Below are 115,343 nucleotides of genomic sequence, written 5' to 3'. Positions count from 1 at the left end.
ATACCGTTGGCACCCACCAATGCAATCTTCTGACCGCGCTCCATACGCAGATCCAGTGGACGGGACAGCGGCTCGTTATAACCGATAACCAGATCCTTCGTTTCAAAAATCAGCTTGCCGGCTGTACGGCCGACTTTGAAGTTGAACTGTGGCTTCGGTCTTTCCTGTGCCAGTTCGATAACATCCATTTTGTCGAGTTTCTTCTGACGGGACATCGCCATGTTACGGGTAGCGACACTCGCTTTGTTACGTGCAACAAAGTCCTTGAGCTGGGAAATTTCCTGCTGTTGGCGCTTGAACGCGGACTCCAGCTGTTGTTTCTTCATCTCGTAGACTTCCTGGAAGTAATCATAGTCACCAACATAGCGGTTCAGTTCCTGATTCTCCATATGATAGATGATATTAATAACGCTGTTCAGGAATGGAATATCGTGAGAAATCAGAATAAAAGCATTCTCGTATTCCTGCAGGTAACGGGTCAGCCAAGTAATATGCACTTCATCCAGATAGTTGGTCGGCTCATCGAGCAGCAAAATATCGGGTTTCTCGAGCAGCAGCTTGGTCAGTAATACTTTGGTACGCTGTCCGCCGGACAGATCGTTCACATCTTTGTCCAGACCAATATCGGTAAGACCCAGACCACGCGCGGTCTCATCAATCTTGGCATCGATCAGGTAAAAGTCCTGGGCTGTGAGTGTGTCTTGGATCGTACCGACCTGCTCCAGCAAGTCTTCCAGCTCCTCGGGAGTCACATCACCCATTTTGCCGTACATTTCATTCATTTCCTGCTCCATATCCAGCAGGTATTGGAATGCACTTTTCAGTACATCACGAATTGTCATGCCTTTTTCCAGTACAGCATGCTGATCCAGATAACCGACACGCATACGTTTGGACCATTCTACTTTACCTTCATCCGGCTGTAATTTGCCGGTAATAATATTCATGAACGTGGATTTACCTTCACCGTTGGCGCCGATCAATCCAATATGTTCGCCTTTAAGCAGGCGGAAAGATACATCTTTAAAAATAGCCCGGTCACCAAAGCCGTGGCTGAGTTTTTCTACATTTAATATGCTCATTCATTACACCTTTTCTGTTAGACTTTTTCCTTCGTACTTACACCCCCATTGGGGCAGTAAGCTCATCCTGTCTTATTATAGAGATTATTGACGGACAACTCAACGGAATTATTCAAAAATGAAAAGCTTATTTTACAGGAAATATCGGCAGTCATATACAGGGATTGAATAACAGGCCAGCAAACAGATGAATAAAATGCCGAATACAATTCTGTCATTCCTTTGAATATCAAATGCGTTATGCTGGTTTGGAAATAAAATGGAAAGCAGGCGACTTGATGTATAACATTCCACGATCATTGCTACTCGGGTTAGGTGTATTCAGTATGCTAGCCACTGGCTGCGCTTCACAATCCGTATCAGATGCCACCTCTACTGTTGCTTCCTCCTCCAACAATTCCAGCGGGCAAAGTACGGTTCTGGTTCATAATGAAGACTCTACCCTCACAGCGGATAACAATTCAAAAAATGACAGGTACACTGCACCACTCTCATCACAGGTCCTTAATCAGACCAAGATTCTGGATGAAATCGAATATTTGAATCCATTACGATCTGTTCGGGCATTTGTACAGACTACGGATGGATCGCTGCAAGTCATCTCTGCCGGTCCTGAATGGGTAGGACGTTTGGGAGCTCCCAGTAACTACGGTGAAGCGGCTGATCGGACTTTTCATGGTAATTATATGGTCATTTATACTCATCATGGCGTACAACAGGTATTGACGAGCTATCAGGATATGATGTTTATACAACCAAGCTTCAAACCAGCTGCTTTTACGAAAGTCACCCTGGATGAAGCCGACCTGTATTTGCTTGCTCCCCAGTACCGGGATGGGCATGCTCTGGAGTATACTGCATTTGCAATACGGAAGTCGGACGGTGCGGCTGTGGCTCTTCGATTCGTCACTCCGCAAGGCAGCCATTATAGTGCGGGAAATACTCCCCTTATCCAACCTGGCAATGAGCATAATCGGCTGGTGATGCGTCTTGCGCAGGGACCCGGTGGTGAGCATAATGATCAACTGTATGACATTTTCACCTATCGACTCAATCTGCAGCAGGGAACACTGGTTTTGGAAAAAAATTATAATTAATTGTACATTTCATGCAACCATGATGCTCCAGCACGCATCCTAATCTATAAAGGGGGAGTTTCATCTGGATATTGTCGATAGACTGAAGAACCGGGATGAGGCCGCTCTTCGTCTGTTAATGAATGATTATGGAGATATATTGATGCGGACAGCATTTCTGCTGGTGAAGGATCGGCAGGCTGCTGAAGAAGCCGTACAAGATACATTTATTCAGGCTTACCGTAGTATCGGTCAGCTGAACGACCACCATAAACTGAAAAGCTGGCTCGTTCGTATCGTAATTAATCGCTGCCGAATGAAGCAGCGTACCTGGAGCTGGCGCAACATTTTTCCCGGCGGCGGAGCCGAAGAACTGCCGGATACGGATATGACGATTGCTGCCGGAGCCGATGAGCTTGTTATCAAATACATAGATCAACATAAGCTGGTTCAGGCTGTACAGCAGCTTGACTATATGTATCGTGAATGTATCGTACTTTATTATTTTCAAGAAATGAGTATACAGGAGATTGCCGACCAGCTGGACAGCAAGGAAAATACGATCAAATCAAGACTAGCCCGGGGACGCAGTCAGCTGCGTCGTCTATGGGAGGAGGAACAACAATGACATCCGATCACTCACCGAATGAACAGCAGCACATCCGGCAGCAGCTGGAGCAGGAACTGCAATCGATTCAATTCAAGGGACATGATCATGTCCTTCATCAGACCCATCCGGAGAGCTTGCGCTCCCGAATACATGCCCTGTGGAATTATGAATTTGATATATCGCTGCGACCTGCAGGTATTGCAGGAGCTCTTACAGCTGCCACTTTTGCAGCTTTTCTGATCCTATTCAATGATCCGTCTCCTTCTGTCCAAGATCCTGCAAGTTCTTCTTCACCAAGTTCGCAGCGGCAGCTTATACAAATAGATGGTAACACGTACTGGCAGGATCAATATGAACAGGCGGTGAAGCAGGATGAGAGTTAAATTCAAAGTAAAGCATATCGTACTATACGCTCTACTGCCTCTCCTGCTGATCTCGTCCACTGTTTATATATTAATGATGCCGCAGGTATCCGCCTGGTTACATGGTCGAACCAATCAATCGCTGGCTGAACAGCGAACCGAATTACTGGAAGACCTCGCCAAAGCCTCAGCTCCGGAACGAATAAGTATAATTCGTCAAAAGGTTATAGGCAGCGGAGGCAGTTACACTCCGTTTTCTTTTGATGTCTATATCGGTTCCAATTCCAGTCAATCAGGAGGCAATTCGGAATCTGTTTCTCCTCTGCAACCAGCAGAACAAATCGATCTACTGAATGAATATATTGCTCAATCCACACCTGGATATGAGCTGGAAGACGCGTCACAGCAGCTTGTTTTCCTGTATGATTCACTTGGACAACAACAGCAAGCCGATCAGGCACTTCAACAGGCAATGGCCAAGTTCCCTACACCATCCGAGCAGCGCAGTCAGCTTGCTATTCTGCAGGCCAGTCGTCTGCTTAATAAAGGTGATGCAGATGAAGCCAAAGAAGTTTATCAGAAGATTCATCCAGAGACCCTTTCCCAAAATACGGATCTGAACGCTGCATATGCATTGCTTCATGCCCGTCTATTGTATACGGATCACCAAGCAGACCAGGCACTGGCTGTCCTCACCGATGCCATTAAGGAACTAAAAGAAAACAGCTATTCTTCCGGAAGTGATCCGGCGAGCAGCATGGGCTACACGCCCTTAACTCGAATGCAGCAAACCATCCAGACAGCCATCCGGATGGATGAATACACGGCAGGTACTATACAGGGAACTCTGAAACGAAGCGATGGCACTCCTGTGGCTGGTGCAGGTGTATTCCTGATTGCCGAGGGCGATCTGAACTCCTATTCTTCCAATGTATTCGATTCGGGTCCTTATCATACAATGACAGATGCTAAGGGTCGTTATGCTTTCCATGCGGTAATGCCCGGATTCTATCAGCTGCGGTTAGGTCTTTCCTTTCAACAGGTAGATGGCTGGACCTGGCAGGTTCCCGCTGACCCTTGGATTCATGTGACAAAAGGGAAACAGCTGCAGCAGAATACCGTACTTCAGCCGCTGATTCAGCTCAAGCAGCCCGTGAATGATCAGATAATTACAGATAATCAGATTGTTTTCAGCTGGCAGCCTGTAAAGGGCGCTGCCTATTATAATCTTGAAGGTGGTATACAGTATCCAAATGGCAGTACGCGTAGTGTAGTCAAAGAAAACATTCGTACTCCTTCTCTAACGATAACGGCAGAAGAGCTGTACCGAATGTCGATGGGATTCTCTTATGGATCTTCCGGAGATTTTGATTCGGTTGTGCCGGAGTCTATGCTGTCATTTATGAATCCCAATGGACGGTTGTCATGGAATGTAATTGCCTATGACTCAAACGGTCAGCAGATCAGTCAGAGCAGCGGATACCGATTAACACGCGAGAGTATGGGAAATCTCCCCTTTTTCTATCTGAAGAATCGTACCTTAACGCCAGCAGATCGCATATTGCTGGACAAAAATCCGGAAGAAGCATTAGCTACTTATCGCCAGGATGTGGCGGCCAATCCGCAGGATACTCATGCACTGCGTATGCTGACACGCTTGTTAAGTACCAAACAGTCCATTATGGAAAATACAGAGGGAGAAGCTGAATACATCAAACTGATGCAGCGTCTACTAACCCTCTCTCCGAGCAGTCAGGATGCTTCTACTCTGGCCGATTATTATTACAGACAACAGGATTGGATCGCGTACAACAAGTATCATGCGTTATATCTTGCCCTGAATGATGGCAGTGCCAGTGAGAATGAAATACCACTGAGCTCTTATGACCGATCTACATATGCGGTCGCCCTAATGAGGCAAAACAAACTGCAGGAAGCCGATCGACAGTTCAGATTGGCAATGCAGCGGGACCCTGACCACCGGTTTGTCGGAAGTTATATTGCGAACCGGCTGTATATGGATCGTACGCTGGACAGTGCGCTCGCGCTGGCAGAACAATATCCTCAGCATGAGTCCGAACAAGCTGCCTATTTCTGGACTAACCTGCTGCGGGATATGCAGGCAGAACGCAAGCAGTATTCCAATACAGCACAATATGATCAGGAACTTCAGCAGAAGCTGGGATGGTACGTACAGGGACATGAAGATCGATTAAAGCCATGGGCTTCTCAATCGTCGAAGGATACACCAATTATGCAAAAGTTTATGAAGGCTTTACTGGAAGTAAGATGATCATTCTATTGATCTCGATCAACGCATACGATTCATTCATCAAAAAAACAGGAGCATGGCGTCATCAACGCTGTGCTCCTGTTTTGGCATACCAAGCCGGCGGTCCCTGACCTGCAAAATCATGCGTCTTTATGGTATGCCGGATTTTGTCCAGTACATAGGATGGCGCATGATGCTGAAGACCACCAATCAATGTCGCATGTTGATTCAATGCGACATACAGATTATAATGCGGCCAAAAAGCATCGGGAATTGTATCTTGAAAATAGCCATCTACCTGTCCGCAGGCAAAAGTTGTACTGACTTCACAGGTATACTTGGGAAGCTTGAAAAATTCCTCCCACGCATCTCCCCAGTCGAACCGGCTGAAATCGATAATACCGGATAGCTGCCCATTCTCAAAAATCAAATTGGCCGGATGAAAATCATCATGTTGAAATACAACACGGTCATTGCACAGTAGATCTACATTTTGCTCAATATACTGCTCCAGCTCGGTTTGACGATAAAAGGGAAGATCAAGCTGTCTCGCCTGCTGCTTTTTCTGTATGTATTTGTTGTAGCGTCGCTTCGCCCAATCAATCGGCTCGTCAGGTATCACTTGATGTATGATATGCAGCTGTTGACCAGCAGCTCTTCCCTGCTGATATTGCTCATCTACTGGTAGGTGTGGCAACACGTTCTCTCCATCTTCTCCACTGAGATAGTCCAGTAACAGGTAGCAGCAATTCAGCTCGGGCAGTATCTGCATAGTCAGCGGCTGCTGGCATTGTACTCCATTTCGATAATGCTCATGCAAATAGCGATGTTCCAGTGTACAGCGAATAGACTCGTTCAGTGGGTATATTCGCAGCAAGTATACAGGACGATTGTTATGGTAAAGTGTATATTTCATGGTATCCGAGTATCCCTTATCTAGCACCCGCGCATGATCAAACGTATAGTTTTCCTCAAGCATATTCAGTAATTTCCGAACGGTATGTTTGGATAGGATTGGAACAACCACCGTATTCACCCCATTATTCAGATCTATATATTACATCCTTTATCATAAACCAAATAGCCGATGTCTGTCCTGATTAGCATGCAAAAAAGCTGGTATTGGCATACGGCCAAACCAGCTTTTTCAGCATGTATTACAGATTAAATGAGCATTGCACCTATTAACCCTACATAGAATAGAGAAACAATCAGATCTACCAGCGATGCTGCGAATGATTAACCTCTCTTCTTACGGGTCATAACGTCGAAGATAACAGCCAGTGCCAGTACAGCACCACGGATCATATACTGATACGAGATTCCTACACCAAGCAGATTCATCCCGCTGGAGAGTGAAGCCATAACCAGTGCACCGATGATGGAGCCGGTTACTTTACCCACGCCGCCTGCTGCGGATACACCGCCAACATAAGCAGCAGCAATCGCATCAAGCTCGAACAGCGTACCTGCTGTTGTAGTTGCAGACTGTAGACGGGAAGTATATAGAATACCGGATAATGCAGACAGCATACCCATGGAACCAAATACGATATACGTAATCTTCTTCACGTTAATTCCGCTTAAGTGTGCCGCTTCCGGATTACTACCTACTGCATAGATATGACGACCCAGCACAGTTCGGGTAGTCAGGAAGTGATAGATGATAACAACGGCCAGTGTAATAACAACAGTCCAGGAGAAACCGTTATATCCTGCCAGAATCCATGTCACATAGGCGATGATAGCGGATACAAATAACATTTTGACAACAAAGATCTGATTGGATACAACTTCGAACTTGTACTTGATCTTTTGTCTGCGCTTGCTTGCTTCTGAATAAATGAAGAACAGAATAGTAATTGCTCCGATAATCAGAGCCAACAGATTCAGACCGCCGATTTGTGCAATAGCCGGCAAATAACCATTACCGATCGCATTGAAGTTATCGTCTTTAACAATGATTGTACCTGTCTTCTCCGTTACCTGCAGCAGAGCGCCGCGGAAAATCAGCATTCCTGCCAGGGAGGATACGAATGATGGGATACCAATCGAAGCAACCAATACACCATTGAACATACCGATAACGATACCCAGTACAAGAATAATCGGAATCGTCAGATAAAAGGGTACACCCATCTGCGATAGCAAAATGGCTGCAATCGCTCCCATAAAACCGGCCGCAAAGCCGACCGAGAGATCGATATGCCGGATAACGATAACCAGCGTCATGCCGACTGCGAGTACGGCAATATAACCTGTAGCATCCAGCAGATTACTGATATTACGGGAAGACATAAACAGACCATCCGTCATAATCGAGAAAGTCAGCATAATAACGAATAATGCGATGTACATACCATAATCACGGATATTTACTTTGAGCAGTGATCTTGCCTCAGTAAAGAAATTCACGGCTTAGCCCCCTATTGTGTAGCAAAGTGCATTATTTTTTCCTGATCGGCTTCTTCAGCCGTCAATTCACCCTTGATCTTGCCTTCAGCCATGATATAGATCCGGTCGCTCATGCCCAGTACTTCTCCAAGCTCGGAGGAGATCATAATAATACTCATGCCTTCGCTGATCAGCTTATTCATAATCGTATAGATTTCGAACTTCGCTCCTACATCGATACCGCGCGTCGGTTCATCGAGAATAAGCAGCTTCGGTCCGACAAACAGCCATTTACCAAGCGATACTTTTTGCTGGTTACCACCGCTCAGATTGCCTACGGTCTGTTCTATCGATGAGGCTTTGATATACATGGAGTTTTTGTAGCCGCTGGCTACCTGAACTTCTTCATTTTCGTTAACTACACCGCCTGGGGAGATCTGTTTGAGATTAGCGACGGTTACATTGTTTTTGATATCCTGAATCAGGAACAGTCCATCACCTTTGCGATCTTCTGTTACATAAGCGATGCCTGCATGAATCGCGTCACTGGTATGCTTGAATGATCTTGTCTTGCCATCAACCAGCAGTTCGCCCTCGAGCTTGTAATTCTTGGGATTACCAAACACGCTGAGTGCAAATTCGGTACGTCCCGAGCCCATCAAGCCGGCAATACCGATAATCTCGCCTTTATTAACATGCATGTCTACATTTTTGACAACATGACGACCAAGTTCCTGATCATAAGCACTCCAGTTTTTCACTTCGAGAATCGAACTGCCGAACTTCTTGTCTGGACGTTTTGGATAAATATCCTCGATATCCCGTCCAACCATATTTTTGATAATGGACGATTCTGTGATCTCACCTTTGGCACCATCCAGTGTACAGATCGTTTTACCATCACGTAGTACAGTGGCTTTGTCTGCGATCGAGATGACTTCTTTTAGTTTATGGGAAATCATGATACAGGTAATGCCCTGATCCCGCAGATCGCGCAGCAGCTCCAGTAGATTCTCGCTGTCATTTTCATTCAGCGCCGCTGTCGGCTCATCCAGGATGAGCAGCTTCACATCTTTGCTCAGTGCTTTGGCGATCTCAACCAGCTGCTGCTTACCGACGCCCAACTCGCGAATCGGAGTTTCCGGGTTTACATTCAGCTTGACCTTTTGCAGCATTTCCCTGGATTTGATAATCGTCTCATTCCAATCAATAATGCCTCCACGCTTCACTTCGTTACCGGCAAAAATATTCTCATAAACACTCAGATCCGGGAAAAGAGCCAGCTCCTGATAAATAATGACAATACCTGTTTTGACACTGTCACTGATCCGGCTGAAGTTCATCACATTGCCTTCATAAATGATATCGCCTTCATACGTGCCGTATGGATAAACGCCGCTCAGTACCTTCATCAGCGTTGATTTGCCTGCACCATTCTCGCCGATCAGACAGTGAATTTCGCCTTTGGCAACCTGAAAGTTCACGTCGGATAAGGCTTTGACTCCTGTGAAGCTTTTGGAAATATTGCGCATTTCCAGAATATTCTCACTCACTGCTGCTCCTCCTTGCCTGCTCTTGCGGATTATTCATCTTTACCGGCACGCGAATGGCAAGACAGGAACATGATTCTGTCCCTGTCTTACCACCGGATGCCTGGATGGATTTGAGCTTACAGACCTGTGAAGTCTTCCGCTTTGTAGTAGCCGGAGTCGATCAGTTCTTTTTGTACATTATCTTTGTCGACTACGATAACGTCGGTTTGCTTGGCTTTGACATCTACAGTTCCATTGTTGTAAGAGCCTGTAGTTTCCGGTTTTTTGCCTTCCAGTACTTCAACAGCCATACCCATTGCATCTTTGACCAGGGTACGAACATCTTTAAATACGGTCATGGACTGTTTTTTATTGATAATATACTGGATGGAAGCCTGCTCTGCATCCTGACCAGTGATCACATAGCTCTTCACAGTAGAGTCTGCAGAGAATACATCAGCGATAGAACGTGCTGTACCATCATTCGGTGCCAGGATAGCGATATCGCCTTTCATATCATCTGATACGGCTGTCAGGTGAGTCTGGGCTTTGTTTTTCGCTTCGTTTGGATCCCAGTTGGTCGTTACCTGACCGATAATTGCACCCAGCTGGTCACGGGACAGCTCTTTGGTGTCTTTCAGTGCTACTGCTTCAGAGGAATTGGCAATTTTGAATGTGCCATCAGCAATTTTCGGTTGCAGTACTTCCCATGCTCCCTGGAAGAACAGGAACGCGTTGTTATCCGAGGATGCACCAGCATACAGGTAAAGCGGTACGCCGGATCCTTTGGCATGGTCAACCAGGTATTGTCCTTGAGCTGCACCTACTGCGAGACTGTCGAAAGTCACATAATAGTCAACAGCATCTGTATCTGTGATCAGACGATCGTAAGAGATAACGGTAATGCCTTCTTTTTTGGCGGATTCTACAGCGGCTGCAGCAGCTGCACCATCCTGAGGGCAGATGATCAACACTTTAATTCCTTTGCTGATCAATGTTTCTACATTTTCTTTTTCTTTGGCAGATGAACCCTGACTGAACAGGATTTCTGTGGAATAGTTGGTGCCTGAGAGTGCATCCTTGAAGCGCTGTTCATCCTGTACCCATCTTGGTTCATCTTTGGTCGGGAGAACGATACCAACGCTGACTGCGCTGCTGCTTCCACTGCCGCCGGTTCCATTAGCTCCACCGCTGCATGCAGAGACCAGAACAGTTACCATCATAATAACAAGCAAAAGTGCCATGCCTTTGAAGTTTTTTCTCAATTGAATAACCCCTCTCAATCGTATCTGTCTTCTTACAGGACTAATCATATCACTGGTTTTACGTTATGTAAGCGCTTAAATATAGTACTCTTTTGCAATCATCTGTACTTTTTTATCCTGGAGTTATTCAGACTAAAATAGACAAACATCCCTGTACTACGCTGGTATGCGCAGTACAGGGATGAAGTAAGGGTAATTTATACGATGTTATAAAAAATCGGCATCATTATACGGTTATTGTACCTGTCCGTAAATCTCTTCACGAGAATGGAAATGATCCCGGATCATGGTCTGATCCAGATTAGTGACATCTACTGCAATCGGCTGGAGCAGTACTGCAGGCACTTCGGTTTTGCCATTGTTTACTTTTTGCCGGGTATCAATTTTCTCACCGCGAGCCAGACGAATAGCCATATCCGCTGTTGTACCGGCAAGCTGCTGAAGGGGTTTATAGACAGTCATCGTCTGGGTTCCCTTGACAATACGGCGGGCTGCAGCAAGATCGCCGTCCTGACCAGCGACCGGAATCTGTCCGGCCATTCCTTTTTCCGCAAGGGCTTCGATCGCTCCGCCAGCAGTAGCATCATTAGCTACAATAACTGCATCCACCTTATTGCGGTTGGCCTGAAGTGCCTGTTGCATATTGACTTTGGCATAGGCAGGTTGCCAGTCTTTGGACCATTGATCATACACCACCTGAATATCGCCACGTTCAATCAGGGGCTGGAGAATATCGAATACTCCTTTTTTGAACAGATGGGCGTTATTATCGGTGTTGGCTCCGCCAATGTATACATATTTCCCTTTGGGAACCTGCTTGATAATTGCGCGAGCCTGCAGGCGTCCCACTTCTTCATTATCAAAAGAGACATACAGATCCACCTCTGCATTTTTTACCAGCCGATCATAGGATAGCACTTTGATACCTGCTTGATGTGCCTTCTGTATAATCGCAGCTGCAGCTTCCGCATTATGAGGTACGATGACCAGCACATCGATTCCCTGCCGGATCATCGTCTCTGCCTGCACAATCTGACGAGCATCATCTCCGTTGGCGGATTGGATAATTACTTCTGCCCCTCTCTGCTCGGCAGCTTGGCGAAACAGCTCACGATCCTTTTTCCAGCGCTCTTCGACTAGAGTATCCATAGAGAAGCCGATTCGAATCCGATGGTCCTTGTCTTCAAAACCGGTTGATGAAGAAGGCATGTTCTGCTTTATGGATGGGGTATTCGTATCTTTTAGCTGAACAGATTGCGAATCCGGTCTGATCGGCGCTGATGAATCGGTAGAAGCAGAATGACTACAAGCGGACAATAGCAGACATAGTATTAACATCAGTAAGATATGGGTATGAAAGTATCCTGGTTTCGATTGAATCTCCCAGCCTGTTTTTGTACGTATATAGGATATTACATTCTGACCGTAGGAACGTGTCTTGGTAGTTCCGCTGTTTCTGCTTATTTTCTTATTTGACCGGCTGCAAGTATGATCTTCTGTATACTTCATGAGGAGCCGCCCAGTAATGACCTTCGATATTCTGTAGGCGATACATCACACATTTTCTTGAACACTTTACTAAAATAATTGGGATCGTGATAACCGACTTCAAAGGTGATCTCTTTCATGCTGCGCATTGGATCACTCATCAGCTTTTTCGCCTTGATAATCCGGCATTCCGTCAGAAAATCAATATAGTTGATTCCCAGCTGTTCCTTGAATAATTTACTAATATAAAAAGGGCTGAGTTCAAACTTCTGTCCAATCCCTTCCAGAGAAATGTCTTCGTGGGAATGTTCCATGATATATTGTTTGATTTTGCGAATCGTATCCGGCTTGATTCTCTCCAGATGTTCTTGATAGCTCTGTTCCAGATGGTTCAGAATATGACCGGTCTCGATACGCAGCTGACGGTAATCCTGCGCTTCGAAAGAGTACATCGGTGTCGTGATTTCTACCCCGATCTCGGTCAGTACCCGGGAAGCAATCCAGATTCTCTCCAGAATCCGCTGCTGTGCCTGCAGGCGGCTGGTTCCCCTGTTCTCGTATTGTCGCAGCAAATCCAGTGTCTCTTCGCGGATATGCTCCCATTCCCCCAGACGAACTTGTTCAAAAAAACGCTGTTCCCAGCTTCGTCCGGAATGAGCATGCTCCTGATGAGCTGTATCCGCAGCCGTAACATCGGTATAAAATCGATACTTGACCGGAAGGGATATATCCATTGTCGCAATAAGTGCCTGCTGATAAGACTGCCGCACCTCCGTCAGCGATTCGTAAGTATTGCCAATGCCGACAAACCATCCTTCCCGCTCATCCATACCTGCCGCAGATAATAAGTCACGCGCCAGCGAAGAAGCCTGGGCGCGAAAAGAAGTACCTGGTTTGCGAAAAGCAATTACCGGAATCTGCCGACCATATAATGCACCTACCCAGCCGCTGCCGGTATAACTGATTTTGGCTTTGATGGTACTGTAGGCCTGCTCTTGTCCGGGAGGCAGCAGGATGGCAAGAGCGAACTTCTCACTGGCTGTATCTACTCCAAGCCATCGTACCAGTTCATCCGAATGAACCTGATGCACATGATCGAATAGCAGCTGGGTTACAATATCCGCTTCAATGACCGGCATAATTTTTTGTAGTGCATCATTGCGAAGGTCGCTTTGCTCACGCTCTTTGCGCTCCTGGATAATCTGTTCCAGCACCTTCTGCACGGTAGACACAATCTCGCCTGCCTTACTGGGTTTGAGTAAATAATCTTTGACGCCCAGCTTGATTGCACGCCTTGCATATTCGAATGTATCATAGGCCGTGACCATAATAACCTTGATATCCGGAAAAGTGACTCCGATCTGCTCGGTCGTCTCCAGACCATCCATACCCGGCATCCGGATGTCCATCAGGATCAGATCTGGCCGGAATTCTTCTGCCATTCGGATGGCAATTTTTCCGTTTTGGGCCTGTTCAATAACGAGATCGGGGAAGCTTTTTTGCAGAATCGCTTGCAGTCCTTCCCGTCCGACCTGCTCGTCATCCACGATTAGCAGCTTCATCATGCGCCGTATTTCTCCCCTTTTTTGGTAAATTTAAAATAACGGTAGTTCCTTTGCCCGGACTGCTCTTGATTTCTATCACATCATCGGTGCCATAGAACAGCCGCAGCCGCTGAATGACATTGCTAAATCCGATTCCGGTAGAATGTCCTTCATTTTCTACTGGATACTCATCCAGAATCTGCTGCACTTTTTCCTGGCTCATGCCTGGGCCATCGTCTGCAATCTCGACTCTGACCTGCTCGCCGAGATCCTGTATACTAACGCGGATGGTTCCTCCATGTTCATCCGGCTCCACAGCATGAATGATAGCGTTCTCAATAATAGGTTGAAGCGTAAGCCCCGGAATAGGCACGTGCAGACAACTGTCATCAATGTCAGTCTCCAGCTGCAGCCGATCGGTAAATCGTGCTTTTTGGATCTCCATATACTGCTGAATCACACTGACCTCGTTGTAGAGTGTAACTGACCGATCAAGCCGTTTGAGATTATAACGTAGCAGTCCAGCCACACTAACGAGCAGATCACTGGTTTCTTCAGCACCTTCAAGAAAAGCTTTTTTGGACAACGTATCCAGTATATTAAACAGAAAATGGGGATTGATTTGACTCTGCAGACTGCGCAGCTGACTTTCCTTGAGCAGCAGCTTGCTGCGTTGAAGCTCACTTTCCAGCTGCGCATTCTGCTGAATCTCGAGAATCAGATTATTGATATTGATACGCATATGTTCGAACATTCGGGCCAGAAACGAAATTTCATCTGTCGAGTTAACCTTGACCTGCAGATCAAATCGCCCCTTGGCCAGTTCCTGTGCTGCCTGGGTCAGCTGCTGAATGGGATGTGTAATACTCAGTGAGAACCAGTAAGTGAACAGCAGCAATATAAAAGTAATTGTCAGCAGAATCAGTACACCCAGCTGCTTGAATTCGTTGGACTGCTTGATCATCTGACGGTAGGATTGTTCATACGTATGAATATCCTTGTCCAGCAGCGTCAGCGTCATTTCCGAGATATATCTGGAAATGCGTGTTGCTTCGGCAAAGGCATTAACAGAATCTTCGGTTTCTTTTTCCGAATGGAACATCACCGAGCGATCTGTTGCTTCTATCAGACTATCTACCAGGTTCATATAACTGGTTAAAGCAAAATCATTTTGCTCGTTGCGCAGCATGCCTACCGACCACTGCACATTTTTCAGTTGATGTTCTCTGCTGCGCAGACTGCTCAAGTTCCCCTCGGTAGGCGTAAGCCTATAATTGTTGAGTGAAGTGATCAGCTGCTGACTCGCTGTTGTCACTTCATTCATCCGCAAATAACGCTGCAAAATATCATTATACTGTTCCTGCGTTTTCTGATTGTAATAGGTGAGCGTGATCCAGATCACCGCCATAATAAACATAACGACTGCAGTCAGTGTCCATATTTTCCGCTGAATACCGATCATTGCACATCCGCCGGTTGGATAATTCGTATGCTGGTAAAGAAACCCTTGGTATTAAGCGGAATTTCTTCTCCTTTCAGCCACTGGGTCATCATTTCTACACTCATCTTGCCCATCGTTTCCGGTGACTGTTCAATGACTCCATCGAGTTTTCCTTTACGCAGCAGGGATATGGTATCAGGATGATCGTCAAACGAATAAATATAATAAGGAGCAATTTGCGAACGTCGTTCAATCTCTTGTACCATTGCGCTTGTTAGATTGGCATCAACAGATATGAATGCGTTTACATCAGGGAAACGATTTAATACATCCTGTGTGGCTGCCATTACTTTTTCTTTTTGATTAGAGGTCTGGATATATTCAATCTGGATATCAGGATAATTTTGCAATACTTCCATCACTCCTTTTACCCGTTGACGCTGATCATATTCGTGACGGTCATTACCAATCAAGATCGCTGTTCCTCTTTCGCCCATATCTTTGACCATTTGCCGGGCAATAGTGCGCCCTGCCATCACAGGGTCAGAACCAATATATGTTTTGCGCATACTATCGTTCATCGGAACATCACTCGCCACCGTAATAATCGGAATGCCATAAAAAGCAGCCTTGATTTTGGTCATTTCTTTGAAAGCCTCCGTATCCAGACCTTGCACAATAATGCCGTCCATCCGGGAATCAATCGCAATCTCGATTTGTTTAAGAAAATCGTTCTGATCTTCACCATAGCTTCCCCATACTTCGAGTGTCGCTCCTTGCTGCAAAGCTTCTTTCTTGGCACTCTCTCCGATTTTATCCCAAAACGGCGTACTCAAATCATGGGTAATGAGTACAAGGCGATACTGGGATGTTTTTTTTGCTGCAGACTGTGGCAGCTGCTTCTGATCGGATTGAACCATTCGTACTACAGTCGCAATCGTAAAACAGAGCAGAATGATACACACCGAGCCAAGTGCCAAGCTGATTCTTTTATGCAAGCCAATCATTCCTTTTTCGTATAGGTTCATTTTTGTACAGTTTATGCATTTCAAGGTTTTACCAGAGCAGGTGTTTATACTCTAACAAATCCTTTATCGGTTGGGTAGAAATTTTTTACCAGCCTAATTTATAACAGGCGCTAAGTTATTGAGTAACCAGCATTCTTGTGGATTTTATCTATTCCAATACATAGAAATCCAGTGCATTCTATTGCTCTCCTGTATATACACCAATAGAGTATGACCGATGGATTGAAATGACTAATAGGACACGAAAAATAAGCAAACCCGATCTTATTATGGTACCAAGATCAGGTTCGCTTATTATTGAAAATAGCTTTTTCGTTTCTCAGCCTCTATTAACAGCTGTTTGGGTATGGAATTGACGTCCATCATAGACAGCATCCACATAACCGGCACGGATTACAAAGTCTCCAAAATGTTCGCCTTCGTTACGTTCTGCTGCATACCGGCCAAAGATCGGCTGCAGGGTGGACAGAATCTCATCCTCATTAATATTTTCCTTGTACATCTTGTTCAGACGGCTGCCGTCAAAGCTGCCTCCGAGATACATATTGTAGCGTCCCGGTGCTTTGCCGATAAAGGAAAGCTCGGCAAGCGCTGGACGTGCACATCCATTCGGACAGCCCGTCATACGGATCACAATGTCTTCGTTGCGCAGACCGACTGCATCCAGCTGGTTCTCCAGCTTGGTCATCAGTTCTGGCAGATAACGCTCGGCCTCAGCCATAGCCATTCCGCAGGTTGGCAGTGCTACACAAGCCATGGAATTGCGGCGCAGCGCCGAGTAATGCAATCCATCAGTCAGATGATAACGGGCAATCAGCGCTTCAATGGTTTTCTTCTTCGCACTGGTTACTCCACCGATGACCAGATTCTGGTTCGGTGTCAGGCGGAAATCACCGGTATGCACTTTGGCGATCTCACGAAGACCGGTCATTAGCTGGTAATCTCCATCATCCATAATACGTCCATTCTCGATAAATAGGGTGAGTAGCCATTTGCCATCGACTCCTTTTACCCAGCCATAGCGATCCCCATTATGATCAAATTGGAACGGACGGGCTTCCTGCAGCTGCCAGCCAAGACGCTCATGAAGTTCGGCAACGAGCCAGTCCAGTCCGCGATCATCAATGGTATATTTGAAGCGGGCATGTTTGCGCACCGCACGGTCGCCGTAATCACGCTGGATCGTCACAACTTTCTCGGCGACATCAATCATTTGTTCCGGTGTAATAAAGCCGATGACTTTGGATACCTGTGGATACGTCTTGTCATCCCCATGAGTCATACCCATACCGCCGCCTACGGCTACGTTGAATCCCTGGAGCAGGCCGTTCTCTACGATAGCGATGAAGCCCAGATCCTGGGAAAATACATCAACATCATTGGAAGGAGGAACAGCGATTCCGATCTTGAATTTGCGGGGCAGGTAAACTGCTCCATAGATCGGTTCCTGTTCTACACCATCACGGCTGTCGACGACTTTTTCTTCGTCCAGCCAGATTTCGTGATAAGCGCGGGTACGTGGATCGAGATGTGTACTTACTTTGCAGGCCCAGTCATAGACCTGTGCATGTACTGCAGACTGATCCGGATTGGTGTTGCACATTACGTTACGGTTTACGTCACCACAGGCTGCAAGGGTGCTCAGCAGCGCATCATTGACTTCACGGATAGTGTTTTTCAGATTCCATTTGAGTACGCCATGCAGCTGGAAAGACTGACGTGTTGTCAGACGAATCGTATTATTACCGTATTTATGAGAGATATCGTCCATCATCAGCCACTGGGCCGGAGTCACGATACCGCCGGAAGCACGTACACGCAGCATGAACTGATAAGCTGGCTCCAGCTTTTGCTTTTTCCGTTCGTTGCGCAGATCACGATCATCCTGCATATAGCTGCCGTGATGCTTCATTAAGCGGTTATCATCTTCAGGGATGGAACCGGTAATCGGATCTTTCAGCGTCTCTTCGAGGCTGCCTCGCAGATATTGACTATTACGCTTGATGTCCTCTACATCACTGTGCGGAGCATCATGCGGCGGATACTTTTCATACTGGACCATTTTGTGTTCTCCTCTCGTAATCGCCGGGATTCCCCATTAATATACATCCCGCTGATAACGTTTTTGCTGCAACATATTACTCATATATTCAGCCGCTGCTTCCTGGCTCAGGTTACCTTCCTGAACGAGAATCTTCTCCAGGGTCAGATGCACATCGTTCGCCATGTTCTTCTCGTCGCCACAGACATAGACGATCGCACCCTCCTGAATCCATTCATACAGCTCACGGCTTCTCTCCATCATACGATGCTGAACATAGACCTTCTGATCGGTATCCCGGGAAAAGGCTACATCCATACGTGTTAATATTCCATCTTTCAGCCAGCGCTGCCATTCGGTCTGATACAGGAAATCGGTCGCAAAACGCTGATCCCCAAAGAACAACCAGCTCTTGCCTTCTGCTCCGGTCTCTTCGCGTTCCATCATAAAAGCACGGAACGGCGCTACTCCGGTACCCGGACCGATCATAATAATCGGTGTGGAAGCATCATGAGGCAGCTTGAAATTCTCGTTATGCTGAATGTACACCGGCAACGTATCTCCTGCCTCCAGACGTTCAGCCAGATGGACAGAGCATACGCCATAACGCTGACGACCATGCTGTTCATATTCCACTTTGCGTACGGTCAGATGCACTTCATCCGGTGCAGCCTGCATACTGCTGGAAATGGAATATAGACGCGAAGGCATTTTGCGTAGCAGGGACAGAAACTCATCCGCCGGAATACCTTTCAGACTATAATCCTGAACCAGATCCAGCAGATCGCGTCCATACAGATAGTTGCGCAGATCCTGCTCGCGACCTTCTTCGAGCAGATCGTACAGCTGTTCATGATCAGCGAGTCCGGCTACTTTTTCGAGCAGCGGTTTGGTTAATACGCTGATCTCATAGTGACGCAGTAGCGCATCCCGTACACTCAGATGATCACCATTTTTATTGATAACGATCGATTCATTGCCGTCCCACTCCATCGCCTGAATCAATTCGTCAACGAGCAGCGGATGATTCTCCGGATAGACACCCAGACTGTCGCCGGGCTCATACTGAAGACCCGATCCTTCAAGAGATAATTCAACATGGCGAGTCTCCCGACTGGAGCCGCGTCCGTTCAGGTTGAGATTCTCCAGTACTTCTGCCGGGAATGGACGGGTACGGGAATAAGATGACTCGGCGGCGGCTTCAGTCGTGTCTGTTGTTCCAGATACAGCTGCTGCTCCCGCCGCTGTCGCTGAAGATTGGGCTTGTCCCAGAGCGGACAGTACCTGATCAATCCATTCAGCAGCCTGTTCTTCAAAATCGACATCGCAGTCGGCACGCGATACGATTCGTTCTGCGCCCAATTCTTCCAGACGCTTATCAAAATCCTTGGCAGTCTGACAGAAAAACTCATACGAGGTGTCGCCCAGACCAAGAACAGCATATTTGGCATCTGCCAGCTGTGGTGCGCGTTTGCTGTGCAGGAATTCGTAGAAAGGAATTGCATTATCTGGCGGATCGCCTTCTCCCTGCGTGCTTACGAGAACCAGCAGGTTTTGGACCTTTTTGAGATTGTTTGGTTTGTAATCGCCCATGGACGAGAGCGTTACGTCAAATCCCTGGGAAGTCAGCTGCTGTGCCAGCTTTTTGGATAATCCCTGGGCATTGCCTGTCTGTGAACCAAACAGTACAGTGACTTCTTTGGATACAGCAGGTGCTGCTTCTACATTTACGGATGTATCTGCTACCGGTACTGGAGCATTCGTCCCGGCATTTCCACCTGTCTGAATGCTCGCTGTCAGATATCCGCTCAGCCAGATTCGCTGCGTATCTATCAGTGTAGGCAGCAATCGGTTCAGTAGTTCAGCTTGCTCTGGTGTAAAAGGACTATTAGTTACTTGAAGTTCCAACGATATCCACCCCATCATTTAGCATGACAATATGCTAATCCCTAGTATAGTGCTCAGATTAATTTTACTCCTTTGAACTTATCATAGTGTACGAAACGGGTCAATTAGAATGCCTTATAGGTGTTATCAGTTCTACTGATGATTGAGATTGGAGGATGTTTTATTGTAAATAGGTATGGATTAAGATAGATGGATATGATTTTTTTCGATTTTTGTTGATTTCGAAGTTGAGATATGGTTTTTGATCTTCTTTTTTCTTTCTTTGTTGATAGATTCTGATGTAAGTTGCGTTATGTGGTAGTATCTAAGTAATTTTTTATATCATTATTATGAATTTTTCATATATTGAAATTATCATTTTGGTAGGGTGAATGGTTGGAATTTTAAAATTTATTGAACTTTAAGTCCTCTTCCAAATGATCACTTATTAGAGCCATTTTTACATTATTTTAAAAACTTCTCGATTTATTTTATTCGTGTTTTATTTACTATTCTTGATATCATGCGTTTTAGCGTATTATTTAAAATCCACTTTTAAAAGTATTATTTGCATAAGTTAAAGATCTTTTTCCCTTTCATAATCATCAGTCCATAATAAAAAGCACTTCTACCAGTTTGTCGTATACCTACGTTAGGCTTTACCACAAACCGATATGAAGTGCTTTTGTTCCATCTATTTTATTATTAGCTATTAGTAATGAGAGATCTGTAGTATTAAATTATTTTACATAAACGCTAAATTCATAGTTAACGCTGTGGTCTTTGTCCCATTGCGCGCTTATGTTATAGATGTAGTATCCAGGCTGGGCGGGCAGTTTATATTGGCCGTTGGTTATTTTGCGTTCTGCATAGTTCCGACCTTTTTTCAAAGACAGTGTGACTTTGGTCGGCTTGCCGGCTGTCGTAATCGACAACACAGACGACTTGGGCAGCTTCGGGGCAGCTTTTTTCATTGCTGCATTTACGGTCTGTGGATCGGGTCCGCTACCTGCTAGGGTTACTTCGTTACCATCAGACTCAATCCCTGTCCATGTGCTTCCCTCGTACTGAAGCTCCAATGGAGTGGAACCATGCTTGACTACAAGCTGGTCACCCGTAAAAGTCAGTTCTGATTTGGGAGCAAAAAAATTCCGCAGAATATCCGCATACTCTACTGTTGTCTCATAACCGTGAGATTGGCCGTTTTTGTTCGACACAATCAAGGCAGATGTACCTTTCTCGTTACCGAGTGCAAGCATATATTTCTCTTTGCTTCCGTCCTTTTTGTGGACCGTAATTTCATATTCTGCTGTATAATTCAGCTGTCCTTCCAGATCTGTACTTCTAACAATAGCCTGCTGGAAGATTTCTATAATCATCCCGTCTGTATAAGTACGGGATATGCATGGGGAAGCATGCTTAACTGGTAGACAGCTGACCTGCACGGATGCGGTAGCTTCGACGATTTTCTGCAATTGTTCCGGTGTAGCCGGGCTTGCATGAGTAGTAAATGGCAGGAGTGACAACCCCAAGCAGGCCGTTAGCAGAAGCCCAGCCACCTTTTGGAAAATAGCTCTCATTAATTTCTTTCCTCATTTCTCTTTTATGTATTTATTGTTAAATTATAGAATAAATAAGCTGCAGAGTCACTATCATTTCGTACAGGCAGCCTGACTTGATGCCGAACCACCTGTACATTTTACCGGGCTACTGTACATTTGGTATTTTTATTCATGCCGATAGTGCTGTTTACTGTTTGTCTTTTTGAATAAACACTTTTCTGAACCTGATATAGGGGTATCCTGGTATTTACTGCAGATTATTCGACGGAAACATGCCTTTTAAACCTTGTCTTTTAAGCACGCTGACCTGTTACTACTCTGCGTTTCTCAACTGAAATATATGCTGGATATAAGCTTCCTTATGAGCCGTGTACTCCTGAATGCCTTCCGCGTTCTGTCCAGTAAATGCTTTCTTAACAGCCTCATATTCTTGACGAGCAGCTGCATGGGTATTCATATAATCCCTGAAAAACAGCATATCTCTCCAATGTTCGCTATCATACGGAAGCATATGAATAAAATGCGTTTTGATCTCAAAAGAAGAATCCCGAAAATGGGCAAACACAATCTCGTCAGGACGCTCTACCTTCAATCGATAAAATCCGATACTACGAAGTGCAGCTTCATACTCACTTGCTTCCGTCTCCAGCTGCATCACCCCTATTGCAATATCCAGAATCGGCTTAGACTGAATATCCTGAATAGCTGTGCTGCCAATATGCTGGATCGACTGCTCCTCCAGCTGTGGAATAGCAGTATGGATCCTCTGCCTCATTCGCTGGAATTCTTCAGCCCAGCCGGGATGATGTGGAACGAGACGTACTTCGTTACGAGCAAGGCCAAGTGATGGATGCTTCATCTTTCTCTCCCCTTTCCATTATGCTAACGACACCGCCTATCATGCAGTCTAATAACAGTAAGATAGCATGATCATAATCCGGCTCATTATTGGGAAAGTTGAACAGACGCATACTCATAAAATCCCAGCAGGTCTTCTTCATTCGTAAATCCTCCCTGTGCAGACTGGTCATTACCGCCGCCTTTACCACCAAAAGAAGCCAGATGTTCTTTGAAAAAAGCGCCGCAACGCAGTTCGCTCTCTTCATGGCGTGCAAGCAGAATTTTGCGTTCCTGTTTGGTAGCCAGCAATACATGGCGCTGCTGCCGCATCAGCAGCTCACTCGCAATACGCTGTAGATCCTGCGAGGATTGATGGTCAAATATATGCGTCAGTACTGATGAATGGGCTGCTTCAGCCTCGCTAATCAGCTGCTCTGCCAAATACCGGTCATTTTCGCGACGCAATTGTTCGATCTCTGCTTTGAGTCCCTGCTGCTCCTCTTCCCATTTATGGAAACGCTCTACTACATCTTTGCGCCCTGTATTGAACCGATTGGTAAATACATCAAGGGTAGCAAGTGCTTCCTGGTAATCCGCGAGCGCACGATAACCATATTTAAAGTACAAACGGGTATGTGCTTTTTGCTTCTCTGCACGGTACAGTTTGAGTATACCCAGTTCGCCAGTACGAGCAACATGGGTACCACCGCAGGCATTATGTTCAACACCTTCAATTTCAACGATACGAATATTCTCTGTCACCTTGGGCATCTTTACCAATGTCAGCCGCGCAAGCTCTTCTTGATTAATAAAGTAACCATGTACGGGCAGATTGCGATAAATATATTCATTGACCCGCTGCTCGAGTTCCATCATTTCTGCGCCAGAAAGGGCAGAACAATTAATATCAATGGTGGCATAGTCTTCCCCCATATGAAAGCTCAGTGTCTCTGCATTCAGTTCCTTCAGACAGATCGCAGACAGCAGATGCTGTCCGGTATGTTGCTGCATATGATCGAATCGGCGCTTCCAGTCAATATCACAGTGCACACCAGCATTAATCTCCAAACCGTCAAGCTGCTCTACCTGGTGAACAACCTGCTCTTCCCGTCGCTGTACATCAAGTACCTGCACACTGCCGATTGTCCCCGTATCGCAGGGCTGTCCCCCACCTTCCGGATAAAAGGCTGTCTCTGCGAGGCAGACATAATAATGACCTTTGTATTCATAAATATCGGTAATTGTCGTGTCCCAGCTGGTTGTATAGGATGAATCATAATAGAGTATTTTCATGGTATGGGTTTCCTCTCCGGATACGATTATATAAGTACTCACTGGGACTATTATGCCTTATAGCAAACAGCCGAGACAAGATATCAAACTTGCTGCTCGTTATACAGATCTTTCACCATAATACGATGCGGAATACCAATCTCGGTAAAAGGCTCTCCTGTAATCTGATAGGCCAGCTTCTCATAAAAGGAAATGGCGACCTGCCGGGCATGCAGCATAATATCCTGGTAACCCTGTTCACGTGCAGTCTGCTCGGCATAGTGAACCAGCTTTCGCCCGATATTTTGTCCACGCAGCGCCTCATCTACCGCCACCTGCTTCATTTGCAAGGTACGCGAATCGATTGGTTTTAACAGCAATACACCGACTACCCTTCCTTCATAAAGGGCAATAAGATGAGTCGCATACTCTTCCCCCTCCAGTTTCTCATCCCACAGACTCATACGAAGCGGCTCGCGCAGTACTCTGTTTCTCAGTTCCAGGGATTGTTGATACAAAGGATCATGGGTCGAGACAGTCTGAATATTGATTGCACTCATGGACATTTCCTCCAGTCTATTGTTCACCATTTTTCAGGTGTTGAAATATAATAGGTATGTATGAAGCAGTTAATCATATCTTGGCAGGAAGATCAAGCCAAAAGGCAGACCTTTGGCTCTGTCTTTGCTGCTTCTCAATTCAATGAAGAGAGAGCAGCTAAATGATAAAATATATTTTATGTATAAATTTGAAATTTTTACAGATCCTACACGCTATGTGACTTGTATTTAATTGCGTATATATGTAAATTAGTTCTAAAGGATGATATATATCCAAAAAAAGGAGTCCGATATAATGTTTATGATGCCCATATTATCTAATCTTATAAACAGAGGTGGACTGTGAAAATGAACATTATGAACAAAATTCTTTTGGGCTATATTATTATTGTACTTTGCTTTGCAGCGACGATCGTGATCGTGCACTCACGGATCAATGAGCTGGAAGACAGTATGACTTTTGTGGCCAGTCATGATATGCAGGTACATGATTTAGCTAATCAGATGAAGCTGAATGTCGTAGATATGGAGACAGGACAGCGCGGCTTCGTAATTACAGGCGAAGATGGCTATTTGGCTCCCTATAATGATGGTAAAACCAAATGGGTGAAAAATTATAATTCTCTTTATCCGCTGCTCGCAGATAATCCAACCCAACAGAAAAATCTGGAGGCTCTCAAAGCACGGGTTGAAAACTGGATTAATGTAGCAGGTGAGCCGGTTATCGAGCTTAAGCGTGCCAATAATACAGCTGCTTTGAATCAATTCTTTGCAACTGATCCCGGTAAAACCGATATGGATGCTTTCCGCCAACAGTTGAATACTTTCCTGGATACAGAAACCCAGTTAACGATCAAGCGTGTAGAAGGCATTCATACCAGCAATGTGAATCTGAAGATTCTGCTCTATTCTCTGCTGGCTGGTGTTACACTGCTGTCTATGGTTATCGGTACAATCATTTCCCGCAGAATCAGCAAAAACGTCAAAGCTGTTACAGCAACAATTGATGATATTGCTTCCTCGGGCGGAGATCTGACACGCCGAATCGAAGTCACAAGCAAGGATGAAATGAAAGATCTGGGTGCTGCCACGAATGCGCTCCTTAGCAGTCTGCAACAGATTATCGGTGAAATTAAAGGCAACACTATGCAGTTGGCTGAAGCATCTATTCAGCTGGAAAAAGGGGCTCTGGAGAATTCACGTTCTGCGGCTGAAGTAGCTCAATCTATTCAAAGAGTATCCGAGGGAGCCGAAAATCAGGTATCCCGTACAGAAGATATCTCTGCTGTTATGGAACAGTCTATTGCCGGTCTCGATGTAGTCGCAGGTACAACCAACGAAGTAGCTGGCCTGGCCCGCACGACCAAGGATCTGGCTTCTGTCGGCGAAGATAAAATTCATCGCAGTGTAAGCAGTGTAGAGGGAATGGCACATGCTTTCAAAGAAATTCAAAGCAGTGTACGCGAATTGGCAGACCGATCACGCGAAATTCTGTCTATTACCGGTTATATCTCCGAGACATCCAATCAGACCAACCTGCTCGCACTCAATGCTGCTATTGAAGCAGCAAGAGCCGGTGAACATGGTCTCGGATTCAGCGTTGTTGCAGACGAGATTCGTAAACTGGCTGATCAGTCTTCCCGTTCCACCAAAGAAATCAGTGTGATTATCAATTCGATGACAACCGGTATTCAGAGTATTGTACATCTGGTTACCGACAGTGCCAGCAATGTGGAGGAAGGCGTAGCTTCGCTTAACGAAGCAGGTGATACTTTTGGTACGATTGTGGCACAGATCGATTCACTGAACGCACAGATTACCGATGTAGCTGCTTCCGTAGAGCAAATGTCAAAAGGTACCCAGTCTGTTGGTTCGGCTCTGCAGGAGATTACGCGTATTACGGAAGAAACTGCTGCTTTTACCGAGGAAGTCTCTTCAATGACCGAAGCACAGACCTCTTCCCTTATGCAGATGACAGCAACGACCGAACAACTCAAAGAAATGTCCACCTCTCTGGAGACAGTGGTCAATCAGTTCAAAATTTAATCCTGTTATCACAAAAAAGACCGTACACTCAACGTGTAACGGTCTTTTTTTGCGATTATATATTTAATGAAATGTACCATCTTACCAGTACACATCCACCCTGTTAGAAATTAAAATTATCCGGATCGGCTCCAAAACGCTGGTTCTGGTTCAAATCATCGATTTGCTGCATATCTTCTGCAGATAGTTCAAAATCAAAGATATCAGCATTTTGTACAATCCGTTCCTGCTTGATCGATTTGGGAATTGTTACGATGCCACTTTGCAGATCCCAGCGCAGCAGCACCTGAGCGATCGACTTTCCATATTTCTCGCCAATTTCCTGCAGAACCGGATTATCCAGCAATCTTCCCTGAGCCAGTGGTGCCCATGCTTCGATCTGAATTCCCTGCTCTTTGCAGTAATTACGCAGTTCCACCTGACTGAGCAGCGGATGCAGTTCTACCTGATTGACTACCGGTCGAACTTTGGCATCTGCCAGCAGATCTTCCAGATGATGAACCTGGAAATTGGATACGCCAATCGCACGAACTTTGCCGTCTTCATGCAGCTTCTCCAGCGCTCTCCAGGTGTCTTTGTATTTGCCTTTGACCGGCCAGTGTACCAGATACAGATCTACATATTCGAGTCCCAGCTTGTTCAGACTCTGTTCAAAAGCTTGCAGCGTGCTCTCATATCCCTGATCCGAATTCCATACCTTGGTAGTTACAAACAGTTCTTCACGAGATACACCCGATTCACGGATTGCCTGACCTACTCCATCTTCATTCTGATAGAGTGCCGCTGTATCAATACTGCGGTAACCGGCTTCAATCGCCCATTTGACCGAGCTTACGACCTCATCACCATTTTCTACTTTGTAGACGCCCAGTCCAAACCATGGCATTTGAACACCATTGGATAACTGAACAGTTGATTGCAGATTTTGCATGACTATTGTTCCTCCTGTGTGTATGATGACTGCCTCTATGATTATAACCCATTCGTTCATTCCGATAAAATGAACCAAATACTGATTTTCTTGTTCAATTCTCAGATTGGCGACTGTATCATTTGTTCTCGAATAACTGGAACAAGCTGCCCCTCTTGTCTGCAATGAAATGCTGACACGTAAACATGAATGTGAATTGGTTTATCCGTGTTCGGTCTGTCCTTCCCGACCGGAACGACCAGGATGACGCTTGAATATTCGACGTGCGCGCGGTTCGATTAGCCAGCGCAGCCAGGTGCGAATACTACTCAGCGACAGAATAACAGTAATAGTGATACCCATAGGAATCAGCAGCCACTTGCTGGCAGCAGAATCCAGAATATCATACAGGCCACCTGCTGTCAGGGCCATTACAATAAATCCATGCAGCAGATACGTGTACAGAGTATTCATCCCCATTCCCGATACAACCGGAAGATTGCGACGGGGAACCAGGCTCAGTACTGCTCCACCGACTACTATCGCCAGTGCATAGACACCGATACGGTATATACCTGCACTCCATTCGTTATGTCCGAGCGACTCATAGGAGAAGCTGCCATAGAACCATTCCTTGCGATACAGCTGTGAATAGAACACGATCATGGCAAAGGATACTCCCAGTACAACCGCCGAGACAATCCGCATTACTCGGGTATGGAGTCTGCTAATCATCGACTTATCCAGATAATAACCAATCAGGAAAAACGGGAAAAATACTATCGTACGCGAGACACTGGCATAGTACTGTGCATCATTGGCATAGCCGGCCAGCAGAGCTACCGCTATCGCAATAGGCAGTGCATATCGGATACGAATAATGTAAGGCATAGCTACTTTCCACAAGATCATGCTGAAGAAAAACCACATCAGCCAATAGGGAGTAAAGTAGGAAAATACGAGCTCATTCCGATCATAAATCCAGTAATCAAATAACGAATACAGTGTCTCAAATGCCAGATACGGAATAACCAGCCTGCTGATCACCTTGTTCAGGTAATCGCCGGTACCGATGTTTTTGGCAAAATAGCCAGATACCAGGACGAACATCGGAATATGAAAAGAGTAAATGAATAAATACAGCGGCCGCAGCAGCGGATCATCATATAAAGGCTCGACCAGATGACCGATGACGACCAGCAGAATAAGCAGAAATTTGACGTTATCAAAATAAGCATCCCTCTTGGTCACACTCTACACTCCCTTCACAAAGAGGACCCTGATCAAAGCGGTCTTTTTTTGTACGATGCTGGAGAGGGAAATCCTATATAATCCCAGGATACAACAAAGCATCCGGCAGTTTGACAATGGTTGGACAGGTATGGGGTCTTATACCCGCAGCTATACAACATGAACCCCCATTATAGCAACCGGTATAACAGATATCCAATCGACCCAGGAAAACAACATACCAAAAACCCGGTATTGCCTGTAATTCGCAATACCGGGTTCTATAAGGATTTATGAATAGAAATGTGATGATAAAGTAGTTAATGAAAGTGTGATATTTATCCATTCAACCGATCTGGCGGTAATGCCTCATGAATGGGATTGCATGGGTTTGCGAATTCCTGCAGCTTCACTAATGATCTCGTAGGAACGCAGACGAGCCGAATGATCATAAATCATACTGGTAATAATCAGCTCATTGACCCCGGTATCTGCTACATACTGCTTCAGACCCTTTTTGATCGTCTCCGGTCCACCCTTGATGGTAGAACGAAGCTGTTTCTCGACAGCAGCCTGTTCATACTCCGACCATTTGCCGGTCATATCTGCAGGTGGTTGAATCTGGCCGGTACGACCACGAATAATATTCAGGAACTGCTGCTGCATCGTAGTGCTGAGCCATTCGGCTTCTTCATCTGTATCCGCTGCAATTGCATTTACACCAAGCATCGCATACGGTTCTTTCAATACATCCGATGGCGTAAAATATTCACGATAGATACGCAGTGCACGCTGTGTATAATCCGGCGAGAAGTGTCCAGCAAATGCAAATGGCAGACCTTTCTGGGCAGCCAGTCTGGCACTAAAATCACTGGAGCCCAGCAGCCAGATCGGAATAGATAATCCTTCGCCCGGCACAGCACGCACCGGCGCATGGTATGAAGTTGAGGAAGCATCAAAGAAACGACTCAGTTCATCCAGCAGCTCAGGGAAGTCTTCTCCACTGTTAATATCCCGGCGCAGAGCCTGTGTCGTACGGCGATCACTGCCTGGAGCTCGTCCAAGTCCAAGATCGATTCGTCCGGGATACAGCGACTCCAGTGTTCCAAACTGCTCGGCAATGACGAGCGGGGCGTGGTTCGGCAGCATAATTCCACCGGATCCTACACGAATCGTGGAAGTTCCACCAGCCAGATAGCCAATAACAACGGATGTCGCTGAACTCGCAATTCCCGGCATATTGTGATGTTCCGCTACCCAATAGCGGTTATATCCCCATTTTTCGGCATGTTGGGCGAGATCCAGACTGTTACGCAGCGCATCAGATGCAGTCGCACCTGCATTGATCGGTGCCAGATCGAGCACCGACAGTGTTATATGATCAGGAGTTACCTCCTGAGATGATGAATATTGATCAGACATAGATATGCCTCCTTCTTGGAAATAGTAGAGGTTCAATATACTATTATCCGCTTTTTCCAGCTAAAATGCCAGTCAATCTCTTACTTTACAGGGAATCTCCGACGACACGGTTGCGACCTGAATGCTTGGCTTCATACAGACGATGATCCGCAATCGCCAGCAGTTCCGTTCTGTTAATGGCAACACCAGCCATTGTACTTACACCGAGACTTGCTGTAACCGGTAAAGTCCCCGTGATAGTGCTCCAATCTGCAGAATGGATTGCCTGTCGTAAACGGTCTGCCTGCTGAAGTCCCTGTACTGCATTGGTATCCGGCAGAATTGCCAGAAATTCTTCGCCACCGATCCTGGCCAGCGCTGAGGAAGGCGGCACCGTAAGCGACAGAATCTTGGCCAGATGCACCAGCACCGTATCCCCTACCTGATGAGACAATGTATCATTAATCGTCTTGAAATGATCCAGATCTATCAAAATTGCCGTTACCGACTGCCCTTGTGCAAAGGAATCTTCCAGCAGCTCATCGATATAAGGTTCGATATACCTGCGATTATGAAGTCCGGTTAACGGATCACGCAGAGCAAGCTCACGGAACAACTCACTGTCCCGGCGTGCCTCTTCTGCATCAAATGTAATCTGCATAATACGTGCACGTGCTTCTCTCTCGGTAGAACGCAGTTTCTCCCCTGCCTCGTGATAACGCTTATGCTCCTCATAGGCACTGCGGTAATCCCCTGCTGCTGCAAACAGTTCGGACTGCTGCAGCCGGGCACGTACCATCAATCCTGGCAGACCGTGCTCATGGCATAGATGTCTGGCTTCATCCAATGTTGATTGTGCCTGTGTCAATTTACCCTGAAGCCGCTGCGCTTCGGCAGCAGTAAGCAGACATTCCGGAAGTACCATCAGATCACCCAGTTTGCGGCTAAGCGGATCATTAATAACCGGAGCCAGTGTTTGTTCCGCCTGGGCCGGATGACCGAGCAGAATCTCGACCTGTGCAATTGTATCGAGTTGGGAAGCACCCAACTCTACATGTTTACGTTTGGCGAGATCACGAAGCTTATTCACTAGCCGATAAGCTTCTTCGGCTTGTCCCATTTCATAGCGGGTATAAGCCATGTTATTGAGCGCGAACATTAGCAGCTGGGTATCATCCATCAGAGTAGCCAGCATCAGTACTTCCTGGAAGCGGCGCTCCGAATCTTCATAAGCACCTACTTCATCAAGTGTCAGTGCCAGCATCATCAGATGATCCGCCCGCGTAGACGGCGGAGCTGTATCCGGCAGTTCGCGTAGACCGGCTATCGCATGCTGAAGAGCGCTCTCATTATCTCCAATCCGCCGATAAAATCCAGCAATCAAACGCTGGCTGCGTGCGAGAATGTGAGGATGCCGATGCTCCTCTGCCCACTGATGAATATGGAACATAATCCGTCCGGCTTCTGCTACTTTGCCCTGCCGCGCCATTACATCTGCCTGGATCAAACGGGTCCGCTGGCTTAGTTCTTCATTGTCCATCTCTTCAACCAGAACAAGTGCCTTCTGCACAGCTGCAACTGCTGCGTTGGTATTACGATACGGCATAAGTTCCAGTGTATCCAATACGTCAGCAAATTGCTCTGCCGTATAACTGTCCATATCGTCTATATTGAGGTTATTTATATTTTTATCATTGCTAAAATGAGAATAGCTGCGAACCGGAACAAAATGTCGATTAACGGATTTGGTCAAGATTATCCCTCCCCTATCACAAGCAAAGACACCAGCCTGTTATGTATCTGCCTATTTATATCTATTTCTATAGTCCTAATTTCTATGTAATCTATATTAACACTGCTTATACCTAAAATCTTTAGCGAACTTGTAACTAACGATAATTAATTTAGCAATTTTCTATAATCTTTACCCAAATTGGATGGCCTTATCTCATTCCTATGAAGAAATGAGGTTTTTATGCGCCAAATTTGTTACACTAGAAATAAAAAAAGTCAGAAAGTGAGAGCACATGAAACGTTATTCGCCATACATCGAGTTCGATCGCAAGGAATGGGCTTCCTTGAGAGATCATCATACCCCACTACCATTAACCGAACGAGAACTTGAACAGCTGAGAGGATTGAATGAGCATGTTTCTCTGCAAGAAGTGGAAGAGGTCTATTTACCATTAACCCATCTCATCCATCTGTACGTGGGCGCTTCTCAGCAGCTTCACCAACTCACCACTACTTTTCTTAAGAAAAAAGCCCGTAAAACGCCTTTTATTATTGGTATAGCAGGCAGTGTAGCCGTTGGTAAAAGTACAACAGCCCGTCTGCTGCAGACTCTGTTGTCCCGCTGGGATACCCACCGCAGAGTCGATCTGGTTACGACTGATGGATTCCTTTATCCCAAAGTGGTTCTGGAGGAAAAAGGTATCATGAACCGAAAAGGATTTCCGGAAAGTTATGATATTAAGCGGCTAATGGAGTTTATGGGAGATATCAAATCCGGCAAGCCTGATGTGAGAGCACCCAAATACTCGCATTTGACCTATGATAGAATTCCTGATGAAGAGAGTATTATCAACAACCCCGATATTCTGATCGTCGAGGGTATCAATGTGCTGCAGGTCAAAAAGCAGTCCCCTTTGTTTGTCAGTGACTTTTTTGATTTCTCCATCTTTATTGATGCAGATGAATCCAATATTGCCCGTTGGTATGTAGAGCGCTTTCAATTGCTGCGCCAGACGGTGTTCCAAAATCCGGATTCGTATTTCCATAATCGGTTTGGTCACCTGACAGCAGATGAAGCCGAAGAAGCGGCAAAACATACCTGGAAGACGATTAATGCCAAAAATCTGCATGAAAATATTCTCCCGACCAAGGGGCGTGCCCAACTGATCCTCCGCAAGGAAGCAGATCATAGCATTCAAAATATTTTTCTGCGTAAACTTTGATTGGAGCCCGGTGCACCTTTCACTCACCATTCTCGCTATTTTAAATCTTATTGACGGAGGAACATACATTGCAATCCATTCTTGTAGTCGGCAGTATCATGATGTTTCTTGCGGTAGCGCTTGGAGCCTTCGGCGCTCATGCGCTCAAAGCCAAACTCTCACCGGATATGATGAAGATCTACGAAACCGGTATTCAATATCATATTGCTCATAGTCTCGGTATGCTGATCATTGGATCGTTGGCCCAGAACTTCCTGCAGGGACAAAGTCTTGCAGTAGCTGCAGGCTGGTGTCTGTTTGCAGGTATTATTCTGTTCTCCGGCAGTCTGTATGCACTCAGTCTGAGCGGCGTACGCAAGCTGGGAGCGATCACACCGCTTGGCGGACTGCTGTTCCTCGCCGGTTGGGTACTGCTGTTAATCGCTGTACTGTCCTGATCCAGCCTACTGGCAGTAAAATCGAATAGCAATCCTTTATCTCAAAAATTTGTATACTGTAATTCAGCCGTATTTATTTTATTCGTTAGCAAGTCTTCACCAATAATCATATGAATGTGTCCATAAAAAAGCCCTGAATCTTCTGCAGCAATCTGTGCTGGCAGGATTCAGGGCTTTTGTTTTATACTTTTTGGAAATTAAAATTCGACTACAAAATTAACGCACAACACGCACTGTTATTTCATCACTGCGTGTCGTTCCTGCAGCATTTACCAGTTCGGCCGTATATACATACTCGCCTGGTGCCCGATCTGTTATGGCACTGACAGCATTTTGTGCTTGTGGCGTAGATGCTTTCAGCGATTGAGTATCGATTAATTTACCATTTTCATACAGACGATATTCGGAAGCATTGGTTCCCCACCATAGATTCATCGTAATGGAGTAACTGCCGTCACCATCCCAATTATTGCTTGCCAGTACCGGTTTGCCCGGCACGGCGTCTTTCACTTCGACTTTTAGCGGCTGGCTCTTCGTGGTGCCATAGCTATTCGTCAGTTCCAGTACATAAGTGTACGTACCGTTTGCTTTGCCTTGAATATCCTGAGTCAATACCTGGGCAGCTGGAGATTGATCTGTCAGCTTCCCTTCCCCGATCAATTGATCATTTTCATACAATTTGTAGGACGAACCGTTATTGCCCCACCACATATTCATCGTAATACGATAATCACCATCACGCAGTCCTGTATCCTGACCGTTATTATCGGAGAGCATAGGAGTACCCGGAACTCCTGTTGCCAGCGGATCTTTGACTGGCGGAGTTGGTTCTGTCGGTTCGGCAGCCGTAATATCAGCACTGCTTCTTGGTTTCAGCTGGAAGCTGTCTTTGAAGATAGCAGCAATACCGCTGATATTCACTTGATCGCCTGACTGGTAAGTGAAGTCTGCCAGCGTCAAGCCAGTACGTCCATCGACCCGTACATGTGTCTTCACTGCATTGGTTGTGTATACATCACTCGTTACATCAAATTCGAACGAACCAGCTGGTGTTGCACTGACAATATTGCTGACCGTTACATTTTTCAGCTGAACCAGCTGTCCTTGATTGTAAGCATCTACCGTTACTGCAGTAGTAGGTTGAGGCAATGAAGCAGTACCTGTCTTTTCAATGGCGATCGGGTCTGTCAGTTCCAGTTCAGCGTTATAGACGGTCGTTGGAGCAGTGATCTGAATAACATCACCCTGTGCAAATCCACTCTGATTCTGGTAGACGTAGATGCCACCTGTCTCATCCTGCATATAGAATGCCTGTCCGCCAAATGATCCCGGCGTTGACGTCACGATACCTTTTACCGTTACGACGGTTCCCGGTGCCTGATTACGCGCACTTTTGATATCAGTCAATGCAGGAATCTGAACTCCGCCATCATCTGTTGGCAGCGGCTCTGCCGGTACATTCGCAATATTGACCGAGCTGGTCAGCAGGTTGCTGCCATTCTGGCGCAGACGCAGGCTGGCTGTACCTTCAGTACCCGGCTTGATGCGTACGGTCAGATCCTTGATCGCATGTCCTTTGCTGTCTGCGGTCAGACTATACGTGGAGCTGTATCCATAGGAAGCAGGCCAAGTACCATCTGCATTCTGGATCTGGGCTACCTGGCTGCCACCTGTCACGAAAATACCTGTGCTGAAGCCTGTCGTCGTACTATTTGGCGTCAGATCATCCGCTACGATACGCAGCTGGAATTCTTCGGCGTTCGGTAGCTTGGCTTGATGCACAAAGCTGTACGTCGGATTGGTTACGCTAACTGTACTTCCATAGGAGCCGGGTTTGAATGTAGAAGGGTCCCACCAGTTGTAACCGGCTGCAGGTGCAGACCACGGTTCTGCCTGTGGTTCTGTAGATGTCTGCGGCGTCTCGATAGCCAGCTGCGGCGTAGGCTGATCCAGCACCAGACCTTCCACCTGATCCAGACGAGTATAGCTCTCGTCGGTGGACAACCAGTTTACTGTATTTACGAGTAGCGTAGCATCGTCTACTTCTTTGAATCCATCATAAGTTGTTTTCTTGGTGCCTGTTTCTTCACGAAGATATTTTGGCGAAGCATCTTCCACCGGAGAAGAATCACCGATAAATGCTGCTTTGCCCTGTCCCAGCTTGGACACGGCTACGTATGGTCCTTCTGCTACTCCACCGCCATTATAGACACCCTGGTCTACTGCATTACCCCAGGCTTCTTTGGTCTCGGGCAGATAGACAATACCTTTGGCTTTGGTAGGATCGGTAATTGCCAGTGTAGAGCCTGCATGCATTGCTACACTGTTAACCCCTTCCGTAATACCAAATGCCTGATCGGGAGCGACTACATTATTCGCATTGATATCCCCGAGCGCGTTATAACGGAACCGGATACCGAAGTTATCCGACAGCCAGTCCGAACTGACTACATCCTTCATCGCTGCTGAATTACGCTCACCCTCGGACATTCCTTTGGCAGGATCTTCCCATGCTCCGCGGCGATAACCATTGATCGATTCGGAACCATCCCAGCGGTTTTTGTTACGATCGGCATTGTAATGATCGCCGATGAAGAAAATACTGCCGCCGCTCTCCACGTACTGCTCCATGGCAGCCTGTTCACTTGTTTTAAAAGGAATATTGGGTTCAGCAATAACGAACACATCATAAGGGCTCAGATCGCTGTATGTAAATGATACGGTCTTGCGCAGCTCTTTGACATCGTAGCCGTCATTTGCCAGTCCATTAGCAAAATCCGAGAATCCACCATCAATGACCCAATCTGCTGCACCGGATGTCTGACCGTGTGTATTATCGAAAAGCACCTTTTTGCCAGCGTTTTCATTTACAATCTTGGCATTGATAAAAGGTGCCGGATCACTCGCTGTCTCCGCATGAACCGTCATATTCTCTCCGCCAAATGCCATTTGCAGCGGCCATGCCAGCGATACTGCCAGCAATGTTTTTAATCCCTTGGACCTCAGTCCGTTCCATGTAACCATAAATGCCCCCTGTAACCGAAATAGTATGTAACGGCAATATCTTACCATGGAAATATATGCAAAAGTCATGAATTTTGTAAAATAAAAACTTATTTATTCATATACCAATTTTTTGCTATTCCTACAGTACATTTACCATATAAAATACAGCACAAAAAAGAAGCTTTCCCGAATTATCATGGGCAAAGCTTCTTTGGTCGGATAACAACAAAAGGAACAACAGCCGCCTTCTGTTATAAGACAACATTCTATTTGTTCAAGCAATTATTCTGGCAACCGGGATACCGATTTTTCTTCTCTCGGTGGACCAGCGTTACCACGATTTACACCGATCAGATCAAGGAAGAACACAAATAGAGGAATACCGATAATAAGTCCCCAAGGACCTATAAAATGCTCGGAGAAAATCAAAATAACAAAAGTATAAAATACCGGTAGGTTTGTTTTGCTGGACATTAGCTTGGGATTGAGCAGATACGCTTCGATCGCATGAATAATCAGGATCAAAATCACCAGATACAGCACATATTCGATTCCACCTACGCTAAGCGCTGTCAGGCTAAGCGGGATAAGGGAAATAAATACGCCTGCTACCGGCACCAGCCCCAATACAAATACAATGACTGCCAGCCCGATCAGGTTCGGGAATCCCATTAGCCATAGCGCCGTAATCGTCAAAATCGTATTGATGAACGATATCAACAGCTGGGCTTCGATAACTTTACCGAATGTATTCAAAAACATCTTGCCAAAATATCCTACTTCCTTGAAAAACCAGCTTAGTTTGCTGTCCTGAAAAGAAGCTGTAAATCGTGTGATATGCGAACGATCCAGCAAAAAGAACAAACTTAGCAGCATGGCAATAAATAGCTGCGAACCGATTTGACTAATCTTGAGCAGCACCGTAAATCCGGGACCGATAAAATGTCCTACATTCTCCAGCACTTGTTCAATATTCAGTGTGCGCAAAAATTCCACAATATAATGATTCCACTTGCTCTCCTGTGGATGCATATATACATCCTGTATCATTCCATATACCTGCACCACTTGTGTACTAACCGTTGGTACCATGCGATAGACCCCCCAGCCGATCACACCGATCAATACAATATAGACTAGCGGCAGTACAAAGAACGGGGATACATTGGGAATCACCCGACGAAACAGCTTCATAACACCGTTATACAGGCTGCCAATCAATATAGTTAGCAGCAGGGTCATCAGAATAATATTCATCATGCTAGACATTGAATAAATGATTAGCACAAGGATCAATAATACTATAATTCGTCTGATTCCATCATGGTTGAGCCACTCTCTTACCTTCATCCACAGACCTCATCTCTATTTATGTCCACTCCTTCCATAATAACGTGTTTGAGCTTCCATGTCACCAAACGCATGTAAAAGCACTGTTAACTATAGCGATATACCAGAAATGGGAGCGGTATCAACCGCATGTTTTTTTATTTAACGGACAAATGTATTGGTGAGTCGTCCCAGTCTGTCGATCTCAATCGTCACCTGGTCACCAGCTTCAAGCCATTGACGTTCTGACTCGGGCAGACCCATAATTACACCTTCCGGTGTACCGGTCAGAATAATATCACCAGGCTGAAGAGTCATATGCCGGGATAAATAATGAATCAACTCGTCACAATGGAAAATCATGTCCGACGTATTCGAGCTCTGAACTTGTCTGTCATTCACGTAAGCACGTATGCCCAACTGATTTGGATTGCCTACTTCGTCAGCAGTAACCAGATACGGTCCCAATGGAGCAAACCCTGCACCAGTCTTGCCGAGCAGCCATTGACTTGTTCGCATCTGCAGATCACGAGCAGACAGGTCATTTGCTGTACAGTAGCCAAATACATAATCCAATGCATTTTCCTTGCTTACATTCTCGGCGATTTGTCCAATAACCATGCACAGTTCTGCTTCATAATCCAGCTGCTTTGCAGACTCGGGGATACGTATATCGGCCAGATGTGCAGTGACTGAATCCGAGAACTTGCTGAATACTACCGGTGTCTCCGGCTCAGGCATATTCGTCTCGGCTGCATGTTTGCGATAGTTCAGACCGATACAGATAATTTTGCCCGGATGTGGTATACATGGCAGCCACTGCACCTGATCTTCTGTCAGCAGACTGTTCTCATACTCGGATAGATGATGATGCAGTAGATGTTCTATACTGGTATGCAGCATTTTGGTCTCCAGCAGTTCCATAGCGGTATGGGGAAGTCTTATTCCGTCCGGCAAAGCACTTTCCAGTACATGCAGCGGCAGAATCCCCTTTTCCAATTGAATCCCGAGCTGATCCTGTCCTTCTACCTGATAATGAACATATTTCATCACAAATACACCTCCAACATCCATGATGACATGCCGGAGGTGCTTATACAACTTTTTAAAGTACGAAGCTGCTCCTATATTGTGTACATTTTACGAATGATAATGGAACACTTCCGGAATTACTTGTGATGTGCTTCCTTCTGCATTTACAATCAGCAAATCGGACATATACGTCTGCCAGCGCTGATTGGCTTCATGATTTGCCAGCTGCACCTGCGCTTGCTCATAATCTTCTACTTCCATATAAGCAAACAATGTCCCTCCATGTAGGAAAATGCTGTATGTCCGGATCCCTACTTCTCCAAAAGCCTGTAGCAGTTCGGGATACACGGCTTCATGACGACGGATATACTCTTCATGATCTTCCGGCCGGATATTCAGTACAAACGATACTCTTTGCATGATCATACACTCCTCTGATTATGAATTATGTATAGTTGGCAGACTCGATCATAGGACTTGATGATCCACCCTATGTGGCTGTCCTTCTTAAATTGTAAGCGTTATCTACTGCAAAATCAAAACCGTTATAATAACATCGTATTGCCACAAAATAAAAGGCCACCAAATGGCAGCCTTTTTTTGATTATTGGATTATGAAGTATCCCTTTATCCTATTGCTCACGTTGCTCTTTACTCTTTGCTCTTAATTGTTTTATATACGATGTGATAATACTGCAAAGCTATTATACATCCGACATATCACGATCATCACCTAATCCAGGTGCTTCATTGGTAGGATGATCTACATATTTACCGTGCGATGGCTTCGCCCACTCATCAAAATGAGCTGCCAGACGCGGCAAGCCTTCCGTCAGATCCGGTCCCATCATCGGCTGGCCATGACCAGTCAGCACATGCTGTGGACGCAGGGAGGCCAGTCGTTCGACCGACTCACGGGCAGCCGTCCAATCTGTCGTCGCATATCTTGGTGGTCCGCACAGTTCACGCTTCTGGATCATGCTATCCCATAGCTTATCCTGGTCTACAGTAATAAACGCATCACCTGCGATCAATGTACCATCCTCTTCTCGGAACAGTGACACGTGACCCGGTGCATGTCCAGGCGTATGAATCCAGCGCCACTGTGACAAGCCTGGTACACTGTGATCAGCTGGCAGATTATGAATATAAGGCTGCAAGTCAACCGGCTGATTCGGGAACACGGCAGACAAGCGGGAATTCAGTCCACCCTCTACGCCCGGATCATAACTTGGATATTTGGACTGTCCGGTCAGGAAAGGCATTTCCATAGGGTGCGCATAGACAGGTACATCCCATTTCTGGGCGAGTTCCACTGCCGAACCCGCGTGATCAAAATGACCATGTGTCAAAATAATCGCTGTCGGTCTTGCACCCGTACCGAATCGCTCATTAGCTACTTTGACAATTTTGTCTGCCGATTGCGGAAGTCCTGTATCTACCAATACCCATTCCCGCAGACTGCCCGGAATCCCGATAAACGCAACATTTACAAATTGCAAAGTCAGACCGTAGACATCGGGACGCAGCTCCACCTCATCTCCGCTTCCTACTGTAGTCATCGGAATCTTCAGATGTTTCATTGGATTCTCTGCCATCTTAATCTCCTCCTCGTATGGTAATCGTTCATACCTTACTCTTACCCAATATAGAAGAGAATTAAGTAACTCAGTCGACAAAAAGCCGGATACCACTGTATTGCAGGGCATCCGGCTATATAGTTGTACATTATTGCATAGAATAAAAGGCTATTAACAGACCCATAACCAGATTATACAGGCTGCTGAGGCTGTTACTTAGACTTGTCCATATGATCAGGCATTCGGGAATTCGCGGATGGTCCAGAACCGCTCACGACTGAAGCGCTCGCGCAGTTCACGATCCAACTTTTTGCTTTTGCCGAGTTCACCCGGTGAAGGGAACTGGGAATGGTGAGCATGGATCGAATCCAGCTTGTTCTGCAGGAAATCACCTACATCATTCTCGGTATCCGGAAAGCCGATCTCGTCCGTACAGTTACGAGAGAACGCCATCGTATAAAGCGGCGGACGTTCAGATTCCGGCAGACGTCCCATAGCACGTACTACAGCTGCACCCGTCGCATCATGGTCCGGATGGACACTGTAACCCGGATAGAAGGTGAAAACTGCTGAAGGCTTAAGCTCGGTCAGCAGATCAAGGATGGCACCATCCAGTACTTTTCTGTCTTCAAATTCAATCGTTTTGTCATGGAAGCCCATCATGCGCAGATCTTGTATACCGATAGCATCGACAGACTTTTTCAGTTCACCTTCACGAATACGAGGCAGATCTACACGATTGGTAAAAGGAGGCGTCCCCATATTGCGTCCCATTTCGCCCAGTGTCAGGCAGGCATAAGTGACCTGACCGCCGCCAGCGATATGTTTGGCGAGCGTACCCGACAGGCTATAGCACTCATCATCCGGATGAGGCAGGACGACGAGAACGCGTGAATTGGCAGGAATAGTCATCATCATTGGTTTCATCTCCTCGTTCATTAAAAAGGTTCCTTGCTCAGTTGCAGAGCGACGACCAGCTTGCCCTGGGTATCATGTCCCGCCAGGATCAGCCGCTCCGAATCACTCTCTTCATAGTGGGTCAGTCCCTCGGAATAAACCCAGCCGTGCTCGGTTTTGAGACCCACACGGAAATGAGGGGCTTTCTCCGAAATGGAACCGGTCGTATAGCGGATCAGCGCATTGCTGATAAAAGTTGCGGCAGGATGCTTGGTGCTGTCCAGATGGGAAGCATAAGCGCCTGTTGTCATCTCCAAATGAATGTACAAATCCTGATCTTGGAGATCATGGATTCGCTGCTGGATAATAGCTGGATCAATAAGCTGCATGGCCATTGTACGATTCCTCCATCTTCTTACTCTGTTCGGTGAATCTATCGTAACAGACCTTTCCATGAAAAGGAATGCCTGCTGCACTCTACATAATAAACGCTTCGCTGTTAGCAAAGACGAATGTTATGTCGATCACCTAGTACTTATTATAGTATACTATATTATTTTTAGTATGTATAAGATTCTTCGATTGCAGCCTTTTATTGATCCAGATATCCTACGCCAAAAAGCCCGAGAATCCGCATATCGCGCAGATCCTCAGGCTGTGATTTGGACAATCCTTTACTTTTATCTGCTTCTCTATTTCCCTTATTTAATGATACAATCCCTGCTTCTTCATCTCTTCTGTGAGCAGCCGAGCCAGCTCAAGCGCTCCAGCATGATTGGGATGCAGCGTATCTCCATCCATATAGAGTGCCAGTGTGGCTGCCGGTCCGATTGAGGTAAAATAAGCCGAACTGATCACATTCAGATCAATCAACCGCACGCCTTCTTCAGCAGCCAGTGCTATAGTCGCTTGGCGATACCAGCGTCCCTCCGCATTATGAACACCTGCACTGTTGAAATCGGTAGCGCGCCCCTGTGGTGTAGACAGAATGACCGTAGCACCTTTGGATTTGACGAGCTGGACCATATTGCGCATAATTTCTTTGAATTCCGCTTCGGTTTCGTTATTTTTCGGGTTGGTATCGTTGATGCCCAGCTGGAGGATAAAGTAATCCCCTGGCTTAATGTAACGAAGAATGGCTTCCAGCTGCCCATCGTTACGGAATCCTCTGGCAATCTGTCCACCGGAGGCCATATTACGTACTATATAATCCGATGGATTGATATACTGCTGCAGCATTTGCCCCCATCCCGCCTGAATGCTTGTAGCGAGCGGATAATAATTGGATACTGTCGAATCTCCACCAACATAGATTGTTGGACGAGTGACCGGATTAGTAGATATCTGGGTAATCTCCAGTGCACTGAGGGTAAATGTACCGCCTACTTTGCCTTCGGTAACGAGCAGATTCAGTTGTCCATCCGTAATCGGAATCTCGAATTCGTCGGTGACATTGTTACCAGTCATATTAATCACCTGATATACACCTTCGGCTGCTATGCTGGAACGTCCGGTATTACCGAGCATGGCTTTGACTTTGTACAATCCATTCGGCAAATCCACATTAAAAGTATTGCTGCTTTTGGTACCAAACTCTACAAATTGAACAGCATCACTTCCCGCTCCCTTACCGGCTGCAGATACATTTCGCATATTCGCAGGTGTATTAAATCCATAACCTTTGCTGGCGTTGTATCCATCTTCAGCCCGTACGCCTGTATAACCTGCCTCTACTGCACCTCCGCCAAAATCAAATTTGTAATTGGTGACGGCAGCATCTGCTGCAGACAGTGTAGGCAGCAGACTCGCGAACATACAACCTGCAAGAGCCAGTGTACTTATCTTGCGCAGTAGTCCGGATGCGTTCACGGATTTCTTTTTTGGAGGAAATACATTCACAGGGTTAACAGAAACTGACTGTATTCCTTGTGAAGATGATGCAGAGAGAACGGATACAGCTGGGGCGATGCTTGGATGAGTGGCTTTTTTCATAATTTCCTCCTTTTATTGTAAGCGTATTCGAAGGTACCGTTATAAGATTCGTTCCTTTCTGGTAAACTTCCTCTAATATGTAAGTAAATAGGTTATAAAAATCGCGAACTGCTATATATAATATTCTGGATATGGATACTGGATATAATAGCTCCGGTAAGAAGCCTGAATCGGCGGCGTAGGTAAGAAGACAAGATAAAGATGGAAGATGGAGGTCGAGACAGAGGGTAAATAAAGATCCGACCCGGGAGCAGGGCGATACGGAAGCAATTACATAATCAGCCGCATACAAAAAAACCGGAAATGCCTTCAAGGGCACATCCGGTTTGGATTAGAGATACTATTCCTTTTAGATAAAGCGTACATTCTGTATATGATCTTATACAGCTTGCTTTGCTTATACTTTTTCCTACTCTGTTGTTATAGATATTAAGCTGCTTACTTTACAATCAGTACCGGACACTGGGCATGCTGACTGACATAGTGACTGACGCTTCCCAGCATTAACTCCGAGAAAGTTCCCAAGCCGCGATGACCAATAATGATGAGTTCGACCTGATGTGCGGCCGCATATTTGACAATTTCCTGACCGGCATGACCCTGTAGAATCTGAATACTGGCATCCGGCATCGAAGCAGTCAGGGTACGCAGTTGCTGCCTTACCTGCTCTTCTTCTTCCTCAAAATAAGCTTCCAGCTCATGTGTCGGAATCATTAAAGGCTGTTCCAGCAGCTCGGACGCAGTAGGATCGACATAAATGATTTCAATATGGGACTCCTGCGCTGCAGCAAAAGCAGTCGCATGTTCCAATGCACGCTGAGCATGCATGGAGCCATCATAAGGGACAAGAATATTAGTGTACATGTTCTGGTTCTCCTCTCCGGATTAATGACTGGTTGCTGGCTGGTTCAGCGGGCTGGATGCCGGACGAATCAATGCTGTACGCAGTACGGTAATCCCCCATGTAATAATCGCAATCAGCAGCAGGTGGATAACAAAAGTGGTGACTGGCGCACCACTGTAAATCAGACGCAGATATCCCTGAATACCATTGGGTGCAGGCAGGAAGCTGCCAATATGACGGTAAAAGGGGGTCAACATCGCAGATGGAATAATATTGCCTGCAGTCATCAGCTGGAATGGAATTAGCGCCACATTAAATAACGGAGCCGCATTGCCAAAAAGAGCAAATCCCATTTGCGTAACGGCAATACAAGCGATATAGACAAGAATATGGAATCCCCACATCTGCCAGAATGAAGCCGCAGTATCTGCAAACACCATGGCTACGCCGGTAACAATAAGCGATCCGATAATGGATACCCCAAGCAGCAGTAGCTGTCTTCCCCAGAATATATCCCATTTGCTGTGACTGCGCTTGAGCATCATGGAAGACAGGTTTAACTGGATATTCATTGTCATTACCCCAATATAGGTGATAAATCCAAGGATCATCGGCAGCATAGAGATAGCAAAATTGCTAATATCATGCGTTTTGACTACTTCGGTAGTAACTGCCTGCTGCTCTACATTGGCAAAAACCTGTTTGCCGACAGAAGCAGAAATCTGTGCTGTCGAGCTCTCCATAATCGATTTGGCAATGTCTGAATTTCCTTGATTAATGTAATACACGAGCTTGGCGTCGCCTTTTACAGCAGCTTGTTCCGTGAAGTTCTTGGGAATGGCAATGACCATCATCAGCGCGCCGCTATCCATCTGCTGCTGCGCTTCAGACAACGATGTGTAAGGGACAATTGTGTAAGGCGCCTGCTTGCCGATAGCATCTGCAATAGGCTGACCAGCTGCCTGATCTTCATTAACAATCCCTACTTTGAGCTGATCAATTCGTTCAGTCGCACCGTTATATCCGGTCATCCAGATCAGTGTAAATATCAATGGGACGAAGATAGCGAATACCAGTCCAATCTTGGTTTGTACAATTTTCAGAAATTCCTTGCATGTGTTTAAAGCGTTCATTCTGTACTTCCTCTCCTGCTTCTTAATTTAAATATTAATAAATGCATAGCCGATAAATGGTTGTGCATGTATTTATCCAAAAAATCACCGGCTTATATATTCAGCCGGATAGATTTTTGTATATTTTATTAATGGATTCAATAAATTGGTCACTGCCTTCATCTGTCAGCATCTCATTAATCTCCATCTCGATTCCACGCATAGCCGGAGTAACCTGTTCCAGTAGTTCCATGCCTTTGGTCGTTAGATGTACATTAACTGCACGACGATCATTGGGATCGACCTGCCGCTGTACAAGCTGCTTGTTCTCTAGACGTTCCAGGGTCTTGCCGATACTCGTCTGATCCCGCTCATGAACCCGAGCCAGTTCTTTCTGAGATACGCCGCCATGTCTGCTCAATTGGTGCAATATACCAAATTGTTCAGGAGTAATATCGTAAGGTTGCAGGCGCTGGGCTGCTTTTTTTCGGTATAAGAGATAAGTTCGGGATAATAACAGTCCCAGAGGACTCTGTTCCTGATCAAAAGGCATATTTATCCTCCTAAAATAAATACTAGCATAGCCGATAATCGACTATGCTAGTATATTACTTCTTATTTTTCAAAGTCAAAGCTTATTTTGAAAAACGCATAAAAAATATTATATACGTCTTATTAATCCCTCGGATAATTCACCTGCATAATATCCATAAAAGGAATCTTGTATAAATCTTCGACCTGCTGTACATGCACCTTGCCTGTACGTGAGTCCATATTTACAATCTGACCGCGCACTGTGTCTTCCCAACCCCATACGGTTAGAACGATCTCTGACTTTTCACGGTACGCTTCAGTGAGTTGGTTACCCATTTCTTCCAGAACAAATTCATCGCGTGTTGGACGCTTGGCCACTTTCGCTTTAGCCAACGAAATACCTCCCTAATCAATATGCTATATCCATTTTAACCTTATATGTTCGTATACACAATACTTTTGACAAAAAAATAAGAACAAACGTTCCTTTTGTGAATATATCTACATTGCTGTATTGTTCTATATCCTGTATGGAAGCCTTCCTTTATCTTATGCTTCCCTATAAATACAGCAAAAGACCGTCCACGAGACAGACGGTCGGTACATATATAGGTATTCCATTAAATTACCAGTTATCTTATTTGGTACTGGTAGATTATTGGCTTAGCAGAGCTTTACCAATACATTATTAGTGTACAGACCGGCCATCCATTTTAGCAGCAGAGATCTGTTTATTTGACGATCATTACCGGAGCCTGGGCTCGCTGTGTAACATAACGGCTCACACTGCCTAATACCATCTCACTCATGGTACTGAGACCTCGGCTGCCCATGACGATCAGATCAGGTTGTGACTGCTGTGCATATTCCACAATTCCCTTGGCTGCACTGCCATACAGAATTACAGTCCGGGCATCAGGAATTTTGGAGATCATCTCACGCAGATTACGCCGGATCTCGTCTTCTTTATGGTCAAAATAAATCTCCAGTTCACTGGAGGTCATAATGAGAGGTTGACGCAGCTCATCTACAGTCGCTGAATCCACATACAGAATTTCCAGTTCGGCTTGCAGGCTCTGGGCAAGCGCTGCTCCACGTTCCAATGCTTTCTGGGAATGCATGGAACCATCATAAGGGACAAGAACATGCGAGATCGCCATGGTGAACTCCTCCTTTGATATGGGCTTCCTTATCCGGCAGTTAGCTATTGAATCAGCAGTATGGAGACCATACCTGATTCCAATATAAACCCATTTTATTCCAATTGCAAGCGTTTTCATTTATAAAAGATCTCACCATTTTCGTCTTTCCAAACAAAACCCCCCTGCTTGGGAGGCAGGGGGTGAGATAGATCCTTAGGAAATAACGTTTATATTGCTTGGTAATCAAGCTTTATAATATGGAAATATTATGCTTTACGCACCCAGACAGTCATATCACCTTCGCCACGATTGCCCCACATGAAGTAAGGAATAGCGGTGAAAGATTGGCGGGTTTGCTCGGGAGCGTGATCCTGATAGAGGGATTCGCCCCAATTTTGTTCCTGTTCGCGAATAGCACTACCTTCGATGATGGTACAGCCGCCGAGCAGTCTTTCGTCAAATCGCGAAGTCATCGGTTGATCGGTCTCGATCTGCAGAGCTGCGATCAATTCACCGTTATCTGCCTGCTCCAGACAGTAGACGAGCGGACCGCGCTGCAGCGCTACTTTACCTGAGGTAGCGCGCAGTTTCGGGTTGGCGCGGATGATTTGTACATCCATTTCCATATTCCACTCTACTACATCGTCGGCAGACCATTCACGCTGGATATAGACATAACCATCACGCAGCAGGGAAGCATACTGTACTGTCTCTCCATTGATCGTCAGTGCTGACTGCTTGCACCAGCCCGGTAGACGCAGAGCGAGTGTGAACGACTGCGGTTGTTCCATAGTAAAGGTAAAACGGGATGCCCCGTTCCATGGATAGCCTGTCTCCTGCTGAATCCGAACAGGTCGACCGCCAACCGGCAGTTCCGCCGATGCACCAACGTACAGATGGGTATAGATTGTATCCTCATCGCTGCTGTAAATGTACTGACCAAGTGAAGTGATCAGGCGTGCCACATTCGGAGGACAGCATGAGCAGCCAAACCATTTCTGGCGTACCGGCTTCACATGATGCTTATCCGGGTTATGATGGCAGGCAGCTGGCCATACTTCCAGCGGATTAACGTAGAAGTAATGCTTGCCATCCTGGGACATACCGCCGGTGACAGTATTATACAATGCGCGTTCCAGCACATCCGCATACTCCCCTTTTGGCTGAATCTGCAGCATCCGGTGGGCGAAGAAGACCATTCCTACCGCAGCACAAGTCTCCGAATAGACGGTATCATTCGGCAGATCATAATCAATGGTAAAAGCTTCGCCATGATGAGTTGATCCAATACCGCCGGTAATATACATTTGCTTGTGCACGATATTATTCCAAAGCGTTTTGCAGGCTTCATAGAGACTCTCGTCTCCTGTCTGTCCAGCCAGATCGGCCATCGCCGTATACATATAGACTGCACGCACGGCATGACCGACAGCGACTTTTTGTTCACGAACCGGTACATGAGCCTGACTGTAGGCCAGATCAATCCGGTCTGTTTTGCCGACAAAGAAATTGATCCGGTCCCGATTCTCCCACTCCTGCTCCAGGAAGTTCGGCTGCTTGCCACGTTCATCAATGAAAAACTGGCTTAGACGCAGGTACTTCTCTTCTCCGGTTAACCGATACAGCTTCACCAGCGCCAGCTCAATCTCCTGATGACCGTCATAACCGTGCAGCTTGCCTTCTTCAGGGCCGAATACCGTATCTATGTAATCAGCCAGACGGCATACCACATCGAGCAGCTGGCGCTTACCTGTTGCCTGATAATAGGCTACACCGGCTTCAATCATATGACCTGCGGTATACAGCTCATGACAGTCTGCCAGATTGGTCCAGCGTTTGTCCGGCTCTTTGATAGTAAAGTACGTATTTAGATAACCATCTTCGCCCTGTGCTTCGGATACCAGCTGGATAACTTCATCGGTAATGCGTTCAAGTTCCGGATCCGGATGGGTCATCAGGGAATAGCCGACAGCCTCAATCCATTTGGCTACATCGGTATCCTGGAATACGAATCCATGGAACTCCCCTTCTGCCCGGCCGGCAGCAATCTCAAAGTTCTTGATCGCGTGACTGGGCTCGGCATCGGCAATACGATCATGCAGTGCATCATACTGATAGGGAATAACAACTTCGCGTACGAGCTTGTTATAGCTCGACCAGAATTCATCCTGAATATGAACTTCCTTGGGACTAACAATTTGCAGCAGTTCTTTTGGTTTCTCCATGTGTAAACTCCTTTATCTATTGGTTAAATTGGGTGGAATCAGGGATAAGACAGCTTGCAGCCGGACTTGCTATCCCCGTATTTTGATCCTGACATCCCTAATGCCTGTATCCTATCCCTTAATTCCTGTGAGAGCGATCCCTTCAATCAGATAGCGCTGGAAGATCACGAACAGCAGAATGGCAGGCAGAACGATAATCAGGGAAGCAGCCATCAGTACGCCCCACTGAGCAGTGTACATGCCCTGGAACTGCTGGAGGCCAATAGCCAGTGTGAACTTGCTCTCATCATTCAGATACACGAGCGGTCCCATAAAGTCATTCCATGTATTGAGGAAAGTAAACAAACCGATCACCAGTACCGCCGAACGGGATAATGGCAGAATAATCCGGGTAAAAATGGTAAAGTGATTACCTCCATCAACAAATACCGCTTCATCCAGTTCTCGTGGCAATGTCATATAGAACTGACGCAGCAGGAAAATATTAAATACACCCCCGCCGAAAAAAGCCGGTACAATCAGCGGTGCATACGAATTGATCAGACCAAGCGACTGCCAGCCGATAAACGTCGGAATCAGGGTGACGGCAAATGGCAGCATCATGCTGGTCAACAGGATGGCAAATACTTTGTCCCGGCCGACCCATTTCATCCGGGAAAAGCTATAGGCGGCAATCGTGCTTGATAGCAGCGTACCGATCAGCGTACCTACTACGATAATCAGCGTATTCAAAAAGTAACGTCCAAAAGGAAGCTGCTCGAACGGTTCGATAAAGTTGCGCCAGACGAAGGGCTCAGGAATCCATTTGGGCGGCATTTCAAAAATCTGTGCCAAGTCCATCATGGAGCTGCGTACGAGCCAGTAAAAAGGAAACAAACACAACAGTGAGCCCATAATCAGCACAGCATACAGCAGCACACGCTGCCAGCGAAAAGCGGATGTGGTCATATCAGCGTCCCTCCCCTTCGTAATAGACCCATTTCTGGGACGTACGGAACAGCAGGAAGGTAAAGAGCATAATGACAATAAACAGCACCCAGGCAATCGCACAGGCATATCCCATATTGGAGAACGTGAACGCTTCCCGGAACAGGTAAAAGATATAGAACAGACTGCCATTGTTCGGTCCGCCCTGCGTCATTACATAAGGCTGGACGAATACCTGGAACCCACCGATAAAGCCCATAATTGTATTAAAGAAAATAGTCGGCGATGTCAGCGGAATCGTGATATATAACAGCTTATGCAAGGCATTCCCGCCGTCGATCTCTATCGCTTCATAGTAATGATCCGGGATGTCCTTGAGTCCAGCCAGGAAAATGACCATCGTTCCGCCCACCGTCCACAGGCTCATCAGCACCAGCGTAGGTACAACAGTCGTCTCGCTATAGATCCATTGACTCTCCGGCAGATGGAGCGCTCGCATAATGACATTCAGCAGTCCCATATCCGGATCGAACAGCCACAGCCAGACCATCGAGGACGCAATCAACGGCACAATGGTCGGCAGATAAAAGGCTGTCCGGAAAAAGGTCAGTCCTTTCACCTTCTGATTCAGCAGAATCGCCAGGAAAAAAGCTACAATAATCTGAAGCGGCACACTCAGAATCACATAATACAAAGTGACTCCCAGTGATTTGTAGAAAAAGGCATCTGTACCGTTGAATAGATTACGATAATTCTCCAGCCCAATAAAATGCGGCGTAGAAGCGACCTTATAATCAGTCATACTCAGCCACAGGCTGGCAATCATCGGACCGAGCACGAAAATGACAAAGCCCAGGATCGCCGGAGCTGCGAACAGCCAGCCCAGCCAGTTTTCCCGCCGCCGGATGGAAGACAAGGAGCTTTTGGATATCGTTTGACGGCGCTGGGCCGTTTCTGTCATGGATTGCATATGTCCCACCTCTGCTTTCACGGAATTTAATAATGAACATGTCTGGAATACAGGGAGAATATAGAGACTTCCTTATTCCTCCGGATAGGTTCCTTTAAATTCCGCGTTGGCTTTGGCAGAGATTTCACTGAATGCCTGCTGTACCGTTTTCTTGCCGAGCCATACCTGATCGAGAGCAGGATTGATAATGGCACTGATTTTCTCTGAATTTTTTAGATAATATTCGTAAGAGTTCACACCATTATTCAGTGTCTGCTTCATGATGGCATCGGTATAGCCTTCCGGATGTCCCGGTTTGACGGTCGCCCACTGCTGAATCAGCGCCGGGTCGGTGTACCATTCTTTGCTAACCGGCATCCATAGACCGCTGGCATGCATATCCAGACCACTTTTGGCATCCAGCAGGAATTTATAGAACATCCATGCTTCTTTGGGATGCTTGGTTGTCGCAGAGATTACTTCCGGTTCGCCGAACAAAGTTGTTTTGCTTTCCTTGAGTTTGGGCAGTACGCCAACTCCGTAATTCATACCCGATTGTCCAAGATCCAGCTGTACCCATTGTCCATCCAGATCCATTGCAACTTTGCGACTTTGCAGGGCAACAGCCGGTGCAGGGATGTTTTTGGACTGGGTTGGTGATGGTGCTACATGATGCACTGTGATCAGATCAGCCATTTTCTGTACTGCCTCAATCATCTGCGGATCTTCCAGATTCAGCTTGTCCTTTTTCTCGGAAATAACACTTGTGCCATTGGATGGCACCATCAGATGCCACATCCATGTATCAAAACGTACACCGTACTGCTTGACATTGGATGGATCAAAAGCGGGACTGGTAGCATTATTGCCATTATTGTCGATCGTCAGCTTTTTGGCGGTATCCAGGAATTGATCCCATGTCCATGCCTGCTCTGCCTGGGTCGGCGGCAGTGGCAGACCGGCTTCCTTGAACATGTCCGCATTGTAATAAAGACCAAACGCTTCCTCGGTCACTTTGATACCGGCTACTTTATCTTTGTCCCAGTAGAGAATAGCATTGGGAATCAGCGTATCCGGTGTAAGTTCCTTGTCTTCTTTCAAAAATTCATTCAGGTTATACAGTTTGCCCTGTTCGGCCCACTGTAGCCCCTGCGCCTTGTAGATTGGAAATACATCCGGTGCCTGGTTGGCTGCAAACATCGTCGTCAACTTGGTAACGTAGTCACCCGGAATATGCATGTATTTGACTTCGATCCATGGATATTTTTCGGTAAATTGACGAGCAATCTGTTCTTGTACCTTTTTCTCATTAGTACTGCCCCATGAAGCATAAGTAAGTGTTACCTTTTGCTTGCCATCAACGGTCTGTGCCGAACCGCTATTGTCAGAACTGCAGCCAGCCAGCAGACCGATCAGCAGTGCCGAACATAATGTCCATAATAGTAATTTGACTCTCATGCAAATACCTCCCAGACCGAAAAATCCTCATTTCCCGGTATAATATATCGATGCTGCAGCATTGGATAAACTCATATTAGCAAGCGCTTACATCAGCTACAACTCGATTATTATTGGATTGGGGTATTTTCATTGGGAGAGTGTTGGCAAGGTAATCGAATCAGTACAAGTGTACCTCCCGATTCTCTTCGCTGCATATGAATTCCGTATTCACTGCCATACAGCAGCTTCATGCGGCGATCCACATTAACGATACCAGTGGAACGAATATTACCGGTATGAATATGATCCATCAGCGTATCCGGAATCCCTTTGCCATTGTCTTCCACGGCAAAAAGACGTTCTTCTCCCTCCAGCCAGCCGCGAATATGAATAGTGCCTCCCGATTCGATTTCGCCAAAACCATGAATAATGGCATTCTCGATAAAAGGCTGCAAAAACAGCTTGGGTACTTCCGTATCCAGCAGTTCCTGTTCTATATCCATATCCACTGTAAACTTTCCTTCAAACCGGTTCTGCATAATGTACATATACTTATCCAGCCAGCTCAGATCGGTCTCCAGCTTCCATAACTCCTGCTTATTGCGGGTAGTAATCTGCAGCATCTCCGTCAGACTGATCATCATCCGTGCCAGCTCATGCTGTCCATGTTCGATCGCAATCCAGTACATCGTACTGAGTGTATTGTACAGAAAATGCGGATTCAGCTGCAGGTTCAGTGCCATAATCTCTGACTCTCTGGCCCTTAGACGGGAACCATAATTTTCTTCAATCAACTGCTCAATCCGACGGTTCATTTCATTGAACATCTCGGTGAGTTGACCGAATTCATCCTGGCTATCCGAATGAATACGAATATCAAATTGTCCTTTTTCTACCTGCCGGATTCCCTGCTTGATCCGTGTCAGTGGACGTGTGATATAGCTGGACAGCAGATAAGCGAGTACAACAGAGACCAGAGCCATAAATAGCAGGAACAGTCCGGTAGTCAAGCGTAGTGTCTGCAGGCTGTTCACCGCAGCCGGAATCGGAATCTCGATATACGAGATCCAGCCTGTTGTTTTCATTTTTTCATAAAAGACCATCGTGTCCTGTTCATTCGTATGCTGAATGAGCATTCCCTGTTCCTGCTCGCCTATGGCTGCGGGCAGCTCGGATACCCGGGTCTCGGCAAATTTGCCTTTTTCCAGACGAAGCACAGGCACGCCGGCTTTATTTACCATTCCATACGCCAGCTGATTGTAGTCATTGTGCTGTACATATTCATTCAATACCCGGGCGAGCGATTCGGGACGGATATTAATAAGCAGCACAGGCGGTTCACGATCTTCCAGCAGGCGATGGATATTGCCGTACTCATCCGCCGCTGTCATATTCAGCTGTTTGACCACAGAGATTAACGATTCATATTCCAGCGGAACCTCACGCAGTTCTTCCTGCTTGTACATGCTGGTGTAGGAATAGGTCGGAATCCATACTTCACCGCCTTGTCCCTTTTCTGCTGACTGTGCCAGTATGGACTGATAGAAGTTTACCGGCGTAACGTACATCAGTGCATTGCTGCCATAACTGTATTCAGGCGTCATTACATAAGAGGAATAGACCTCCTCATGATTGCTGAAGTACTTGAATAAAATTGGCGTAATCATCCGGTCTGTCTTCACCAGTGAAGAAGCGCTTGCAGGATCTACAGCATTCACAGCTCGCAGCAAATCATAATCCAGCGGAAGCATACTCATACTGGATTCGATTGCCGATAAACGGTCGTCCAGCAGCTGGTTATTGGTGTGCAGTATATTGCTGGTGCTATAGCGTATATTATCCATCCGATCCTTGTAGGCGATATGATTGTAAATGAAGCCAAGGCTCAAAATGATCAGGCTGGCCAGCAGCAGATGAGACAGCAGCAGTTTCTTTTTGAAGCTCATATCCTTGAACCAGCGGGCTGGATTAATCGACACCGGAGCGGCTCACTCCTCCCCCTGCTACAGACTCTACCGTTGTAACAGAGCGTCTGAACTGGCGTCTGTATTCTTCCGGAGTATACAGAAATGTTTTTTTGAATACTTTGGCAAAGTACTTGATATCCCGGTACCCAGCTCGCTGACCAATCTCGGCAATACGTTCATTGGTCTCCAGCAGCAGCGCACGGGCACGCTGCATCCGTAGGCGCTGGATATAATCAGTAAACGAAGTACCAAAATGCGATTTGAACAACAAACTGAAATAGGATGGATTATAATAAAACCGCCCTGCTACCTCATCCAGGCTAAGATCTTCATGGTAATGCTGCTCCAGATAATCCCGGCATTCGAGCATCGCCTGATCACTTTTACTCATCCGGCAGGTATCGAGCTGCTCTATCCATTCGCTCAGCAGCCCAAGCAGATGGATACGCAGATCGACAAGCCAGGCTGCCTCCCGGATTACTGTCTCCAGCCGCTGCAAATAAAGATCCCGTATACCCTGTTCCAGACCAGCTGAAGCCTGCTGGATACACGGCATGATGATTTGCAGCAAATGATACTTAAGCAGAGGTACCGAAGGACGATCTGCGGACAGCTGGTCCAGCAGATTATCCAATTCCTGCTGCACAATGACCTGATCCCTTTTGTGGATAGCGCTTTCAATAAGGGCAGTAGATGGATACCCGAACGATGTCAGCTGCGCAGGGTGAATACCCTGTTCACCGGATGCAGCAATGAGCCAACTGCCAGATGAATCGTAAAAATGTCTCTCCAGTACAACTTCTGCCGATCGATAAGCGGAATGAACAGCCGCAGCGTTATCAGCTGCATGAAACAACACACTTTCTCCAGTATGAACATCCATACTACTCACTGATTTCAAATATTGAAGCATATCCATGACCCGGTTGCGACATTCCTGTCTGTTATGCTCCTGCCAGTCCCGGGGCCATTCTACAATGATGATGAGCGGATCATCAGAATCATCCATACCTGTACAATACAGGTTCACATATTCAGCAACAGCTGCATGAATATGCTGCCGCAGCTGCAATTTCCAGATCGATTCTTCCAACTGGGAAACGTCTATTCGGCGCATTAGCCAGATACTGATCTGTGTATCCTGTTGGAAATAATGCTGACATTCCTGCTGTTCTTCATGATTCAATGTACCAGTCAACCAGCGGTGCAACAAATGCTCCTGATATACAGGTTCCAGTTTGGCGAGCTGACGGGATAGGGACTGCTGCTGCTCCAACTGTATCTGCCGTTGCTGTTGGTCCCGCTCGGTACTCTCCAACAAGGGCAGCAGCTGCTCTGAAGTTACCGGTTTGATCATATAGTCCATGACACTGAGCCGGATAGCCTGCTGTACATATTGAAACTCGTCATATACGGTAATCAGTACAATACGCAGATCAGGCCGGCTGCTGCGAACCTGACGGATATAGTCCAACCCGTTCATTACCGGCATCTGAATATCGGTCAGCGCCAGATCAATAGGATAAGCAAGACTGATCTCCAGGGCTTCCTGTCCATTGCTGGCTTCATGCACTTTATAATCCGGACGAAGCTGGCGTATGAGGGCAGCTACTCCGCGCCGCTGACGAGGCTCATCGTCCACTACCAACACCTGCAATTGAGATTCTGTCATTATGATTCCCTCCTTCCCAACAGCAGTAAATATAATTCATATTATTATTAATTAATATCATATATATTAACGATAAACAAGCGAGGATTGCTTTTCTTCTTCTCGTCTTAAAATGATTATATTTACTGCTATCAAAGAATATCTATCTCTGCTTTGACTCATCAGAATATTAAATCAGACCTTCAATGTGTCCGTCCGAGTTCAGCTTCATACGTTCAGCGGCCGGGACTCTGGGCAAGCCAGGCATCGTCATGGTATTGCCGGTCTCCACTACAATAAATCCGGCTCCGGCAGACAAAGCAACCCTGTTAATATGAACTGTAAATCCTTCGGGGGCACCCAGCTGTTCAGGCTGATCACTAAACGAATAAGGCGTTTTGGCCATGCAGACGGGCAAATGACCAAATCCACTTTCTTCTAGTTCATTTAATGTACGTTCGGCTGAAGGTGAGTAGGCTGCACCTTCTCCACCATAGATACTCGTGATAATACGCTCGATTTTGGCAGTTAGGGGCATTGTGTCCGGATACAAGGGTTGATAATGGGAAGGCTCCGTTGCCAGTAGATCGACCAGTCTACTAGCCAGTGCTTTTCCACCTGCACTTCCTTCGGCCCAGACGCTTGATAACTCTGCCGCCACACCCAGTCTTCTGCATTCTTCCATAACCAGGGCGATCTCTTCTTTATGATCTCCCGCAAAATGATTAATGGCTACCAGTACGGGGACGCCATATTTCCGCAGATTATCCAGATGACGGCGCATATTGGCCATCCCCTGCTGGAGAGCTTCGCTATTCTCATGATCCAGATCCTGAACACGTACTCCACCGTTATATTTCAATGCTTTTATAGTGACGACGAGTACAGCCGCATCCGGTTGCAATCCGGTCTGACGACATTTGATATCCATGAACTTCTCCGCACCCAGCTCTGCTCCGAATCCTGCTTCTGTTACTGCAATATCGCCCAGCCGAAGCGCCATACGAGTGCCGATTACACTGCTGCATCCATGTGCGATATTGGCAAATGGACCACCGTGGATAATGACTGGCGTGCCTTCGAGCGTTTGTACCAGATTTGGCTTAATCGCATCGCGCAGTAATACCGCCATTGCTTCCACAGCATTCAAATCTGCAGCTGTAACCGATTGTCCGGTACGGGTATAACCGATAACTATCCGGCTCAGTCGGTCCTTTAGATCCTCCAGATTCTCACTGAGACAAAGCACCGCCATAACCTCCGAAGCCGAAGTGATCAGATAGCCGCTTTCTCTTACTTCTCCATTGCCGGGACCCATCCCGGTTACAATGCTGCGCAGACTCCGGTCATTCATATCGGCTGCACGTTTCCAGACAATCTTTTTGGGATGAATATTTAGCTCATTTCCGTAATACAGATGATTATCGATCATCGCTGCCAGCAGATTATGTGCTGATGTAATAGCATGGATATCACCGGTAAAATGCAGATTAATCTCGTCCGCAGGTACAATCTGTGCCTGTCCGCTACCGGTTGCCCCTCCCTTCATACCAAAACACGGACCAAGCGACGGCTCTCTCAATGCTGCTATGGCGTGTACTCCTATGGCATTCAGCGACTGGGACAATCCAATGGTCGTCAGTGTCTTCCCTTCACCTGCCGGTGTTGGGTTCATTGCTGTAACAAGAACCAGCTTGCCATCCGGCCTGTTTACTAGCTGATTGATTGTTTCGGGATCCAGCTTGGCTTTGTATTTTCCATACATTTCTACAGCGGATTCAGGAATTCCCGCTTTGATAGCTACGTCTATAATGGGTTTCATTTTTATGTACCTCCTACAATGGAATATGTTTATTATCATACCATGTTCAGAGAAGGTGTTTGCAGCTGCAAGCTTATCAGCAAAGAACGCAATTTTCTGTTAAGATTATGTATACATAAAACCGGACTATATTATATAGTAGGGATAATTTTAAAAATAGGAATGAGAGTATGATTGAAGGAGTGGAAATGCGTGCGTAATGATAATCAAGAAATACCTCCGCTCCTTGCTATTGCCATGGATGCGACTGAAGATCTCATTTACGTCATGCGTGTGGAACCGGGTCGTTTCGTATATAGTTTTCTGAACGAGGCTGCTTCGCGATTCAGTGGAGTTACTTCACAGGATATTGGCAAAAGTTTCTTTGAAGTCTATGCAGAGCAGATGGAAATGGCTCAGTATCTGCATAATAAATACAACCGTGTATTGGCTCATGGAGAAAGCATGCGGTTTGAAGATGGCTACCTTTTGCCAAATGGCATGTTAAGTGGCGAAAGTATTATTTCTCCTGTTCGCAACGAGGACCAGATCATTACCCATCTGATCTGTATCACCCGTGATTATACAGAGCGCAATCAATACCAGGAGCAGTTGCGTTATTATGCTTACCATGACGAGCTGACCCAGCTGTTTAACCGGCGTTTTCTGAATGAATATATACTGGATGAAGGCATACTGTATCTTATGGATATTGATAATTTCAAAAATATCAATGATATGCTTGGACACGACAATGGAGATACCCTGCTCATCGAGGTTACCGAACGGATCAAAAATGTATTCGGTCCGGAAGAAATCATTTTCCGTATGGGTGGAGACGAGTTCCTCATTATCAGTAAGAATCCGACTGCAGATCCCGAGCAGATTGCTGAACGTGTACTTCGGATCATGGACGAACTGTTCCTGCTCAAAGGCCGGCAGGTTAGAATCACAGCCAGTCTCGGGGTATCCCGTGTATCTTCCGAGATTGGATTATCGACAGCACTCCGTCATGTTGATATTGCACTTCATCATGCCAAAAGCCTTGGTCGCAGCCGTTATCATATTTTTGATATCTCTCTTCGATATGAACAGATTATCCGGTTTGATCTGGAACTTGAATTGAACAACTGTCTGGAAAAGGATGAGCTTCAGCTGGTATATCAACCTATTTACAGTGTCAAACAGCAGAAAGTTATTACCGTAGAAGCTCTGCTGCGCTGGAACAAAAATCATTCACAGATTGTGTCGCCGGCAGAATTTATACCGGTAGCCGAAGAAACCCGGCTCATCATTCCGATTGGGGAATGGGTAATCCGTCAGGCTTGCCGCGATCTGCCGCAGCTACAGCAAAAATATGGACATTCGATTCGTGTAGCTGTTAATATTTCCAGAATCCAACTGGATGAGCCGGACTTTATCGAGCGGCTGAACCAGATTGTACAGGAAGAAGGTATCTCTGCACGTTATATTGATCTGGAAATTACCGAAAGTGTAGCAACCAGCAATACGGTGGAAGAACAATCCTCCCTCGTTAAGCTGCGTGAACAGGGTTATACTATTTCACTCGATGATTTTGGAACGGGCTATTCTTCACTCAGTATGCTGACACGACTGCCTATTGATACCATAAAGATTGACCGTTCGTTTGTCACCCAGATGAATCCACCTGTACTCAAAGCGCTAATAACCATGGCGGAAGCGCTCGATCTGAATGTAGTAGCTGAAGGTATTGAAGATCAGAAACAATGCCAACATCTGCTGAAACTGGGATATACGGAATTCCAAGGCTATTGGTTCAGTTATCCGGTAGCTGCCGGACAGCTGCCATCCTTATCCAGCTTCCCTTATGCGCCGACAGATCTGAGCTAGAAGATCCTGCTATTGTCTTAGTTGTATTGATCGTTATATTACTGTTATCTGCGGCTTCTATTTTGTAATTCGGAATAGCTGCTGTTATATCTATTTTTCTACTACAAAAAAGCTTCCCCGCCAGTAATGGAGAAGCCTTTTTGTGCTGTAACAAGGTATATATTTGAGATGAAATGGTTCTTTATTGAGCGCTGATATTCCAGTTGGATATAGTCAACTTGCCGCTGCCACTCATGACATCCGTACCAAACTTCACACCACTAACATAATAACCGGATGTTGGAAGCTCGTTGCGTCCGAGCAGATCTCTTACAAAGTCAGACAAATTGAGTGAAGCCATGTCCGTATTTTCTGTTCTCACAAAAGTATATACACTTCCCTCACGATTGGTACCAAATATATTGCTGGAGGCGACCATATCGTTAGTGACCATATTGTTCATATTGCTGCGATAAATATTCCATGTTGCTCCGTCCAGTTGTACCGTATCCATCCATTCTCCCCAGCTGCCAGTCCCGGTCTCATCTTCCATCACACTATTGCTGGATGCAGCCGTACTCGAATTCATAGCGCTATCCCCTACATTCGGCTGATCCCGATTGGTTGTATCAGATGCATCCGTAGAAGATCCATCGGAACTTGCCATCCCATTAGCTGAAGTATCGGTCACTACTTTGATCAGATATGATGGTGTGGTATCCGAGCCGGCCCATTGTGTATTATGAACAAACATCGTATATCCTGTCGCATAATCTCCAGTTGCTCCTTCTGTAGAATAGCTCACTGCAGTATCAATATTTTTCATTTGCGTGCGATGATTGGAAGTTTGATTACGGCGATCGTTATCTCGGAATATCTCTACCGGGAAGTTACCCGCACCCTGGTATCCGTTTGTCCAGTTCCAGCCGAAACTAATTCCTGGTGAAGATTGTACACCCTTCATATCATCCGAATAAGCCCAGTTATACCCGTAAGAGGTCTCATTATCATAGAAAATGGATTGATTCGATGCCACTGCATCCTTTGCTGAAGTTGCAACCGAATCGTTACCGCTGCCGGTCCAACCGGTATTTGCCAAATAACTACTGTTACTCAGGGGAAAGCTGCTATTCGGTGTATTATTTTCTTCTGCCATTGCAGTGGGAGGAATAAGAATCGAAGCAGTCAGCGTCAAAGTAGCAAGTACACAGATCGGTTTTTTAAGAGTTGATTTCTTTTTCATAAAGTAGTCCCTCCAATAGATGTGTTTTATTTGTGAGAATGAAGCGATATAACCGACGCAGAGAGGCGCTAATATTCATAACTGTGTTATTAATTGGCACAGTATATGAACACGTTGTTGGTATTAGCGTTATACAATGGTATGCTCGAATATATTTTCAGCTGCCGAACTCTCGGCGGACTTATGTAAGATCTGAAAATATACCTTTTACCCGAATATGCAAGCTGATGGTTCCATCATTCTGATAATCCGCGTAATACCGCTCACTCCTCTACATATCTTACCCAACCCTTTCATTACTTTAACTCGTTTTATACCATTTAATTATTAAATGTCCAATTATTGTAAATTTCTGTTTTTTTTCAATTTTGCTTTGTTTCATTCCTTTATAACAGGTTAATGATACAGATTATACTTTTATTTGTATTGTGTATAGGTATGGTGACAAGGGTGCATATGCTGTGTATCAAGTTATATGACCATAAAAAAAGCTTTTCTACCCTGCCATCGGGAAGAAAAGCTTTATGATGTAGACAATAGTTCATCCGCATATATGGTCGACCGATTACGCCCTTCCCGTTTGGAAACATAGAGCGCCTGATCAGCCTTGGATATCAGTTCTACTGGGGTAGTTCCCTGATCCGGACAGGCTACAATTCCAATCGAAACCGTAACGCTCTCTCCTGAGGGGCTAATTGTACTGGAAGCGAGCTGACGCAGGCGTTCAGCCACTACATAAGCACGAGTAATATTACATCCACGCAGTAGAATACCAAACTCTTCGCCGCCATAACGGAAACAAAGATCTCCTTCACGTGATACATTTCGCATCATCGATGCCAGAAACTGCATAACCCGGTCACCGGTCAGATGACCGTACGTATCATTCACCTGTTTGAAATGGTCAATATCCAGCATAATCATAGCAAAAGGTTCTTCACCCATACACCATGTATCCAGCGTCGAATCAAAGTTTCTACGGTTAGCCAGTCCGGTAAGAGCATCCAGCGCTGTCTCATTTTGCAATTTGGCAATATACTTTTGCAGCTGCCTGCTCGTAAAACGAAGACTGTTACGCAGTGTCTTGATCTCGTATGTCGCTGAACGAATAGGCGGAAATTCACCGATATTCCAGTCTTTGACCATTTTATCCGAATAGGAAGCCAATTGTTGCAGCGGCTTGACTACCAGATAGGTAAGGAGCCAGCCGGTTGCCAGTGTAATGAGCAACAGCGGCAGTGACTGCAGAATACTTTGCAGCAGCAGCGTACCAAGTGGAACATCTATTATGGATGCCGGAGTCTGGGAAATAATCCCCCAACCGGATTTCATATTATACGCATAACCTGCATAATAGGCGACGTGATCCAAATCGTTATACAGCATAGAGCCATTTAGCCCCGCAATGACTTTCCATACGGCATCATTGGAAGCTATATTTTTGCCAATCAGTGACCGGTCTGGATGGAAAATAATATTCCCTTTGGAATCTACAGCATATACATATGAGCCGTCCAGTTCATATTCACGTTCCAGAATCAACTGCAAAATATTCGATTGATGAAGATAAATAGTGCCTGCCACATAACCATAATACTGATTATTTTCATCGAATAACGGGCTGGTAACAAGTACCATCAGATTTCCGGTTGTACCTACAAATGGATCGGTAATTACCGAATCACGCATACTGATCACCGCACGACTGGTAGGGTTATTTACACTTTCCCCTTTGTGCAGATCTCCAGTCGCCGGAGCAGTCTGTTCCACAATACAATCTTTACGAATAATACTCAGCGAATTAAAGTATTCCCGATGCGTATCATACAGATCTCTCATCCGGTTCTCGTCCAGACCGTGATTACGCTGCCAGATTTCTGCAATCGCATTAACGCTGCCCTGAACCCGATCCAGCAGGTCACCTGTCGAAGATGCCAGATCCGAAGCGCGATCGTAGTTATTATTCAGGTAGTTCTCTACCAGGGATTGTTTACTGGTTGTATATGCGGAATGAATCGTAATAATCATTGTGAGTACAATGGATAGAACGACAATAAAACTGACAATGGTAACCAGCTTAAACCCTTTTCTAGGATAAAAACTCAATAGTTCATCCCACCTGAACGATAAATTAGTGTATCGCTTCCATAGTAACATAATCATTTCCATAAAAGAAAGCAAAAGAGCCCGATCAGCCCTTTTGCTTCAAGTGTTTAGGTTACAATTTATCATATTGGATCCAAAATGCCTCCACTATAGGAAATTCATGTCTTATTTGCAATCATTAATGGGAATGAACAGGATTCTCTTCAACTGCACGTTTCATTTTTATCAACGTTTTATTGATCCAGATCGCTGCCTGTGCTCCCTCACCCATTGCGATATTCGCCTGCTCGGAATGCGCGCCCAAGTCTCCGGCTACCCATACATTTTCTATATTGCTCATTTTGGATCGTGGATGAGTCTCGATGTGGTGATTATGCAGGGTCTCCACGCCCAGCTGTTCAGCCAGCTCGGAGTTCACATGGTTACCACCGAAGGCAATAAATCCCCGTTCCGTTTCGATGACTTTACCATCTTCCAGCTCAACACCACGTATAATCCCTGTATCTTCATAATGCACCTGACTAACCACTGATTCCATATATTCAATCTGGTGCTCGCGCAGAAGCTCCATAGTCTCCGGCTTAAAGGGTTTGCTCTCATGATTAATATACAGCAGCTGATCTGTACGATCCGACAGAATAAGTGCCATCTGGGCACCTGCTTCGCCTGCTCCAAGAACGACTGTTTTGCGATCCTGAATTTCATAACCATCACAATCCGGACATACGTAGACGCTATACCCTAATGTCTCGACCAGACCGGGCAATCTTGGAAACCGATCAATCAGACCCGTTGCCAGCAGTAGCGTACGTGAGCGATAACTTTCTCCCTCTGCTCCTTTTAACAGGAAATTATCGCCTTCCTTTTTGGCTTCAAGAATGCGGTCCTCGTGAAACTCCACTCCGAGCGGCTCCGCCTGCTCACGACCAATCCGGCGTAATTCTTCACCGGATACACCATTCGGAAAACCAAGTATATTCCCGTAATTTTGGCAAAAGGTCGATCTTCCTTTGCCCGCATCAATTACCAGTACGCGGTGTGCCGAATAACGTCCCAGCTGCAGCGCAGCCTGCAAGCCTGCAATGCCACCGCCCACAATAATACAATCATATAACGTCGTGCTATCAATCATGTCGAATCCTCCTCGGATATACATCTATTATTTACGGATACTTATCTATATGATCTTGATACCTGTATTTCGGTAGTCATTTCTGTACAGCTACTTTATTTATGAAATTAAAGCATCCTGTAATTAAATATGTAAACCTGTCAGTTCAGATGAAACGTAATAATCAGTATGAAATGCAAAAACCCTCTCGTTATGCCCCAAAGTTCAGGACAATCCAGAGAGGGTTACACTTATAAAATTATCGACTGCTGCTGGAACTTGTATAATTCAGCGATACTATCAGTTATCCACGTCTTCCGGAGTTACTTCATACAGTGTTCCTCCGCCCATCATACCACCAAATCCTCCCATACCACTGGTACGATTCATACCGTTGGCTGTACGATCTGAAGTGGCTTTGGTATCTGTAGAGTCGGTTGGATTTATACTTGCGGATACAGAGGTAGTGCTCGTATTCTGCCAATCCTCGGAGGGTACTTCGGTTCCGTGCTGTTGAATCCATTCTGTGACTTCACTGGAACCGCCACGTCCCCCAAATCCATTAACCAGGAAATATTTCACCTGACCCTTGCTGATCATTTCTTTCAAACGATCAACCGTCATGATGGGGTCGCTGCCGCTATAACCACCCATTGCCATTACTGCTTTGCCGGTCTTAATAATATAGGCCGATGCAGAATTCGCATTGGAAGTAGCAAACAGATACTCTTCTCCTGTGTTATGTTCCGTTACGTACTGGAGCAGTTTTTCATTGACGCTTTCTCCCATTCCACCTCCACCACCAGGACCGCCGCCACGCTGGCTGCTATCTGTTGTGGAAGTAGTCGTTTTGTCTGTATTGGAGGAATCGGTTGTCTGCTGTGTCTGACCAGGCATATTACCATCTTCTGCACTATCAGGCATGCGATTGTTTCCACCGCCTCCACCGAAGCCCATAGAAGTGATCGGACCGCCATAAGGAAGCGAGATATTGCTGGACGGATTCATAAATGGGAAGGAAGCCCAGTACAGCGGTGTCAGCAGTAGCAGTGCCATAGCTGCCGAAGCCATATACGTTTTGCCGCCGCGCAGCAGTGAGCCTTTGGCGCCTGCCAATAATCCCAACGTTAATAGTCCTCCAACAATCGCTACAACATAGAACCAAGCCGAACCGATCTGTTCATTATAAGGATAAATAACAAACAATTGAAACGCAGTAGTTACCCCTGCATTAATCGGTAATAACCATGCCTGCCAGCCTGTACCTTCACGATATGATCTCCACTGGGCTACAAATCCTGCTGCAGCGAGTATAGCTACGGGAGGTGCCAGCATAATCAGATAATACTGATGGAAGAATCCGGCGATGCTGAAAAATCCGGCTACGGGTAGCAGCCACATTAACCAGAATACAGTCTCCAGGTACTGCTGTTTGCGCCATGTATTTCTGCGCAGCCCTGCGAACAGCGCAATCAGGGAAATGATTGCAAAGGGCAGCAGCAGACTCGCTTGGCCGGACAAAGAAGACTGGAACAGACGCAGCGGTCCCGGATCGCCTGTATTGAACATACCACCTGTCCGTTTGCCGTTATCCCCGCCTCCAGGCATACCTCCCGGATTCATCTGATTGCCTGTACCGGCACTGGATTCCGTACTTGCTGTATTCGAATCAGCTGTACTACCTTGCTTGGTAGCTGTTCCACCAGGACCTCCCTGACTCTGCATGTCACCAGTCAGACGGCTGACGCCGTTATAACCAAATGCCAGTTCCACTACGGAGTTGGTCTGGCTGCTACCCACATAAGGACGATCCTCTGCGGGCACACTGTCTACCACTACCGCCCACGACACTGATACAGCTGCCAGGATTACTGTACCCATTGCGAGTACAGATAATTTTTTCTTCCAGTTTACTTTATAAGCCAGTACATAAAAGATATAAACGGCTGGCAGAATCATATAGGCCTGCAGCATTTTCTCGTTAAACGCAACACCGATCATGGCGAATCCACCAAGAATCCAGCCGACCTTCTGGTTACGGATCCCTTTGAGCAGCATCCAGGCTGCCAGCAGAAGGGTAAATACCAACAGACCATCGACGTTGTTGGAACGCTGAACAGCAACAGCTACAGGGGTTACTGCCATCATAAGAGCCGCCAGACGGGCAGCAACCAGACCGAATGTCGGTTTGACAATCAGATAGATCAGTCCAACGGATCCCACACCTGCGAGTGCTGCCGGCAATGTTACACTCCAGCCATGCACACCCAGTACAGAAGCGAACAGCGTCTGAATCCAGAACGCTACCGGAGGCTTATCGACCGTTACATAGCCAGCGGGATCAAATGAAGCATAAAAGAAATTGTGAAAACTTTGCAGCATACTCGTTACAGCTGCTGTGTAGTAGGCATTTGCCGATCCGTTGTCCCATATATTCCAGATATTCAGAAACGCGGAAAGGATGAGAATAAGAATAAGCGGGATATCAATCCTTGAGCGAGATAATATATTTGTTTTTGATTCCATGTGGGTTCCTCCCGAAAGTTAGTCAGACAGCATCAGCGGCAAGGTTTGGCCTTCTCTCTCACCGATGCCTGTACTCCTTTGTATCGTATTTAACAATATGTATATGTATTTTGTATGAACAACATTAAGAATAGTTCATGGGAAACTTAAAGAATCATAAAAAAAATAAAAAAAAGACACTGCCAAAGTGCAGTGCCCTGGATAGACATCCAAATTATATATACGCTATATAGCATGTTGGGGGAAAGCTATATAGTAAGGAAAAGGCATTAGTAGGAAGTGTTGCCGCTCTCGGTAATATGCTTCACACCGATAAACTTCTCGCTCACGCTATGGTAGCGAGTATTTGTCATTTTCACCGTGCTGGTTGTACTGTCGGTACGGAAAATGGCTTCCTTCATGTTGGAAATGTCACATCTGTCGATAATGACATCTACCTTGAATTTGCTTCCACCCAGCTGACGAATAAATTTACCGGCTTTGGAGCCTTTGAAGTTTTTGACTGTAAATGTGGATACAGCATTAATCTGGAACATCTTGTCATCACCATTGGTTGCCGAGCCGCCATCAAGCGTTACTTTACCGCTTTCCTTGATCGTCATGGCATCTTCACCAATATCTTCCCAAACAATATTTTGCAGATTCGCATCCCCGTATGTATGCACGCCGTCAGCTGCAGGATAGCCGAGTACTACATTTTTGAGTGTTCCGCCATCCTCTATACGGAAAATTGGTTTTTGTCCTTCTTTTTGACTGCCATCGCCCAATGCGCTTCCCGCTGTATAGCGTTGACCCTTACCGTCAAAGACTTCGCCTTTTTTAACGATGATTGTCGTATTCTGTACACCAGGAGTTGCAGAGGTTGCAGCAGAGGCTGCCGGTACTACCGTAATTATTGACGTCAGTACAGCACCAGCCAGCAGAGAAGTAAACCATTTTTTCATAAGAGTATCAGCTCCTTCATATTGTAACCTGTTACTTAAAATTAATCAATACAGGTTTAAGTAAACAATATCATTGCATGGTTATATTATCCATATAATATTTAAGCATTATAAAGGTGAATATATTTACATTTATGTTGATTATGTATCAGAATACATATTTTGAATTTTCTAATAAATATGATTCGTCTTCTAACTACGTATTTTCAACCCCCTTGTAATGAATGATTATTAAATGAAAATGTGACATTCACAGACAAAGCCAAATAGCCATACCCGAATAGTATGGCTATTTTCTGATTTTGTACCTTATATTGTTCTATATTTTGCTATTTCACTTTGTCATGCTCTAATCCCGGGTCTTTTCTTTATCAAAATAGTAATGTTCAAAAGTAATGTCATCCGGTTGAATAAATATCTTGCCGTAAGAGTACTGCGACTGTCTACGCTTGTCTGTAGGCGAACCCGGGTTGAACAGCAGGATTCCTTTTTTCCATTCTGCAAAAGGCACATGCGAATGACCGAATACTATAATGTCCACCTTGTCTTCTTCGGTAAACGACTTGAAAGCCTTCTCCGGCGTGCTACCGCCCAGACCTCCATCTCCATGGACAAGACCTATTCGCTTGCCGCCAGCTTCAATAATCTTTGTCCGGCCCAGCTTGTGGACAATACTCTGTGGATCGTTATTACCTGCTACCGCCTCAACAGGCGCCATCTGGCTCAGCAGATCGTGAACTCCCCAGTCGCAAAAATCTCCAGCGTGCAAAATAAGATCAACATCTTCAAATCCATCCCATACCTGCTGCGGCAGCACCAACTGACGACTAAACAGGTGGGTATCCGAGATTACACCTATAATCATACTTTTCCCTCCCTGCTCTGATAGGCCAAGCGTCGTTCTTCCCTAACCGCCTCACTGATCTGAGGACAATTAAAACAATATTCCCCATCTTCCATTCGGTGAAACAGGCAGCAGGCACTGCGCAATATGGTTTCACCCGTACCATCGATATTCATTGTGTGTCTTGGCGGTACATGCAGCGGATTGCGGGACAGTCCAAATATTTCTGCCGGCATTTCGCTCATGACATAATGCAGATCCCGGTCGATCATCTGGACGACTTGTTCATCCTCTATCCCATTTTTCCATTGATTCGTATAATAATGAAATCTTGCCGGCATCTGTCTCCAGTACATCCGGGCATGATCCCCACAGATTTCGGTCATCTGCTCCATCATTGGACGCAAAATATCACTGTATACGGCATCTAGATGCCGATCCCGAGAATCCTGACGCTGATCTACAACAACCGGTTCAGGCAGCTGCTCTATGTCCAGATGGTTCACATGAAAAGCAAATTGACAGTATGGACCGCTCATGTATAGTTCGAGTGTCATCTGCTTTGGGTCAAGCATCAGTGCTTGCTTTTCTACGGACAAATGATATTGCACAGCCAGCGGGATGCCGGTAAGCCATGAACATAGAAAAGTTGCTGCCGGCTGCAGATCTTCCGCTTTTAACAGAGGAGCATAGTACTGCAGCAGTTTCTCCATTCCTTCGCGAGTAAATAACTCTGTAAAGGGTTGACGGTAGATTGCTTCGGGGTGAGGCTCATCCGTAATATAAAATTGTCTGCTCAGCCTCTCCCAGTTGGGTATGGTATTCATCAGGTCCCATCCTTTCCACACACATCGGGTATCCTTGTTATCCTATACCAATTTGATAATCACTTCAAACGATCCGTGAACCGTTTTTCGATAAAAGCGCAAAAAAGAAGCAGCCCATGTATAATGGACTGCCCAATAACGGAGGCATTGCTAATGGAGCATGACTTGCTCCTTAACTGGATTGCGTTTGTTCCTGCTTGCCTGCTGCGATCGGCTGCTTTTTCACAGCTGCCGCACGGCGGTCTTCGGGATGTCCGGAGGACTGTACCTGTTTGACCTTGTGCAGTACTTCCTTGTTCGGTAGATAATGCAGTGACTTGATATAGCGGATCGTTTTCGTTTTGGCGCGCATTACAATCGAATGCGTCTCTGCACGATCATCCGCCAGATATCTCACTCCACCCAGGATCTCACCGGGCGTTACACCCGTAGCGGCAAAAATTACATCGTCGGTGCCGATCATATCCTGCATGGTAAGTACCTGATACGGATTCTCGATGCCCATCGCTTTGCAGCGTTCAAACTCATCCGCATTAGCCGGCATCAAACGGCCCTGCAGTTCGCCGCCCAGGCAGGATAGTGCAGCTGCAGCCAATACACCTTCTGGTGCACCACCCGAACCCAGATACAGATCAATCCCTGCTTCTGGAAAAGCAGGCGCCATTGCTCCGGCTACATCGCCATCACTGAGGAACTTGATCCGTACACCTGTTTTGCGCAGTGTCTTGATGATACTCTCATGGCGATCACGATCCAGAATCATGACAGTCAGATCTGCCATTCGTTTGCCCAGTGCTTTGGCTGCCTTGCGGAGCGTGACATCGACCGGATCCTCAATACTGAGCTTGCCTACCAGTGCGGGACCTACCGCGAGCTTCTCCATGTACATATCGGGAGCATGCAGCAGGTTACCCTTGTCGGCTACGGCAATAACGGATAATGCATTATTCAACCCCTTTGCTACGATAACTGTGCCTTCCAATGGATCGACGGCTACGTCTACTTCCGGTGCTTCTGTGCTTCCCACTTTCTCGCCAATGTACAGCATGGGCGCTTCATCCATTTCCCCTTCGCCGATAACGACCGTACCGTTCACCGATACCGAATCGAACATGGCTCTCATGGCCAGTGTTGCTGCCTCATCTGCGCTGTTCTTGTCACCGCGACCCATCCAGGGAGCCGAAGCCAATGCCGCTACTTCTGTTACTCTTACAATTTCCAAAGCCAATTCGCGTTCCATGTCTTCCACTCCTTATTTGTGGGTTTTCAAAGAGAAATGTTTTAACATGTTGACTATAATAACATCTTTCTTTGCATTTTTGTTGCTTTTTTTGTAAATTTTCTTTTAAAACAAATTTATTCTGTCTATAAAGAAAAATTATATGTATATATAAACAACATTTAGCGACATAAAACAACAAATTAAATTTGGTTTTCAACGTTTATTCCCTAGATCTCAACAAATAAAGCCTGCACCCTTGTAACAGGAGCAGACTTTATTATTAGAACAAGCTTTTGAATAGAACTGTGTTTCTTCTATATTAAGGTATAAAGCAAATACAATTTTATAAGATCCCCACAGCATCAAAAGATCTTTTGACGGCAGTAGTCTGTGCAGAGCTTGCACCATACAGATCGGTTGAAGCTTGAATCATCGCAGCACGATAATCCGAGAAGTCCGATGTGGATGTCAGATACAGCGTCAGCGCACGATAAACAATACCAATGGCCTGCGATCTGCCCAGTCCCTGTACACTTACTCCTTCAAAACTTCCACCCTGTGCCAGCAGGTAGAACTGCTTGTTCGGAATACCACTGTTGGTATGCACGCCGCCCCAGTCGCCAGCTTCTGTATTCGGCAGATTTTTGAATTCATCCATATGAGCAGGGTCGCCGTATTGATTCGGATTGGACATGGAACGCAGTGCATCCCCGGATACAGACGGTGTATAGACATCTTCGCCAATCAGCCAGTCGGTACCGCCCTCAATCACATTACCGAACATATCGGCAATCGCTTCATTTAATGCACCAGATTGGTTCATGTACTCCAGATTGGCTGTCTTCTCGATCACACCGTGTGTCATCTCATGACCAACAACATCCAGAGCACCCGAGATTGGGATAAATGTTCTGCCGTCTCCATCGCCATAGACCATGTAACTTCCATTCCAGAATGCATTATTATAACGGGAGCCATAATGGGTTACCGAACGGATCGGCATGCCTCGTCCATCCAGGCTGTTGCGTCCAAAATTGTTTTTGTAAAAGTCATACACTTTACCTGCATACGTATGAGCATCTACCGAAGCCGGATCATTAAAGGTAGTCGATGTGCTGGATACGGTGGTACCCGGCAGAGAAGAGCGGTTAGCAGCTGTATACGTCTGGATACCGTTTCCGCGTGTAGAGTCAATCATGACATAACGGGAACCTGAAGTGCCTACCGTAAAGGATTTGGTATCGCCCAGCACCCCTTTGCCTGTACCTGTCGCATGTTCAAGCAGATCATATTTCAGCAGGATCGATCCATCTTTGGCATCTACAAAATAACGGGTACGCAGCGGTTCAGGATCAAGTACATTGACTTCGGTCACATAGACCAGATGGGCTTCTTTCCCTTCCGGAGCATAAATGTACAGCTTGGCAGAAGGCTCATTCACCGATTCGCCAATTCGTCCTAGACGTAGTGCTGCATCTGCTTCTGCAATACGGATTGCACGTGTCTCGTTAATTTGGGGTTTGACCGTCTCCAGGGGCTCTGCATAGACATCTTCAGTCACTTTCGGACGCGGAGAGTCCAGCTTGCCATAGACATCTTCTACGACTTTACCCATATACAGAGAGACATTGCCTGATGAGTCAAAATGAAGAGTCTGCTCTGCCCCGTATACCGGAATGCCTTTGTAAGTCTGAGTTAAACGATAATGATCTGTACCGGTCTGAGCATCAGGCATACGATTTGTAATCTCGAACAGTTCTTTGACATTCTCAGATTGCGCACTGTCTGCAACCAGCGAGCGTTTTTGCTTTTCGAGAAACTTCCATACTTTATCGTCGCCTGAACCACCGCTGATTCCGGTCGTTTGTGCAATCATTTTTGGCGTGTAATCACCCAGTGGTGCCAGCTCATTCGTTCCTGCTGCAAAGGCTGAAGCATTCGCACCTACCAGCAAACTTCCTGCAAGTAAAAGACCAACTGTTTTTTTCAAAGTATTCTCCCCTGTTCACTTGGTTTTATGATTATACAAATACCGAGCTTATCTTTCAAAACAGATATCGCTCATAAAAAACTGATCCTATCCCCTTACCTGTATCGTCGACACGTTGCTGTATATCCCTTATACAGACATTAAATATAGACATTAAGCTTCAGTAGATCCTTATGTACGGAAAAGTCCTGCTGCTTCTCCTTTCTCTCCTCCTTGCATTCAATGTATATAATATGGTGTAAATCCTGTTGTTGGAAAAAATAATAACATGATTCTTAAAGGAAATAAATACATTTTTAGCTAAATGTTAATTTTTTATTTCGATTTCCCCTTTATAGTTAACGCTCCATGTTATATTAATCAACTTATGTTCAATTAAATACATATGGATAGAACAAATAGAATACTAATTACACTTTGATTCATTCTGTTTTTAAATAACATAATCTCCTCCCTGCCATCTGGCAAAGAGGAGATCACGGAGTCATCTCATGAAGAAATGATGATTTCAGTTAACAAGTCGGTAATTACAGGATTCCGACAGCGCTCAGAGAGTTTTTCACAGCTGTAGTCTGTGCAGAGTTTGCACCATACAGATCTGTAGAAGCCTGAATCATCGCAGAACGATAGTCAGAGAAATCGGAAGTGGAAGTCAGATAGTAGTTCAGTGCACGATAGACGATCTGAATCGCTTGGGAGCGACCAATACCTGTAACTTTTACGCCGTCAAATGTTCCACCCTGAGCCAGCAGGTAGAACGATTTGTTTGGAATACCACTGTTGGTGTGCACTCCGCCATTATCCGCAGATGTGTTCACAAAGTCATCCATATGGGAAGGTTGGTCACCTTTCTCCGGGTTATCCATATAACGCAGTGCATCGCCGGATACGCGCGGTGTATAGATAGCATCACCGATCATCCAGTTTTTGCCTTCGATCGTGTTACCGAACATATCCGAGATAGATTCATTCAGTGCACCCGATTGACCATAGTACTCCAGGTTCGCTGTATTCTCGGTTACACCGTGAGTCAGCTCATGTCCGATTACGTCCAGGTCGCCGGACAATGGAATGAATGTAGTACCATCGCCATCCCCATATACCATTTGGGAACCGTTCCAGAATGCATTGTTATAGTTGGAGGAATAGTGCGTAGTCGAGCGGATTGCCATTCCTCTGCCATCAATACTGTTACGGCCAAAGTTGGATTTGAAGAAATCATATACGCGCGCTGCATAAGCATGAGCATCTACGGATGCAGGATCGCTGAATGTTGTAGATGTACTGGATACTGTAGTTCCCGGCAGAGATGTACGGTTGGCTGCAGTATACGTCTGAATACCATTACCACGAGTAGTATCTGTCAGTACATAGCGGGAACCGGAAGTTCCTACTGTAAATGTTTTGGTGTCACCTAGTACACCTTTACCTGTACCTGTAGCATGCTCGATCAGATCATACTGGAACAGTACCGATCCATCTTTGGCATCTACAAAGTAGCGTGTACGTACCGGAGCCGGCTCCAGAACGTTCACTTCAGTGACATAAGCCAGACGCGCTTCTTTGCCTTCCGGAGCGTAGATGTACAGTTTAGCAGAAGGTGCGATTTGTGCTTCACCCAGTGACCCTACTTTGGAAGCAGCATCTTTTTGCGCAATACTGATCGCTTCAGAAGCGCTTATTTCCGGTGTTACCAGATTATAAGTATCGCTGACTACTGTTTCTTTTGCATCAGCATAGACATCTTCGGTTACTTTCTTCTCGGGAGCAGCTGCTTCGGAAGTCCCCAGTTTGTCGGACAGATCGTTAACTACTTTACCCATATACAGGGATACATTACCTGATTTGTCAAAGTGGAGTGTCTGTTCAGCACCATATACCGGAATACCTTGATATACCTGGTTCAGACGATAGTGGTCTGTACCTGTTTTGGAATCAGCCTGTCTTTTTGTAATCTCAAACAGATCTTTGACATCCTGGGACTCGGCACCATCGCTAACAAGTGTGCGTTTTTGTTTGTCCAGGAATTTCCAAACTTTCTCATCGCCGGATGCTCCAGTAATTGTAGTTGGCTGGTTAATCAGCTTGGGCGTGTAATCACCCAATGGCGCCAGGTCATTGGTATCTGCTGCAAATACGGAAGAGCTGGCACCTACAAGTAAGCTTCCTGCGAGTAAAAGAGTAGCGGTTTTTTTCAAAGTATTCTCTCCTGTTCATTTGGTTTTTTGGAATTGATGCTGTCTGCACAGCGTTGAAGCCTGCATGAAAATGATCATTCTGCCGATTGGTAAAACAGCTTGCCGGTGAACCGTTTTGCCAGCTATGTACAGCGGGCCACAAACAACAGAGCGACAATATGAGATCCGAGGCATCCCACCTTTCATGTTAACTATTTGTCCTTTTCTTGCAAATAATGGATAGGTCTTGGTGTTGGGAGAAAGCGTATCATGATTCCTAAAAAAAATAAATACTTTTTTAGATGAAAATTAGAAAAAAGTGTAAAAATACTTAGATAGTTAACATTAACAGTCTGGTTTATTAACAAATGGTCAAAAAAACAGTCAAAATTTCACGTTAAGAAGTTTTAATTCACTTTTTAAAGTAATATTTTAATATTAAAAATTTATTCACCTATAATAAACACATATTTATATAAGAATCAGGAAAATATATACATATGCTTTTCTGTTTTATAAGTAGTTTCCATAATTACATACAAAAAAAAGGAAGCAGTCGCCTCTTAGCGAGCTGCTTCCTTCTGATTATGATTAACTCTCATGTTTGAATACAACCAGTTTGGTCTCCATCATTTCTTCCATGGCATACTTGATTCCTTCACGTCCGGTTCCACTTTGTTTAACCCCGCCATACGGCATATGATCGACCCGGAATGTTGGAATATCATTAATAATGACGCCGCCTACCTCCAACTCACGCACAGCCTGGAAGGCCGTATTCAGCTGCTTCGTATAAATCCCTGCCTGCAAGCCATAGTCTGACTGATTCACTGCTGCGATTGCTTCATTTACTCCCGATACCTTATTGATCATAACAATCGGTGCAAATACTTCACGACAAGCCACCTTCGATTCGGGCTGTACATTCAGCAGTACGGTAGGTAGCAGCAATTCATTCTCCACTTTGCCGCCATAAGCGATCTGTGCTCCCTGTTCTACAGCTTCATTGATCCATTCCACTGCGCGCTGCTGTTCCTTGGGCGCAATCATCGCTGCCACATCGGTATCCTCAGCCAGCGGATCTCCTATCTTCAACTGTGCTGTCTTCTCTAACAACAGCTGTACAAAATCATCATAAATCTGTTCATGTACATAGATTCGCTGCACCGAAATACAGACCTGTCCCTGATTGGAGAATGCCCCGGATACTACCCGATCCATCATCGCAGCTATATCAGTATCTGCATCAATAATAAGTCCGGAGTTCGAACCCAGCTCCAGTGTTACTTTTTTCAGCCCTGCTCGTGCACGGATCGAGATGCCTACTGCAGGACTACCTGTAAAGGAAAGTGCTTTGACTCGCTCATCCGTTACGATCACATCGCCTACGATCTTGCCGTCACCGGTTACTACATTGAGCGCTCCAGCAGGTAGTCCTGCTTCTTCCAGCAATTCTGCTAGCAGTAATGAAGACAATGGGGTCTGTTCTGCAGGTTTCAATACTACTGTATTACCGGCTGCAATGGCTGGACCCACCTTGTGGGCTACCAGGTTCATTGGGAAATTGAACGGTGTAATGGCTCCGACCACACCAACCGGTTCTTTGATAGTATACGCAGTACGTCCTTCTCCGGTGGCTGCTGCATCAAGAGGAATAGTCTCTCCATGAATACGCTTGGCTTCTTCCGCGGCAAATTTGTAAGTCTCAATAGTACGGGCAATCTCTCCACGGGCTGCACTCAGCGGTTTGGATCCCTCCAGCGCAATCAAGCGGGCAGCTTCTTCCCCTCGCTCCTGTAATAACTGTGCCAGTTTTTCCAAAATAGATGCGCGGCGATGAGCCGGCATATTGCGCATCGTCTCTTTTGCATCATAAGCAGCAGTAATCGCCAGCTTTGCTTCCTCGGCATTCGCTTCTGCGACTTCGGCAATTTGTTCTCTGCTATATGGAGAGTATAACGCTTTGTAGGATTCTGCAGGCGTCCATACTCCATTAATGTATAAATCTTTTTTCATTGGTAATCCTTCTTTCTTTTTATTCATTGAATTGTGACTTGGAACAATCGATAAGTTGCCCCCATTAATGTATACACAACTCTGCAATTCAGTAATCTAATTAGTTCTTTAGAATCACTAAATTACCAATTTTTCGACAAAATTCAACTAAATTATATATTTTGTCCAATTTAGTATAATCAAATAGAACTAGTTGTTCGACATATAACTTACCAACTAAAATGGCTAGTGCCCCTGATTTATATGACTATTTAGATTAGCTGACTCAATGACAAGCTGATCTTCTCATTATAACGCTGCTGTCAATTTTCGACAAACAGCTATAGGGAATATTACCATTTCGACAATTTCGACAACAAGGAGATACGATCTATGCGCCATTTGAAAGTAAAAACAAAAATACTCGCTTTACTTGCTGCTACTCTCGTTTTCCTGGCTGCTGTAGGCTTTACGGGATATCACACAACAGATGATATAGCAGCCAAAGCCCAACTAATGTACAACCAGAATATGCTGGCCAGTATGGACATCAATCAAGTCATTATCGATAACCGTACGATTGAATCCGCCATTATGGAACTGATGATAACCAAAGACCAGCAGCGCAATAATGAATTAAAAAATACCATTCTGGAACGTACAGCCTCCAATGAACAACTGTACGCTCATCTGAATACTATTACACTCACTTCCGCTTCCACTGATCTATACAATCAATACAAAAGCAATTTGACTACCTATCAGAGCTTGCTTCAGCAAGTAGAATCCCTTTCCCTGCAGAACCATAACACAGAAGCCTACAATCTGTTCACTTCCAAAGTTGAACCGATCCGTCAGGCAATGAATGCAGCGACCAAAAGTCTAAACAGTCAACTCACTCAGGAAGCTGCGGCTACCAGTCAACAGATTGAATCTTCCGCTTTTTGGTCCAAAATTATACTGGTGTCTGTAATTGCTACCGGTATCCTGCTTTCTCTGCTATTCGGTTTTATTATTAGCCAGATGATCACCCGTCCACTGGCTCAACTGCAACAATTAATGAGCAGAGCGGGCGATGGTGATCTCACCGTATCCGGAGATTATGAATCCAGAGATGAGATTGGTATGGTTACTTCTTCTTTTAACTCTATGCTTGGCAATGTAAAAGCAATCATCCGTCAGGTGGATGAGAGTGCACTTACCCTGTCTGCTTCAGCGGAAGAGCTAACTGCCAGCGCTGAACAGACTGCACAGGCTGCTGAACATATCGCTGTTGCTACCAATGAAATGTCGACTGGTATTGAATCCCAGGTAGAATCCGTTAATCAGGTTAATCAATCAGTCAGCTCTATGTACGAGAAAATGGGGCATGTATCTACCAACAGTCAGGAAATCAATCAGCTTACCGAACACATGACAACAGCCGCTCATAACGGTCTGCAGGAAGTGAATGAAATTACCCGTTTAATCAAGGGATTATCTATAGATATGGAGCAGAATCTGCGTGTAATGACACAGCTGAATACGACATCTGATCAGATCGGTCTTGCTTCTTCTTCTATCCAGCAAATCGCCCAGCAAACCAATCTGCTGGCACTGAATGCTTCTATTGAAGCAGCACGTGCCGGTGAAGCCGGCCGGGGATTCGCTGTAGTCGCCGAAGAAATACGCAAATTGGCTACTGGTGCTGCCGATTCCTCCAAAGAAATCTCCGATATGGTGCAATCGATTCAAGACACTAGCCGGGCTGCTGTAGAGCAGGTTAATCAATCTTCTGCCAGTATTCAAGCCAGTGTACAGAGCAGTGTACGTGTAAATACCGCATTCGAAGCTATCCGTGAATCAGTAGATGCCACTTCAGGCAAAATCGGTATCTCCAGTGAAATGATCCAGCAAGTCGCCCGCCAATCCGAGAACATTGCAGAAGCCATGGAACATGTCAGTGCGATTACCGAACAGAGCTCTGCAGGTATTCAGCAGACAGGTGCTGCCAGTGAAGAACAGCTGTCTACAATGGAAGAAGTATCCGGTTCCGCTCGCTACCTGTCTGAACTTGCCGAGAATCTGCAGAATGCGCTCGCCCGCTTCAAAGTCTAAATTCCAATAAATAAACAAATAAATATATATACGCATTGTCAACTCTAATGAAATGAGGCTGTTCTTATGAAAAACCTGAAAGTCCGCACCAAGATTATTATTTTGATTATTGTCAATCTACTCGTTCTGGCTGCCATCTCCGTTAACGGTATCCGTTCAACTGAACAGATGTCCGGTATAACTACCAATATGTACACCAACAATATCAAACCAATCACCGCTATGGATCAGATCATTATCAATTACAGTTCCAATGCGACAAAGCTGCTCAAACTGTTTACCTCAACCGATACATCCGATAGCGCACAATGGATCAATGAGATTCAAGCCACTGCAGCCGATACCAAAAAGCAATATGATGTTGTGGGACAAACCCAGCTAAGTGCACAAAATCAACCTCTGGCTGCCAAACTGGTTGAAGTCGCCACTACATTCTCCGCCACTCGCGAAAATGTACTCAAAGCTGTCTCGGAAAATAATGTGCCAGCAGCAGAATCCTCTTATGCGGAATTGGAAAAAATCCGTTTGAGTCTCAATGATCTGCTTAATCAAATCCGTGAAAATATGATGCAAGAAGCTGCTCAGAGCAAAGCAGATGCTGATTCCAGTTACCATCAAGCTGTACTTGTTACTATTGTTGTATCTGCAATCGGATTACTCGTCTCCTTGCTGCTCGGTATCTGGATTGTTCGTCTGATTGTGCGTCCACTGCGCGAAGTACAGGAATTGATGACTTCTGCAGCAGAAGGTGATCTGACTGTCGTCGCCCAGCATGATGCAGGTGACGAGATCGGTCAGGTTGCCAAAGCATTCAATACACTTATTGGCAGCATGCGCAAAATCATCAAAAGTGTTGATGAGAGTGCAATGACACTGTCTGCAGCTTCCGAGGAATTGACAGCCAGTGCCGAACAGACTTCCCAGGCTTCAGCCCATATCGCAGTGTCCTCCGGCGAATTGTCTACCGGCTTTACTTCCCAGACCGATACTATTATTCATGTGACCGATTCAGTAAATGATATGGCTCAACAAATGCAAGATGTACAAAATAACAGTGCAGAGATTCGTACCCTGACCAGCTCCATGCAGGATGCTGCTGATGAAGGACTAAATGAAGTACGTGAAATTACAGATATCATCCAGCGCCTGTCCACCGGTATTCACGATAATCTCAGTGTGATGAACAGTCTGAATAATAAATCCGATCAGATCAGTTATGCATCTTCCGCGATTCAGCAGATTGCCAAGCAAACCAACCTGCTGGCTCTGAATGCATCGATTGAAGCCGCACGTGCCGGTGAAGCAGGCAAAGGATTTGCCGTCGTTGCCGAAGAAATCCGCAAACTGGCGGAGAGTGCTGCTGAGTCTTCCACCATGATCACCCAGCTGATCAGTGATGTGCAGACAGAAAGCCAGAATGCAGTAGCCCAAGCGACTGATTCCGTGAATAATGTTCAAGCAGGTGTAGACAGCAGCAAGCGCGTAAGTGTAGCTTTTGAAGCGATCCAGCAGTCTGTCGTAACCACTGTTCAGCAAATCGGTGGTACACGTGACAAGATCGTTAATGTCAGCAGCAAATCCCATTCTATTGCCGAAGCAATGGAGCATCTGAGTGCATTGTCCGAGCAGGGCTCAGCAGGTATTCAGGAAATGAATGCAGCAAGTGAAGAACAATTATCTACGATGGAAGATGTAGCTTCTTCTGCAAGACATCTGTCGGTAATGGCGGAAGAACTGCAGCAAATGATTGCTTTCTGCAAAGTATAAGGATGCTTTTCTCTCCTCGATCCTCAATCTGTTAACTTGTAAGAGTTGGAAGGCTTCGCCTGATGACCTTTATATATATTTGATTGTTATAGAGAGCAAGTTGGTTACAGTCAGCGAGTCCCAAGGCTGTCAACCACCAGAAAGCTCCAATACCAAAAAGCTGCATTCCTTCGGAAATGCAGCTTTTTGATGTCTTTTCTTTTAAACATGCAGCGCGAAGAACTTATCTTGATATTTTTTATTTCATGTATTTAGAGAATAAATCGCCTACACGTTTGGCGAAGTCTTCCAGGCTGAGATTGTTGTTCATTCGATCAATTCGGGAATACCAGTTTTTGATCGTATCCAGTACCCATGAAGGAATACTTTTGCCTGCAATTCGGTCATAAAACTGATAATAGGCCCAGACCAGATGGTCCCAGCGCTTGTCATCTCCTTCCTGTACATATTCGGATACGTCGATGACTTTGGCATGTCCGTCCTGGACGATTACATTTTTAAGATGAATATCCCTGGGATTAAGCCCAACGCTCCGCACGTATTCCCGCGCCGTCTCTACATCCAGAATCACCTGTTCCGGCACTTCAATGCCCTGCAATAGACAATCTTGAAGTGTAGGTCCCGCTTCATAACTCATCACCAGATAATTCGCTCCATGTCCATAACATATTGGAAAATACGGCGATCCTTGGAGCTTGTCATAGACAGAGACCTCGACAGGAATTTTACTAATAGCCTGTGGCGCAAAAATTTTGTAGGCAAACCCAGGAGCCTGATCATAAGTGAAGACAGCTGCATCCGTACCAATGCCAATACAGCGCACACCATCGGCATAACCGGATATTACCACCAGTTCGTTATCTTCACTACCATTTACTCCTATTCTTCGCAGCGCTTCCTTAGCTGCTTTCCACTCTGTATTCATATAGGTGCTCCTCTCCTGCATCCCACTGAAATATATAATGAAGCCTGATCCAAACGCTATATAGTTATATACACGAATACTCTCATTTAACAACGGGAATTACCATGTATTCTAGCTTATTTTCAGTCACTTTCCAACTTCTCTTACATTATATGTAACTATCTACATCGTACATATGACTGGAAATAAGCGTTTACAGTTTTCAACATGCTTCGGTTCCTGTAGAATGGATAAGACGGGTTTTTAATTGTAATTCCCCTGTAGTGGGAATTACTACCCGCGGGCGAAGCCCATACTTTTGCAGTTAGTCGAAATGGAGGAATTATTCATGTCAGATTTCCAAACAAAGCTCGAACAATATGCTGAACTCGCTGTCCGCGTTGGTGTGAATATTCAGCCGGGACAACGCTTTATTATTAATGCTCCCATCCATGCAGCTGAATTTGTACGTCTTGTTACCCGCAAAGCTTATGAAGCCGGCGCTGCGCTGGTTAAAGTAAACTGGAATGATGATCAGATTACACGTCTGCGCTACGAACTGGCACCGGATGAATCATTCGAGATCGGTCCTAAATGGTATGCAGCCGAGATGGAAGAGCTGGCAGTTGATGGCGGTGCGGTTCTCCATGTAGTATCCGATGATCCGGATCTGCTCAAAGGCATTGATTCCAAGCGTATCGCCGCTTCACAAAAATCATCCAGTATCGTATTGTCCAAATATCGTGAATACGTACAATCCGACAAGCTCAGCTGGTCGATTGTTGCTGTTCCTTCCGATTCATGGGCAGCCAAAGTATTCCCGAATGAATCGCCTGAAGAGCAAGTAAACACCATGTGGGATTATATTTTCAAAGCGGTGCGCGTAGGTGAAGGCGATGCAATTACAGCATGGGAAGCTCATGTGAAAACATTGAATGAAAAATCCGATTATCTGAATAACAAAGCCTACAAGCAGCTTCATTATGTAGCTCCAGGCACCAATCTGACTATTGGTCTGCCAAAAGGTCATATCTGGGCAGCAGCAGACAGTATCAGTCAGCGCGGTGATGCATTTATCGCCAATATGCCGACAGAAGAAGTATTTACCGCTCCACTAAAAACAGATGTAAATGGCTATGTGAGCAGCACGAAACCGCTCAGCTATGGAGGTACGATTATTGATAACTTCAAGCTGACCTTCAAAGATGGCCGCATTGTTGGCGTTGAAGCGGAAAAAGGACAGGATACTCTGCAGCATCTTGTAGAAATGGATGAAGGTGCTCATTATCTGGGTGAAGTCGCTCTGGTACCACATCGTTCCCCAATTTCCATGTCCAATATTCTCTACTATAATACTCTGTTCGACGAGAATGCTTCCAACCACCTGGCGATCGGCAGCGCTTATGCTTTTAACCTGCAGGGTGGCAAGGAAATGTCCCGTGAAGAGCTAACCGAACGTGGTCTGAATAACAGTCTGGTCCATGTAGACTTTATGATTGGTTCCGGTGAGATGGATATTTACGGTATTACAGAAGATGGCCAGGAAGAACCTGTATTCAAACAGGGCGGTTGGGCGTTTTAATACGTAGATTTGATTAATATTCCAGGATAATACATGTAATCAATACAAAATGCACCTCTGTATATAAACTTTAGCTTTTATAACATGCTAAAATTTATTCAGAGGTGCATTTCTATTTAGAGGAAGATTATTTTGTCAAAATAACGGCTGTTTGGTCTGAGATGGATGCTACAGCCATATTTTCATGAAACGAATTGACTCGTTTATACCGCAATGGTGTCACCAGCTTGCCGTCTGTATTAATATATCCATATTTTCTGCCTGTTTTTGTTTGAACACCTACTGCAGCTATGCCATTTCCAAATGATAAAGCTTTATCATACTGATATCCAATCATTAATTTCCCTTGTTTATTCACATAGCCTGCTTTTCCTTGTTTATTATAGACTGCCGCTAGTCCTTCACTAAAACTATCTGCCAAAGCATATTGAAAAGGAATAACTACTTCCCCTTTTCTATTAATGTATCCCCACAGTCCCGATTCGTTTTGCACAGGTGCTAATCCTTGAGAAAAGTCTCCTGCACTTTGATATTGAAATGGAACAATCACTTTGCCTTTGGAATCAATAAAACCGTATTTTTCTTGGAAAGTTTGGACAGCAACTGCATTTTCGGAGAAACTGCGTCCATATTTATAGGTATATGGAATAACAAGAGTACCCTTTTTGTTTAAATATCCAATTTTATCGTTATTAGGCGAGTAGGCCAAAGCTAATCCTTCAGAAAATGAATAATCAGAAGAATACGATTTTTTTAAATTGGTTATTGATTTCCCGTCGGGTGTAATAAACGCGCCATTATCATTCTTGCTTTTTTTTACGAAAGCAATTCCATCCGAAAAGCCTGTAGTTTCTGCATAAATACAAGGAATGACCAATTCTCCTTTTGTATTGATATAACCGCCCAGTTTCGTCGAAGTATCCTCAACCAAGGCTCGTTGATTATGAAAATCTGTGATTGGAATCAAATGATTCGGTAAAGTGAATGCTTCTTTACCTTTGGAATTATAAAACACATCTTTGCCATTGGCTTTATTTGCTAATAACAGTCCATCATGAAACATACCATCACTTTGAGTAGGTATAGGGCCGTATTCAATCGGAACCTTTTCCTCTTTAATGCTACTTGCAGCCGATATAGCTAACCTATTCTCTGCATTATTATTTTGATTCAGTTGGGAAGGTGCGGAATACGTTATACCCTCAGAAGCTCCTATCGTTAACATCACAGTTAATGCAAAAACAGATGCTGCTTTGCCAGTTATTTTATTCATGTGTACCTATCTCCTTTATACCGGTTGGCGGTTAATAAAATTTGGGGGTGTTATTGATCAATTCCTGCCGATCTTTTTCTGAGATAGTACCTGTTTTGGCAACTTTATGTCCATTATACCGATATAGCATTACTGAATCTGCATCTTCGGCTATAAAGCTAAATGAACGCCCATCTGTTGCCCAGGCCAAACCAGTAATAAGACTATAATTTTGCTGGGACAATAATGATATTTTTTGGTTTTTTGTATCATACATAGCAATATAACTGGAGCCCAGATTACCAATACCAAAGGCAATTTGACTTCCATCCGGTGACCAGTTATATGCATCAATTTTCTCACTGTTTGATCCGGTTGCGCTTTTCTTGAGTTGATTTAGTACTTTATGGGAACCATCTGTCAGATCGACTATGATTAATCTTGTTCCTTCATGATCACTCACATCTACAGCCAAATAATGAGCTGAAGACAGTGACAAAGAGTTAATACGTAGAGGCTTAGATTCAAGTTGGAGAGTATACTCCTCTTCTCCACTTTGAATCTTCATGGAACTTACTACTTTATCGGATTCGTGTACCCTTTCGCCTGTGGATTCTGTAAGTTGGGCAGCAAATGAAACATTACCTTGCTGCCATCTGATATCGTCTCCACGAACTGTCACATCAGTATGAATGGGCTTAAAATAATGGATCAAGCTGTTATTCTGATTATCATTACTATGATTTGCAGGCTGGTTTGTAGAAATACTAACTGTTCGCGACTTCCGATCCCAGTTTACCTTCGCTCCCAGCGACTCCCCAACAAACCGAAAAGGAACATATGCTTTTCCTTGTATGATATGTAACGGTGCAGCCATTGTTATTACTTTTTTATTTTTATAAGCTTTTGTCTGTCCTGCCGTTATTTGTATGGTCTCGTTATTTTCAGTATTTATTATCGTAGCTGTCTTTGTCTGATTATCCCATTATATACGGAAACCGGGGAAATTTTTGACGGTATCTACAGGAACGAAGACCGAACTGGCAATCATTAAAGGCTGCTGACTTGTTAGCATTTTTCCATTAATCTTTAATTTCAATTCGCTGGAAGAAGCTGCGATTACAGAACACGTAAATAAAGTGAATGATAACGTTATCGTGCTAATTAAATAAATGCTTTTCTTTAACATCATAATCTCCTTTATATCGTTAATACATGAATGATTTCGATTTCGGATAGCTTTATAAAATCTCCTGTTCATATTTTATCCAAAACTAGAAAAAAGCGCAAAATTCAGTGGATACTCAACTGGACTCCATACCTTACTATTTCAAAAAAATAAACTGACATCAGTTGATACCGATGTCAGTTTATTTACAATGCTGCTTTCCAATTACTTTTCTTATTAAGACATCAACAAATATAATCGTTAATGTTTTTGATCAGCTACCTTTTAATCGTAAGAATATTTATACGGAAATATTCAAAGATCCTTTTTAAAAGTAGATATACAATTCTCTTGCATCTACTTATGGCTTCAGAATAACTTTGATACAATCTTCTTTTTTGTTATCAAAAAGATCATATCCACGCTCTGCATCACTCAGTGACAGCTTGTGCGTAATAATATCGGTAGGATCGATGGTACCATCTGTGATTTGTTTGAACAGCTGTGGCATGTAGTGAACAACCGGCGCTTGTCCCATAGCCAATTTTACATTACGCTCAAACAAATGACCCAGTGGGAACATGTTATAATTCTCACCATATACTCCGGTCACCTGAATAGTACCGAATTTACGCACGACATTGGCTGCGATCCGGAAAGCACCAAGTCCACCGCCTTGCAGTTTGAGCGACGTCTGGATCTTCTCGGCAGTACTCTTGTCTGCATCAAGGCCCACACAGTCGATAACTACATCTGCTCCACCGCTGGTTAGCTCAAGCAGATACTGATCCACATCCGGAACCTCTTTGAAATTCACGACTTCTACATTATTGGTACGCTTGGCGTGGGCCAAACGATAAGGGATATGATCGACAGCAATAACGCGTTTAGCGCCTTTTTGCCAAACAAATTTTTGAGCTAACAGTCCAACTGGTCCGCAACCCAGGATAATAACAGTATCTCCTGCTTTGACGCCGCCACTTTCTACACTCCAAAAAGCAGTAGGCATAATATCTGACAGGAACAATACTTGCTCATCTGTCACTTCTGCAGACTCCGGAATAACAAATGGCAGGAAATTAGCGTAAGGTACACGCATCAACTCTGCCTGCCCCCCAGGATATCCACCATAAATATCAAAGCCAAAATACGCTCCGGTATTTTTTTCTTCCATTTCGTTGGAATTATCGCATTGACTTTCCATCTGGTTTTTACAGAAGAAACATTCACCACAGGCAACGTTAAATGGTATAACGACACGATCGCCTTTTTTGACACGGGTTACGCCTGGACCTACTTCTTCAACAATCCCCATTGGTTCATGTCCAACCACATAGTCGTCATGAATAACTGGCGTCTCACCATTAAAGATATGAAGATCGGAACCGCAGATTGCTGTAGAAGTAATCCGGACAACGATATCATCCTGTTTTTCGATACGTGGATCTTTTACCTCTTTGACTTTTACGTTGCGTTTTCCCTGGTATGTTAGTGCTTTCATTTGTATTCCCCTCTCCAGATGTAATCATAGAATGTAGTAGCCTGAATAATAACAGCAGACTCGGTGATGAAAATAACAAAAGTTAGAAAGTTTACGTCTTTTTGTATTAACCATAACCTTCGTTTTATTAACAACTTACAAATAAATAGTAGTGTTTACGTTTAAGCTTTGATAAGTAAATGTATGAGGAAATTCAATTTGACTATGATAATGATGCCAATGTAATCGTCTATAATCCGTCCCTCCCTTCAAACCAGCAAGACAGCAAAAGATTAATTTACGGGTAAGAAGGGTAAATGAGGTACAACAGGCTGTTGCCTACGAGCGCAGTTCGATATGCAGCCAAAGACGGAAGGGAGTTTTTAATAATGAAACATTTAACGAAATCTCAAATAGAGGAGCTTAAAAATAGCTTACTGGAAGAAAAAGAAGGACTGGAGCGTCATTTTGAAGTAGACAAGGATCGTACCGAAGATGGACGGATTGAATCGGAGCGTATGTCTACCGGCGAATTGAGTGCAGTCGATAACCACCCTGCTGACCTGGGTACAGAGACTTTTGAACGAGGACGTGATCTGGCAATTGATGATCAGATGAACGATACACTCGATCAGGTAAATGCTGCACTCGAACGAATCGAGAACGGTATGTATGGTATCAGCGAGATCAGTGGCAAAGAGATTCCATTCGAACGGCTGCAGGCGCTGCCATTTACTACGTATCTGGTAGATGAGAGTCCTCATGATAATGTGAGCGATTACCGCCCGGTTGAGGAAGATATTATCACTCCTGCTGCCAAAGGTTCAGGTGAGAATCGCCAGCAGAATACAGGCCGATTTGATGATGCAGGTGCATGGCAGGCGGTTGAAGATTACGGCGTAGCTGATTCTCCTGCACTCAGTGCACAGCGTGAAGTGCATAACTACAACGATCTGGCCGAAGGCCGGGAGAGCAACAATAACTTTACCGAGAGTGTAGAGACATTCGCCGCCAATGATATTGATGGAAGCAACCAGCATATCGAGCAAGGTGAAGCTGTTGAAGTCTATGAGGACAAAGGTGAAGGCGACACCGAGCTGCAGATCGACGAAGCAGACGAAGAAGTTAAGGCAGATGTAGAAAAAGCGGATCGTCGCCGTTAATCTACTGTCCTGTGATATAAATAAACATTCCTATATGTATAAATGAAAAATAACCCCTTCGGATTATTGTATCCAAAGGGGTTATCCTGTTGAAGCGGTAATGGGCATCTTATCTATAGCCCTTTCAAGATTTATAACTTGTTTAGACTACATACGATTCAGCTGATCGACTTTTCTTATTATATTCCCTTATACAAAGAAAAAGCCGAAATTACCCGTAAAGGCTAATTTCGGCTTTTTCATGTTGTTCAGGCCAAAGCCTGATTGGTCGTCACAGCAAACTGCGTAATCACCAGTTTGATCCTGGAAATTCGCTTGTTCTCCGTCTCTTCCACTACAAATAAGTGCCCGTCATGTGCCACGCTCTGTCCTACTTGCGGAGGCAGCGACTCTACACGAGAGTACAGCCATCCGCCGATGGTATCATATTCACTGGAATCCAGATCCAGGGAGAACCGTGTGTTGATCTCTTCGATCAGCATCAGGCCATCAATGGAATACGTCATCTCATTGATCGGTTCTACGACTGGACGTTCATGGTCAAACTCATCCTGAATTTCTCCGACGATTTCTTCCATTATATCCTCGAGTGTTACCAGACCGGCTGTACCGCCATATTCATCAATCAAAATCGCGATCTGCGTTTTGCCACGTTGCATCAGCTTCATCAGTTCGCTAATTTTGATCGACTCCGGTACAGCAATAATCGGACGAATCAATTTTACGGTGTCTGTAATCTGATAGCGCATCAGATCCTTGATATGCAGAAAGCCGACAATATGGTCTTTGTCGCCATCACATACCGGATACCGGGTGCGCATACCATCAAGAGCAATCTGCAGATTCTCTTCGCGGGGAGCATGCAGGCTCAGACAGATCATTTCCGTACGTGGAATCATAATTTCGTGGGCGGTTGTATCTGCAAATTCAAATATATTATCAACCAGCGCCAGTTCGGTATTATCGATCAGTCCGCTCTTGTTGCTTTCTTTCATGAGTATGCGTATCTCTTCTTCCGTATGAGCAGATTCCAGTTCGGAGGCCGGAGCGATTCCAAACAGTTTGAGCAGGGCATTCGCCATGCCATTCAACATCCAGATAAAAGGATACATGATTTTATGGAATAAGAACATCGGGCCGGCTGTCCATAATGTTACACTTTCCGCTTTGCGGATCGCGAGCGATTTGGGTGCAAGTTCCCCGAGTACAATATGCAGTATCGTAATCACCACAAAAGCAATGGCTACGGATACGCTGTGTACAGCTACTTCATTATTCCAGCCAATTGCCGCAAATATCGGTCGGATCAGTCCAGCAATTGCCGGTTCACCAATCCAGCCAAGTCCCAGGGAAGCCAGTGTAATTCCCAATTGACAGGCCGATAGATAAGCATCCAGGTTATTAACGATCGACTGGGCAAAACGTGCTCGTGCATTACCTGCATCGACCAGCGTCTCCAGACGACTGCTGCGAATTTTGACCATCGCAAATTCCGCTGCAACAAAAAATCCATTTAACAAAACAAGAATAAATACAAATACTAAGTTCCACAAACTGGGTAAGGGGTCAGTCAAGTGTGTCTCCCGCACTGTCTGCTGCAAATATTGATCAGACAGCTGCGGGTTCACCTCCTTCGAATATTAGATTTTTGAATAAGAAGCCATTGTACATGTACCATCAATTTCCCAATGCATTCACCTCTTTCTATATGTAAGGATAGACGTTACCTGATTATATTATAGCTCTAAAACAAGCACAGTCAAATAGGGATTGAGCGCACTTACAATTTTTTTACAATCCTGCTCATTTCCGTTAACATCTGCTCTTTATACTTTAGCAGGTGAGCACAAGACGGCGAATATCCTGTTTTCCGTTATTGAATGATTAATGAAAGTGAGGTTGGAATGTTGGATAAATCCTCTGCTGTTCCCGTCAAGTCCGGTATGCAGCGTACCCGTTCGGCAGTACATCAGCCACGTCGAACCAGACATTGGCATGAATATGCACTGGCCGTTATGTTTTTGGCACCTTCGATTCTGCTGTTTGGAATCTTTCTGTTCTACCCGCTGATCAAGTCGGTATATCTTAGTGTACATTCGACTACGCCGCGCGGAGATGTTGCCAAATTTATCGGATTGCGCAACTTTGAGAAGCTGTTTGATTCCGGACATTTCCTGAATAGCCTATGGGTAACCTTTGAATTTATGCTTTTTACTGTACCGACCTCTATTGTGCTGGCTCTGATCCTGGCTGCAATCTGCCGGACACACCTGAGAGGAACCAAAGTATTCCGCTTTATCTTCTCACTGCCACTGGCAATCTCGGTCAGTACTGGTTCGGTAATCTGGATGGTGCTGTTTCATCCGACACTCGGCACATTGAATTATCTGCTTCAGGCTGCCGGACTGCCGGCTGTACAATGGCTGACTGATCCCAACTGGTCACTCATTTCCATTTCCATCATGACAATATGGATGAATCTGGGCTTTCTGTTCATTCTGCTGCTCGGCGGTATGGAGGGTGTACCAGAAGATATTTATGAAAGTGCCAAGATGGATGGTGCGGGTCCGATGCGTACCTTTGTACAGCTGACTCTGCCACTGATTTCGCCCACTATCTTCTTTGCCAGTGTGACTTCCATGATTGGTGCATTCCAGTCATTTGGACAGATTCATATATTAACCAAAGGGGGACCGATGAACAGCACGAATGTGCTTGTATACAATCTGTATCAGGATGCTTTTGTTAACTTCCGATTTGGCTCAGGCAGCGCACAGGCGCTGGTATTGTTTGTCCTTATCCTGATCCTGACAATCATCCAGTTCAAATTTGGAGAAAAGAAGGTGCATTACCAGTGAGACCCAACATAATGCGCACTGGACTGGCTTATCTGATGCTGGCTGCTGCTGCAATTCTGATTTTGTTCCCTTTCTGGACCGCTTTATCCAATTCACTGATGACCGAGTCAGAATCGGCTACATATCCGCCAAAGTTTTTCCCGACCAGCCTGAATCTGGATAACTTTGCTAGTGTCATGGCTTCTATTCCGATTATCCGCTTTATCGTGAATAGTTTCGTAACGAGCGGGATTATTACAATCGGTAACCTGATTACAGCCTCTATGGCTGCTTATGCTTTTGCTTTCCTTCGTTTTCCCGGACGCAAGCTGCTCTTCGCCCTTTTCATGGCAACGATGATGATTCCATGGGAAGTAACCGTTATTCCCAATTATCTGACTGTACGCAGCTGGGGCTGGCTGGACTCCTATGCCGGATTAACAGTACCGTTTCTGGCTACAGCATTTGGAACGTTTCTGATGCGTCAGTTTTTTATGCAGCTGCCCAAAGAACTCATGGAAGCGGCTCGTATCGACGGATGTGGACATATCCGGATCTTCGCATCGCTAGCTGTACCACTGGCAATGCCGGGTCTTGCTACTCTCGGGGTCTATTCGTTTCTTAATCACTGGAACATGTATCTATGGCCGCTGCTCATTACAAATACCGAGAATATGCGCACCGTGCAGATCGGGATCAGTATGCTGCAGTTTGCCGAAATGACTGCCTGGAATCTGGTGATGGCAGGAATTGTACTCGTACTTGTGCCTTCCCTGCTCATGCTCGCAATAGGACTGGGACGTCTGGTTGGCGGCCTTACGACTGGAGCACTGAAAGGTTGATTTACGGACTTACAGTACTGACAGCCAACGGTACAAGCTCCTGCCAACTTTATAATCTGCTGGCTGCATAACAACGCAGTATATCTTATCCCCTGCTGTATTCCTGATACAGGTTACTTCTTTTATCGGCTTCACTGCTTAAAAAAACTACTACTTATATTTGAAGGAGAATGTTCAATCATGAAATTCAAACCTTTTTGGCTTCGCAAATGGAGTCTGCTCGGCATGAGTCTGTTCCTCTTCCTCGCAGCATGCAGCGGTGGACAACCTTCACAGGGTTCCGAGCCGGCCGCAGCTGCCGGAAGCGAAGCTTCCTCTGGTCCCGTCAAAGTTGTATGGTGGCACTCCATGAGCGGTGAACTGGGCAAAACGGTAGACAGCCTGGTCAAGCAGTTCAATGATTCCCAAAAAGACGTTCAGGTTGAAGCCGTTTATCAAGGTGAATATGATGAAGGTTTGAATAAATTCAAAGCAGCTATGGGTTCTGGCAGCGGTCCAACCATGATGCAGACGTATGAAGTGGGCAGCCGCTTCATGATTGACTCCCAGGCAGTTACGCCAATGCAGCAGTTTATCGATGCTGATAAATTTGATGTATCCCAGCTGGAAGAGAATATTCTGAGTTATTATACGTTTGATAACAAGCTCTACTCCATGCCTTTTAATACGTCCAATCCGATTCTCTACTATAACAAGGATGCGTTCAAAAAAGCGGGGCTGGATCCCGAGAATCCACCCACTACGTATGCCGATGTAGAGAAAGCAGCCAAAGCACTGACCAAAGACGGTCAATCCGGTGGTTCCTTCCCAATTTATGGCTGGCTGATGGAACAACTGCTTGCCAACCAGGATATCGAACTGCTTAACAACAGCAATGGACGCAGTGCTCTGGCTACCGAATCCATGCTGAATTCCGATGCAGCAGTCAATACACTGACATGGTGGAAAAAGATGGTTGATGATGGTGTAATGCTGAATCTTGGACGTAAAACCGATGATACCAAAAAAGCTTTTGCGGCTGGTCAAATTGCCATGACTATGGATAGTACAGCCTCCCTGCGCGGTATCGTAAGTTCTGCCGAAGGCAAATTTGAAGTAGGTACGGCTCCTATTCCCAAGCCTTCTGCCGATTATGAGGGTAAAGGCGGCGTTATCGTAGGTGGCGCGAGTCTGTGGATTATGAATGACAAGCCCGAAGCTGAACAGCAGGCGGCATGGAAATTTATCAAGTTCCTGACTGAGCCTTCCACACAAGCATACTGGAATGTCAATACAGGCTATTTCCCGATTACCAAAAAAGCTTATGATGAAGATTTGATCAAAGAAAACATGAAAAAATATCCGCAGTTCGAAACAGCTGTCAAGCAACTGCATAGCACCAAGATTGATCCGGCTACCCAGGGTGCTGTAATGGGTATTTTCCCGGAAGCACGTCAACTGACCGAGACCGCGATGGAAGAAGCAATCAATGGCTCCAAATCACCAAAACAGGCATTGGACGATGCAGCTGCACAGATTACTCAAAAGCTGCAGGATTACAACGATTCGATCGCTCAATAAGCAGAGCAATGAACAGATGAATCCTGTCTGGTCTGTATGCTCTGTATACTGGAAAGTATGACGAACAAATAGCCTATTCACTGGGCTGAACTCAGAAATGGTTAGCAAAAAAGGCCGATATACCGGGTTTTACTCCGGCATCGGCCTTTTTGTTATGATTTACCGATTTTGCGACAGATCTGCTCCGGTTAATTCTACCGACAGATCCCACAGACGCTTGGCCTGCTCCGGATCGATAGCATATTCTTTTACCCCGGCACGAGGACCGTCAGGTACAAACATCTTGGCGACATCACAATCTTCGCAGTAGACGCCACCTTTGTCTTCTAATTGAGGGGATGTCGCTGCCCATACCTGTGTGGCTGCTCCCTGCTCCGGTGTTTTAAATGCAGGATTTACAGCCTCGCCATCTTCACTGATCCAGCTCAGTGCGATCATTTCTTCTCTCGGCATATGTCGCTGCAGTGGTGTCAGAATGCCACCAGGATGCACAGCAAATGCACGTACGCCCTGTTCAATACCGCGACGATCCAATTCTACGGCAAATAGTGAATTTGCTGTTTTGGACTGTCCATAGGCTTCGAACTTCTCGTAATTGCCTTCAAAATTCAGATTATCCCAACGAATCGGCGAGAGATGATGCCCTGTGGAGGAAGTGGCAACGACCCTTGCTCCATCACCCGCTATCAATGCAGACCAGATCAGATTAATGAGTGTAAAGTGACCCAGATGATTGGTCGCAAACTGTAACTCCCAGCCGGGTCCAACGCGCGTCTCCGGACAAGCCATAACGCCCGCATTGAGTAGAGCGAGATCAACACTACGTCCACTTGCGACCAGACGGCCTGCAAATGCACGTACGCTATCCAGATCAGACAGATCAAGTTCATCCACTGCAACCTGATCAATTCCTGCAAGTGCCTCTCGTGCTACCTCCGGACGACGTGCTGGAACAATGACATAAGCGCCTGCTTCAACGAGTGCTCGCGTAGTCTCTAACCCCAGACCTGAATAACCACCCGTAACAAGCGCAGTTTTGCCCGAAAGGTCGATGCCTTGCAATACCTCACTGGCAGTACTGCGATACCCAAAACCTGATTCTATAGGTTGTTGCGGTGTTCTTGTATACGATGTTTGCATGAATTATCTCTCCTCTGCATTTATAGTTATGGTGTACATATCTATACTGTACAATTTAGAGTTCACTCTAGGTCAAGCATAATTTTATTGGCCAGCTTTTTGCGCCAACCAATAATTGCGTATTTGCAAAGAACCTTTGAGAAAATTAGATATGATCTGCACCCGTAAGTTTAACTGATAATGTCCAAAGACGTGAAGCTTCTTCTGGATCGATCGCATACGGTTTTACACCTGTGTGCTCTGCATCATCGTTTGTTAATATGGAGATATCACAATTTTCGCAATACACACCACCTTTACTTTCTAGCTGAGGCGAAGTTGCTGCCCATACTTGCGTAGCAGCACCTTGTTCTGGTGTTTTGAAAGCTTCGTTCACCGTCTCGCCATCTTCTTTGAACCACTTCAGTGCAATCATCTCTTCCATAGGCATATGACGCACAAGAGGTGTAAATACAACTCCCGGATCTAAGGCAAAAGCACGTACTCCATGTTCAGCACCACGTCTGTCTAACTCCACTGCAAATAATGCATTCGCTGTCTTCGATTGTCCGTAGGCTTCAAACTTTTGATAGTTGCCGTCAAAGTTGATATTATCCCAACGAATCGGTGAAAGATGGTGACCTGTTGAAGAAGTTACCACTACCCGTGCTCCTTCTCCAGCTATCAGCATAGGCCAGATCAGATGAATGAGTGTAAAATGACCGAGATGATTCGTTGCAAACTGTAACTCCCAGCCGGGTCCAACGCGCGATTCCGGACAAGCCATCACACCCGCATTGAGTAGAGCGAGATCAATACTGCGTCCACTTGCGACCAAGCGACCTGCAAATGCGCGTACGCTATCCAGATCAGACAGATCAAGTTCATCGACTTCAACCTGAGCAAGTCCTGCCAGGGCTTCGCGTGCTGCCTCCGGACGCCGTGCTGGAACAATCACATGCGCACCTGCCTGAATGAGTGCACGTGTTGTTTCTAGCCCCAAGCCTGAATAACCGCCGGTGACCAGCGCAGTTTTACCAGACAGGTCGATGCCTTTCAACACTTCGCTTGCGGTACTGTGATAACCAAAACCAGATTGAATAGGTTGTTGCGGTGTTCTCGTATACGATGTTTGCATTATTCGTCTCTCCTCTATTTTGTAGATGTTGTGTATATAGTCACACTCTACAATTTAGAGTTCACTCTAGGTCAAGCCTAATTTTAAAGACTGGCGTTTTTAGACACCGAATGAGCACATGGTTGAAAAGGATCTTCCTGTGGATCTTGCCGCTGCAGGTTTTTTTCATACACATCGGTTTTGTAATTGATTATATCCAGGCATTCACGCAACTGTTCCATCTGATCTCTAACATGCTGCTGATGTTCTTTTAAGATTGCCAATCGTTCATGTTCATTACCGGGTCCAATTCGCACCAGTTCAGCATAACGCCGCATATCCGCAATGGGCATTCCCGAGTTACGTAGTCTTGTGCACATAAGCAGCCACTCTACATCGGCTTCACTATACCTTCTTCTTCCACCACTATCACGTGCAATCCGGACCGATAATAGCAATCCTTCACGTTCATAAAATCGCAAGGAGTGAACACTCAGTCCTGACCGTTGTGCGACTTCACCAATACTAAGCTGATCTTTTACTTCCACATGAGTATTCATCGTTTTCTCCTCTGCACTCTATATTTGAACCTATCATCGTATTCTTTTTAAGCTTCAATTGTAATAGATCCATGATTATCGATCTTCTTATATCTATCTTAACGCAGTTATTGTTCAATCACCATGCAGCTTTTATGATAAGGATCTGGGCCAGCATTTCTATAAAAATATAAAAAATCACTTTATTGCAATTTGATATAAACCGTTTGACAGTACATAGCGAAAATGCTAGTATCATTTATACCAAGTATGCTTGTCGGATTAGTTAGAAACCGAAGGGAATAACCGGTTTCGCTAGTGAAAGCACTCTACAAATAAGTAAAAAAAGAATTTAATCTACTATCCAAAAGGAGAACTTCTTATGTCTGCTGATCCTATTTATCGCGATGATGTTGAATTTGGGTGGTTTATGCCTACGATGGGAGATGGAACAAGTCTTGGACGTGAATCCGAGCGCAAACCGACTCTCAATTACTTGACTCAGGTAGCTCAGACTGCGGAGCGGTCAGGCTTTGAGTTTGTATTGATTCCAACAGGCGGAGCTTGTGTAGACTCCTGGGTTGTAGGTTCTGCTATTATCGGGGCTACCACTACACTCAAGCCGCTTGTTGCAGTACGACCGGGTCTGATTGCTCCTGTATTGACTGCACGTATGGCAGCTGCATTGGATAATTTGTCAGAAGGTCGTGCTCGTATTAATATTGTGACTGGAAGTTCTCCAGCTGATCTGGAAGAACTGGGTGATCCACTTGCCAGAGCGCACGACGAGAAATATACACGTACACGCGAGTATCTCGACATTATCAAAGGGGTATGGGAACAGTCAGCAGGACTTGCTTCGACTGAATTCAGTTCCGGAGCTGAAGCATCAGTAGATAATAATAAAGTGTATTTTAAAGGTGATTATTACGAAGTAAATGGCGGAACCAGCCGCCCGGCTACTGTGCAAAAACCAGGATTGCCTATTTACTTTGGTGGTAGTTCTCCGATGGCCAAAAGTGTAGGTGCGGAGTATGCCGATGTATTCCTGATGTGGTCTGAACCACTGGAGATGATCAAGCAGCAGATTGAAGAACTCAAAGAGTCTCAGCGGAAGCACGCTGAACAAAGTGGTACAATTCGTCCACTGCGCGTAGGCATGCGTGCTCAGGTACTTGTGCGTGATACCGAAGAAGAAGCTTGGGAAGCTGCTCGTAACCTGATCAAGGATGTGGATCCAGAGACAATCGAACGTGCACGTTCAACGTTTAGCAAAACTGGCGCAACCGGACAAAATCGCCAAAATGCGATTCGTGATGCAGCAGCGGCTAATGACTTTGTGGTTGGTCCTAACTTATGGGCAGGATTGTCTAATTTGCGCTCTGGTGGAGCATTGATGTTTGTCGGTACACCAGATCAGGTTTCTGATCGACTGCTCGAATATGCAGAAGCCGGTATTACTTCTTTTATTCTATCCAGCTATCCACATTTGGAAGAAGCGCAGATTTTTGGAGAAAGCACACTGCCGCTGTTCAAAGAAAAATGGGCGCAGCGTTTTGCTTCTCTAGGTCGTTAATACAGATGAATTATAATTAAAATTGCATTTTTCAATAATTAAAACAACCCGCAGCATGTGATCTCCCTGTAAGGGACCAGATGCTGTGGGTTGTTTTGTTATAGAAGACTCTCTACTTCTATGACTATTCTTCTATAACTTCTCTACGTGTGCAGAAAGTGAACGTTATGACTGATTATTGGCATAGATGCCTAATACTCTTAAACAGGGTATGCCAACTGGACAGGGACTATTCAATGTAAATCATTTTGCGTGTCATTCCTCCGTCGATAACAAGCTCGGCACCGGTAATAAATGAATTATCGCTGGCTGTCAGGAACATGCAGGCTCTGGCGATATCATCAGGTTTGCCAACACGCTGAGCTGGATGCTGTGTATGATCCTCTGGCTTCAGTGCCGCATAATCGCCATTCTCGATCCAGCCGGGACTGATCGCATTGACACGGATATGATCCGGTCCTAGTGACACCGCCAGTGCATGGGTCAGTGCAGTGATTCCACCTTTGGAAGCAGCATAGGCCTCCGAATTAGGCTCTGACATATGCGCTCGCGTAGAGGAAATATTCACAATTGCTCCTCCCTCATGATCGCGCATTACCTTTGCGGCTTCCCGTGATATAAGAAAACATGCTCTTACATTGGTATTCATTACTTCGTCCCATTCTTCAAGTGTCAGATCATATGGTGATTTCCAGCGGCTAATGCCGGCATTGTTAATCAGTACATCGATCTTCCCGGTCGTCTTGACCACTTCCTGAATCAGAGTTTGTACGTCTGCTTCACTTTGTACATCACAAGGCAGGAAATGCGCCTGTCCTCCCTGTTCGCGTATAGAAGCAGCTGCAGCGGCTCCTTCGGCTTCTTTGACATCACTGAGGAATACCGTAGCTCCTTCCGCTGCATATCCTTCGGCTACTGCTCTGCCAATTCCCTGAGCAGCTCCGGTTACAATCACCGTGCTGGATGTATATTTCATTATATATTCCTCCATTATTTAGATATTGATTATTGGATATTGTTTCGTATTCCAGTATTCCAATAGGCATGTATACTTCGATAAATAGACAGAGACTACATTTTCCTCTACTGCACTATTCAACGATTGCACGCCTCCCGAAACATTCCATGCCTGTATGGAATCCCTCCACTACATATAAAATATAAACAATATCCAATTCACAGATACGGCTATTGTACACTCCTGACTCCCCCCTGTTCAAAGCAAAAAACCTCCACACTTCATCGATCCTGGAAGTGTGGAGGCTTATGAGCTGCCGGGTTGCAGATTTCCTTTTACCAAAAGATCATGTACCGATTGGCGCCTGATCTGGAGAATACCAGTCAGATAGTTAAGCATAGTAGGCTTGCAGCATTTCCTGTGTATCATCTTTCTCTCCGTCGAACAATCCTTGATCTGCCCAGCATGCGAGACAGGTTTCTTCATCCTGGCATTTGGCAGCTTCTTCACAGTTGTAACAAAGGGTCATGTAATAGTGGGTAAAGTTTTCTTGGACGTTGGCTTTCATCTCAATCATCTCCTTGTTTTTTCTACACCCCAATCATAACTGATCCTCTGGACTTATTATGTGATTTTTTTCACAAATGATCTGAAATTTTAAATTATTTTTTATTTTTTTGAATTTATTAAAAAAGGAGCTACCTTATCAGACGCTTTCGCACTGTTCGGTAACTCCGTATATTCAAATGGAATAATGCTGATTAGAGTACATGCCAGCTTTTACCGCCATCTGTCGTCTGCATAAGCAGCGAACGGCGTTCTTCGTTCTTGGCAACCAGCAGCCAGCCTACATCCTTGGAGAAAAATTGAAGCTTAGCCATCTCAGGATAATTGGCGATTGTCTTCTGCAGGGTATCATTGGCAGGAAGTGCTTTCCACGTGTGTCCCTGATCCTGAGTCGTGTATATAATACCATCAATCAGTGACCAGCCCTGCTTACGATTGAGGAAAGTCGGTCCCATTGTCTGATTGATCCCTGTCTGCGGCTTGAGCGTATACGCTACATGTGTCCATGTCTTGCCGCCGTCCTCGGTAAAGTAGCCGGAATAGCTGGTCTGTGTTCCTTTGACGCAGCCGATATTCATCCAGCCGCTCGTTTTGCTTGTGCCATAAAATTGCGGCTTGCCGGTGGTGATTCTATCGCAGCTTTTCACTTCTTTGCTCAGGAAGCTGGCGCTGGCTGTCCAGGTTTTGCCACTATCAGCTGTAGTATAAAGGCTTGGTTGTCCATCCTTTTCGAGTGTGATGAATCCATGTTTGTTGTCCCGGAAAGACATTCCGATCAATGTCCCGCTTTGCGGCAGTTCATTGGTTGTCTGGTCTGCCGAATTTATGGAAGAGGAGCTCTTCATTAATCGGGTCCAGCTGTCTCCCCCATCTTCGGTACGGTAAAAGGCTTTCCCTTTCTGGTGATTGGACTCGTCTGTCGATGTCATCACCCAGCCGGTTTTCTCATTAATAAAGTACATACCCAGTACAGTACCATTATCGTTAAAGGTAGCTACATTCCAGTTCTGCCCTCCGTCTACCGTATGCAAAATCAATGTCTGTCCGACACCATTGGCATTGCGGGCTACCCAACCATTTTTTTGATTCAAAAAGAAAATGCTGCTGCCATAAACCGGTGGTTCGGAAAAGGAAACGGTTTTGGCAGGAGATACATTGTCCCAGGTTTTACCGTTGCTCTGGGTAACATAGATACGCAGCTCGTTACGGGTAATTCCCCAGGCTACGCCTGCACTGGCACTAAGCAGCTGAAAATCGGTCAGTCTGGTCTGGATCTTGTATTCTGATATATCGGGTCTTCCACCTGCACGTTGATTTATGTTTGAATCCGTTGTTTGTTTGAGGGTAATGGTCTGACCCTGATCTTCTTTGGAATTCTGAAGCTGCTCACGTACAGCCTCACTCATAAGAGCGTTGTCGCTGCCTGCTGATGAACAGGCCGACAGAAGGAAAACCAGGGATATCCATATAAGAAGCGATTTGCTCATGCTCCACTTCATCTATTATTCTCCTTCCACACACTTACCTGATGCTAAAGCGTTTCAATTTTTCACGACCTATATAAGAGTAAACTAATTTTAAAAAAGGTAGTTTACAGAAAAGTTACAAGCGATTACAGTTTTATGGAATTTCGATACTAAACCAACCCGATTACGGTTATAAGTAATAGAAGACCTTTTACTTTATGGAAGCTTTCAGCTACAATAGTAGCGAATCTGTAATACAAATATAAGGAGATGATAATTAATGTCTGAATCCGTATCCAAACCTCACCGTGTAGTCGTTATCGGCACAGGAGCGGTTGGTTCCACAACCGCTTACACTCTACTTCTCCGCAACCGGATGTCCGAGCTGGTATTTATCGACGCCAACAAAGACAAGGCACTTGGCGAAGCACTTGATATGAATCATGGGCTTCCATTTGTAGGCGGTGTCAAACTGTGGGCTGGTGACTACTCTGATTGCAAAGATGCAGATATTATTATCATCGCGGCCGGATCGAACCAGCGTCCAGGTGAGACGCGAATTGATCTACTGAATCGAAATGCCGCCATTTTCGACGACATTATCAAAAATATTACCAAGTACAATGACCATGGTATTCTATTGGTCGCTACCAATCCGGTAGATATTCTCACCTATGTATCCTGGAAAAAAAGCGGTTGGCCGGCTAATCGGGTTATCGGCTCCGGTACCCTGCTGGACAGCGCACGTTTCCGCTATCTGATCGGCAAGCACAAGGAAATCGATCCCCGCAGTATTCATGCCCATATCATTGGCGAGCATGGCGATTCCGAGCTGCCGGTATGGAGTCTGGCCAATGTGGCTGGTTCCGCACTTGCCTTTGACGAAGCCGAGCAGGATGATATTTTCAACAGTACCAAGAATGCCGCTTATGAGATCATCAATGCCAAAGGATCTACTTCGTATGCGATTGCTCTGGCATTGGACCGGATCGTAGCTGCTATTTTGCAAAATGAGCATGCTGTACTGAACGTCTCTTCCCTGCTGGATGACTATCATGGCATCTCCGATGTGTATCTCGGTGTACCTGCGATTGTCGGCAGAGAAGGGATCCGCGAGAAATTGCAGATTCCTCTTAATGAAAAAGAAGAAGCGCTGCTGCGTGCTTCGGCAGCCAAGCTCAAAGATCAGATTGCCCAGTTAAACATTTAGCCTATATTTCAAATTTTACGCAAGGGCTTACAGCGCTTTTACACAAGACGATTATATCCCTTCGTCATTATACAGCGCTGTGCGCAAATTGACAAAAACGCCGCTTTTCCATCAGGAAAGGCGGCGTTTGCTGCATATATAGTTATACATAATTCACATTGCTGGCGAAATCCGACTTAATAAGGAATATCGTCATCTCGTTCTTGAGGTTGGTTCGCACGCTCGATCAGCTGCTGGGACAAGTTTTCGAACGTATCCGGCTGCAGCAGTTCGACCGGAGAGAAACCTTTTTCAAAAGTAAAGGACTCTCCCTCGATCACCATCGCATAATGATCACCCAGCTTGGCGATATGCATCCGGAAGCCAAAGTCTGCCAGAAGCCCCTTGACGCTCGTATCACCCAGTTTGACGCGAATCTCGATCTCCGGCTTGATCTCGACGATGCGTTCAGCAGCTTCGATCACCTGCTGCGGTTCCCATTTCTCCTGCAGATCACGCTTGTCACTGGCAGCCCACAGCTCCAGATCATGCTCTTCCCGCTGCCGCTCTTCGTTACTCGCATCCGGCCACTTTTCTTCTACATAGGTCTGTACATAATCCATCACTCGTTCATTCACAATTTCCGGAATCGATTGCTCATATGTTACGAATTTGAGGAAATCCTCAAAATAGCGGGCATGGGAAGACTGATGTACTTTGAGCTCCCATTCTTCAATCATGCCTTCTTCCGGCATATGCGGATACTGGATCGATTTCATATTACGGGCGCTAATCGCCATTTCTACTTCGCTGATCAGGCTACGCTCATCCGAAATGCGGGCAATCTGCTTTTCAAAATCGCATTTCATCACAAATACAAACGGATCATCAAAATGTGTATCCATCTTCACCTGCGATACGATCAGGGCACCGCCACGTACAGAGCTGGTATCCAGATAGCTGCGTACCAGATCATCGCCGGCATTTTTGAAATCTTCTTTGTTGTCTACCGTGCGAAGACGCGCGAACAGATTAAAATTGGGATTGCTCGTCAGCTCATGACCAGGCTCTACGAGAAAAGTACCGATCTTGGTCGGCGGCTGCTCACTCGACGGATTTTTCTCTACTTTGCGCTTGGCTGTACGGGTAAACTCGGCATGCAGGAAATTCTTGAGCTCACTCAGCTCATATTCATCTTCATCGAGTGTCTGATAATGTTTATAATTTTTGGAAGTCTGGCCTTCTTTGCCCTCTACCTGCAAAACAAAAAAGGATAGGAATTGAACATTAAATCGCATGATATACTCCTTTGTCATTACGGATACAGCCTGCGGATGAAATCCGGCAAGCCCAAATTGTCTGCCTATCACTATACTCGAATTTGAACGGAAATGTAAGTTTAATTTGAACGTGCCGACAGCCAGGCATTGACGACCATACCGCTAATTACGAGGATTAGCCCAATCCACATTCCTATTGAAGTGAGTATGACTCCGAGCAGTACCCATTCCCCCAACAATGTAAATACCACCTCCAGCGATTGTGTAGCTTCAACAGCTGCAAGACGTGCCGGATGATGGCGTACCCGGTCGGTCGCTCCGAAAAAGAGTACGGTAGCGACTACGCCCGAGAATAGGGCGACCAGAAAAGCCTGAATGGTCTGTTCCCCTGCAGGTGGCCCGTACTGGATCAATCCGATGACAGACAGCACGATCCAGAATGGAAGACTGGCAATACTCATTCCCAGCGTACGCTGAAATGCATCCAGTCTGCCATCACATACTTCCATCATTTTACGGTTGCCGAGTGGATAAGCGATAGCTCCAATCAGAATCAACACTATCCCCTGCCAACTCGCCCCCACTGAACTACTCTGAGCCTGGCCGATCTGCATCAGTCCAATGCCCAGCAGCATCATAAGTGCAATCAATAGTACACTGCGCGGGATACGTCCTCTTTCCCGAACTGGTCCATCCGGTGTCTGACGTATGAAAAAGAACAGCGGAGAGAGCAGCATACCCGCAAGAATCGTTGTCTGAAAACCGGCTGCTGTCAGCCAGGCAGGCGCGTATATCGCTGAAGCACAGAGCGGTGCATAGAACAGACCGAACCCCACTGTACTCCATAACAGCCATTGGCCAGGTTGACGACGTATTTCCTGCCAGACCGGCTTCAGGTTACCGCGTACGACAACCAGTATACCTAGCAGTGGAATCATGAAAAAGTAACGCAGTGCACTGCTCCAGATCCAGTGTCCTCCACCTACCTCCATTGAGCGATTCAGCACAAAGCTTGATGCAAAAAAGAACGCAGCGAGAATGCCAAGCCATACCGCTCTCATTATCGTTCCTCTGCCGGTTCGGAAGATCGAGATATGGTGGAGGAATCATTCTGCCTAGGAGCCAGCCATTGCCCCAGACTAAGCCAGTTGTGTTCCATCCAATGAGCTGCATCGGCTTCGTTATGTTCACGGCAGGCAGTTATGATCTTCAGATGATCTGCAGGAGAATGCTCACGGCTGACCTGACTGAACTTGGCATATTCCAACCTGCGGATCTTGGGCATAATCCCATGAAGTGCAGCATTCAGTTCCGGGTTAGCTGCCCGGTTCAAGAATACCTGATGGAAACGGTCATCAGCAGCGATCGCTTTCTCTGCATCCTGCTGCTCCAGCGCCACTGTCAGCTCTTGATTGGCTGCTTCCAGCTCGGCATAATCCTCTACCGTCAGCTGACTTGCACATAGCCTTGCTGCCAGTGCATGCAGCGCTGCTGCGACTACAAAAGCATGCGCTGCTGTTTCTTCATGCAATAGTGCGATCCGCGTAATGGCTCCAGGAAACGATTCGACCAGCCCTTCATCTTCCAACCGCTTGAGCGCTTCTCGTACTGGCGTACGACTAACACCAAACTGGCTGGCCAGCTCCATGTCATTTAACTTTTGACCTGGTGCCAGTTCGAGCGTGATAATTCCTTGTTTAAGCGTAATATAGACCTGATCACGTAACGACGGACGATTTAATTTCTGAAATTGAGGTGTATTCATAAAACCAATATATTGCATATTAATATAGATGACAAGAATGAATGATAGTTATAGTTTTCTGTTACATACGATTAAGCAGTAGTTAAGATCGCCATTATTATTTATATAGATATCAATAATTAGCTCTCCCGCATCCTTTTATCCCTACAATAAAGAATCTATACTTTTAAAATAGGATCGATGACTATATAAATTCCTTCTATCCCTATTTTTTAATTTCATTTATCAAAAAAAGAGCATCTTCGCCCTGAAAAGGGGCAAAGATGCTCTTTTGTATTTGTATATCACCATCAGGTCAACGCTTTAAATTAATCTATCTCACAAGCGTACTATCTTTTTCATCAACCTTTATACGTTAATTATTTGGAACGACGGTTAGGATTAAGCAGACTGCGGTTTTTGCCATACAGGAAGTAAATCATCAAGCCAACTACCAGCCATCCGAAGAATACAATCCATGTCAGGCCCTGCAGCTGCAGCATCAGATACACACAGCCTATTGCACTCAAAATGGGGATCAATGGCACGAAGGGTACACGGAATCCTCTTTTCAGATCCGGCTGTGTACGACGCAGTACGATAACTCCAATACTCACTACAGCAAAAGCAAACAGCGTACCGATATTAGTCAGCTCTGCCAGTTTGCCCAGCGGGATAAAACCAGCGAAGAAAGCGATAATAATACTGGCAATCCATGTGCCAACCGCAGGAGTCTGGCTCTTGCCACTGACTTTGGAGAAGACCGGTGATAGCAGTCCATCCCGGGACATGGCATATAGCAGACGGCTCTGTCCATACATCATAACCAGCAGTACGGTCGTAATCCCTGTAATAGCACCAAGAGAGATAATCCAGGCCATACCGTTCAGATGAACGAATTCCAGAGCAAAGGCAACAGGATCACTTACATCAAGCATTTGATAAGGTACAATCCCTGTCAGAATCAACGATACAATAATGTATAATACCGTACATACGGCAAGCGAAGTAATAATACCGATCGGCAGATCACGCTGCGGCCGCTTTACTTCCTCGGCAGCTGTAGATACCGCGTCAAAACCGATATAGGCAAAGAAAACAGTTGCTGCACCAGCAGCTACCCCTCCCCAGCCGAACGGCAGAAACGGTGTCCAGTTATCCGGTTGTACATAGAACACACCAATGCCGATAAAATCAGCACAACAACCAGCTTGATAGCAACCATAACTCCATTCGCCCGTGTTGCTTCCTTCACCCCACGTGTAAGCAGGAAGGCGATAATCAGTGTAATAATGGAAGCGGTAACGTCAAAATACGTTCCATTCGCCGGGTTAAACGCACTGGTAAGTGCTTGTGGCAAATGAATACCTATTCCAGATAGCAGACTTTGAAAGTATCCCGACCAACCGCTTGCAACAGCAGCGCTGGCAAATCCATATTCCAAAATCAGATCCCAGCCAAGAATCCAGGCGATAATCTCGCCAAATGTTGTGTAGCTATACGTATTGCACTACCGGATGCAGGTACAGAAGAAGCAAATTCCGAATAACAAAGTGCCGCAAATGCACATACAATACCCGCTAGCAGGAAAGATAGTACCAAACCAGGTCCCGCATAATTTGCCGCTGCTACCCCGGTAAGTACAAAAATCCCTGTACCAATAATGGCACCGATTCCGAGAGTAGTGAGATCGAGTGCTCCAAGGACAGGTTTCAATTGGCTGTCTCTTGCGGCAATAGGTTTGCGTCTGAATAATGAAGTATTGTCTTTAGAATTGCTCATAGACGAATTCCTTTCTTCTGTAAGGTATATTCACATTTATTCACTAATGTTAAATAACACCTACAGAAAACTACACAATACTACACTTCAACGCGTTGAATGATTGAAACTTTTTTTGAGAAAGTGACATAATAGCTTCCATCGAACTTATTTCATGAACTAAATCGATGTAGGTTTATATGCAATATGCCAATATGCCTTTCCATATGCTTCCTTTTTGTTGACAATGAGGGCAGTTTACCTCTCCTGCCAGATAGGCAATAACCTCTTTTAGCTCGAATAGCTCAAATCGGACAGCCTGATTCAATAATTCGTTTAGCATTGTATCCAACCTGGTTGTCTCCATCATAGGTTGGATCGCATTCCCCTTGCTGTCGTCTATCAGCACAGGATCAGTCGGATATACAATCCAGGAGGTCTGCTGATTGGATACGGTAGGCGGCCAAATATACCATTCTTTGCCGCAATGCGGACAAGCTGCCGGATATTCTTCGCCATCGGGATGATGAAACAGTAGTCTGGAGACCGCCGGATAACCATGATAAGCCATAAAGGCTGCAAGCATATACTGTCTGTCTAACTGATCCATAAATCGTTCGCGCACAATAGACAGTATTTTATCATCTAATCGATGTATTTCCCGAATCGCCTGGTGATAGTCCCGTTCGATATCAGCATACAGAGATCGATCGATGTGACCTTCTACCAATGGATTACGATCTGCTTCATACTCGGCAGCGATCATCCCGCCATCTGTATAAATACTAGTAATGACGAGATCCTCCGCCGAATGATGGGCAATAGACAACAGGTAAGGAACAGCAGCCAGCGTAGCTGTATAAATCGTATTTTGATGCAGCAATAATTCATACAATTCATCGGCTTGCTCTTGATTGTATTCCTGGATCAGCGAAGCCAGCTGCTGTGGTACCTCTGCGGCTGATCCATAAGCTGTAGAAAGTTCGGCCCATAGAGGGCTGTCCAGTGCAAGCATTATTCGTCCTCCTCCTGACCCTGCTGAAGAGGCAGTGGCAGCTGGATATCCAACCGTGAAATGGCTTCCTGCTTCTCCCGATTACTTACGTGAGTATAAATAATGGTCGTCTGAATAGAAGAGTGACCGAGCAGCTCCTGAACTGTACGAAGATCGGTTCCCTGTCGCAGCAGCATAGTCGCAAAGGAATGACGGAGTTTATGACTCGAATATGGCAGACGCTGCCCCGGCTCCACATCTTCCTGAAACTTGTCAAACGTATCGGCAGCGATCTGCTGGATATTGCGGATCGACAGACGGGTACCCTTTTGCGAGATAAACAGCGCATTCTCTCCGTCTCGCCATGGAGTCAGTCTTTCTCGAATCGCCAGACCCAGAAATTCGGCGACCGCAGACGGAACTGGCAGTGTACGCCATTTTCTTCCTTTACCAAATACCTGTAGTGTACCGCGTTCCTCATTATAATCCTGTACATTCAGCAGATGCACCTCACCAACACGCAGTCCCATATAGGCCATAAGCAAAAAGACAGTCAGATTCCGTGTCCGGTATTTACCTTCTACCGACTGCAAAAAAGCGGTCAGTCTGGACTCATCTAGATAGACAGGTTCCTTGTTCTGTTCAGTTTTGGCCTTTTTGATACCTGCTGCCGGGTTGGCAACTGCCATTTCCAGTTCCATCAACGCTTTGAAAAAGCAGCTGACCGCTGCATGTTTGCGATTACGTGTTGAATCGCTAACTCCGCGGGAACGTGCTCCACTCAAGTAGGACAATACATGTCGTTTTTTGATCTCGTCCAGGGGTTTGTCACGTACTGAATGGGATTCGAGAAATTCATGTACATCTCCAAGATAGGCTTTACGGGTATATCCGGTATATCCCGCATCCTTCATCCAATCGAGAAAAGCTTCCAGCTCTTCAGCATAGGGACTTCCTGCATCTTCATCCCATGATTCTTCATATTCATCCTGGTTATCCGATAGGGTAGTTCCGCGTTTATTCATGATATTTATATTCCTTTCCTGTACAGTTCGCTCCATGGTTTTTCTTCATTATACAGGAGTCTTTGGCAACTACCTATATTCAGGACAGGCGTTTATTCTTTTCTTCTCTATTTTGTATGGATAGAAATGAAGTCCATCTGCTGTTTCACTTGTTTCTTATATGTTTACGTTGACTATAGAAGCAATTGCACAATTAAATTTTGTTGGAGTAATTGTATAGGCAATAACAAGGCACCGATTTGCTGTATTATGCTGTATGAGTCTTTGCAGCAATATGCATCGGAAGCTTTGACCACAAAGCCTACCAAGCCATTTAATCGTATATCTATCAGCTACTTTATTCTTGAGGAGGCCTTTTACATGACTACCGACAAAAAAGTACATTTGGAACCTGCAGCACAGAAATTTGCCGATGATAACTCAAAACCCCCTTTCCTATTCGATCTGGGGCCTGAAAAAGGACGCGAGACTGTTAATGAAGTCCAGTCCGGCGATATTGCCAAACCAGAAGTAGATATTGAAGATCTGAAAATTCCTGGTGGTCCGAGTGGCGAAGTAGCTATTCGTATCGTACGTCCTCCTGGTGCTCCTGCCGAGCTGCCTGTATTACTGTATATTCATGGTGCAGGTTGGGTATTTGGTAACTCGCATACCCATGATCGTCTGATTCGCGAATTGGCAGTAGGTGCTGAAGTGGCTGTCGTCTTCCCGGAATACAGCCTGTCCCCGGAAGCCAAATATCCAACAGCTATTGAAGAAATCTACGCGGTACTGCAGTGGATTGCTGAACAAGGCAGTACACAGGGATTTGATACTTCCAAGCTATACGTCGGTGGAGACAGCGTCGGAGGTAATATGACTGCTGCGATTACACTGATGGCCAAAGAGCGCAGCGGTCCTGCGATCCAAAAACAGCTGTTGTTCTATCCAGTAACTGATGCGAGCTTTGATACCGAATCCTATCATCAGTTTGCTGAAGGATATTTCCTTGCTCGCGAAGGTATGCAGTGGTTCTGGGATCAATATACTACTGATCCAGCTGAACGTGCGCAGATTACTGCTTCTCCACTGCGCGCTACTACAGAGCAGCTGCAAGGTCTACCGGAAGCTCTGATCATTACCGGCGAAGCCGATGTACTGCGTGACGAAGGTGAGGCCTATGCCAACAAACTTCGCGAAGCGGGCGTTCCGGTAACGGCTGCACGCTTCCAGGGTATTATTCATGACTTTGTGATGCTGAATGTGCTGGCAGAGACACAAGCCAAAAAAGGCGCCATGAAACTGGCGAATGCGTTCCTGCGCGAAGGTCTGTAATTTACTATATACAAATAAAAAGACAGCTGCCTATATGGCCAGCTGTCTTTTTATTTGCATCGTTCATTTTATAACGTTGTTAACTCCTATTTTCTTTATACGAATAACGAATTATCAGTGACATTCTATAACCTATTATAATCATCACAAAATTGATCCCTACCATGACAGTACTTCTGCTATAGCCTTGGACTATAACAGTATAGCTGGAGACTGTGTCCAGACTTCATTGGCGGTGTCGATGACCAGCCTAATCTTGTTCCACTGCTCTTCCTCGGTTAGCATATTTCCTTCTTCTGTTGAAGCAAACCCGCATTGCGTACTCAGACAAAGCTGATCCAGCGGTACATATTGTGACGCTTCAGCGATGCGTTCCTTGAGCATTTCCTTGCTCTCCAGTCCCCCATGCTTGGTTGTAACCAATCCCAGTACAACAAACTGGTTTTTGATATAACGCAGCGGCTGAAAGTCACCAGCGCGTTCATTATCGTATTCCAGGAAAAAGGCATCGACCTGTGTTTTGCCAAACAACTCTTCGGCTACCGGCTCATAACCTCCTGCTGCAAACCAGGTGGAACGAAAATTGCCGCGACATACATGCAGCGCAATCGTCATATCTTCCGGACAGTGTTCAATACTCTCATTAATCAAACGTACATAGTCGCTGGCCAGCTGGTCAGGATCTTGCCCCCGGTTACGAAGCAGCATCCGGTGCCTGCTGCTGCATAATGTTCCCCAAGTTGTATCATCCAGCTGCAAATAACGACAGCCCGCATCATAGAATGCCTGAATAGCCGTCTGATAGACATGGATAATATCCTGATACAATTCTTCCTGATCACTGTATACGTCATTGCCATTGTAATTCTCCACAAAATGAAACAGTGCCGGCGAAGGGATAGTCATCTTGGCCATGCGATCACCAGCGAGCTGCTGCAAATAGCGGAAATGCTCTATCATCGGATGATCACCAAAAGAGATTTTATCAACAATACGGAAACTCTCGGCACGGTTACGATTATCAATCCCCGCTGTAGGCAGACCGATCTTCTGGGTGCCCTGAATCCCCAGGAAAAAGTCCAAATGCCACCATGTACGGCGGAATTCCCCATCGCTTATGGTCTGCAGTCCCATGTTCTTTTGCTGCTGTACCAGCTTGATAATCTCTTCATTTTCTATCATCTTCAGCTGTTCTGCATTGATCTCCCCGCTCTCATACTGGAACCGCGCATCCCGGATGGATTCCGGTCGCAGGTAGCTGCCTACAATATCACAGCGAAAAGGAGCGGTATTTCGTTTGGTTCCTGTTAATGGACTCTGCATAGGCTCCTCCTGTACTTATAATAGAAATTGATTCATATTCAGATAGCTGTTGGATACCAGATCGTTCAGTATCTCAATATATTGAGACGCGACTTCACTCGGTTTGCGATCTTTGTGTGCGATCCAGCCCACTGTAAAGTCCTCGCTGGTCTGCAGAGGAACAGATATGAGCTGTTCGTAGTTGAACTGGGACACCAGAATGCCAGTGCCGACTGTATAGCCATTTGTGCCGGATAACAGGTTGGCGAGTGTCGCCCGATCATGCACCTTGATACTTTTGGCAATAGAAGAGAAGGTAATCATCTCTTCTGAAAAATGCAGGGAATTATTCGCTCCCTGATCAAATGTAATATAAGGATACGTACTGAGATCCTGCGTCGTCACCATTTCTTTTTGAGCGAGTGGATGACCGGCACGGATAAAAATATGCGGGCTTGTGTTAAACAGCGGCGTAAACATCAGATTTCCATCGCTGAATAGTTTGTTCATAACCTTGAAGTTACGTTCATTAATATAGAGAATGCCAATATCGCTGCGCAGTGTCTTTACATCTTCGATAATGTTATAGGTCTGCGTCTCCCGTAGATGCAGATTGTATTCGTTGATATCGGTCTGTTCCATCAACTTTACAAAAGCATCGGATACAAAAGCATAATGCTGTGTGGATACGGAGAAATGAATCAGATTCCGCTTGCTGCCATGATAACGATTCTCGATCAATTCGGCCTGTTCGATAATCTGACGGGCATACCCAAGAAACTCCATTCCTTCTACCGAAATACTGATCCCCCGGTTGGTACGGTCAAAAATGGAAATACCAAGTTCGCTCTCCAGTTCCTTGATGGCATTTGAAAGGCTCGGCTGCGAAATAAAAAGCCGCTTTGCCGCCTCGTTCATGGAACCGCAGTTCGCAATTTCAATGGCATACCGCAGCTGCTGTAGTGTCAAAACCTTCCCCCCTGTGGACAATCCGTCTAGTGGTATCACGTTCATTCTCTTCTATTACAGTGTACAGATTTTTGACTAATCGAAGTTATCGTAGCACAGATGATCGGCTCAATCCAAGTGATTCCCTCTGGCATAGTTATTTCCTATAACAGAGTACAGCTGGGAATCACCGTCACTATACAAACAGCATCACTAACCGTTAACGAATACCGGCCAGTGATGCCTGGGTGATGCATTATTTCATGGAAATTCTGGAGATGGTAAAGCTGCCATCACCTGAGAAATCCTGATACGGACTCGGGATGATTCGGTCAATCTGCTGAATTTCTTCTTGGGAAAATTGGATGTCCAGGGCTCCCAGATTATCGATTAACTGCCGTTCATTACGAATACCCACAATCGGAATCACTTCTGGACGCTGCAGCAGCCAGGCCAGAGAGAACTGACTGAGAGTGACTCCTTTGGCATCAGCGAGAGCGGCCAATTGTTCCACTGCATTCAGTTTGTGCTGATTATGCGGTGTATCCAGGTCCATCTCTTCTCCCCGCGATCCTGCCGGAAGCGGCTGACCTTTGCGATATTTGCCGGAGAGCCAGCCGCCAGCCAGTGGAGAATAGGCAAGCACGGACAATCCATGACGCTTGGCAGCCGGGAGTATCTCCTGCTCACTGTAACGATTGAACAAGCTATAGGATAACTGATTGGTTACAAAATGCTCCAAATTCATCTTTTCACTCGTCCATAGTGATTCCATCATGCGCCATGCTTCAAAGTTGGAACAGCCGATATACCGCACTTTCCCCTGGCTCACCAGCGTATCCAGCGCTCGCAGGGTCTCATCGATCGGCGTATGCGGGTCAGGACGATGAATCTGGTAGAGATCGATATAATCCGTTCCCAGCCGCTTGAGACTGGCCTCCACTTGTCTCATGATCCGGTAACGGCTTGCGCCTTCACCATTGGGGCCTTCCGCGGTGCGGACTTTGAATTTGGTAGCTACAATAAATTTGTCTCGTCGACCTTTGAGCGACTTGCCGATAATTTCTTCACTTGTTCCTTTGCCATATGTATCTGCCGTATCAAGAAAATTAATACCTGAATCCAGAATCCGGTCCAGTAAGGAGAGTGAACTCTGCTCATCCATATCCCAATCTCCATACGTCATTGTGCCAAGACAGAGACGCGATACCTGCAGACCACTGCGCCCCATGTACCCATAATCCATCATACTTCCCCCTTTATTAATATTGTGCATGCCGAAGATCCGCAAGTGAATAACTGACTCCAACGAAAACGCCTTCACTTCCTTTTTATTATAATCAAATCCAGAAGTAATCCCAACTTTACCAATTTGTCCCGAAGTCCAGTTCCTTTCAAGGCTATGGAATCAATATAAATAGATTTGAGGATTTTTGAGCTTACTTGTTAGTATTACAGGTTTTCTGTATAGCTATAAAATAAATATTTACTACTAATCATGATTTTGTTATCGATAGTACAAAAAGCAGCTCTTCCCGTAGGAATAGAGCTGCTTTTTGCTGTAATCCTATATTATTTTCAGGAAGACTTGCTGACTGGGTCTGTACTCATCCATGCTTCCAGATCGTTTACTTTCATCGGTCGACCGTAATAGTATCCCTGGATATGATAGCAACCAAGCTGCTGCAACAGGTCTACATGCTGGCGCGATTCCACCCCTTCGGCCAGTACATTCATCTTAAGCTGCTCGGCAAGTTCGATTACGGAACGGACCACGGCTACATTACGTGGATTCACATCAATATCAAAGATCAGTGAGCGGTCAATTTTGATAAACTGGAACGGAAAGCTGGTTACTGTCTTCATTGATGAATATCCCGTGCCAAAATCATCAACAGCCAGCGTCACTCCCATGCCGACGATCTCTTCACAGATTTGCATAATCTGTTCTTCTTCGCGAATAGCGGCACTCTCTGTAAATTCAAGACAGAGCAGATGGGCAGGCAATCCAGTCTGCATCAGTACTTTTTCTACTTTACGGGCAAAATAAGGATCACTCAGCTGACTTGCCGATACATTCACAGACATCTGCATTTCCGGATACCCTGCTTCGAGCCAGCGTACTGCCTGTTCAGCCGCTTCCTGCATTACCCATTCCCCAATCGGCCGAATTGTTCCATTCTGCTCGGCAATCGGTACAAAATCCTGAGGGGATACAAAGCCTAACTCGGCTGATTGCCAGCGCAGTAGCGCCTCTACACCAAATACTCTGCCTGTACGACTATCAACCTGAGGCTGATAGACGAGCGAGAATTCATTGCGCAGCAGCGCTGTCTCCAGTCCCTGCTGCATAAGCAGATCACGTTCTGCCTCACTTTTCAATTGACCGGTAAATAGATGATATTGATTCCGTCCCAATCGTTTGGCTGCATACATAGCAATATCCGCATTACGCAGCAATGTCTCCGGATCTTCTCCGTCTCTTAGAGCAATACAGACACCAATACTGCAGGACACATGATAATACTTTTCACCAAGTACAACTTGTTTGGCAAAAGCATGCAGGATGGTATTCGCCATTTCGACTGCTGTCTCTTCTCCCTGCCAGCTCTCCAGCACGGCCAGCAGTGCGAATTCGTCGCCGCCAGTGCGTGCCACAATGCTGCCTGGAGGCGTATGCTGACGAATCAGATCCGCTACATTACAGAGCAGAATATCGCCTGCAGAATGGCCCATGGTATCATTAATCCATTTAAAATGATCCAGGTCCATCTGCATTACTACAATTCGCGTACCGTTAGAGTGTGCATTGTGAACGGCTTCCTCCAACTTCATATTGAACTGATAGCGGTTCGCAAGACCTGTCAACGAATCGGTAAATGCCAGTTCCAGCAACTGTTGCTCGTTGCGCTGCTGTTCGGTAATGTCACGCACCAGCAGATAGGAATGCAGCTCGCCCTCAATCTCCATAAAGTCACTATTTATCTCTACCATATAACGCAGACCTGAACGACTTATAATCTCCATCTGCATCTGCTGAGGAAAAGCACGTTCCTGAAACGCCTGATTGATAACATTCAGATACCCACTTTTATCCGGATCCGGTAAAATGGACAGAATATCAATATCGCCTTCGCTTTCGGATATACCTGTTATTGCACGGAAAGCAGGGTTGGATTCGGTTACAATACCACGTGAATTCATCAGGGCAACTCCACTGCTGGAAAGGGTGAACAGTAATTTGTAACGCTGCTCCGCTGTGGCAAGAAAATTATGCTTGCGCATCGCCAG

At 45.6% G+C, this 115,343-nt stretch carries 87 protein-coding genes and 2 pseudogenes (2 of these 89 cut by a window edge); 18 read left to right on the top strand and 71 right to left on the bottom strand.

Annotation, left to right across the window (positions count from 1 at the left end; genetic code table 11):
- Positions 1-1,082 carry the 5' portion of an ABC-F family ATP-binding cassette domain-containing protein gene (locus H065_RS0106470; RefSeq protein WP_017812215.1) on the bottom strand. It extends 475 nt beyond the left edge of the window, so 1,082 of the gene's 1,557 nt are visible here — the first part of the coding sequence; the start codon lies at positions 1,080-1,082; its stop codon lies off the left edge, out of view.
- Between the two features lie 278 nt (positions 1,083-1,360).
- On the opposite strand from H065_RS0106470, the gene H065_RS0106465 reads away from it, so the two are divergent.
- The 4 genes from H065_RS0106465 to H065_RS0106450 are packed head-to-tail and all read left to right on the top strand — an operon-like array spanning position 1,361 to position 5,423.
- Positions 1,361-2,179 carry a hypothetical protein gene (locus H065_RS0106465; protein ID WP_152425822.1) on the top strand — a complete coding sequence of 273 codons (819 nt, stop codon included), beginning with the start codon at positions 1,361-1,363 and terminating at the stop codon, positions 2,177-2,179.
- Between the two features lie 46 nt (positions 2,180-2,225).
- Entirely contained in the window at positions 2,226-2,786 is a 561-nt protein-coding gene (locus H065_RS0106460) for a sigma-70 family RNA polymerase sigma factor (RefSeq protein WP_338010869.1), read from the top strand.
- Positions 2,783-3,151: a hypothetical protein gene (locus H065_RS0106455; RefSeq protein WP_017812212.1), complete on the top strand. Its 369-nt coding sequence runs from the start codon at positions 2,783-2,785 to the stop codon at positions 3,149-3,151. Before H065_RS0106460 ends, H065_RS0106455 begins: the two co-directional genes overlap by 4 nt.
- Positions 3,141-5,423, top strand: coding sequence for a carboxypeptidase-like regulatory domain-containing protein (locus H065_RS0106450; protein ID WP_017812211.1), 2,283 nt, complete (start codon positions 3,141-3,143; stop codon positions 5,421-5,423). The genes H065_RS0106455 and H065_RS0106450 overlap by 11 nt, the downstream gene beginning before the upstream one ends.
- A gap of 64 nt (positions 5,424-5,487) precedes the next feature.
- Here the strand turns inward: H065_RS0106450 and H065_RS25390 are convergent, their stop codons facing one another.
- The 14 genes from H065_RS25390 to H065_RS0106380 all read right to left on the bottom strand — a co-directional run bounded on the left by H065_RS25390 (position 5,488) and on the right by H065_RS0106380 (position 24,256).
- Positions 5,488-6,381 carry an aminoglycoside phosphotransferase family protein gene (locus H065_RS25390; RefSeq protein WP_017812210.1) on the bottom strand — a complete coding sequence of 298 codons (894 nt, stop codon included), beginning with the start codon at positions 6,379-6,381 and terminating at the stop codon, positions 5,488-5,490.
- A 260-nt stretch (positions 6,382-6,641) separates the two neighbouring features.
- The gene (locus H065_RS0106440; RefSeq protein WP_017812209.1) at positions 6,642-7,817 is read right to left on the bottom strand and encodes a sugar ABC transporter permease; all 1,176 of its coding nucleotides are present in this window, start codon (positions 7,815-7,817) and stop codon (positions 6,642-6,644) included.
- Between the two features lie 11 nt (positions 7,818-7,828).
- Complete coding sequence (locus H065_RS0106435) at positions 7,829-9,349, bottom strand: ATP-binding cassette domain-containing protein (protein ID WP_017812208.1); 1,521 nt, start codon at positions 9,347-9,349, stop codon at positions 7,829-7,831.
- Positions 9,350-9,465: 116 nt separating this feature from the next.
- Positions 9,466-10,593, bottom strand: coding sequence for a sugar ABC transporter substrate-binding protein (locus tag H065_RS0106430; RefSeq protein WP_017812207.1), 1,128 nt, complete (start codon positions 10,591-10,593; stop codon positions 9,466-9,468).
- A gap of 234 nt (positions 10,594-10,827) precedes the next feature.
- Entirely contained in the window at positions 10,828-11,931 is a 1,104-nt protein-coding gene (gene xylF / locus H065_RS0106425) for a D-xylose ABC transporter substrate-binding protein (protein WP_152425829.1), read from the bottom strand.
- A gap of 167 nt (positions 11,932-12,098) precedes the next feature.
- The gene (locus H065_RS0106420; RefSeq protein ID WP_017812205.1) at positions 12,099-13,646 is read right to left on the bottom strand and encodes a response regulator; all 1,548 of its coding nucleotides are present in this window, start codon (positions 13,644-13,646) and stop codon (positions 12,099-12,101) included.
- Positions 13,621-15,087 carry a sensor histidine kinase gene (locus H065_RS0106415; RefSeq protein WP_017812204.1) on the bottom strand — a complete coding sequence of 489 codons (1,467 nt, stop codon included), beginning with the start codon at positions 15,085-15,087 and terminating at the stop codon, positions 13,621-13,623. The genes H065_RS0106420 and H065_RS0106415 overlap by 26 nt, the downstream gene beginning before the upstream one ends.
- On the bottom strand, positions 15,084-16,064 hold the full coding sequence (locus tag H065_RS0106410) for a sugar ABC transporter substrate-binding protein (protein ID WP_017812203.1): 981 nt from the start codon (positions 16,062-16,064) through the stop codon (positions 15,084-15,086). The genes H065_RS0106415 and H065_RS0106410 overlap by 4 nt, the downstream gene beginning before the upstream one ends.
- A gap of 349 nt (positions 16,065-16,413) precedes the next feature.
- A complete protein-coding gene (gene cysI / locus H065_RS0106405) occupies positions 16,414-18,156 on the bottom strand; it encodes an assimilatory sulfite reductase (NADPH) hemoprotein subunit (protein ID WP_017812202.1) in 1,743 nt (580 codons plus the stop codon).
- A 36-nt stretch (positions 18,157-18,192) separates the two neighbouring features.
- Entirely contained in the window at positions 18,193-20,043 is a 1,851-nt protein-coding gene (locus H065_RS0106400; RefSeq protein WP_017812201.1) for an assimilatory sulfite reductase (NADPH) flavoprotein subunit, read from the bottom strand.
- A 719-nt stretch (positions 20,044-20,762) separates the two neighbouring features.
- On the bottom strand, positions 20,763-21,554 hold the full coding sequence (locus H065_RS0106395; RefSeq protein ID WP_238557902.1) for a hypothetical protein: 792 nt from the start codon (positions 21,552-21,554) through the stop codon (positions 20,763-20,765).
- 343 nt (positions 21,555-21,897) lie between these two features.
- On the bottom strand, positions 21,898-22,443 hold the full coding sequence (locus H065_RS0106390; protein ID WP_017812199.1) for a GrpB family protein: 546 nt from the start codon (positions 22,441-22,443) through the stop codon (positions 21,898-21,900).
- 86 nt (positions 22,444-22,529) lie between these two features.
- Positions 22,530-23,717 (bottom strand): alanyl-tRNA editing protein, encoded by a 1,188-nt coding sequence (locus tag H065_RS0106385; RefSeq protein WP_017812198.1) that lies wholly within the window; start codon positions 23,715-23,717, stop codon positions 22,530-22,532.
- Between the two features lie 83 nt (positions 23,718-23,800).
- Positions 23,801-24,256, bottom strand: coding sequence for a GNAT family N-acetyltransferase (locus H065_RS0106380; protein ID WP_017812197.1), 456 nt, complete (start codon positions 24,254-24,256; stop codon positions 23,801-23,803).
- Positions 24,257-24,604: 348 nt separating this feature from the next.
- Here H065_RS0106380 and H065_RS0106375 point away from each other — a divergent pair, with 348 nt between their 5' ends.
- Positions 24,605-26,302: a methyl-accepting chemotaxis protein gene (locus H065_RS0106375; protein WP_017812196.1), complete on the top strand. Its 1,698-nt coding sequence runs from the start codon at positions 24,605-24,607 to the stop codon at positions 26,300-26,302.
- A 103-nt stretch (positions 26,303-26,405) separates the two neighbouring features.
- On the opposite strand, the gene pgoN is transcribed toward H065_RS0106375, so the two are convergent.
- The 4 genes from pgoN to H065_RS0106355 all read right to left on the bottom strand — a co-directional run bounded on the left by pgoN (position 26,406) and on the right by H065_RS0106355 (position 31,596).
- The gene (gene pgoN, locus H065_RS0106370) at positions 26,406-27,233 is read right to left on the bottom strand and encodes a glyoxal/methylglyoxal reductase (RefSeq protein ID WP_017812195.1); all 828 of its coding nucleotides are present in this window, start codon (positions 27,231-27,233) and stop codon (positions 26,406-26,408) included.
- A 201-nt stretch (positions 27,234-27,434) separates the two neighbouring features.
- Positions 27,435-28,463, bottom strand: a complete 1,029-nt coding sequence (locus tag H065_RS0106365) for an acyltransferase family protein (RefSeq protein ID WP_017812194.1) — start codon at positions 28,461-28,463, stop codon at positions 27,435-27,437.
- A 348-nt stretch (positions 28,464-28,811) separates the two neighbouring features.
- Complete coding sequence (locus tag H065_RS0106360) at positions 28,812-29,864, bottom strand: LLM class flavin-dependent oxidoreductase (RefSeq protein ID WP_017812193.1); 1,053 nt, start codon at positions 29,862-29,864, stop codon at positions 28,812-28,814.
- 85 nt (positions 29,865-29,949) lie between these two features.
- Positions 29,950-31,596: a tetratricopeptide repeat-containing diguanylate cyclase gene (locus tag H065_RS0106355; protein WP_017812192.1), complete on the bottom strand. Its 1,647-nt coding sequence runs from the start codon at positions 31,594-31,596 to the stop codon at positions 29,950-29,952.
- A 274-nt stretch (positions 31,597-31,870) separates the two neighbouring features.
- Here H065_RS0106355 and coaA point away from each other — a divergent pair, with 274 nt between their 5' ends.
- Both coaA and H065_RS0106345 read left to right on the top strand, forming a co-directional pair.
- Complete coding sequence (coaA, locus tag H065_RS0106350) at positions 31,871-32,800, top strand: type I pantothenate kinase (RefSeq protein WP_017812191.1); 930 nt, start codon at positions 31,871-31,873, stop codon at positions 32,798-32,800.
- Between the two features lie 68 nt (positions 32,801-32,868).
- A complete protein-coding gene (locus H065_RS0106345; protein WP_017812190.1) occupies positions 32,869-33,237 on the top strand; it encodes a DUF423 domain-containing protein in 369 nt (122 codons plus the stop codon).
- A gap of 216 nt (positions 33,238-33,453) precedes the next feature.
- Here H065_RS0106345 and H065_RS0106340 read toward each other — a convergent pair whose 3' ends face one another.
- The 20 genes from H065_RS0106340 to H065_RS0106245 all read right to left on the bottom strand — a co-directional run bounded on the left by H065_RS0106340 (position 33,454) and on the right by H065_RS0106245 (position 57,686).
- Positions 33,454-36,261 carry a chitinase N-terminal domain-containing protein gene (locus H065_RS0106340; protein WP_017812189.1) on the bottom strand — a complete coding sequence of 936 codons (2,808 nt, stop codon included), beginning with the start codon at positions 36,259-36,261 and terminating at the stop codon, positions 33,454-33,456.
- Positions 36,262-36,525: 264 nt separating this feature from the next.
- Entirely contained in the window at positions 36,526-37,593 is a 1,068-nt protein-coding gene (locus tag H065_RS0106335; protein ID WP_017812188.1) for an AI-2E family transporter, read from the bottom strand.
- A 141-nt stretch (positions 37,594-37,734) separates the two neighbouring features.
- On the bottom strand, positions 37,735-38,622 hold the full coding sequence (locus H065_RS0106330; RefSeq protein WP_017812187.1) for a fumarylacetoacetate hydrolase family protein: 888 nt from the start codon (positions 38,620-38,622) through the stop codon (positions 37,735-37,737).
- Positions 38,623-38,712: 90 nt separating this feature from the next.
- A complete protein-coding gene (locus H065_RS0106325) occupies positions 38,713-39,024 on the bottom strand; it encodes an L-rhamnose mutarotase (RefSeq protein ID WP_017812186.1) in 312 nt (103 codons plus the stop codon).
- A gap of 284 nt (positions 39,025-39,308) precedes the next feature.
- Positions 39,309-40,202 (bottom strand): MBL fold metallo-hydrolase, encoded by an 894-nt coding sequence (locus H065_RS25385; protein ID WP_017812185.1) that lies wholly within the window; start codon positions 40,200-40,202, stop codon positions 39,309-39,311.
- A 216-nt stretch (positions 40,203-40,418) separates the two neighbouring features.
- On the bottom strand, positions 40,419-41,102 hold the full coding sequence (bshB2, locus tag H065_RS0106315; protein WP_017812184.1) for a bacillithiol biosynthesis deacetylase BshB2: 684 nt from the start codon (positions 41,100-41,102) through the stop codon (positions 40,419-40,421).
- A gap of 20 nt (positions 41,103-41,122) precedes the next feature.
- Positions 41,123-41,470 carry a YojF family protein gene (locus H065_RS0106310; protein ID WP_026136063.1) on the bottom strand — a complete coding sequence of 116 codons (348 nt, stop codon included), beginning with the start codon at positions 41,468-41,470 and terminating at the stop codon, positions 41,123-41,125.
- 316 nt (positions 41,471-41,786) lie between these two features.
- Positions 41,787-42,896 (bottom strand): rhamnogalacturonan acetylesterase, encoded by a 1,110-nt coding sequence (locus H065_RS0106305; protein WP_036629510.1) that lies wholly within the window; start codon positions 42,894-42,896, stop codon positions 41,787-41,789.
- Positions 42,897-43,511: 615 nt separating this feature from the next.
- Positions 43,512-43,937, bottom strand: a complete 426-nt coding sequence (locus H065_RS0106300; RefSeq protein ID WP_017812181.1) for a universal stress protein — start codon at positions 43,935-43,937, stop codon at positions 43,512-43,514.
- A 21-nt stretch (positions 43,938-43,958) separates the two neighbouring features.
- Positions 43,959-45,050 (bottom strand): YhgE/Pip domain-containing protein, encoded by a 1,092-nt coding sequence (locus tag H065_RS0106295; RefSeq protein WP_017812180.1) that lies wholly within the window; start codon positions 45,048-45,050, stop codon positions 43,959-43,961.
- A 100-nt stretch (positions 45,051-45,150) separates the two neighbouring features.
- The gene (locus tag H065_RS0106290; RefSeq protein ID WP_017812179.1) at positions 45,151-45,582 is read right to left on the bottom strand and encodes a MarR family winged helix-turn-helix transcriptional regulator; all 432 of its coding nucleotides are present in this window, start codon (positions 45,580-45,582) and stop codon (positions 45,151-45,153) included.
- 122 nt (positions 45,583-45,704) lie between these two features.
- Entirely contained in the window at positions 45,705-45,956 is a 252-nt protein-coding gene (locus H065_RS0106285) for a YolD-like family protein (protein ID WP_017812178.1), read from the bottom strand.
- A gap of 338 nt (positions 45,957-46,294) precedes the next feature.
- Positions 46,295-46,723 (bottom strand): universal stress protein, encoded by a 429-nt coding sequence (locus H065_RS0106280; RefSeq protein WP_017812177.1) that lies wholly within the window; start codon positions 46,721-46,723, stop codon positions 46,295-46,297.
- Between the two features lie 248 nt (positions 46,724-46,971).
- Positions 46,972-48,930: a glycoside hydrolase family 127 protein gene (locus tag H065_RS0106275; protein ID WP_017812176.1), complete on the bottom strand. Its 1,959-nt coding sequence runs from the start codon at positions 48,928-48,930 to the stop codon at positions 46,972-46,974.
- Between the two features lie 111 nt (positions 48,931-49,041).
- Positions 49,042-49,878 carry a carbohydrate ABC transporter permease gene (locus H065_RS0106270; protein WP_017812175.1) on the bottom strand — a complete coding sequence of 279 codons (837 nt, stop codon included), beginning with the start codon at positions 49,876-49,878 and terminating at the stop codon, positions 49,042-49,044.
- Position 49,879: 1 nt separating this feature from the next.
- Entirely contained in the window at positions 49,880-50,827 is a 948-nt protein-coding gene (locus tag H065_RS0106265) for a carbohydrate ABC transporter permease (protein ID WP_017812174.1), read from the bottom strand.
- A gap of 72 nt (positions 50,828-50,899) precedes the next feature.
- A complete protein-coding gene (locus H065_RS0106260; protein WP_017812173.1) occupies positions 50,900-52,264 on the bottom strand; it encodes an ABC transporter substrate-binding protein in 1,365 nt (454 codons plus the stop codon).
- A gap of 110 nt (positions 52,265-52,374) precedes the next feature.
- Positions 52,375-54,225: a sensor histidine kinase gene (locus tag H065_RS0106255; protein WP_017812172.1), complete on the bottom strand. Its 1,851-nt coding sequence runs from the start codon at positions 54,223-54,225 to the stop codon at positions 52,375-52,377.
- Entirely contained in the window at positions 54,215-55,885 is a 1,671-nt protein-coding gene (locus tag H065_RS0106250) for a response regulator (RefSeq protein ID WP_017812171.1), read from the bottom strand. Before H065_RS0106250 ends, H065_RS0106255 begins: the two co-directional genes overlap by 11 nt.
- A 169-nt stretch (positions 55,886-56,054) precedes the next feature.
- Positions 56,055-57,686: a formate--tetrahydrofolate ligase gene (locus H065_RS0106245; protein ID WP_017812170.1), complete on the bottom strand. Its 1,632-nt coding sequence runs from the start codon at positions 57,684-57,686 to the stop codon at positions 56,055-56,057.
- Positions 57,687-57,878: 192 nt separating this feature from the next.
- Between H065_RS0106245 and H065_RS0106240 the strand changes: the two genes are divergently transcribed.
- Positions 57,879-59,537: a putative bifunctional diguanylate cyclase/phosphodiesterase gene (locus H065_RS0106240; RefSeq protein ID WP_017812169.1), complete on the top strand. Its 1,659-nt coding sequence runs from the start codon at positions 57,879-57,881 to the stop codon at positions 59,535-59,537.
- 181 nt (positions 59,538-59,718) lie between these two features.
- On the opposite strand, the gene H065_RS0106235 is transcribed toward H065_RS0106240, so the two are convergent.
- The 11 genes from H065_RS0106235 to H065_RS0106185 all read right to left on the bottom strand — a co-directional run bounded on the left by H065_RS0106235 (position 59,719) and on the right by H065_RS0106185 (position 76,522).
- Positions 59,719-60,759: a GH12 family glycosyl hydrolase domain-containing protein gene (locus H065_RS0106235; RefSeq protein WP_017812168.1), complete on the bottom strand. Its 1,041-nt coding sequence runs from the start codon at positions 60,757-60,759 to the stop codon at positions 59,719-59,721.
- Positions 60,760-61,281: 522 nt separating this feature from the next.
- Positions 61,282-62,865 (bottom strand): sensor domain-containing diguanylate cyclase, encoded by a 1,584-nt coding sequence (locus tag H065_RS0106230; protein WP_017812167.1) that lies wholly within the window; start codon positions 62,863-62,865, stop codon positions 61,282-61,284.
- Positions 62,866-63,043: 178 nt separating this feature from the next.
- Positions 63,044-63,997, bottom strand: a complete 954-nt coding sequence (locus H065_RS0106225) for an NAD(P)/FAD-dependent oxidoreductase (RefSeq protein ID WP_017812166.1) — start codon at positions 63,995-63,997, stop codon at positions 63,044-63,046.
- Between the two features lie 279 nt (positions 63,998-64,276).
- Complete coding sequence (locus H065_RS0106220; RefSeq protein ID WP_017812165.1) at positions 64,277-66,502, bottom strand: glycosyltransferase family 39 protein; 2,226 nt, start codon at positions 66,500-66,502, stop codon at positions 64,277-64,279.
- A gap of 269 nt (positions 66,503-66,771) precedes the next feature.
- On the bottom strand, positions 66,772-67,446 hold the full coding sequence (locus H065_RS0106215) for a pectate lyase (protein WP_017812164.1): 675 nt from the start codon (positions 67,444-67,446) through the stop codon (positions 66,772-66,774).
- Positions 67,447-67,795: 349 nt separating this feature from the next.
- A complete protein-coding gene (locus H065_RS0106210) occupies positions 67,796-68,311 on the bottom strand; it encodes a metallophosphoesterase family protein (RefSeq protein ID WP_017812163.1) in 516 nt (171 codons plus the stop codon).
- Complete coding sequence (locus H065_RS0106205; RefSeq protein ID WP_017812162.1) at positions 68,308-69,117, bottom strand: (2Fe-2S)-binding protein; 810 nt, start codon at positions 69,115-69,117, stop codon at positions 68,308-68,310. Before H065_RS0106205 ends, H065_RS0106210 begins: the two co-directional genes overlap by 4 nt.
- A 172-nt stretch (positions 69,118-69,289) precedes the next feature.
- Positions 69,290-70,357: a class II fructose-bisphosphatase gene (gene glpX, locus H065_RS0106200; RefSeq protein WP_017812161.1), complete on the bottom strand. Its 1,068-nt coding sequence runs from the start codon at positions 70,355-70,357 to the stop codon at positions 69,290-69,292.
- A gap of 325 nt (positions 70,358-70,682) precedes the next feature.
- The gene (locus tag H065_RS0106195) at positions 70,683-72,329 is read right to left on the bottom strand and encodes a M4 family metallopeptidase (RefSeq protein WP_017812160.1); all 1,647 of its coding nucleotides are present in this window, start codon (positions 72,327-72,329) and stop codon (positions 70,683-70,685) included.
- A 527-nt stretch (positions 72,330-72,856) separates the two neighbouring features.
- Positions 72,857-74,527 (bottom strand): M4 family metallopeptidase, encoded by a 1,671-nt coding sequence (locus H065_RS0106190; protein ID WP_017812159.1) that lies wholly within the window; start codon positions 74,525-74,527, stop codon positions 72,857-72,859.
- 570 nt (positions 74,528-75,097) lie between these two features.
- The gene (locus H065_RS0106185; protein WP_017812158.1) at positions 75,098-76,522 is read right to left on the bottom strand and encodes an aldehyde dehydrogenase family protein; all 1,425 of its coding nucleotides are present in this window, start codon (positions 76,520-76,522) and stop codon (positions 75,098-75,100) included.
- Positions 76,523-76,894: 372 nt separating this feature from the next.
- On the opposite strand from H065_RS0106185, the gene H065_RS0106180 reads away from it, so the two are divergent.
- Positions 76,895-78,598, top strand: coding sequence for a methyl-accepting chemotaxis protein (locus H065_RS0106180; RefSeq protein WP_017812157.1), 1,704 nt, complete (start codon positions 76,895-76,897; stop codon positions 78,596-78,598).
- Between the two features lie 66 nt (positions 78,599-78,664).
- A complete protein-coding gene (locus tag H065_RS0106175; protein WP_017812156.1) occupies positions 78,665-80,365 on the top strand; it encodes a methyl-accepting chemotaxis protein in 1,701 nt (566 codons plus the stop codon).
- Between the two features lie 238 nt (positions 80,366-80,603).
- On the opposite strand, the gene H065_RS0106170 is transcribed toward H065_RS0106175, so the two are convergent.
- Positions 80,604-81,290, bottom strand: a complete 687-nt coding sequence (locus H065_RS0106170; RefSeq protein WP_017812155.1) for a hypothetical protein — start codon at positions 81,288-81,290, stop codon at positions 80,604-80,606.
- 328 nt (positions 81,291-81,618) lie between these two features.
- On the opposite strand from H065_RS0106170, the gene H065_RS0106165 reads away from it, so the two are divergent.
- Positions 81,619-82,851 carry an aminopeptidase gene (locus H065_RS0106165; RefSeq protein ID WP_017812154.1) on the top strand — a complete coding sequence of 411 codons (1,233 nt, stop codon included), beginning with the start codon at positions 81,619-81,621 and terminating at the stop codon, positions 82,849-82,851.
- Between the two features lie 127 nt (positions 82,852-82,978).
- Here the strand turns inward: H065_RS0106165 and H065_RS0106160 are convergent, their stop codons facing one another.
- The 3 genes and pseudogenes from H065_RS0106160 to H065_RS0106145 form a co-directional block, all read right to left on the bottom strand.
- On the bottom strand, positions 82,979-84,124 hold the full coding sequence (locus H065_RS0106160) for a WG repeat-containing protein (protein ID WP_017812153.1): 1,146 nt from the start codon (positions 84,122-84,124) through the stop codon (positions 82,979-82,981).
- Between the two features lie 31 nt (positions 84,125-84,155).
- A pseudogene (locus H065_RS25380) lies at positions 84,156-85,076 on the bottom strand (stalk domain-containing protein); the annotation flags it as partial.
- Between the two features lie 556 nt (positions 85,077-85,632).
- On the bottom strand, positions 85,633-86,772 hold the full coding sequence (locus tag H065_RS0106145; protein WP_017812150.1) for a zinc-dependent alcohol dehydrogenase: 1,140 nt from the start codon (positions 86,770-86,772) through the stop codon (positions 85,633-85,635).
- A gap of 368 nt (positions 86,773-87,140) precedes the next feature.
- Between H065_RS0106145 and H065_RS0106140 the strand changes: the two genes are divergently transcribed.
- Positions 87,141-87,914: a TraR/DksA C4-type zinc finger protein gene (locus H065_RS0106140; protein WP_017812149.1), complete on the top strand. Its 774-nt coding sequence runs from the start codon at positions 87,141-87,143 to the stop codon at positions 87,912-87,914.
- Between the two features lie 248 nt (positions 87,915-88,162).
- Here H065_RS0106140 and H065_RS0106135 read toward each other — a convergent pair whose 3' ends face one another.
- Positions 88,163-89,467, bottom strand: coding sequence for a hemolysin family protein (locus tag H065_RS0106135; RefSeq protein WP_017812148.1), 1,305 nt, complete (start codon positions 89,465-89,467; stop codon positions 88,163-88,165).
- Between the two features lie 351 nt (positions 89,468-89,818).
- On the opposite strand from H065_RS0106135, the gene H065_RS0106130 reads away from it, so the two are divergent.
- From H065_RS0106130 to H065_RS0106120, 3 genes are all read left to right on the top strand, one after another.
- Complete coding sequence (locus tag H065_RS0106130; protein ID WP_017812147.1) at positions 89,819-90,772, top strand: carbohydrate ABC transporter permease; 954 nt, start codon at positions 89,819-89,821, stop codon at positions 90,770-90,772.
- A gap of 11 nt (positions 90,773-90,783) precedes the next feature.
- On the top strand, positions 90,784-91,593 hold the full coding sequence (locus H065_RS0106125) for a carbohydrate ABC transporter permease (protein ID WP_017812146.1): 810 nt from the start codon (positions 90,784-90,786) through the stop codon (positions 91,591-91,593).
- A 180-nt stretch (positions 91,594-91,773) separates the two neighbouring features.
- Positions 91,774-93,153, top strand: a complete 1,380-nt coding sequence (locus tag H065_RS0106120; protein ID WP_017812145.1) for an ABC transporter substrate-binding protein — start codon at positions 91,774-91,776, stop codon at positions 93,151-93,153.
- A gap of 159 nt (positions 93,154-93,312) precedes the next feature.
- Here H065_RS0106120 and H065_RS0106115 read toward each other — a convergent pair whose 3' ends face one another.
- The 3 genes from H065_RS0106115 to H065_RS0106105 all read right to left on the bottom strand — a co-directional run bounded on the left by H065_RS0106115 (position 93,313) and on the right by H065_RS0106105 (position 95,949).
- The gene (locus H065_RS0106115) at positions 93,313-94,293 is read right to left on the bottom strand and encodes an SDR family NAD(P)-dependent oxidoreductase (RefSeq protein ID WP_017812144.1); all 981 of its coding nucleotides are present in this window, start codon (positions 94,291-94,293) and stop codon (positions 93,313-93,315) included.
- Positions 94,294-94,438: 145 nt separating this feature from the next.
- Positions 94,439-95,410 (bottom strand): SDR family NAD(P)-dependent oxidoreductase, encoded by a 972-nt coding sequence (locus H065_RS0106110; protein WP_017812143.1) that lies wholly within the window; start codon positions 95,408-95,410, stop codon positions 94,439-94,441.
- A gap of 83 nt (positions 95,411-95,493) precedes the next feature.
- On the bottom strand, positions 95,494-95,949 hold the full coding sequence (locus H065_RS0106105; protein WP_017812142.1) for a MerR family transcriptional regulator: 456 nt from the start codon (positions 95,947-95,949) through the stop codon (positions 95,494-95,496).
- Between the two features lie 361 nt (positions 95,950-96,310).
- Here H065_RS0106105 and H065_RS0106100 point away from each other — a divergent pair, with 361 nt between their 5' ends.
- The gene (locus H065_RS0106100; RefSeq protein WP_017812141.1) at positions 96,311-97,504 is read left to right on the top strand and encodes an LLM class flavin-dependent oxidoreductase; all 1,194 of its coding nucleotides are present in this window, start codon (positions 96,311-96,313) and stop codon (positions 97,502-97,504) included.
- Positions 97,505-97,733: 229 nt separating this feature from the next.
- Here the strand turns inward: H065_RS0106100 and H065_RS0106095 are convergent, their stop codons facing one another.
- From H065_RS0106095 to H065_RS0106085, 3 genes are all read right to left on the bottom strand, one after another.
- The gene (locus H065_RS0106095; protein ID WP_017812140.1) at positions 97,734-98,480 is read right to left on the bottom strand and encodes an SDR family NAD(P)-dependent oxidoreductase; all 747 of its coding nucleotides are present in this window, start codon (positions 98,478-98,480) and stop codon (positions 97,734-97,736) included.
- A 373-nt stretch (positions 98,481-98,853) separates the two neighbouring features.
- A complete protein-coding gene (locus tag H065_RS27820) occupies positions 98,854-99,030 on the bottom strand; it encodes a hypothetical protein (RefSeq protein WP_017812139.1) in 177 nt (58 codons plus the stop codon).
- 193 nt (positions 99,031-99,223) lie between these two features.
- A complete protein-coding gene (locus H065_RS0106085; RefSeq protein ID WP_238557900.1) occupies positions 99,224-100,435 on the bottom strand; it encodes a VPS10 domain-containing protein in 1,212 nt (403 codons plus the stop codon).
- Between the two features lie 340 nt (positions 100,436-100,775).
- On the opposite strand from H065_RS0106085, the gene H065_RS0106080 reads away from it, so the two are divergent.
- Positions 100,776-101,705 (top strand): L-lactate dehydrogenase, encoded by a 930-nt coding sequence (locus H065_RS0106080; protein WP_017812137.1) that lies wholly within the window; start codon positions 100,776-100,778, stop codon positions 101,703-101,705.
- Between the two features lie 176 nt (positions 101,706-101,881).
- On the opposite strand, the gene H065_RS0106075 is transcribed toward H065_RS0106080, so the two are convergent.
- From H065_RS0106075 to H065_RS0106050, 6 genes and pseudogenes are all read right to left on the bottom strand, one after another.
- Positions 101,882-102,982 (bottom strand): DUF3900 domain-containing protein, encoded by a 1,101-nt coding sequence (locus tag H065_RS0106075; protein WP_017812136.1) that lies wholly within the window; start codon positions 102,980-102,982, stop codon positions 101,882-101,884.
- Positions 102,983-103,083: 101 nt separating this feature from the next.
- Positions 103,084-104,025, bottom strand: a complete 942-nt coding sequence (locus tag H065_RS0106070; protein WP_017812135.1) for a DMT family transporter — start codon at positions 104,023-104,025, stop codon at positions 103,084-103,086.
- Positions 104,025-104,729 (bottom strand): GntR family transcriptional regulator, encoded by a 705-nt coding sequence (locus H065_RS25375; protein ID WP_017812134.1) that lies wholly within the window; start codon positions 104,727-104,729, stop codon positions 104,025-104,027. The genes H065_RS0106070 and H065_RS25375 overlap by 1 nt, the downstream gene beginning before the upstream one ends.
- A 359-nt stretch (positions 104,730-105,088) precedes the next feature.
- Positions 105,089-106,490 (bottom strand): annotated as a pseudogene (gene bcaP, locus H065_RS25370) (branched-chain amino acid transporter BcaP).
- A gap of 175 nt (positions 106,491-106,665) precedes the next feature.
- Positions 106,666-107,484, bottom strand: coding sequence for a hypothetical protein (locus H065_RS26885; protein ID WP_017812133.1), 819 nt, complete (start codon positions 107,482-107,484; stop codon positions 106,666-106,668).
- The gene (locus H065_RS0106050) at positions 107,484-108,488 is read right to left on the bottom strand and encodes a tyrosine-type recombinase/integrase (protein WP_017812132.1); all 1,005 of its coding nucleotides are present in this window, start codon (positions 108,486-108,488) and stop codon (positions 107,484-107,486) included. The genes H065_RS26885 and H065_RS0106050 overlap by 1 nt, the downstream gene beginning before the upstream one ends.
- 360 nt (positions 108,489-108,848) lie before the next feature.
- Here H065_RS0106050 and H065_RS0106045 point away from each other — a divergent pair, with 360 nt between their 5' ends.
- Positions 108,849-109,802, top strand: a complete 954-nt coding sequence (locus H065_RS0106045; protein WP_017812131.1) for an alpha/beta hydrolase — start codon at positions 108,849-108,851, stop codon at positions 109,800-109,802.
- Positions 109,803-109,994: 192 nt separating this feature from the next.
- On the opposite strand, the gene H065_RS0106040 is transcribed toward H065_RS0106045, so the two are convergent.
- From H065_RS0106040 to H065_RS26880, 4 genes are all read right to left on the bottom strand, one after another.
- Entirely contained in the window at positions 109,995-111,125 is a 1,131-nt protein-coding gene (locus H065_RS0106040) for a 5-methyltetrahydropteroyltriglutamate--homocysteine S-methyltransferase (protein ID WP_017812130.1), read from the bottom strand.
- Positions 111,126-111,140: 15 nt separating this feature from the next.
- Positions 111,141-112,073 carry a LysR family transcriptional regulator gene (locus H065_RS0106035; protein ID WP_017812129.1) on the bottom strand — a complete coding sequence of 311 codons (933 nt, stop codon included), beginning with the start codon at positions 112,071-112,073 and terminating at the stop codon, positions 111,141-111,143.
- 235 nt (positions 112,074-112,308) lie between these two features.
- A complete protein-coding gene (locus H065_RS0106030) occupies positions 112,309-113,301 on the bottom strand; it encodes an aldo/keto reductase (protein ID WP_238557899.1) in 993 nt (330 codons plus the stop codon).
- Between the two features lie 329 nt (positions 113,302-113,630).
- Positions 113,631-115,343, bottom strand: partial view of a putative bifunctional diguanylate cyclase/phosphodiesterase gene (locus H065_RS26880; RefSeq protein WP_238557898.1) — the 3' portion only. The gene runs 600 nt beyond the window's last position; 1,713 of the gene's 2,313 nt are visible here — the last part of the coding sequence; the start codon falls outside the window, past its right edge; the stop codon is at positions 113,631-113,633.

The sequence above is a fragment of the Paenibacillus shenyangensis genome (assembly GCF_000346635.1).
Lineage (GTDB): Bacteria > Bacillota > Bacilli > Paenibacillales > Paenibacillaceae > Saccharibacillus > Saccharibacillus dauci.
This window is presented reverse-complemented; position numbering and strand designations above follow the sequence as displayed.

Coding starts and splice junctions, on each gene's coding strand:
- H065_RS0106235 (WP_017812168.1), bottom strand. CDS start 60,759: ATGAAAAAGAAATCAACTCTTAAAAAACCGATCTGTGTACTTGCTACT.
- H065_RS0106085 (WP_238557900.1), bottom strand. CDS start 100,435: ATGAGTGAGGCTGTACGTGAGCAGCTTCAGAATTCCAAAGAAGATCAG.
- H065_RS0106185 (WP_017812158.1), bottom strand. CDS start 76,522: ATGAAAAAAGATTTATACATTAATGGAGTATGGACGCCTGCAGAATCC.
- coaA (WP_017812191.1), top strand. CDS start 31,871: ATGAAACGTTATTCGCCATACATCGAGTTCGATCGCAAGGAATGGGCT.
- H065_RS0106360 (WP_017812193.1), bottom strand. CDS start 29,864: ATGTCTGATCAATATTCATCATCTCAGGAGGTAACTCCTGATCATATA.
- H065_RS0106130 (WP_017812147.1), top strand. CDS start 89,819: ATGTTGGATAAATCCTCTGCTGTTCCCGTCAAGTCCGGTATGCAGCGT.
- H065_RS0106110 (WP_017812143.1), bottom strand. CDS start 95,410: ATGCAAACATCGTATACGAGAACACCGCAACAACCTATTCAATCTGGT.
- H065_RS25390 (WP_017812210.1), bottom strand. CDS start 6,381: ATGCTTGAGGAAAACTATACGTTTGATCATGCGCGGGTGCTAGATAAG.
- H065_RS0106390 (WP_017812199.1), bottom strand. CDS start 22,443: ATGAAGCATCCATCACTTGGCCTTGCTCGTAACGAAGTACGTCTCGTT.
- H065_RS25375 (WP_017812134.1), bottom strand. CDS start 104,729: ATGAATACACCTCAATTTCAGAAATTAAATCGTCCGTCGTTACGTGAT.
- H065_RS0106455 (WP_017812212.1), top strand. CDS start 2,783: ATGACATCCGATCACTCACCGAATGAACAGCAGCACATCCGGCAGCAG.
- H065_RS0106095 (WP_017812140.1), bottom strand. CDS start 98,480: ATGAAATATACATCCAGCACGGTGATTGTAACCGGAGCTGCTCAGGGA.
- H065_RS0106070 (WP_017812135.1), bottom strand. CDS start 104,025: ATGAGAGCGGTATGGCTTGGCATTCTCGCTGCGTTCTTTTTTGCATCA.
- H065_RS0106210 (WP_017812163.1), bottom strand. CDS start 68,311: ATGATTATAGGTGTAATCTCGGATACCCACCTGTTTAGTCGTCAGTTG.
- H065_RS0106265 (WP_017812174.1), bottom strand. CDS start 50,827: ATGCAATCCATGACAGAAACGGCCCAGCGCCGTCAAACGATATCCAAA.
- H065_RS0106100 (WP_017812141.1), top strand. CDS start 96,311: ATGTCTGCTGATCCTATTTATCGCGATGATGTTGAATTTGGGTGGTTT.
- H065_RS0106125 (WP_017812146.1), top strand. CDS start 90,784: ATGCGCACTGGACTGGCTTATCTGATGCTGGCTGCTGCTGCAATTCTG.
- H065_RS0106040 (WP_017812130.1), bottom strand. CDS start 111,125: ATGCAGAGTCCATTAACAGGAACCAAACGAAATACCGCTCCTTTTCGC.
- H065_RS0106260 (WP_017812173.1), bottom strand. CDS start 52,264: ATGAGAGTCAAATTACTATTATGGACATTATGTTCGGCACTGCTGATC.
- H065_RS0106115 (WP_017812144.1), bottom strand. CDS start 94,293: ATGCAAACATCGTATACAAGAACACCGCAACAACCTATAGAATCAGGT.
- H065_RS0106335 (WP_017812188.1), bottom strand. CDS start 37,593: ATGAAGGTAAGAGAGTGGCTCAACCATGATGGAATCAGACGAATTATA.
- H065_RS0106375 (WP_017812196.1), top strand. CDS start 24,605: ATGAACATTATGAACAAAATTCTTTTGGGCTATATTATTATTGTACTT.
- H065_RS0106030 (WP_238557899.1), bottom strand. CDS start 113,301: ATGATGGATTATGGGTACATGGGGCGCAGTGGTCTGCAGGTATCGCGT.
- H065_RS0106220 (WP_017812165.1), bottom strand. CDS start 66,502: ATGGAATCAAAAACAAATATATTATCTCGCTCAAGGATTGATATCCCG.
- pgoN (WP_017812195.1), bottom strand. CDS start 27,233: ATGCAAAATCTGCAATCAACTGTTCAGTTATCCAATGGTGTTCAAATG.
- H065_RS0106380 (WP_017812197.1), bottom strand. CDS start 24,256: ATGAGTGCAATCAATATTCAGACTGTCTCGACCCATGATCCTTTGTAT.
- H065_RS0106205 (WP_017812162.1), bottom strand. CDS start 69,117: ATGAATACCATACCCAACTGGGAGAGGCTGAGCAGACAATTTTATATT.
- H065_RS0106075 (WP_017812136.1), bottom strand. CDS start 102,982: ATGCGATTTAATGTTCAATTCCTATCCTTTTTTGTTTTGCAGGTAGAG.
- H065_RS0106140 (WP_017812149.1), top strand. CDS start 87,141: ATGAAACATTTAACGAAATCTCAAATAGAGGAGCTTAAAAATAGCTTA.
- H065_RS0106045 (WP_017812131.1), top strand. CDS start 108,849: ATGACTACCGACAAAAAAGTACATTTGGAACCTGCAGCACAGAAATTT.
- H065_RS0106160 (WP_017812153.1), bottom strand. CDS start 84,124: ATGAATAAAATAACTGGCAAAGCAGCATCTGTTTTTGCATTAACTGTG.
- bshB2 (WP_017812184.1), bottom strand. CDS start 41,102: ATGATGATGACTATTCCTGCCAATTCACGCGTTCTCGTCGTCCTGCCT.
- H065_RS0106325 (WP_017812186.1), bottom strand. CDS start 39,024: ATGCAAAGAGTATCGTTTGTACTGAATATCCGGCCGGAAGATCATGAA.
- H065_RS0106295 (WP_017812180.1), bottom strand. CDS start 45,050: ATGAACGCTTTAAACACATGCAAGGAATTTCTGAAAATTGTACAAACC.
- H065_RS0106300 (WP_017812181.1), bottom strand. CDS start 43,937: ATGTACACTAATATTCTTGTCCCTTATGATGGCTCCATGCATGCTCAG.
- H065_RS0106080 (WP_017812137.1), top strand. CDS start 100,776: ATGTCTGAATCCGTATCCAAACCTCACCGTGTAGTCGTTATCGGCACA.
- H065_RS0106170 (WP_017812155.1), bottom strand. CDS start 81,290: ATGAATACAGAGTGGAAAGCAGCTAAGGAAGCGCTGCGAAGAATAGGA.
- H065_RS27820 (WP_017812139.1), bottom strand. CDS start 99,030: ATGAAAGCCAACGTCCAAGAAAACTTTACCCACTATTACATGACCCTT.
- H065_RS0106245 (WP_017812170.1), bottom strand. CDS start 57,686: ATGAAACCCATTATAGACGTAGCTATCAAAGCGGGAATTCCTGAATCC.
- H065_RS0106385 (WP_017812198.1), bottom strand. CDS start 23,717: ATGAAAATACTCTATTATGATTCATCCTATACAACCAGCTGGGACACG.
- H065_RS0106215 (WP_017812164.1), bottom strand. CDS start 67,446: ATGAAAAAATGGTTTACTTCTCTGCTGGCTGGTGCTGTACTGACGTCA.
- cysI (WP_017812202.1), bottom strand. CDS start 18,156: ATGGTCCAGTATGAAAAGTATCCGCCGCATGATGCTCCGCACAGTGAT.
- xylF (WP_152425829.1), bottom strand. CDS start 11,931: ATGTTAATACTATGTCTGCTATTGTCCGCTTGTAGTCATTCTGCTTCT.
- H065_RS0106415 (WP_017812204.1), bottom strand. CDS start 15,087: ATGATCGGTATTCAGCGGAAAATATGGACACTGACTGCAGTCGTTATG.
- H065_RS0106050 (WP_017812132.1), bottom strand. CDS start 108,488: ATGAATAAACGCGGAACTACCCTATCGGATAACCAGGATGAATATGAA.
- H065_RS0106450 (WP_017812211.1), top strand. CDS start 3,141: ATGAGAGTTAAATTCAAAGTAAAGCATATCGTACTATACGCTCTACTG.
- H065_RS0106330 (WP_017812187.1), bottom strand. CDS start 38,622: ATGAAATATGTTCATTATCAGGTAGAAGGACAGGATCAGCTCGGGATT.
- H065_RS0106340 (WP_017812189.1), bottom strand. CDS start 36,261: ATGGTTACATGGAACGGACTGAGGTCCAAGGGATTAAAAACATTGCTG.
- H065_RS0106270 (WP_017812175.1), bottom strand. CDS start 49,878: ATGACCACATCCGCTTTTCGCTGGCAGCGTGTGCTGCTGTATGCTGTG.
- H065_RS0106290 (WP_017812179.1), bottom strand. CDS start 45,582: ATGCCTTTTGATCAGGAACAGAGTCCTCTGGGACTGTTATTATCCCGA.
- H065_RS0106465 (WP_152425822.1), top strand. CDS start 1,361: ATGTATAACATTCCACGATCATTGCTACTCGGGTTAGGTGTATTCAGT.
- H065_RS0106225 (WP_017812166.1), bottom strand. CDS start 63,997: ATGATTGATAGCACGACGTTATATGATTGTATTATTGTGGGCGGTGGC.
- H065_RS0106275 (WP_017812176.1), bottom strand. CDS start 48,930: ATGGAGAAACCAAAAGAACTGCTGCAAATTGTTAGTCCCAAGGAAGTT.
- H065_RS0106420 (WP_017812205.1), bottom strand. CDS start 13,646: ATGATGAAGCTGCTAATCGTGGATGACGAGCAGGTCGGACGGGAAGGA.
- glpX (WP_017812161.1), bottom strand. CDS start 70,357: ATGGAACGCGAATTGGCTTTGGAAATTGTAAGAGTAACAGAAGTAGCG.
- H065_RS0106105 (WP_017812142.1), bottom strand. CDS start 95,949: ATGAATACTCATGTGGAAGTAAAAGATCAGCTTAGTATTGGTGAAGTC.
- H065_RS0106145 (WP_017812150.1), bottom strand. CDS start 86,772: ATGAAAGCACTAACATACCAGGGAAAACGCAACGTAAAAGTCAAAGAG.
- H065_RS0106165 (WP_017812154.1), top strand. CDS start 81,619: ATGTCAGATTTCCAAACAAAGCTCGAACAATATGCTGAACTCGCTGTC.
- H065_RS0106310 (WP_026136063.1), bottom strand. CDS start 41,470: ATGCAGCTTATTGATCCAGCTATTATCCAGCAGCGAATCCATGATCTC.
- H065_RS0106280 (WP_017812177.1), bottom strand. CDS start 46,723: ATGGCGATCTCGCATGTTCTTGTCCCTTATGATGGTTCCATGCATTCC.
- H065_RS25385 (WP_017812185.1), bottom strand. CDS start 40,202: ATGGCAGAGAATCCAATGAAACATCTGAAGATTCCGATGACTACAGTA.
- H065_RS0106180 (WP_017812157.1), top strand. CDS start 76,895: ATGCGCCATTTGAAAGTAAAAACAAAAATACTCGCTTTACTTGCTGCT.
- H065_RS0106250 (WP_017812171.1), bottom strand. CDS start 55,885: ATGACAGAATCTCAATTGCAGGTGTTGGTAGTGGACGATGAGCCTCGT.
- H065_RS26885 (WP_017812133.1), bottom strand. CDS start 107,484: ATGCTTGCACTGGACAGCCCTCTATGGGCCGAACTTTCTACAGCTTAT.
- H065_RS0106175 (WP_017812156.1), top strand. CDS start 78,665: ATGAAAAACCTGAAAGTCCGCACCAAGATTATTATTTTGATTATTGTC.
- H065_RS0106305 (WP_036629510.1), bottom strand. CDS start 42,896: ATGTTCGCGAGTCTGCTGCCTACACTGTCTGCAGCAGATGCTGCCGTC.
- H065_RS0106120 (WP_017812145.1), top strand. CDS start 91,774: ATGAAATTCAAACCTTTTTGGCTTCGCAAATGGAGTCTGCTCGGCATG.